Below are 83,341 nucleotides of genomic sequence, written 5' to 3'. Positions count from 1 at the left end.
CGACCCAACAACGTGTCGTCGATCAAGCCGACCTGCTCAGGGTAGCAGCGTGTCATGTGCGCACGGCCCAACAAAATGTTCCAGAAAAAACAGCAGCTTGCCAAAGATATCCTTGTCCTGCCCCGCGCCGTCGACATGGGTGATGGCGTGGTGCGCCCAATTCGTGGCCGGGGTGGAGATGGATTAGGCCCTGTGAAGTTTTTGCTTTAGATCGGCGGTCGAAGACCCCGACGTGGGCCTGTGCCGAAGCGACCAAACGTCGGACTCTTCGAGTGCCGACCTTCGAGATCAATGCTCAAAGATCTTGTAGGTCGGCGGTCGAAGACCCCGACATGGGCCTGTGCCGAAACCCATCATGTCGGACTTTGCGAGTGTCGACCTACGAGAAGATATGTCTCACACATTTCAAACTTCAGCGTGCCGGATCGCGACTGCCCCATCTAGGACGGTGGAATCGGCAGGATGTGCCCCAAGCCTGCCTTTTGTCATCAAACTTTCACACCCAAACATGAAAGTCGCAAGTTGATAAACCTTGCCAAATTGCCATGACTTCCAGCACCCAAATCAACGAAGAACAGTTGCGCCAATTGCGCGAAGACTTGCTCGACAGCCTGGACGAGGAATTGGAGCTTGAACTGGACGACCGGCTCATGGACGGTCAGGCCAACTCGGCTGGAGATGTGAGCGCTCGGGTTCAATACTTCAAAGAGCTGCTGCGCCTTCAGTCGGAACTGGTCATGCTGCAAGACTGGGTGGTCAAAACCGGCCACCGCATGGTCATCTTGTTTGAGGGCCGGGATGCCGCAGGCAAAGGCGGCGTGATCAAGCGCATCACGCAACGCCTCAATCCCCGCGTGTGTCGCGTAGCGGCTTTGCCAGCCCCCAACGACCGCGAAAAAACCCAGTGGTACTTCCAGCGCTACATCTCGCACCTGCCCGCAGCAGGCGAAATCGTGCTCTTTGACCGCAGCTGGTACAACCGCGCGGGCGTTGAAAAAGTCATGGGTTTTTGCAACGAAGAAGAATACGAAGAGTTCTTCCGATCGGTGCCTGAGTTTGAAAAAATGCTGGTGCGCAGCGGCATTCAGCTGGTCAAATACTGGTTTTCCATCACCGATGACGAGCAGCACGCCCGCTTTTTGGGCCGCATTCACGATCCACTCAAGCAGTGGAAGCTCAGCCCCATGGACCTGGAAAGCCGCCGCCGCTGGGAAGACTACACCCAGGCCAAAGAAACCATGATCGAGCGCACCCACATTCCGCAAGCGCCATGGTGGGTCGTGCAAGCTGTGGACAAGAAAAAAGCCCGACTGAACTGCATCGACCACCTGCTCAGCCTGGTGCCTTATCACGAGATAGAGCACCCCGAAATCCACCTGCCAGGTCGTGTGCGTAACCCGGATTACATCCGCCATCCGGTGCCGCAAGACATGATCGTTCCAGAGAAATACTGAAACGATCACGCGCAGTCTCAAAGCCTCTTCAACAAGGCTTGCCCCATGCGCAGCGTGGTGCCGGTGCCCACGCCATCGGCCAGTTCAAAACCGGGCGGCACAAACATCAAGATGGTCGACCCGTGCTCGAACCAGCCCATCTCCTGACCTTTGTCATAGGCGGCGTGACAGGCAATTTCATTGGGCCCCCGGTAACGCAAATTCAGCAGCACATCCACCGCATGCAAGCGCATGCTGGCCACCAGAACGGCCGCCACAGGCACCAACAAAAAGGGCACGCCCTCTTTCGTCTGCATGTGCAAAACCGCACGCTCGTTCTTGCAAAACAACTGCTCCACCCGCTTCAAGGCAATCGGGTTCACATTCCAGGTATCGCCAGAGATGTAGGTCACATGCTCCAGAAAGGCATCCTGCGGGGCATGAAAGCGGTGGTACATGCTGCTGGTCAGCCGCAAGGTCACAAAGGTGCCGCCCTCCAAAAGCGCTGGCCACCCGGCACACCGGGTTGAATCACCCAACAAACTTTGCAAGGTGTACGGAAAACCCTTGGCCTGAAACACCTGCCCCTGCCGGATCTGGCCCACAGCCCCGACGATGCCATCGGACGGAGAGGTCATCACATCCGGCCCCGCCAGCACGGGCCTGGCCCCCGGCTTGAGTTCGCGGGTGAAAAAAGCCTGCAAGCTGGAAAACTCCTGGTGCTTGGCCTCGCTCAAATCCAGTGGACTGAACAGACCCCACACCGCCATGGAGCCCTTGACCACCCAAGGGTGGCGAATTTGACTCCACCAGCCCATGAAGCGCGTCAGCGTGATGCGCGGAATTCTGTTGGTCAGCAGGAAATTCAAATCCTCCTGAGCCATCCATTTTTGAAAATGTTGCCGAATCTTCATCGTACTGTCACCTGAGTTGAATAAAAAGAAATGTCATTGAAACAAGGAAATCAAGCATGAACTCCACATGGATCAGTTTGGGCGTTCTGGCGGCACTGGCACCGTCCATCCGTCAACGCATTCAACTGTCCCGAGCCAAGCACCGTTCGCTGGCCGGGCATTCGCGCATGGCCAAGCGCCTGGCACGTTGGTTGCCGGGCTACAGCTTTGACGAGACCCAATTTTTTGGCTGCGATGGCGCCCCTGAAAACATCCAGACCCAGCGTCGGGCGGCATTTTTTGCACTGGCCAACACGCTGCAAACACGTCACCCCTTGAGCATTGCAGCCACGACTGCAGCCCGTGCAGACATTTCGGACATGCAGTTCATCGCCGCCTACCGCGTGCCCTTTCAGTTCAGCCCCCTGGTGAGGGAACACCTCAAAGTGGGCTCGTTCCTGCAATCGGCGCAAGGTGTGCAAGTCACCGATCTGGACGGCCAGGTTTTTTATGACCTGACCGGCTCCTATGGCGTGAACGTGTTTGGCGCTGACTTTTACAAACACACCATGGCCCAAGGCCTGGCCCTGACACAAGACCTGGGGCCGGTGCTTGGCGCCTACCACCCTTGCGTGGCCAGCAACGCCACACGGCTCAAAGCCCTGTCGGGCATGGACGAAGTGTCCTTTCACATGTCGGGCACCGAGGCCGTCATGCAGGCCGTGCGCCTGGCCCGCTACCACACCGGTCGCAAAAACATCGTGCGTTTTTGCGGTGCCTATCACGGCTGGTGGGAAGATGTGCAGCCCGGCCCCGGCAACCCCATGCCCCCACGCGAAACCTACACGCTCAGCGACATGAGCGAACGCAGCCTGGCCGTGTTGCGCACGCGCAAAGACATCGCCTGCGTGTTGGTCAACCCCTTGCAGGCCCTGCACCCCAACGCCAACGCGCCCGGCGACTCCACCTTGGTGGACAGCAGCCGACGTGCAGCGTACGACCGAGAGGCTTACACCGCATGGCTCAAAGCCCTGCGGCAAGTCTGCACCGAACGCGGCATCGTGCTGATCTTCGATGAAGTCTTCATGGGCTTTCGACTGGCCGCAGGCGGCGCACAGGCCTACTTTGGCGTGCAAGCGGACATGGTCACCTACGGCAAGACACTGGGCGGCGGGTTTCCTGTCGGCGTGGTCTGCGGCAAACAAGCATGGATGCACCGCTTCCACGAAGACCGTCCGGCAGACATCTGTTTTGCGCGCGGCACCTTCAATGCCCATCCGGCCGTGATGGGTGCCATGTCGGCCTTTCTGGACCAACTCGAAACCCCTGAAATACAGGCCTTGTATGAGGGACTCGATGAGCGCTGGAATGCCAGAGCCCAACGCTTCAACGTCACCATGATGAGCCACGGCTTGCCCTTGCGCGCTGCCAATATGTCGAGTGTCTGGACACTGTTTTACACCCAGCCCAGCCGCTACAACTGGATGCTGCAGTATTACCTGAGGTTGCATGGATTGGCCTTGAGTTGGGTCGGCACAGGTCGCCTGATCTTCAGCCTCAATTACGACGATGCATCGTTTGAAGCCGTGCTGGAAAAATTCGTCCTGGCGGCCGAACATATGAAACAAGACGGTTGGTGGTGGCACAGCCCTGAGATCACCAACAAATCCATCCGACGCCAGATTCTGAAAGAAACACTGTTTCGCTAAATGCCAAAGCGTCAGGTGTTGAGCCTGACGCTTTTTTCAAACCCCAGGATGGCTCCTGGGCGCGGTTCAATGGGATGTATTGAAGGAAGATTTGTCAGCAAAGCGCTCACCACGCAACAACTGCAAAGGTGCCTTGTGGTACAGGTAGATATCGTGGAATGGGTCGGTCAAGATCTTGGTCATCCAGACCATACCCGTCTGCACATCACGCAAGATGAAAAGGTGCAGAGTGCGGAACAACAAAGCCGCCACCCCCAGGAAAAGCCAGGCATAGCCCACGGCCTGCAAAAATCCCATCAAATCTTCGTGCTCAGGCAACAGGCCAAACAAACCCGGATTCATGAAGATCGCCAGAGGCAACAAGGCCCACACACTCAGCAAAACCACTTTGCGACGCAAGTTGTAGCCCACCTTGATGTCTTCCTTGAATTCATGGGTTGCCTGATTGACCTCGTCGTAACCCAAGGGCTCAAAGAAAAAGTGGCCTGACTGGCGTGAGGTCATGGACACCATCCAGGCCAACAAGGCAGCCCAGGCCGGCTCAATGAACAGCAGCACGTAAGCCACCACAAAACTGATCGCGCTGAGCAGGTGCAAGGACTGGTTGATGCGGCAGTGGTGGTAGTAGCGGTGATCATCCCAACGCTGAACTCGCAAGTCTTCAAAAAAATTTTTCACGGCGTATCCTCAGTTCTGAAAGTGTGTCGATCATGAATAACTGGTGTGAAAAATTCATGACACGCCAACGACCTCATGAATTTGTCGAGAACACCGTGTCTGTCATCAAATTGTTAAATCCAGCCTTCACCATGCTGTCATGGACACCCCACAATCGGACCGCATACTGGTCGAAAACTTTGAACCCCAACACCCGCCACTGCGCATTGCCGTGGTCACCGAAACATGGCCTCCGGAAGTCAATGGCGTGGCGGTCACCCTGTCCAAACTGATCCACCAACTCAGCCTGAAGAACCACACCATTCAGCTGATCCGGCCGCGCCAGGACAAACACGACGCGGGCACCGACCAATCGGGCTGGACAGAAATACTCTTGCGTGGCTTACCCATTCCGCGTTACCCGCAACTCAAGTTGGGCTTGCCCAGCAAAAGAGCCCTCCTCAAAGCTTGGAGCCAGAAAAGGCCCGACCTGGTGCACATTGCCACCGAAGGCCCACTGGGCTGGTCCGCCTTGCAGGCGGCGCGGGTCTTGCGCCTGCCAGTGACCTCTGACTTTCGCACCAACTTCCACAGTTACAGCAAGCACTACGGCGTGGGCTGGTTGAGCAAGCCCATCGTGGCGTATCTGAGAAAGTTTCACAACCGAACGGCTTGCACCATGGTGCCCACTCAAGCTCTGAAAACTCAGTTGCAAGCGACGGGGTTTGACAATTTGCGCGTGGTGGCGCGTGGTGTGGACACCCAGCTTTTTCACCCCGGTCAGCGCAGCGAGTCGCTGCGGGCCTCATGGAATGTGTCACCTGAAACCATCGTGCTGCTCTCCGTAGGACGCCTGGCCCCTGAAAAAAATCTCGACCTGATCGTCAACACCTACAAAGCCCTGCGTCAAAGCGCCCGTGACGTGAAACTCGTTTTTGCAGGAGACGGCCCCGAGCGTGCACGCCTGGCGGCCGAATGCCCGGACGCCATCTTCATGGGCATGTGCAGCCACGCCCAACTGGCCATGCTGTATGCCAGCGCAGACCTGTTTCTCTTTACCAGTCTCACAGAAACTTTTGGCAACGTCACGCTGGAATCCCTCGCCTGCGGTACGCCTGTGCTCGCTTTTGACTGTGCAGCGGCCAGTGAGTTGCTGCATTCAGGACAAAACGGCTGGCTCGTGCAAGGTGAAGACCCACAGCTGTATGTGCTCAAAGCCTTGGACATCACCCACAAGCGCGCCACACTCACCCAAGCGCGTTCGCACACCCACGCAAGCGTCAAGGCGCTCGATTGGCAAGTGATTGCCGAACAAGTGGAAGATATTTTTCGCACGACCATTGCAAGCAGCGCTAACGCCTGAAGTGGGTGCTGTGCACACCCACTGCGCCCCATCAGGGCGTCCACCGTCAAAGACCAGGCATTGCCCGTCTGCGGTGACGTTGTAAACACAAGGGCAGCATACCCACCATCAGCACACATGCCATGCCCATCATGATGGTCAGCAATGTGACCCCCCACGCCACAAGGAAGCTGTAAACGGCCAGCATGAGCAGCACACTCAGGTTTTCATTGAAGCCCTGAACGGCAATCGAGCGCCCTGGACTGAGGATTTTGAAACCCCTGTGCTGTAGCACTGCATTCATCGGCACCAGCAGCATGCCCCCAGCCCATCCCGCCAACATCAGCATGGGGATGGCCCATGCCAAATTTTCAGTCACGGCCAACAAAGGCAGCATGCCCGCCAATAACAGTCCCCATGGCAATGCCTTGCGGGCATTGAATATGCGAAAACACCTTGCGGCCATCATGGCCCCCAAAATCACACCCACAGCGACCAGCGCCTGCAAATAAGCCGCGCGCTGCATGGACAAACCCAAGGACGTCTGAGCCCAAGCCAACACGGCAAACTGGAGCACCGCCCCAACGCCCCAATACAAGGTCGTGACAAACAAGGAAACACCCCCTAGTGGGTCTTTCCACAACTGAAGATGGTTTTGCCAAAATTCGGACCACTGCAAAGCACGCCATGACAAAGGACGGCGCACATTGAGCGTCAACTGGCGCGGCAAACCCGCATTCAAAAGTACCGACACGGCATAAACAGCCAGCACGACCATGAAAGCGCCCAAAATTTGAGTGCTCACCCCAACCAGACCCCAGTGCGACCACCCGTGCCTGGCTGCCCAAACCAAGTCCACACTGTGCCAAGCGGTCAAGGCACCCCCCAAGGCCACGCCCAATATCACCGACATCACCACGGATCCCTCCAGCCAGCCATTGGCCTTGACCAGACCCGAAGCGGGTACAACTTCAGTGACCAGACCGTACTTGGCTGGCGCATAAACAGCCGCCGCCAAACCCGTGACGGAAAATGCCAATAAGGGGTGCACGCCCAGCAACAAAAAAATGACCCCCAACATTTTCAGCACGTTCAACCAGGCCATCAGATGTCCTTTAGAGAACGCATCGGCAATGGGTCCCACCAGACTGGCCAGCAACACATAGGCCAAGTTGAAGGAAAACTTCAACAAAGGTGACCACCATGCTGGATAGCCCTGCTCTTGCAAAAAGAAAATGCCCAAAATCATCAGCGCGTTGTCTGCGAGGCCCGACGCAAACTGCGCTGCAATCAAGACATAAAAGCCCTTAGGCATGAGCCATCAAACTCTCTTCATCCATCGAGACGCTCAGAACTGGCTCATTCGGACGATCAAATGACAAGCTTTGACACAAGGCATTGCGACGGCCCACCCCCTGATAAGCAATCCCCCATTCAAACAAGGCTTGCGGGTTGTAGAGATTACGTCCATCCAAAATGTACGGGTGACGCATCAAGGCTTTGATGCCCTCGAAGTCGGGGTTGTGAAAATTTTTCCACTCCGTCAAGATCAGCAAGGCATCGGCACCGTCCAAAGCCTGCATCTCATTGACGGCCAATTCAAATGCCTTGAGCAGATGATCCTGTCCCACACAATCGTCCTGCAAAGCCTTCATGGCTTCTTGACCAGCCACCGGGTCATAGGCGCGCACCCGTGCGCCCCTCTCGAGCAGACTGCGGATCACAACACGACTGGGGGCTTCACGCATGTCATCGGTGTTGGGTTTGAACGCGAGGCCCCACACAGCAATCTTTCGGCCCGTCAAATCGGGGCCCATACGTGCGATCAAGCGTTCGACCAGCAACATCTTTTGACGCGCATTGACTTGCTCGGTGGCACTGACAACGCTCATGTCTTGGCCATGCGCTTTGGCTGTTTGCACCAGGGCCTGCGTGTCCTTGGGAAAGCAGCTGCCGCCATAACCACAACCGGCATACAAAAAGCTGTAACCAATGCGGTTGTCAGCGCCAATGCCGCGCCGAATGTGATCGACATCAGCCCCCAGTGCATCGGCCAGGTTGGCGATTTCATTCATGAACGAAATCCGTGCAGCCAGCATGGCATTGGCTGCATATTTGGTCAGCTCGGCACTGCGCACATCCATCCACACGGTGCGTGAATGGTGCCGATTGAAACTGGCATACAGGTCACTCATCATGCGCTGACTTTTGGCTTTGTGGATGCCTTCATCAACACCCACCACAATGCGGTCGGGGCGCATGAAATCATCAATGGCCGCACCTTCCTTGAGAAACTCGGGGTTGGAGATGACATCAAAAACATGCGTGGGCATGCCGCGGTGTGCCAACTCATGCGCAATGGCCATGCGCACCTTGTCAGCTGTGCCCACAGGCACCGTGGATTTGTTGACCACCAGTTTGAAGCTTTTGAGATGACGACCAATCATGGACGCCACTGACAGCACATGACCCAAGTCAGCCGATCCGTCTTCGGCCGGCGGTGTGCCCACGGCAATGAACAACACATCGCCTTGCTCAATGGCCTCACAGGCATCGGTGGTAAAACGAATCCGCCCATCGGCCCGGTTGCGCGCCAACAGCTCTTTCAGACCCGGCTCATAAATCGGTACTTCGCCTTCTTGCAAGGCCCTGATTTTTTGCTCGTCCTTGTCCAGACAAACCACTTTGAAGCCCAAATCAGACAGGCAGGCACCCGTCACCAAACCCACGTAGCCAGAACCAATGATCGTAATCCGCATGAGCTTCTCCAAATATCTTTCGATGATCGGAGGGCTCCGTGAAGGTCTTGTGGCAGCAGGATGAAATTACCGTGAAAGATCGAGCTGCATGCCCCATGCAAGCAGGCGCGCGCTTCAGTGCGTTTGATCAGAAAGCGTTTCCAGACGGCTCGCAGGGAACACCAGCATGAATGTCGAGCCCACGCCCACCTGACTTTCAATGCGCAACTCGCCGCCGTGGCGCTGAACCACATGTTTGGCAATGGCCAATCCCAAGCCGGTACCCCCTGTCTCACGGGAACGGCTGCGATCGACGCGGTAAAAACGCTCTGACAAACGAGGCAAATGCTCAGGCGCAATGCCTGGCCCCGTATCGGTCACCGAGAAAGTGACACAGTCGGTACTGGTGGACCATTTGGTCTGAATCCGCCCGCCGGCCGGGGTGTAGCGCACTGCATTGCTTACCAGATTGGAGATGGCACTCAAGAGTTCAGAGCGAACACCCAACAACACCCAAGGTGGGGATGACTCAAACACCAGCTCATGCACCGGTCCTCGCTCATCCCCCCCCTGACCCGACAAGACGGAAGACAGGGAACGGGCATCGGACAGGACCTGCGCCATCAACTCGGGCAGTGGCGTTCTTTCATGTTTGCCCGGCGGCAAACTGCCTTCCAGTTGAGACAGCGTGAGCAAATCAGCGACCAGACTCTGCATGCGTTCGGCCTGAACCGACATCAGGTGCAGATAGCTTTGACGTTCTTCTTCATCCAGGGGAATGGACTGCAAGGTTTCCACAAAACCACTGAGCACGGTCAGTGGCGTTCGAATTTCATGGGACACATTGGCCACAAAGTCGCGGCGCATGGCATCGGCCAAAGCCACCGCGGTGATGTCACGACTCAGCAGCATTTGATGCCCTTCGCCATAGGCATGCAGATGAACGGAGAGTTTGATGTTTTGCGTCAAAGAGTTGCCTCGCCCTTCGATGATCACTTCTGAGTCGTGGGTGTGTTGGGCAAAATATCTTGAAAAGACCGGGTCGCGCACCAGATGCACCACATGCTGGAGCAAGTCGCGCTTGGCGTCCAGCCCCAGATGACTGGCCGCAGTGTCGTTACACCACTCGATGCGGCCTTCGTTGTCGAGCAAGGTCACCCCATTGGGCGAGGCTTGAATGGCCTCTAACAAGCGCTGCAAGCGCGCTTGGGCATTGGCGGCCTGTTTGTCCCGCTGAATCAGCAAGCGCTGCAGGCGCTGCACGATTTCACCCCAGATGCCTCGCCAATGACCGTCTGCCAACACATCAGGGCCAGACAGCCAGCGTTCAATGCGTTGCGTCATCCACAGACTGCGCAGGTGCGCGAGCACCACCACCCCACAAGCAGACCACACAGCGGCTTGCGACCCGACAAAAATCCACACAGGCACCGCTACCAGCAACGCCCAAAACATCAGCCCCAACATCGCCATCAGCATGACACGGTCCAGTTCAGGCCGATGGTGAGGCTGTCAGGCGATAACCCGCACCGCGCACCGTCTCAATCATGCTGCCCGCATCTCCCAGCGACTCGCGCAAGCGTTTGACATGCACATCCACGGTGCGCTCTTCGATGTAGACATGATCACCCCAGATTTTGTCCAGCAACATGCCCCGGGTGTGCACACGTTCGGGGTGGCGCATCAGGTACTGCAAGAGCTTGAACTCGGTCGGCCCCACTTTGAGGGGTTTGTCTTGCCAACTCACCCGGTAAGTGTCGCAGTCGAGTTGCAAATCGGCCACTTTGACCATGCCACCCGCTGACTCGGGCACACGCCTGCGCAAAACGGCGCGAATACGCGCCAGCAATTCACGCGGCGAAAAGGGTTTGACGATGTAGTCATCGGCCCCAGCATCCAGGCCCGCCACCCGGTCAGCCTCGTCGCCACGGGCGGTCAACATCAAAATGGGCACAGCCTTGGTGCGAGGCGTTGCACGCCACCGCCTTGCCAGCGCCAGCCCGCTTTCGCCGGGCAGCATCCAGTCCAGCAAAATCACATCGGGCAAAATTTCATCCAGCTCGCGCTGCGCCGATTCGGCGTCCATGGCCCAGACTGGCTGAAATCCGTTGTGCCGCAAATTCACCGAAATCAGTTCAGCGATGGGCGGCTCGTCTTCAACAATCAGGATTCGGGGAAGGCTTCTCATTGCACCGCTTTTTCAATCTCTGTCAGGGCTGTGTGACGCACATCGGACCCTTTGACCACATAGATCACAAACTCGGCAATGTTCTTGGCGTGGTCACCAATGCGCTCAATGGCTTTGGCCACAAAGAGCAAGTCCAGACTGGCCGAGATGGTCCGAGGGTCTTCCATCATGTAAGTCACCAGCTTGCGAACAAAGCCATTGAACTCGGCGTCGATCAAATCGTCTTCTTTGAGGATGCTCAAAGCGGTGTTCACATCCAGACGCGCAAACGCATCCAGCGCCTTGCGCATCAATCCGGAGGCCAGATCAGACGCGATGCGCAACTCAGACGAGGGCAAGTTGCGCGGACTGCCTTGCTCCAGGATTTGCTTGACCATGCGCGCGATCCGTTCAGCTTCGTCACCCGCACGCTCGAGGTTGCCCGTGATTTTGGAGATCGCCATGAGCAATCGCAAATCACGCGCTGTAGGCTGGCGCCGCGCAATGATCGAAGCCAGCTCTGCGTCAATTTCCACTTCGAGGGTATTGACTTGCTTTTCTGTGGCAATCACTTGATTGGCCACCTCGGAATTGAACTGGGCCAGCGCATAGACAGCATGGCGTGTCTGGGATTCGACCAGACCACCCAATTCCAGCACGCGTGAAGACACGCTGGTCAGGTCGGCGTCGAATTGGCTTGAAATGTGTTTTTCCATGGTGCTTCTCCTGATCAGCCGAAACGGCCAGTGATGTAGTCTTCTGTCTCTTGGCGTGCGGGTTTCATGAAAATTTGTTCGGTTTGACCAAACTCCACCAACTCACCCAAGTACATGTACGCCGTGAAGTCAGACACACGCGCAGCTTGCTGCATGTTGTGCGTGACGATGGCCACGGTGTAGTCTTTTTTCAATTCGCTGACCAGTTCTTCAACCTTGGCTGTGGAGATCGGATCAAGTGCAGAAGTCGGCTCGTCCAGCAAAATGACCTTAGGTTTGACCGCCACGCTGCGTGCAATGCACAGACGTTGTTGTTGCCCCCCGGACAGCGACAAACCGCTTTGGCCCAGCTTGTCTTTGACTTCGTTCCAAATCGCGGCCTTGCTCAAAGCCCACTCCACCCGCTCGTCCATGTCAGCACGGCCAAGGTTTTCATACAAACGAATACCAAATGCGATGTTGTCGTAGATGGACATGGGAAATGGTGTGGGCTTTTGAAAAACCATGCCAACCTGGGCGCGAAGCAAGTTCAAATCCTGCCGGGAATCCAGAATGTTTTGACCATAAAAATTGATCTCGCCCTCGGCGCGCTGACCGGGGTACAGGCTGTACATGCGGTTGAGCGTGCGCAGCAATGTGGACTTGCCGCAGCCTGAGGGACCGATGAAGGCCGTGACTTTGTTTTCGGCAATGTCAAGGTTGACGTTTTTAAGCCCCTTGAAGGTTCCGTAAAAGAAATTGAGGTTGCGAATTTCAATCGCATTTTTCAAAGGAAGTGAGGAGGTGTTTGGCATATTGAACCTTGTCGATCATTCAGGCTTTGACTTTTTCGCGGAAGAAGACGCGAGCCAAAATATTCAGGACCAGCACCGTCAGGGTGATCAGCAATGCGCCACCCCAGGCAAGTCGGACCCAGTTGTCATAGGGACTCATGGCGAATTGGAAAATCACCACGGGCAAATTGGCCATGGGGGAATTCATGTCCCATGAGAAGAACTGGTTGTTCAGCGCTGTGAAAAGCAGCGGTGCGGTTTCACCACTGATGCGGGCCAGTGCCAAAAGCAGACCTGTCATGACACCTGCTTTTGCGGCCCGCAGGGTGACAAAGGTGGCCACCTTCCAACGGGGCGCACCCAGTGCAAAAGCTGCCTCACGCAATGAACCGGGCACCAGACGCAACATGTTTTCAGTGGTACGCACCACCACAGGAATGGCGATCAGCGCCAAGGCCAAGGAACCCGCCCAGCCCGAAAAATGTTTGACCTGAGCCACCAAAATGGCATACACAAAAAGGCCCAGCACAATGGAGGGTGCTGACAACATGATGTCGGTCACAAAACGGGTCAACTCGGCCGTCTTGCTCTGGTCGCCATATTCAGCCAGGTAGACACCGGCAAAAATGCCAATCGGCGTGCTCACGAGTGCAGTGACCAGGACCATCATGAAACTGCCCACAATGGCGTTGGCCAAGCCACCACCTTCTGAGCCGGGTGCGGGTGTGGATTCGGTGAACATGGCCCAGTTGATGGCTGAAAGGCCATTTTTGAACAGAATGAACAAAATCCATAAGAGGACAAACAAGCCAAGGATCATGGCCAGCATGGACAAAGTCAGTCCAATTTGGTTGAAGCGCTTGCGTCGGGCGTAAAGCTTGAGATTCATTGGGTCATGCCTTTCAGGTCTTGGTGCCTTTGGCTTTTTCTGAACGGTTGATCATGATTTTGGCGGCGGCCAACACCACAAAAGTGATCACGAACAGCAAAAAGCCCAGCGCAAACAGGGTACTTAAATGGAAATCATCGGCCTCACCAAACTCATTGGCCAGCGTGGAGGCGATGGATGTTCCCGGTGAAAACAGTGAAGCGCTGATGCGCTGCGAATTGCCGATCACAAAGGTCACGGCCATGGTCTCCCCCAAGGCGCGCCCCATGCCCAGCATGATGCCGCCGATCACGCCTTTTTGGGTGTAGGGCAACACAATGTGGCGAACCACCTCCCAGGTGGTGCAGCCCAGGCCATAAGCGGATTCACGCAGGATGGGTGGCACGATCTCGAACACATCACGCATCACGGCGGCGATGAAGGGCAAAATCATGAAAGCCAAGATGATGCCCGCAGCCAAAATGCCGATACCGTTCATGGCCCCCCCAAAAAACGGACCGATCAAAGGCATTTGACCGAGGGTGGACTGCAGCGCAGGCTGACCGTATTCGGCAAACAGCGGTGCAAAAATGAACAAGCCAAACATGCCGTAAATGATGGATGGCACTGCCGCCAGCAATTCAATGGCTGTGCCCAGTGGACGGCGCAAAGCCGTCGGGCAGGTTTCCGTCAGGAACAGGGCAATGCCAAATGACAAAGGCACAGCAATCACCAGCGCAATCAGCGCACTGACCACGGTGCCAAAAATCGCAATCGCGGCACCGAATTCACCGTTGATGATGTCCCACTCCACACGCCAGATAAAGCCAACACCAAACTTGGCAAATGCGGGCCAGGCGTTGATGATCAAAGAAACAATGATGCCCATCAAAGCAAGCAAAACCAAAAGGGAAAAGCCCAAAGTGATCTTGTGAAAGAAAAAATCCTGGATTCTTTGGCGCTTGACGACTGCCATCATGTTGGTTGAAGTCGCACTGTTTGCCACGGCCATCGTGTTCATGCTGTGTTCCTAGAGGCTAGAGCCTTGTTGTTGTTTTTCAAGAAGATGCCCCGGCATCTGTGGATGTCGGGGCATTGTGGGTCAGGTGCCGTCAGAGACTGCACCTGCAAGCATCAGTTCTTGATTTGTGTCCAGACACGCTCGCGGATCTGCTTGGTCAATGCATCAGGCAAAGCCACATAGTCCAACTCGGCCGCCATGTTTTTGCCTTTGGCAAAAGCCCAGTCAAAGAACTTGAGCGCATCTTTGGACAAAGCTTTGTCGGTAGGCTCTTTGTACATCACGATGAATGAAGCCGTGCTCACAGGCCAGGCGTTGGCACCCTTGGCATTCACCATCGACACGCCCATGCCAGGCACGCTGAACCAGTCAGCACCCGCAGCCGCTGCAGCAAAAGTCAAATCATCGGGGCTCACATACTTGCCGTCGGCATTTTGCAGCTGCAAGAAATTCATGTTGTTTTTCTTGACGTAGGCGTATTCCACGTAACCAATGGCACCCTTGACGCGGCTCACGTTGGCTGCAACACCTTCGTTGCCCTTGCCACCCACAGACGAAGCCGCAGGCCACTTGACGGCAGCGCCCTTGCCCACGGTGTCAGCCCACTCTTTGCTGATCGCTGTCAGGTAATCGGTCCAGTTGAAAGTTGTGCCCGAGCCGTCAGCGCGGTGCACCACCGTGATGGCTTGGTCTGGCAGTTTTTTACCTGGATTCAAGGCGGCAAACTTGGGATCGTTCCACTTGCTGATCTTGCCCATGAACATTTCGGCCATGACGGGGCCGGTGATGCGCAACTCGCCTGGCTTGAAGCCTTCCAGATTCACCACAGGCACTGTGCCGCCAATGATGGCTGGAAACTGAACCATGCCGTCTTTGTCGAGGTCAGCCCCAGGGACAGGTGCATCAGTGGCACCAAAAGTCACCGTTTTGGCACGGATCTGGCGAATGCCGCCTGACGATCCAATGGATTGGTAATTCAAACCAATGCCGGTTTCTTTTTTGTAGGCCTCGGCCCATTTGGCGTAGATGGGGTAAGGGAAAGTGGCGCCAGCGCCAGTGATGTCGGCGGCCCAAGTGGTCGCTGAGACAACACCCAGGCCAATGGCCGCGATCAGTGATTTCATTTTCAACATGTCAACTCCTGGTTCAAATTTGCTAGGGATTCAGGCTCATCCTGAACACTTGCTTTGGCGGGGAAACTGTTTCGAATGTAAGACCCGATTGTGACAATATCGTGTCAATTATCAGACAGCAGTGTGATGAGGATCACTTTTTTTCGTTATTTGGGTGCTACTTCTCACCTTTTCGGTGCCCCTATCTGCCCGATGCTTGCCTCACATCAAGCCCAGGCAGGCCCCAAGCCCTACAGTGAGTCCTGACAAGCACAACAGGTTGCAAAAAGCACATGCTCACTTCCATAGATTCGGCCGTGCTGTTCAAGCTGTCCGTGGCCTTGGGCATCGGGTTGCTGGTGGGTGCCGACCGTGAGCGGCGCAAAGGCGAAGGCCCCCATCGCCGCGCCGCAGGCATTCGCACCTTTGCCATCGCAGCCTTGTGCGGTTTCGTCGCGCAAAGCATCGACTCTTCCGGTTTGTTGAGCGCTTTGCTGCTGATTTTGGGGGGATTGACCCTGGTGTCGTACCAACAATCGAGCAGTCATGACCCCGGCTTGACATCCGAAACCGCCATTTTGCTGACCTGCCTTTTGGGCGCGCTGTCGGTGCAAGAGCCTGGATTGGCAGCCATTTTGGGCATTGTTTTGACCGCATTGCTGGCTGCACGCGAGCGCATGCACCAATTTGTTCGCCAAGTCATCACCGAACAGGAACTGCAAGACGTGGTGGTCTTTTTGGCTGCCGCCATGATCTTGTTGCCACTGGCACCCAACCGGTTCATCGGTCCCTTTCAAGCGATCAATCTGCACGAACTGGCGCGCTTTGTGGTGCTGGCCATGAGCATCAGCGCTGTCGGCTATATGGCCAAGCGCATCATGGGGCAAGGCAGCGGTATGGCCCTGACGGGCTTTGCTGGCGGATTTGTATCGAGCACCGCCACCATCTTGAGCATGGGACAAACAGCGCGGGAATTCCCCACCTCCACCCACGCCGCGGCCGTGGGCGCGGTGTTGTCAACGGTCTCCACCATGCTCCAGTTGGGTTTGCTCGTTTCTGTCTTGCTGCCACCGCTTTTGCCCTACATGCTGCTGCCGATTGGCTTGGGCATCACGACGGCCGGCCTGTATGCCTGGTGGGTCGCCAAGCGCCCTCTGGGTGCAGCTGCGGTCCAAGAACTGCCCCTCAAAGGTCACGCCTTTGACCACAAGACCACCTTGTTGATGACCGGTGTCGTTTTGTCCGTCACACTCTTAACAGCTGCTTTGCAGACATGGCTGGGTGCCATGGGCATGATGATTGGGGCCTTCGTGTCAGGGTTTGCAGACGCGCATTCCAGCGTGGCCTCCATGAGCAGTCTGGTGCATCAAGGGCATGCATCGCTGGTTCAAGCTCAGTGGGGCATCTTGCTGGCTGTCAGCAGCAACACGCTGAGCAAAGCGGCCGTGGCCATGACCGCAGGTGGCCGCGTTTTTGCGACCTGGGTTTTGCCGGGTCTGTTTTTGGTGACTTCAGCCGTCTGGCTCGGCACCCTGGCCACACCTTGGCTATTGCACGCCATCCTGACTCCTTGAAAGCGCGACATGAACCCCATTGATTTGCACGCCTGCCGGGTCAAGCCCGACAAAACCATGGATTTATCGGCCTATCCGACCACACCGCCTGATGCGCTCACGCAAGAGGACAGCACGCAGTGGCCTGAGCGTCTGCACGATCTGGCAGAACAGCTCAACCGGCTGCAGACCATCTTGCACGCTGGCCAAAGTCGTGGCTTGCTGCTGATCTTGCAGGGCATGGACACGGCCGGCAAGGATGGCTGCATTCGCAGCGTGTTCACCCACGTCAGCCCCTTGGGCGTGCGGGCCGAAGCCTTTGGGGTGCCGCATGCACTGGAGTTGCGCCACGACTTTTTGTGGCGTGTGCATGCCAAAACGCCAGCATGGGGAGAGATGGTCATCTTCAACCGCAGCCACTATGAGGACGTGCTGGTGCCCGTGGTGCACAGGGACATCAGCAAAGCCACTCGCATCCAGCGACTCGAACACATCCGGCACTTTGAAAGTCTGTTGCACGATGCGGGCATTGCCGTCGTGAAATGCTATTTGCACATTTCCAAGCAAGAGCAGAAAAAACGCCTGCAAGCCCGCATGGATGACCCCTTGAAACACTGGAAGGTGCAAGCCTCTGATTTCGACGACAGAAAAAAATGGAATGCCTTCATGCGCGCCTACGAACAAGCCCTGCAAGAGACCAGCACGGAACATGCGCCCTGGTATGTCGTGCCCGCCGACTCCAAGGCCTACAGGGACTTGTTTGTCTCGGAACTTCTGGTGCACACCCTGGAGTCCATGAAGTTGGTCATGCCACAACCCCAACTCAAGCTCTCGGATTACACCTTGCGCTGATCGGCCATGCCCACCCAAGTCGTCACGTCCATCGCACACATTGCACACCCCGTCACCCGTGTGGATGGACAAAGCATCCCAAACATCATGGCGGCCATCTTGCTGGAAAACTTCATGCACCTGGCCCTCAATGTGTGCGCCCTGGGAACCCGTCACGACACAGAAATCACGCATCAGGCACGCATCGGCTGGAGGCGACTTCAAAGCAGTCTGAAGTTTTTCAAACCCCTGTTGAAAGGCTATTGCCCTGCGCCCTTGCGCCCTCTGAAACCCTTGATCCGGGCAACCGATCACTTGAGGAACCTGGATGTGGCGCTGGACAGCACTTTGCCAGCTTGTCTGGCCGCATGGCCCGCCGAACAGGCCATGCCCTTATCTGAATGGACGGACATGACCCGGGACCTACAAGTTGCTCGCACACACGCACTGAATGCTGTCAAGGCAAAGGCTCGGGAACCTGAAACCACGCTCATGCTGCTGAACATGGCGCATTGGATTGCCCAACTTTCAACACAGCCGACCCCCAAAAACTTCACCTTGGATCAAAAGAACTTCTCACAATGGATTTTCAAACGCTTGCAAGGCTGGAACAAGAAGCTGAAAAATGGGGCGAATTCCAGTGATTTAGCGCGCCAGCACCGGCTGCGTATTTTGGCCAAACAACAACGCTATGCGATTGAAAACCTCAAGGCCTGGGTTCCTCGCGCATCGGCGCGAAGGTTTCACGAGCGCGCTCAAAAATGGCAGGTGGAGCTGGGGGTGCAGCGTGATCAATCCATCGCACTGGAACTGATCACTCAGCTGAACCGATACCCGGGTTTGGTGGCTCTGCTTGAAAAACATTGACTGGCTTCACAAGAGCACACGGCTCAGCCAACACCCGGCAAACCCCTGCTGTAACCAAGGGTCGATGTCCTGATCAAGGGTTCTGGGTTGAAGCTCACAGCGGTCCGAAGATCATTTGCGCGGCACCCGTTCGTGGTCCAGATCCGGTTTTTTCCAGGGGTCCAGGTGGGTCAACAGGCTCAACACGCGGTGACGCTGCATGACCCGGCTGCGCGCTTGGACAGTGATGTCATGCCCAGCTTCCACCGTCTGCAGCGCGTCCACTTCAAGATGGGCATCGACCACAATCATGTCGCCCATCTTGCGCGTGCGCACATCGTGTACGCCACGCACACCCGGGGTGTTCAGCAGAGTGTCATGAATGGCCTGGACTTCAGCCTCATCGACCGCACGGTCCATCAAGTCATGCAAAGCATCCCAGGTGAAGCCCCAGCCCATGCGAGTCACCATCAAGCCCACGACCAATGCGGCAATCGGGTCGAGGATCGGATAGCCCAGCAAATTGCCCACGATGCCCACACCCACCACCAATGAAGATGCCGCGTCAGAGCGCGCATGCCAGGCATTGGCCACCAGCATGCTGGATTTGACCTGTTTGGCCACAGCGAGCATGTATCGAAACAGGAGTTCCTTGGACACCAGAGCAGCCCCAGCCACCCACAAGGCCGTCACATGCACTTTTTCAACCGAATGTGGTGACTGCAATTTGACAAAAGCCGACCACAGCATGCCCACGCCTACCGCCAACAACAAAAGACCGAGCACCATGGAGGCCGCCGTTTCAAACCGGTGGTGCCCGTAGGGATGCATGTCGTCTGCATCTTTCTGGCTGTGGCGGCCTGCCATCAACACCACAAAATCCGACACCAGATCCGACAGGGAGTGCAGGCCATCGGCAATCAAGGCCTGTGATTTTGAAAAAATGCCCACCCCCACCTGCAAACTGGACAACAGCACATTGATGGCGACACTCACCCAGGTGCTGCGCCTCGCGGCAGACTGGCGTTGCTGCTGGGTATACAGGCTGTCTTCTGTAGCGTCAGAGAGATCATGGTCATTCATGGCATTGCTCTTGTTTTTGGGGGTGCCAACATCGGTCCCATTGGGCCACAGACCCACTCATGCACCTCGCATAGCATTTCATCATCCGTGACTGTGAAGTTCCACGAGGTACATCAAGAATTGTCAATAAATTTTCAAATAAACGTCACATAATCAGTATTCCTATTTCTCAGTCAAGTCCCATGCACACCCAGTCCCTTTTTGCAGCCATTGACCTCGGCTCCAACAGCTTTCGTCTGGAAATAGGTCAATTGGATGCGGGTCACATGCGGCGCGTGGAATACATCAAGGAGACGGTGCGCCAGGGCAACGGTTTGGATGAAGATCGCAACCTGACACTGGAAGCGATGCAGCGCGGCTGGGATTGTCTGGCCCGATTTGGCGAAAGAATTGCTGGCTTCAAGCCCTCGCAGGTACGTGCCGTGGCCACGCAAACCCTGAGAGAAGCCCGTAACCGCGAGGTTTTTCTGGACAAAGCCAAGAACATCCTGGGCTTTCCGATTGAGGTGATTGCCGGACGCGAAGAGGCCCGCTTGATTTATCTGGGGGTTTCCCACTTGCTGCCTCAGTCCAACGAACGCCGACTGGTGATCGACATTGGAGGCCGATCCACAGAGCTGATCCTCGGTCACAACGCAGACGCCCAAACCCTGGAGTCCTACCGCGTCGGCAGCGTGGCTTGGTCCATGAAGTATTTTGGGGACGGTCTTTGGACCCACGCATCGTTCAAGGCCGCAGAAATTGCCGCCAAGGCTGTGCTGGATGAAGCGCAAATCATCTACAGAAGAGACAGTTGGGACACATGTTATGGCTCATCGGGCACCGTGGGTGCAGTGGCCGATGTGCTGACACAAGCGGGGTGGCCCGCTGGGGTCATTCAACGCGAAGGGCTCGACTGGCTCAAGGACCGATTGCTCAAGGCTCAAAAATCGGACAACTTGCGCTTAGACGGGATCAAAGAAGACCGCAAACCCGTCATTGGCGGCGGACTGGCCATCTTGCGGTCGCTGTTTGATTTGCTGCACATCGACGAAATGTTTGCTGCACAAGGTGCCCTTCGGCATGGGGCCTTGTTTGACCTGCTGGACCGCGAAAGCCCGCAAACCGATGTGCGCGCCAAGATGGTTCAGTGGTTGACCCAAAAATTCGGTGTGGATGTTGCGCAAGCAAATCGCGTCTCGGGGACTGCACAAAGCCTGTTGAGCTTGTTCATGCCAGACACCGAACAGCACATCGCTGCCAGGCGCCAGAGAAAATTGCATTGGGCCTCTCAACTGCATGAAGTCGGCATGCAGATCTCTCACAGCGATTACCACAAGCATGGCGCCTACATTCTTGACAACACCGATCTGCCGGGCTTCACCATGGATGAGTTGCATCGATTGAGCCAGCTGGTGCTGGGACATCGCGGCAAACTGCGCAAACTGGAGGCTGAATTTCACGATCCCATGTTCGTTCAGCAACTCATGGCCTTGCGCTTGGCCGTGATTTTTTGCCACACCCGCAAAGATCCCGACATCACCTGCGTGCAAGTGCACTGTGATGTGCCCCGCCGAACCACCCAATTAACGGTCAACAGCGCCTGGGCAGAGCAATGGCCACAATCGGCGCACCTGCTCAGGGAAGAAACTGTCGCCTGGCAAAAAACAGGCTGGGCATTCCACTTCGAAGTACTCTGAACAATGTATTGCCTCCCTTAAATTAACGGTATAAACTGTTTGCACCGTTAAATTGAAAGGAAACCATGTCCACAAGCAAAGCCGCTTCCACTGCTGAACACCAAACCGACGTTAAACCTGTTGCACCAGCAGACTTGCCGAGCATCACCGCCGGCAAATCAGCTGTCTCCTCCAATGCGAGTCCAGCCGTCAATGCTGGCACAAAAAGGGCCCCAAAAAAGGCTACAAAAACGGCTACAAAAACGGCCACAAAAGCGCCTCAGAAAGTCAAGGCTTCCACCAGCACAGTGAAACCATCAAGCTCGACAAAGGCCGTCAACCAGCCCCAAGCCTCAGCAAAAGCTGCCCCCAAAGCCGCACAAAAAGTTGCCCCAAAAGCAGCACCTAAAGCAAGTCCAAAATCTGCCACTCCGCCCAACACCAAAGTCACCACTCGCCAAACGGTGGCCACTGAAAAAGTCAAAGCCGTCAAAGAGAAAAAAGTGAAAGTCGTGCGCGACAGTTTCACCATTCCAAAGACAGAATTTGATCAACTCTCTGTCATGAAAAAACGCGCTACAGCCTTGGGCGTGGACATCAAAAAAAGTGAACTCATACGCGCAGGTTTGCAATTGCTGAGCGGATTGGCAGACGCTGCTTTCTCAAAAGCATTGACCAACGTGCCCACCATCAAAACCGGCCGCCCCAGCAAAGACTGAACGGCACAGGCCTCACAGCCTGTCAGGCACCGTGACCGACATGATCACCGTCTGATCCTGTCCCTCACGGTGACGGTTGCGCAGCCACCAGACTGCGCCCTTGCGGATGGGACAGGCCCCATCTCCCATCTGCAAAAGGCGTGAAGCCAACAGCCCCAAACTGGGCTGATGGCCCACGAGCACCACAGCATGCTTGGCATCAGGCCAGCCAGCTGCTTCCAGCAGGTCTTCAACACTGGCACCCGGCGACAGGGCATCACGAACTTTGTATTTGCGACTCAGGGCACGCACCGTCTGCTCGGCCCTGACAGCAGGACTGCTGAGGATTCTGGCCCCTTCGGGCAATTGGCGCTCCAGCCAATCAGCCATGCGGCTGGCGTGCTTTTGACCTCGCGGTGTCAAAACCCGCTCCAGGTCGTTTTGACCCGGCTCGGGATCAAATGCTTCTGCATGCCGCCACAAGATCAAATCCATGTGATCACTCCTGTTGTCCTGATGCGCTGTAGCGGGCCATCAGGGCGCTTTGCGCACTGTGTCCCGGCTGGTCGAGATCCACACGTTGGTAGCGTCCGTCAGACCGCAAATCCCAAGCGTCACGGCTGTCATGCAAATAAGCCAGAATGCATTCATCAATGATGCGCTGTCGAAGCACAGGGTCATTGACTGGCCATGCCAGCTCTATACGACGCATCATGTTGCGGCTCATCCAGTCGGCGCTTGACAGGTACAGGGACTCGTCCTGTCCTGCACGGAAATAAAACACCCGTGAGTGCTCCAGAAACCGCCCGATGACTGAGCGCACACGAACGTTTTCACTCACCCCCGCCAGCCCGGCAGGCAGCATGCAGGCACCGCGCACGATCAAGTCAATCTTCGCGCCCTTTTGTCCAGCGGACAGCAATGCTTCAATCAAAGGCACATCGGTGAGCGCATTCGTCTTGATCACAATGCGTCCGCTGCGCCCTTGCGCAGCGGCGTTACCTGCAGTCTCAATGCTGGCCAGCATCTGTGCATGCAAATGAAAGGGGGCGACCAGCAAACGCTTCATTTTGGGCAAGCGACTTTGGCTGGCCAAATGCAAAAACAAATGGTCCATGTCGGCCGTGATGTCGGCGTCACACGTCAAGTAACTGATGTCGGTGTACAACCTGGCCGTGCGCGGGTTGTAGTTGCCGGTCGACAAATGGCCGTAGCGACGCAACAACTTGCCTTCACGCCGGGTCACCAACAGCATCTTGGCGTGCGTCTTGAGACCCACCACGCCATAGACCACCTGAGCACCAATCGACTCCAGTTGCTCGGCCCAGTTGATGTTGGCTTCTTCGTCAAAGCGGGCTTTGAGCTCCACCACCGCCGTGACCTCCTTGCCTTGCCTGACCGCTTCGCGCAACAAATCCATCATCACCGGATCATTGCCCGTGCGGTAAATGGTTTGCTTGATGGCCAGCACTTGTGGGTCATAGGCGGCTTCGCGCAAAAACGCCAGGACACCTTCAAAACTTTCAAAGGGTTGGTGGATCACCACGTCCCCCGCACGGATACGGCCCATCACCGACCCCTGGCTGGGCAACTGAACCGGAAAACTGGCCTCATAGGGAGGAAACAACAACTGCGGTGCCTTGACCAGATCAATCAACTGCATCAGACGCACAAGATTGACAGGCCCATTGACCCGAAACACCGACAGTGCGGGCAATTGAAACTGCTGTCGTAAAAACTCGGCCAGACGAGCTGAGCAGTCTGATGACACCTCCAGGCGCACCGCCTGACCGTAATGCCTGTGGGCCAGCCCTTGGCGCAATGCAGTGCGCAAGTTGTCCACATCGTCCTCATCCACGGCCAGGTCGGAATGACGTGTCACGCGAAATTGCGAAAACTGCCCGACTTCACGCCCTGCAAACAATTCGCCCAGATGAGCCCGAATCACACTTGAGAGCAACACAAACGCCGTGGCACCGCCACTGACACGCGGCGGGATGGGGATCAATCGGGGCAGCACACGCGGCACTTTGACGATGGCAATTTCGTTCGCACGGCCAAACGCATCTTTGCCCGACAACTGCACAATGAAATTGAGCGACTTGTTGGCCACTTGCGGAAAAGGGTGCGCCGGGTCCAGGCCCACCGGCACCAGCAGCGGCTGGACTTCGTTGTGAAAGTAATTGCGCACCCAACGCCGCTGACCGGCATTGCGCTCACCGTGCGAGAGGATCTGAATGCCGTGTCGCTCGAACGCAGGCAACAAGTGTTCGTTGTACAGCTTGTATTGCCGCCCCACCATGGCAGTGGCCTGCTCGGTGATGGCCTCCAGGCTCGCTTGTGTGTAAGGACCGCTGGTCAAGCCCTGCAAAGCGCCCATCACATGGGGCTCAGAACGCACCTCAAAGAATTCGTCAATGTTCGACGACACGATGCACAAATATCGCAAGCGCTCCAGAACAGGCACTTCTGCACGGTGCGCCCAATCGAGTACGCGCTCGTTGAAGGACAGAATGCTGAGATCCCTGTCCAGCAAAATTGATTGTTCAGGTGGTTTGTCACTGATCGCAACCGGGAAACTAGACATGGCACGCTCTCATGGGGATGAGTGCAGATGATAGAAATGAAGCAAGTCATTTAGATGACAATTCGGTGAAAGTTGTCATCATATTTTTGTATATGTGTGCTATGGCACACAAGAGGATGTCATTTTTACTGCCCCTTTATGCAACAGATGCTGCCATCACTTTTTCTCGCACCGTTACTGCTGCGGAAGAACCCCAATGGATGATTTCCAATCGCCCATCCGCATGCTCGACCAAAGCCGTTCGACTCTCAACCCAATCCCCGTCGTTGCAATAGAGCACACCATTGACATCGCGAATCTCCGCGTGGTGGATGTGCCCACACACCACACCGTCATAACCGCGACGCTTGGCTTCATGCGCCACAGCCACTTCAAAGTCACTGATGAAGTTGACCGCCTTTTTCACTTTCAACTTCAGGTAAGCCGACAAAGACCAATAGTCCAAGCCCATGCGTGCACGGGCACTGTTGAGGTGGCGGTTAAATCGCAGCGTAAGCTCATACAACCAGTCGCCCACATAAGCCAGCCATTTGGCGCACTGGATCACACCGTCAAAGTGGTCGCCGTGCACGACCCACAGTTTTTGGCCGGTAAAAGTGGTGTGGCACGTGTCGTGATGCACCTCGATGCCGCCAAATGCATGACCCACGAAATGCCTTGCAAACTCATCATGGTTGCCCGGCACATAAATCACGCGGCATCCCTTGCGCGCACGGCGCAACAGTTTTTGCAGCACATCGTTGTGGCTTTGCGGCCAGAACCAGCGGCGACGCAATTGCCAACCATCCACGATGTCACCCACCAAATACAACATGTCGCTGGGGTGGTGCTTTAAAAAATCGAGCAGCGCTTCAGCCTGAAAACCTGGCGTTCCAATGTGCAGGTCTGAAATGAAAATCGCGCGCAACGGGGTTCTCTCTGCGTTCACATCTTCGTCTTGCGCTGGGCTGCCTGAATGGCCAGTCAATGGCATTTGGACTGCCGCGTGGTCATGGCCGAGCACCGCGTGCGGCATCTCAAACAACATCGTTTTTGGCAAATCGGCGGGCGACATGCTCACACCGCTGACTTGAAATGCTTGCGGTAGCGGGCAGGCAAATCGGCCGTACGCATCAACATGGGCAAATCGGCGGTGTTGAAGTCCGGGTCCCAGGCGGGTGCGCCCAGCACCTTGGCACCCAGTCGCAAATAGCCTTTGATGAGTGCCGGAGGCTCGATGTCGAGATGCGCATTCAACTCTTCAACAGGCAAAGGCAGGCGCGGGCGCACATGGTGCTGGATCGGGGCCAGATGGGTTTCACGCAACTGACGCCAAATGCTGGCTGCCGCGTCGCCACTGACCAACCCGTTGTGCAGCATGGGAATGCTGGCGCAGCCAATCATGACGTCCAGTTGGTTGCGGTCCATGAATTCAAACAGCGCGCCCCACAAAGCCATGATCACGCCGCCCTGGCGGTGCTCGGCATGGACGCAGCTGCGCCCCAGCTCCACCATGCGGTTGCGCATGTCACGCAGTCGGGTCAGATCAAACTCGGTGTCGCTGTAGGTGCTGCCCGCACGCTTGGCTTGCGCAGGCGTCAGCACGCGGTAGGTGCCCACCACCATGCCCGTCGCGGTTTCACGCACCAGCAGGTGTTCACAAAAATCATCGAACAGGTCGATGTCGTGGCCGGGCAGATGGCTGGACAAGCGCGCCCCCATCTCGGTGCCAAAAATATCAAACCTCAGTCGCTGCGCCTCGCGTACTTCGTCTTGATGCTTTGCCCAAGTGACTTCAATAGCGCTTTTGGCGCGACGAGGCAGGAAATCAACAGCACTGTTGGGCTGCGCCGGATGAAGTGACCCCCTGGGCAAGCTGACCGGGGACAGTGCGAACGTGGGATTGGGTAACTCTCTCATGTCGTCTTCTCCTGATGATCCAGCTTTCCATCATCCAAGGAGGCGATGACATCCAAAAGTCATTGGTGTGAAATTTTCATGACGTCCATGCTTGCACGGGCTCAGGCGCACAGGCCATACTTTTACAGCTCGATCACCACATTGCCCAGTGTCTGCCCCGCCTCGACCTGGCGGTGGGCATCAGCCACCTGATCGAGGGTGCAGCGCGCGCCGATGGTGTGAATCAATGACTGCGCCTGAAGCAGGCCAGTCAGCCGAGCCAAGGCTGCGGCGCGGTCTGCGGGACTCAAGTCATAGACCAAAAAGAACTGGACACCCATCGACTGAAACAGCCATGGCCGAAATGGCAAGGACACATCCAGCGCATTGGAGCCATAGCAAACGACTTGACCGTGCGGCGCCAAAGCCCCTTGAGCCGCCCATGTGGCTGTGGTCGAAAAATCCATGTCAATGATCACCGAAGCGCCCCGGCCTCGCGTCAGCGCCTTGACCCGTTCGGGCACCGATTCGCTCTTGTAATCAATGGCCTCCTGCATGCCAGCGGCTTGCGCATGCTGGGCCTTGGCAGGCGAGCCCACCGTGCCCAGCACATGACCACCGGCTTGCGTCACCATTTGAGTGATGTAGTGCCCCACCGCCGAAGATGCACCGGTGACCAGCACCGTCTGGCCGCGCAAATTGCCCGCCAGCCGCTCGGCCAGTGTCACCGCCTGCACCGCCGTCAGCCCGGGAATGCCCATGCAGGCGCCCGCTGCAAAATCTGTGCCCTCAGGCAGGTGCACGGCCTGCTCTTGCGGCAAGGCCATGTACTCGGCACATGTGCCCAGTGGACGTTGCCATTGGCCGTTCCAAACCCAGACACGTTCGCCCACGCGTGAAGCGGGCACGCCAGCGCCCACCGCCTCGATCACGCCCGCACCGTCGCTGTGCGGCACGATCAAGGGATCGGTCAAGGCCCTGGCGCGACGCGATTTGACATCCGAAGGGTTCACGCCGGAGGTGACCAGCCGCACCAGCACTTCTCCTGCTGCGGGCTGGGGTGTGGGCAATTCACCCACGACCATCACGTCTTGGGCTTCTCCGTTGTGTGTGTACCAGGCTGCTTTCATGAGCTGTTTGCTTTCCAGATTCAAATCCAAACGATCCAGGCGAACACAGTCTCAAAGCATCATGCTCAGTTGAAACACCGAGTTGGGTGCCTTGGGCATGATGGGCGGGGGCAATGGCTTGAGCCTGAATTGACCAAGCATGGCCGTGACTTTGGCGCCACTGGGCAGGATGGGCACCGCCACATCGGCCAGCGTTTGGGCCTGAAGCAGGGCACGCAATTGGTCTTGTATGGCCGCCTCAAGCCCCTTCATGGGGTGATCGGCTTTGGGGTAGAGGGTGTCAAAGCTGTGCACTTCTTCAAAATGTTTGACCACATCCCACAGCGAGATGTCTTCGGGGTTGCCACGAATTTGGTAACCGCCACCCGGACCGCGGTGCGCACGGATCAAACCGGCCTCGCGCAAGTCTTTGAGGATGGATTCCGTGTAAGAGGACGACAAGCTCAAGCCCGATGCAATGTCTTCCGTGGTCACAGGGTTCAAAGACGCACGAGCCGTGATGAAAACTGCAATATCGACCGCTTTGGCTGTTTTCTTCAGGATCATGAGGCGCTCCAATGTTGAGTCGGTATTGTATTGTTTAAAGTGAAATAATCTACTCATTATCTATAAAAATATTTCAGAAGCCATGTTTTAACCTAGAATTGCATGTCAAAACCTACTCAAATAATGAACACAAGCTCGCCACCAAGCCCTTCGCTCTACCGCATTGGAGCGGTCTCCAAGCTCAGTGGCATTCCCGTGCCCACCTTGCGAATTTGGCAATCGCGCTACCACGCGTTTTCGCCCCACACCACGCATGGGCAACACAGGCTGTACAACGAAGACGATTTGCGCAAAGCCGTATTGCTCAAAGCCCTCAGCAGCCAAGGGCACGGCATCAGCCTGATTGCAGGCTTGTCCACGGCGCAACTTCAGCAATTGCAGCAAACAGGCCTGGGCATTGCTGCAACACAAGCCCCCCCCACAGCACTGGCAGCCCCCCTCAGCAGCACATGGGCTGTCATCGGGCTGCAACTGGCGCAACGCTTGCAGTCTGCACAGTTCAGCGCCATTTGGCAGGGTCAGGCCCTGCCCATCGAAAAAGTGTGGCCCCACCTTGACGAAGCCCATGCGGACCGCCTCAGCCCGGCACCTGATGTGCTGCTGGTGTCGCTCAATGGTTTGAATGAGCATCAAGCCCAACAAATTCAGGCTTTGGCGCAACTGCATGGGCCGCGGCAAACCTTGGTGTTGTACAACTTTGGACAGCTCAAGGCCGTGGCCAGCTTGCGCGATGCGGGCTACACCGTGTACCAAGACCCCCTGAACGACATGGCCCTGGCAGACATCTTGCTGCGCACCCGACCTGCGCTGCAGCCCCCCACCTGGACGGTGCAAAACCAGCACATTCCCCCACGCCAATTTTCTGACACGGTGTTGCAGCGGGTGGCCAACAACCCCAATCAGGTGCTGTGTGAGTGCCCCCGACATCTGGCTGAACTTCTGGGCCAGATCGCCCGATTCGAAGACTACAGCCGCGCCTGCCTGGACCTGAGCGCCAAAGACGCCGAACTGCACACCCAACTCAACACCATAGCCGCCACTGCCCGCAACATGTTTGAAAAAGCGCTGCAAATGGTGGCCACGCACGAAGGCATTTCTCTGCAAGAAGACGTTTGATCTGACCCAAACCATCCCAGCAACCCATGAAACGCCACGTCGCAGCCACGCTTGCAGGGGTCCTCGGCTTCCTGATCATGGACAGCCACATCGACTGGGTTCACCAAGACCGCTCAAGCTTGCTGCAAGTCAGCGGCCGATTGTTTGACGCCCGGGGCTGGCTGTCAGAGCGCTGGCGACAGATGCGCCAAGATTGCCGCTCCGTGCACACCCAAGCCATCAACAGCGCCACGGCTTGGGCTGTTTTGCAAGCCATTCAAGTGCACAGCCTGCCCGACTCCCTGCAAGCCGAGCTCTTGCAGGTGCAAACGCAAGGCGACTGGGTCATGGCCGAAGTGGCGTTCAAAACGCTGAACCCCAGCATCGTGGTGCTGCGACAGGTTAACGGGGCTTGGCTCATCCAGGACAGCGCCGTCTGGAGTGGCTCTACCGCACCCTGGCATGCTGCCGACTTTGTGCGCCGTTACCTGCGCCAGCAAGCCCCCGAATTGCCTGAACCGCTGCTGGATTGCTTGGAGATTGACCTCACCCGTTACAGCCAAGGACCGGGCAGACTGGGGCCTGTTTCAGCCTTGGGGACACGGCCATGACTTACCGCGTCGTCTGGTTCAAGCGCGACCTGCGCCTGCACGACCATGCGGCGCTTGCGCACGCTGCAACTCGTGGACCGGTGCTGTGCCTCTACATCGTCGAGCCAGATCTGTGGGCGCAGCCCGATGCGGCCCTGCAGCACTTTGAATTCGTGCGCGAATCTTTGACCGAGCTGCACCAGGACCTGCAAGCGCTGGGCGGCAGCTTGCAAGTGCGCGTGGGGCCTGCGGTGCAGGTGCTGGCTGCCCTGCACGCACAAGCGCCGTTTGCCGAACTGGTGGCGCACCAAGAAACCGGCAACGCCTTCACCTACGAGCGCGATCTGCAAGTGGGCGCGTGGTGCCGCAGTGCTGGCGTGGGCTGGACCGAGTTGCCTCAGTTTGGCGTGGTGCGACGCCTCAAAAGCCGCAACACCTGGCAAGCCCGCTGGGAAGCGCACATGGCCGCGCCACACGCGGTCTTGCCCAGGTTGCACTTTTTTCACGCGTCTGAAAATTTTGGTCCCGAAGTGATGACACCACCACCCGGCCTGCAGCACAACCCACCTGATCGCCAGCGCGGCGGACGTCGCTTGGGTCTGGAGACCTTGCACAGTTTTTTGGACGCACGGGCTTTGTCGTACCGAGGCGGCATCTCTTCGCCGCTGACTTCGCCCACAGCCTGTTCGCGCATTTCGGCCTATTTGGCCTGGGGCTGCATCAGCCTGCGCGAAGTGGTGCAAAGCACTCGGGCTGCGCTCGATGCTTTGCCGCCACAAGCGGGCAGGCACCGGGCGGGCCTGGTCGGCTTCATCAGCCGCTTGTATTGGCATTGCCACTTCATCCAAAAGCTCGAAAGCGAGCCCGAAATCGAGTGGCGCAACATGCACCGGGGTTATGACGGCCTGCGCGAAGACGGCTGGAGCGATGCGCACTTTGCGGCCCTGACCTCGGCACGCACCGGCTGGCCCATGGTGGACGCTTGTGTGGTCATGCTCTATGAAACCGGCTGGCTCAACTTTCGCATGCGGGCCATGCTGGTGTCGGTGGCGGCCTACCCCTTGTGGCTCGACTGGCGGCCCGTGGGCCATTGGCTGGCCACGCAGTTTCTCGATTACGAGCCCGGCATTCACTGGAGCCAGTTGCAAATGCAGTCGGGCACCACCGGCATCAACACCACGCGGGTGTACAACCCCATCAAACAAGCGCAAGACCACGACCCCAAAGGCATCTTTGTTAGGCGCTGGCTGCCGCACATGCGGCGTGTGCCCGACACCTGGTTGTTTGAGCCCTGGCTCATGCCCCCCGAGGTGCAGCGCCACTGCGGCCTGACGGTGGGCAGCGGGCCTGACGCCGACATTCCCCTGCCCGTGGTGGACTTGGCCGAGGCCACGCGCAACTCCAAAGCCGCGCTGCACGCCCGGCGGGCAGAGCCCGGTGTGAAAGCGGGCAAAAAAGCCATCGTTGAGAAACACGCTTCGCGCAAACATGGCAGCGGCGCGCAACGCGACGTGTTCACACGCGACTCGGACACGCCCAAGACCAACCGCCGAAAGTCTGCCAAGTCCTCTTCAGCCAACACCCCAGCCAGTGCCCAGCTGGGCTTTGACTTTTTTTGATTCGGCCCGTGAATTTTTCAATGCTCAAAGATCTTGTAGGTCGGCGGTCGAAGAACCCGACAGGGGCCTGTGTGAAGCTGGCAAACGTCGGACTCTGCGAGTACCGACCTACAAGATGACACTTCTTAAACATTGATGTTGTAGGTCGGCGGTCGAAGACCCCGATATGGGCCTGTGCCGGAGCAGCAAACGTCGGATTCTGTCAGTACCGACCTACGAGATCACATTTCTCACACATTTCAAACTTCATCGTGCCGGATCAATAAACCATGCGCAGCACCATTTTCTGGTTTCGAAACGACTTGCGCTTGCACGACCAACGCGCACTCCAGCCAGCCATCGACCACGCCCAAGCGCATGGTCAAGCCCTGTTGCTGGTCTATGTGCACGAACCCGTGCAAGACGCGCCCACCGTCTGGGGCTTTCGCCGCATGGGCGTGCACCGCAGGCGCTTTGTGGCCAACACGCTGCAAGCCCTGCAATCCTCGCTGCAATCACTGAACCAGCAACTGGTCTTGCTGCACGGGCCTGTGGCTGATGTACTGCCCGCCTGCGCTCGCCTGGTGCAAGCCGACACCGTGTTTTGCGAAGACATCGCCGCGCCCGAAGAAGAGGCGCAGGTGCAAGCCCTGATCCACGCGGGCCTCACGGTCAAAACCCTGTGGCAGTCCAGCCTGATCGAACCCGACGCCCTGCCCTTTGCGACCGAAGACATGCCGCAGGTCTTCACCGAGTTTCGCCAGCGCATCGAGTCGGCGGGGCTCCAGCCCTTGGCACCGCTGCCTGCCCTGACCCAACTGCCTGCGCCTCCGAGTGACAACATGACCGCCTTGCCCGGCTGGACTGAAGACGCCTTCACGCTGCTGCAAGCCCACACCGAGGGCGATGCGCACCCACGTTCGAACTTTCCTTACACACAAGCCCCCCCACCGGGGCGGCGAGGCCAGCGCTTTGGCCCATCTGCACAGCTACCTCACACCCCCTTGGCCCGACCGCTACAAACAAACCCGCAACGCCTTGCAAGGCCAGCACACCAGCAGCCTCTGGTCGCCTTGGTTGGCTACGGGCGCGGTGTCGGCCCGCCGCATCTGGGCAGCGCTGCAGGCCTACGAGCAAACGCATGGCAGCAACGACGGCACCTATTGGCTCTGGTTTGAACTGCTGTGGCGCGACAACTTCCGCATGCTGCACCGGCAACACGGCCCGCAACTCTATGCGGCACGCGGCTTGTCGAACCTGCCACAACCCTCGCACTTTCCCAAGGACTTTCAGCGCTGGTGCAGCGGCCAAACCGGCGAGCCCATCGTGGACGCGGGCATGCGCGAGCTGGCGGCCACAGGCTTCACCTCCAACCGCATGCGCCAAATCGTGGCCAGCTTTCTGGTGCACGACCTGTCATGCGACTGGCGTGCGGGCGCCGCCTGGTTCGAATCGCAACTGGTGGACTTTGATGTCTACAGCAACCAGGGGAACTGGCTGTATGTGAGCGGCCGGGGCACCGACCCGCGCCAGGGGCGGCGCTTTAACCCCACCAAGCAAACACAAGACCACGACCCGCAAGGCCGCTACCAAAAGGTCTGGCTTTAATCCCTGTCGGGGCTGAAGCCGCCGACCTGCAAACCCTCGCCAACTCCCCGTAGGTCGGTGGTCGCAGACCCCGAGGTTTGGCCTGATTGACCTCCTTTGCCTGCTTCCAGCGCTTTGTGCCCAACATGCAGCGTCGGACTCTTCGAGTACCGACCTACGAAGTCAAACCCTTGCCAACTCCCCGTAGGTCGGCAGCTTCAGCTCCCACATGCCTGACTTCGGGGCAGACTCATGTCGAGGCTGAAGCCTGCGACCTGCACATGCCCCCTTGCATGCATGCAGACACCGCCCTGGACATCACCCCCGATAATCACCGCCATGTACGCCATTCAATCCTGGGGTGACACCCTTCGCCTGCTGGTCGAGTTGTCAGCCACCGCCGCCTTTGCGCTTTCCGGTCTGATGGAAGCTGCGCGCAAGCGGCTGGACGCCGTGGGCGTGTGCGTGGTGGCTTTTTTGGCTGCTTTCGGTGGCGGCACGCTGCGCGACTTGCTCCTCGACCAGCGCCCCTTCTTTTGGGTGCAACACACCGAAATGCTCTGGGGGGTGCTGGCCCTGTGTGTGATGGCCATGGCCTTCATGCGCCAGCGCCATTTTGAAGTCACCGAAAAAGCGATCCTCTGGCCTGACGCGCTGGGCCTGGGCCTGTTCACCGCCACAGGCGTGCACCACGCACTGCAGGTGAACATGCCCCCGATGGTCGCCGTGCTCATGGGCCTGATCACGGGCGTGTTTGGCGGTGTGCTACGCGACATGGTGTGCAACGAAATCCCCACCACCTTCAAGGACCACCGCCCCTACGCGGTCTGCGCCTTTGCGGGCGGCTGGACATATGTGGGCCTCTGGTCCACCGACGCTCCTGGCTGGGTGGCCCTGCTGGGCTGCCTGCTGGTCACCGTGGGCTTGCGCGCACTGGCACTTTGGCGCAACTGGCAACTGCCCGCTTGGCGCGCCTGACCCCTTCTCTCGTTCAAGACATGCCTAACAACGCCAACGCCCTATGGGGCGGCATCTTCTTTTCTTTGGCCGCCGGCATGATGTGGGGCCTGGTGTTTGTCGCCCCGCTCATGCTGCCCGAGTACCCCGGCATGCTGCACACCTTTGGCCGCTACCTGGCCTTTGGTCTGATCGCGCTGCCCCTGGCCTTTGTGGACCGCTCTGAAATCAAGCGCCTGTCCCGTGCAGACTGGCTAACTGCGCTCAAACTGGCAGCCATTGGCAACGTGCTGTATTACCTGTTGCTGTCCAGCGCCATCCAGCGTGCGGGCGGCGCACTGCCCACGATGATCATCGGAACGTTGCCAGTCGTGATTGCAGTCGCGGCCAATTTGCTCAACCACCAGCGCGACGGGCGCTTTCCGTGGCTCAAACTGGCTCCGCCTTTGGCACTGATTTTGCTGGGCATCGCCTGTGTCAACCATGTGGAGTGGACGGCCCTGCTGCAAAACCCGCAGGCAGACACCGGCCGCTACATCACCGGTGCGGTGCTGGCCGTGGGCGCGATGGTCTGTTGGACCTGGTACCCCCTCAAAAACGCCGACTGGCTGCGCGGCCACCCCGACCGCAACCCGCGCGTATGGGCCACCGCGCAAGGCCTGGCCACGCTGCCCCTGGCCTTGCTGGGCTACGCCGCGTTCTGGCTGTGGAGCAGCGCCACGCACAACCCACTGCCCATGCCCCTGGGACCACGCCCCCTCGAATTCATCGGGCTCATGATGGCCATCGCGCTGTTTGCCTCGTGGCTGGGCACCCTGTGCTGGAACGCCGCCAGCCAACGCCTGCCCACAGCCTTGGCGGGCCAACTGATTGTGTTCGAAACCCTCGCCGCCATGAGCTACACCTTCTGGCTGCGAGGTCAGTGGCCTGAACCCTTGACGCTGACAGGCATTGCGTTGCTGATCCTGGGCGTGTTGGGGGGCGTGCGGGTCAAACCTGTGCGTTGACACACTCAACCTGCTGATCTTCCAAATTCAGACCCTGCTCAAATACGGCATTTGGCGGTCACTGTTTGCCCTGAACCGCCCAACCCCGTCCGCTGTCATGGAAACCGAACTCAAACTCTCCCTCACCCCACAAGAGCTGCCCCGCCTGCTGCTACACCCTTTGTTGGCAAACCGTGGCAGCAAACAACGGCTGCTCAACACCTACTTCGACACACCGGATTTGAAACTGCAAGAGCGCCGCATGGCCGTGCGCGAAAGGCTGACGGGCACGCAGTGGCTGCTGACGGTGAAAACGGCGGGGCAAAGCGAAAATGGCCTGTCACGCAGGCAAGAGTGGGAAGGCCCCACCAGCCCGGGTGCCTTGCAGTTCGACACACTGGTGGATGACGTCACCTTGGCCGCCGAGCTAATGGCGCTGCGCCCTTCATTGAAGGCCCTGTTTTGCACCGACTTTGAACGCCAGCGCTGGGTCATCACGCATGATGACGCGCGCATCGAAGTCGCCCTCGATCAAGGCCGCATCCATGTGCCCGGCACTGCCCTGAGCGAGCCCCTGCTGGAGCTGGAACTGGAACTGCTGAGTGGCCCCGAATCCGCTTTGATGGCGCTGGCCAAAGTGCTGCGCCAGACACCGCAAGGCCCCGTGACACTTGCACCCAGCGACACCAGCAAGGCACAAAGGGGGATGGCGCTTTGGCGGCGGGCCTGAAGATTCAGCCCTGTGAAGTTTCAATGCTCAAAGATCTTGCAGGTCGTCGGTCGAAGACCCCGACATGGGTCTGTGCCAAAGCGGCCAAACGTCGGACTCTTCGAGTACCGACCTGCGGGGATGCATTGGTAGGTCGGCGGCTTTAGCCCCGACATAGGGCCTGTGCCGAAGCGGAAAAATGTCGGACTCTTCGAGTGCCAACCTACGGGGCTGCATTGGCAGGTCGGCGGTCAAAGACCCCGACATGGGTCTGTGCCGAAGCGGCCAAACGTCGGACTCTTCGAGTGCCAACCTACGGGGCTGCATTGGTAGGTCGGCGGCTTTAGCCCCGACATAGGGCCTGTGCCGAAGCGGAAAAATGTCGGATTCTTCGAGTACCGACCTACGGGGCTGCATTGGCAGGCCGGCGGTCAAAGACCCCGACATGGGTCTGTGCCGAAGCGGCCAAACGTCGGACTCTTCGAGTGCCGACCTGCGGGGATGCATTGGTAGGTCGGCGGCTTTAGCCCCGACATAGGGCCTGTGCCGAAGCGGAAAAATGTCGGACTCTTCGAGTGCCGACCTACGGGGCTGCATTGGCAGGTCGGCGGTCAAAGACCCCGACATGGGTCTGTGCCGAAGCGGCCAAACGTCGGACTCTTCGAGTGCCGACCTGCGGGGATGCATTGGTAGGTCGGCGGCTTTAGCCCCGACATAGGGCCTGTGCCGAAGCGGAAAAATGTCGGACTCTTCGAGTGCCGACCTACGGGGCTGCATTGGCAGGTCGGCGGTCAAAGACCCCGACATGGGTCTGTGCCGAAGCGGCCAAACGTCGGACTCTTCGAGTACCGACCTACAAGATGACATGCCTCACACATTTCAAACTTCAGGGTGCCGGATCAATAATCAACCAGCGCCGCAGGCGCTGGCACCTCATACCCCGCCAACTGCGCCCATGCCCGATAGACCCAAAACGCCTCATCGGTGTTGAAGCCATGACGCAATGCTTCGGGGCTGAAGCCGGTGATGCGGCGGGTCTCGCGGATGAAATGGCTTTGGTCTGAAAACCCGTTGTCCAAAGCGATCTGCGCCCAGTCCACACGGTCTTCGAGCATGGCCTCCATCACCGCAAAAAATGCAGCCTCACCCCTGACGGAGCCTTGCAACTTGCGCAAGGACCAGCCCGTCCACTGTTTGATACGGCGCTCGGACTGACGCAAGCTGCGCCCCCAGCCGGTGGCGGCGGCACGCAAGGCCAAAGACTCCATCCACGGGGCGAACGCTTGCGCCCAGTTGCGCTGCGGCCCTGTTGGCGTGAATCGGTCCACGTCCCTTTCATCCCACAGAGGCAGCAAATCTTCAAAAAAAGTCTTCACACGGGTATTGGCATGGCCACCCTTGCGCATGCGCTCGCACGCCGCGAGCAAGGCCGCAGGCAAGACACTGTGCGCATCGACGATTTGGTTGGTCAAATCCTGTGGCGACACCCCCGTGAGCGCCCACCAGGCATCCGGATAGAAAAGGACCATCACGCCATCCGCTTGGGGCCCGTACAAAACGCTGCGGGGCGAACTGTGTGGGCCTGTCACCGTCATCGCAGGCAGACTTTGGCGAGTGGCCTGCGGGTCAAAAGTCGCGCCAGCATCCAACGCTTCGGCCGAGCCCTCGAACAAGCAAGCGATCGAGCAGATCGGGCCGGCAGGGTAGTGCCCCCAGCGCTGTGACGCATGCAAACCCACCGCGCTGCGGGCTATCGCCGCACGCACACAAGCACTCAGGCCCCATGGCGGCAGCCAAGTTTGGACGGGTGCAAAGTTGGGGGCAAGGGTATCGCTGGACATGAGCAAAGTATAGGTAAGCCATCATTCAACACAAACCATTACCCCCAAGGTGTCGATTCGATTCAAGACGGCCAGCCAGTGACCCCGCAAGATCAGGCCATGGACACCACATACTCATCACCCACACACCCCATGCAAACCATCCCCTCAGGCCCGGCTGGCCGCTTGTGGGGTTTGAACCACCTGCGCACCATGCGAGCCGACTATTTGGGGTTTGTCGGGCGCTTGCAAAGCCAGCACCCAGACATCGCGCATGTGCAAGTCTTGAACGAGCACATCGTCCACGTCTTTCATCCTGACTGGGTGCGCGAAGTGTTGGTCGACCAAGCCGATGCGCTGATCCGTTGGGAACGCGCGACCGAAATCTTCAGTGTCGCCATGGGGCAAAGCGTGCTGGTGACCGAAGGCGCCTCATGGCAGCGCCAGCGCCGCATGCTGCAGCCGGGCTTCACCCCCAAGCGGGTGACAGGTTACGCCGCGTTGATGACGTCCGCAGCGCAAGATGCGCTGGCCAACCTGGCCCAACGCCCGGCAGAGCAAAGCGTGGACATGGATGCGCTCATGACCACCATGACGCTCGATGTGATTTTGCGGGCGCTGTTCGGCGCGCACCAGGTCACCGATGCCCGCCCCATCGCCGAGGCCATCCAAACCTTGAGCCATTCGGGCATCGAGGAGATGTTCAAGCCGTTTTCATGGCCGCATTGGATGCCCCTGCCTTCTGTGCGTCAAGTGCGCCATGCCAAACAAACGCTGGACCGCGTGATACAGCAGCACATTCAGGCCCAGTCAGCAGCGCAACAGCAAGAAAGCGAAGACCTGTTGACCATGCTGAGACAAGCCCGCGACCCCGAGCACCCAGACCAAGGTCTGAGTGCGCAAGAGCTGCACGACCAGACCATGGTGATGTTTCAGGCCGGTCATGAAACCACGGCCACCGCCATGACCTGGTGGAGCGGACTGGTGGCAAGCCACCCCGACGTGGCCCAGCGCATCCACGCCGAAATCGACGCGGTGCTCCAAGGCGAAACCCCAACGCCCGCGACTTTGCAGCAACTGCCGTGGCTGCAAGCCAGCCTCAAAGAAGCCATGCGCCTTTACCCACCCGCAGCGGTCTTGATGACCCGACGCGCCATCAAAGATGTGAAGGTCGGGCCATGGACATTGCCCAAAGGTCAGTTGATCGCTTTCACCCCTTACGTGATTCAACGCGATCCACGCTGGTTCGAATCACCCGACGCATTCAAGCCAGAGCGCTTTTTGCCCGGCGCACCCGACATCCCGCGCGGTGCGTGGATGCCCTTTGGCACCGGCCCCCGAGTCTGCATTGCGCAGCACTTTGCCATGCTCGAAATGGGCCTGATCGGGGCCATGCTGATGCAGCGTTTCAGTTTGGCGTGGCCTGAGGGCGCAGCCTGGCCCGAGGGCGATCTCGCCGTGACCTTGCGGCCTGCGCAAGCGATCCGACTGCGACTGCATCAAAGAGCCGCCATTGCACCCACGCAGGGCGGTTGAACCGCTTATTGGTAATGCCCCCGACAGGCGATCACCGTCAATTCCGCATCGTCCACGGCGTAGACTAGGCGATGCACGTCGTCGATGCGCCGTGACCAGTAGCCAGACAAGTTGCCCAGCAGCGGCTCGGGCTTGCCAATGCCGTCAAACGGGTCACGCCGAGCAGCGTCGATCAGCAAGTTGATGCGCTTGAGCGTTTTTTTGTCCTGGCCCTGCCAATGCAAATAATCGGCCCAGGCATGCGAGGTGAACGCAATTCCCCGGCTCATGGGGTGATCAGTTCACGGCGCTTGGCTTTGCCGGCTTTGTGTTCGGCAATCGATGCCGCCAAGTGCGCGGCATTGGCGGGGCTGGAGAGCAGGTACAAGGTTTCGGCCATGCTCTGGTAGTGCGCCATGGACATGACCACAGCATCACCGCCATCTCGGCGGGTGATGATGGTGATGTCGGCGTCGTCTTCCACGCCATCCAGGACTGACTTCAGCCCGTTACGCGCTTCGGAATAACTGATGATTCGCATGGCTTTAACTTGTTCAACATATTGGACAAGTATTGTAACTTTTTAACCACCAACTGAAAAGATCACTGAAGTACATTCGCCACGTTGCGTAGGTCACGCGGCGATCACAGTGAGCAAGGTCTGACCATTGGCCACCAGTTTTTCGCCCTCGGCGTCCACAGCAAACAAATCGCAGCTGGTGAACACCTGAGCTTTTCCCGGCTTGACCACCCGTGCCCGGGCAATGAACTTTTGACCCACGGCGGGGCGCAAGCAGTTGACCGAAAAGTTGGCGGCCAACAAATTCGGCCCCGCCACGGTGCCCGCTGCGAAACCGCACGCGGTGTCGATCAGGGTGCCGATCAAGCCCGCATGCAAGAAGCCTGAATACTGCCCCACCTCTGCACGCCAGGGCATCTGGATTTCCACAAAGCCGGGTTCAGCCACCGTCACTTCGATGCCACACCACCGATTGAATTCGGCCATGGCGTTGATTTTTTTCAGCATCTCAAGTGGGCTCATGGTTTTCTCCTGGCTTGGGTTTTGAACCACCCGATGTGGTCCATCAGTTTTTTGCGAAGTGCTTGTTGCTCGGTCATGAGTTGGTCAATCTCGGCTACGCGCACCAAGATCGCATCGATCATGTCTTGCGCCGACAACTTGCCCGTTTTGAAGCGCGGCAAATACTCGGCGATGAAAGTCAGCGAGAACCCCATCTCCCGCGACATGGCGATGAAGATGACGTGCTTGACGGTTTTGTCGTCGTAATCGCGGTAGCCGTTGGGCAAGCGCTGGCTCGCGATCAGGCCTGCCGCCTCGTAGCGCCGCAAGCGATGCACCGACACCTGGGTTCTGGCTGAGAGTTCTGAAATGCGCATGAATTCAGTCTAGCAACGCTCGCACAGCACGAAGGTTTTCAAAGATGACACATGAGCGACAACACCTGAAATCTGAAACCACGGCAGTTTGGAGTGGCCTGCAACAACAGCCTATTGATTCGGCCCAGTGAAGTTTTCAATGCTCAAAGATGTTGCAGGTCGGCGGTCAAAGACCCCGACATGGGTCTGTGCCGAAGCGGCCAAACGTCGGACTCCTCGAGTACCGACCTGCGGGGATGCATTGGTAGGTCGGCGGCTTTAGCCCCGACATAGGGCCTGTGCCGAAGGGGCAAAATGTCGGACTCTTCGAGTGCCAACCTACGGGGCTGCATTGGTAGGTCGGCGGTCAAAGACCCCGACATGGGTCTGTGCCGAAGCGGAAAAATGTCGGACTCTTCGAGTGCCGACCTACGGGGATGCATTGGTAGGTCGGCGGCTTTAGCCCCGACATAGGGCCTGTGCCGAAGCGGAAAAATGTCGGACTCTTCGAGTGCCGACCTACGGGGCTGCATTGGCAGGTCGGCGGTCAAAGACCCCGACATGGGTCTGTGCCGAAGCGTCCAAACGTCGGACTCTTCGAGTGCCGACCTACAAGATGACATGCCTCACACATTTCAAACTTCAGCGTGCTGGATCAATGGATTCGGCCCAGTGAAGTTTTCAATGCTCAAAGATGTTGCAGGTCGGCGGTCAAAGACCCCGACATGGGTCTGTGCCAAAGCGGCCAAACGTCGGACTCTTCGAGTGCCGACCTACGGGGATGCATTGGTAGGTCGGCGGCTTTAGCCCCGACATAGGGCCTGTGCCGAAGCGGAAAAACGTCGGACTCTTCGAGTACCGACCTACAAGATGACATGTCTCACTCATTTCAAAATTCAGCGTGCCGGATCAATAGGCCACCGCGAGGTCAATAACTTCAAACAGCCAAGCGAATCCCCCCTCCAAACTCAACACATGCCAATAGGGTGCAAAGCCCTAGCGCACGCTGTCGATCACCAGCACCATGAAGTCACGCACATCGCCCGTCACATGGGCTTTGTCCAGCGCCTCGAAATAAGCTTGAGGACCAAGCGATGCAGATTGCGAATTTGCCACTCGCTCAAAGGCTCGGCCCGACGCACCACGTCTTCCACATACGAAATGGCATCTCGGTGGTTGATCGCCTCGAAATGCTCGCGCAGCAACTTGCCACCCACCGTGATGCCTTCGAGCACCACCTTCGTTTCCATCAAGGTCAGGGTGTTGCCTTCAATGGCGTTGGAGTGGTAGGTCCAACGCAACACCAATTTTTCGTGCAAATTGCGAAGCGCCGCAGGCGGCAATGGACGCAGTTCATCGAGCCGGGCTTTCAGCGCGTCCAGGTCGGCAAAGTCACTCAGGTTCATGTGAAATCAATCAAGGCGGGCAAGGTCAAAGTCGGTGGACACACGCTTAAACGTGCATGCGTCAATTGTGGACGCCTCAGTTGCTTTAGGTGATACCTCATCGCCATGGGCTGGTGTACAAAACACCCTTCTTCAGGAGCGCCCCATGTCCCATCACCCCGCTTTGCCCCACGCCCACCCTGCTGACGTGGGCCTGTGTCCCGAGCGCATGCAGCGGCTGATGGACGTGCTGCGCCGCGAAGTGGACAGCGGCAGGCTGCCGGGCGCAGTGGCCATGATCGCCCGACGCGGCCAAATCGCTTTGTTTGAAGCTGTGGGCCAGCAAGACCCGGCCACGGGCACGCCCATGCAAACCGACAGCATTTTCCGCATCTATTCGATGACCAAGCCGGTCGTCTCGGTGGCGGTGATGATGCTGGTCGAGCGCGGCCAATTGCTCTTGAGTGACCCGGTCAGCCGTTGGTTGCCCGAGTTTGCGAACCCGCAAGTGGCCACGGCCAACGGACTGGAGCCAGTGCGCAACCCCGCCACCGTGCAAGACCTGCTGCGCCACACGGCCGGGTTGACCTATGAATTTCTGGGCACATCGCCCGTGCAGCGGCAATACGCGCAAGCCAAGATCGCCTCACGCGAACGGACCAACGAAGAGTTCTCGCAAACGCTGGCGGCCATGCCGCTGCAGTTCCAGCCCGGCACGGTGTGGGCCTACAGCCGTGCCACCGATGTGCTGGGCAGGCTGGTCGAGGTGGTCAGCGGACAAGGCTTGAGTGCATTCCTGCAAGCCGAAATCTTTGGCCCGCTGGGCATGGTGGACACCGGTTTTGCCGTGCCGCCCGAACAACATCACCGCATTGCCGAGCCCTTTGCGCACGACCCCGATGGCGGCGTGCCGATGAAGGTTTTGGAGCCCCGCCAAGTGCCTGGCATGGAGGGCGGCGGCGGTGGACTCATGTCCACGGCGATGGACTACACCCGCTTTTTGCAATGCCTGCGCAACCGGGGTGAGCTGAACGGCGTGCGCCTGCTGGGACCGCACACGGTGGACTTCATGACCGCCGACCACTTAGGAAGCATCCCGGCCGATGGCACGCTGCTGCCCCCGGGCCACGGCTTTGGCCTCGGGTTTGCGGTGCGCACCCACTTAGGCCTGTCGCCTGTGCCCGGCTCGGTGGGTTTGTATTACTGGGGCGGCATTGCGGGCACCACCTTCTTTGTGGACCCGGCGCTCGACATGTATGCGATGCTGATGATCCAGGCCCCCAACCAAAGGGATTACTATCGGCCCTTGTTCCGCGACCTGGTGTACGCAGCGCTGCTGTGAACATGACCGGTATCAACCCGCCTTTCGCTCAGTGTTCTGCGCTGCCCAGACTGGACAGGCCGTTGTGGTCTTGGCTGAGCATCCATGCGATGGCGCCTTTGTCCTGGATGTGCAGCTTGGCATAGACCTGGCGAAGATGGTGCCGGACCGTCGCGGGAGCCAGGCCCAAATCCCGCGCCACTTCTTTGTAGCTGCTCCCACGCGCAAAGGCCATTGCCACCGTGCGTTCGCGGGGCGTCAGTGTGCTGCTGGCAGTGGCAGGTCGTACCCGCAGCACCCAAAACGAGCCATGCGATTCACTGGTGATGCTGACCCTTTGTCCTTGGTGACGTGGTTTTGGCGACTGACCATTCGCCCGACCCAACTTGACAGGGACGACCCCGCCCGGCCACTCGGGCCATTCCAGCAGCATCAACTCAGCAAAAAACGGATCGGCTGAAACGATCACCCCATCAGACCCCACCAGCGCTACACCCACTTGACGCTGGTTATCGCCCGCGCCGACACGCTCGATTTCGGCCATGTGGTTCAGGCTCAGTGCCGCAGCCAGGTTCGGTAAGGCCGCTTGCAGCAGCGTGCGCTGTGTTTCGCTGAAAGCGGGTTTAAGCGCATGGCGATAAAGCGAGACATGCAAATAGGTCTGCAAAACCGGGTCACAGGTGGCGCAGCACAGCACTTGGGCAATGCCATAACAGGCCAGAAAAGCACGAAATTGATCGGACAGACCCGGGTCGGCAATGGACAGCGCCGCCACCGAGCCCAACACTGCTGTGACCGAAGACACCAAGGGATCATGGTCGCGAATGCGATCCCATGCATTCAGATAGGTGTTGTCGAGTGCGTGCAACGTGCTGTGGTGCATCACTGGTCCCGCGGGTGTCAGGGTAGAACGCCCTATCCAGGCCGCGTCAAAGGGAATGCAACTGCTCAGTTGATTCAAAACGGTCTGCTCGAACGCCTCTACCCGAGAATGCTGCGCGCTTCGGTACAGCCCATGCAGCAGTTGACCCAACTCCTGGAGTGGGCCGCTGCCTTGTGGGTGGTCCTGCGCTTGATCGTTCGGGCTGGCGTATGTTGGAAGCATGCGGGACATGGTGTGACTTGGTTCAAATGGACGATGCCACGACGCTTTCAGTTCGGCAAGACAGGACTTTCCCGGCGTAGCACTTGCACACGCCTCGTGGATGCCATAGCACCCCGTTCAACTGAACGATGGGCGTGGCAAGCGGCTCTTCCTAAAGTGCGTCTGTGTTCAATTTCACACAACAGGAGACCCTCAATGTCCGCAACAAGCGCTTTCTTTCATGATGAAAAATGTCTTTGGCACTGCACCCCTGGTGGCTTTGCCCTGATTGCCCATGTGGGTGGCTGGGTGCAGCCGCCAGCCAGCATGGGCCTGGCCGAATCGCCCGAATCCAAACGGCGCGTGGTCTCACTCATTCAGGTCTCTGGCTTGGCCGAGCACCTGGACATCCGCTCGGCCCCCATGGCGACAGAGGCGGACCTCTTGCGGGTTCACCCCTCATCGTATCTGGAGAAATTCAAAGCCATGTCTGACGCAGGCGGTGGCGAGCTGGGGCCCTACGCGCCTTTTGGCCAAGGCAGCTATGAAATCGCCAAGCAATCGGCCGGTTTGGCCATGGCCGCCGTCGACACCGTGATGGCGGGGCGTTATCGCAATGCCTACGCCTTGTCGCGCCCGCCGGGCCACCACTGCCTGGCTGATCAGCCGATGGGGTTTTGCCTGCTGGCCAACATCCCGATTGCGATCGAGGCTGCCCGGGCCAAATATGGTTTGAAGCGGGTGGCTGTGCTCGATTGGGATGTACACCATGGCAATGGCACCCAATCCATTTTTTATGAACGCGACGATGTGCTGACCATTTCTTTGCACCAAGAAGCTTGTTTCCCACCCGGTTACAGCGGCAGCGAGGACCGGGGTGCAGGCAAAGGCTTGGGCTTCAACATCAATGTGCCCCTGGTGCCCGGCGGCGGTCATGACGCGTACATGTACGCCATGGAGCGCATCGTGGAGCCAGCGCTGCGACGCTTTGCCCCGGAGTTGATCGTGGTGGCCAGTGGATTTGATGCCAATATGGTCGACCCCTTGGCCCGCATGTTGCTGCACAGCGAGTCTTTCCGCGAATTGACGCATCGCACTATGGCTTTGGCCGATGAATTGTGTGACGGACGAGTGGTGGTGGTGCATGAGGGCGGTTATGCCGAGTCAGCGGTGCCCTTTTGCGCTCACGCAACGGTCGAGACCCTGTGCGGCGTGCGCACGGCGGTAGAGGACCCTTATCTGGAGCTGGGTCTGGCCATGCAGGTGAATGCCCGTCAGGTTGCGTTCCAGCGCAGCTTGCTCGACGAATTGGCTCTCAGCATGGGTTATTGATGGCAGTCCTGCTGCCGTCCACTAGGCCCGCATAAATGAGCCGTGCCTTTGGCGCCTCAGCGTATTTCGTGTGTTGAGGCTTCATGGGCATCACCCATGTTTCTGAAAATCAATGATGGCTAAAGAATGTCCTGAGATGCCCTTGGACCATGGCGATCATTTCTTCCATCATGATTCGCTCGACCCGTCCGCCAATCTCAACAGACACCCGTGTCATGTGTGCGCCTGTTTCAATGCAGGTCAAAAACACATTCAGCGCCTTATCCGCTTTGACATCCGGCACCAACTCTCTGACTTTTTCCACCCAGACATGGGCAAGGCGCATGTTGTCTTTTCGGTCGATGGCCCTGAGCTCGGCCCAGCCTTGCGAATCCATCCAAATGGCTCTGTATGTTGCATTGGATTTGACGTAGTCGTGGTAGCCATACACAACGTCCTCCAGGTACACAAGAAATGCCTCCACACTGTCTACAGGGGTAAGTAGTTGTGTGTTTTGTTCATGGAAATAATCCAGATACCTTTCCAAAAGGGCCTGGATGATTTCTTCGCGGTTGCTGAAATATTGATAGACGCTGGCGTTGGCCATGCCAGAGGCCGCCGCGATGTCGGAAATTTTCAGGTTTGCCGCGCCTACTTCCAAAATGCAGGCCTCAGTAGCGGCCAGGATTTTCTCCATCCGCTCCTTGGAACGGTCCTGTGACGGCTTGCGCCTTGACGAACTGTCACCTTTTGGCAGCGAAGAGCCGACCTCCTTGGAGGGCAAATCCGAAACCACCTTCTCGGCAACTCTTTTGCTGTTCACCATAAACCACTCACCCTTTTGAATCGAACGTGTCTTTGTGCGCCGTGGATCGTACGGGGACCTGGTGTAGCGGGTATTCAACTGACGCTGAAATCCTCATTTTTTTCATGAAATCCAAGCACTTATTCGCGTTCTGGTGGCGTTCAGCAGGTGTCGTGCGGGCATGAAAAAAAAGTCTGATTCAAACCCAAAGTCTAACTTCCTAGGCTTCTATATCCCCAAACAAAATAAGGGAAAACGATTAGACGTGACAACTTGTCACGTTCAAGCCAAACAACTAAGATAAACATGACAGTTTGTCGCATTTTGTGGTTTAACACGCACACTGCATGCAGAAAACCCAATAGTGCCCCACCGCAGGCGTCTGCAGCGAAGGGTCTGCGATGGAGGACGAACTAGAGGAAAAGCCTGCCACTGAGGGCCCAAAAGCCGGATATCAACAACAAAAGGAGATCAAAGATGACACCCCAGAACTTCAAAAAATGGAGCACGATCGCCCTAACCATCGGACTGAGCATCACCACGGGGGCCTTAGTGGCCGCCGTGGGCGAACAAGAGGCCGCCAAGTTGGGCAAAGAGCTCACCCCCGTAGGTGCAGAAAAGGCGGGCAATAAAGATGGCTCCATTCCCGAATGGAACGGTGGATTGCCCAAGGGTAAACACAAAGCAGGCGATGCCCGCAACGACCCATTCGCCGCCGACAAGCCGCTCTACAGCATTGATGCGAGCAACGTTGACAAATACAAGGACAAGCTTTCTGCGGGGCAGATCGAGTTGCTCAAAACCCGCAAGGGTTACCGCATGGATGTTTATCCCACCCGACGCAGCTGCGGCTATCCAGAATCGGTCAATGGCCAAACCAGAGCCAACGCAACGCAGGCCAAGCTCACGGCCGATGGTCAGGACAACCTGGTCCAGGCGGTTGGCGGAGGCTTCCCCTTCCCCATCCCTAACAACGGGGCTGAAGCGGTTTGGAATCACCGTTTGCGCTGGCAAGGTGAGGGCCGCATTGAACACTACCAAACCAACTTCATCAATCCCGATGGGAGCTTTTACAGCCTCGCTCAGGACCAATGGGTGACGATGCCTTTTGCATCGAGCAAGGTCAAGTCGCCCGATGATGTTCAGGGGGTCATGCAAAAACTGCTCAACGTGGCCACCAGTCCGGCCGCCCGATCGGGCGAGGTCATCTTGGGTCACTTCTTCCTGTCAAAGCCCAATGATGCGTGGATGTATTTCCCCGGCCAAAGACGGGTGCGCCGTTTGCCGAACTTGGCTTACGACAACCCGATTCCCGGTTACGAAAACCTCGAGACCGTTGACCAATACCCCATGTTCTCCGGTCAACTGGACCGATATGACTGGAAATTGGTGGGCAAAAAGGAAATGTTTGTGCCCTACAACAACTTCAAATTTGTGGCCAAGCGCCCCATCAAGGACATCTACGAAGGGCAATACCCCAAGCGCGACTTGATGCGCTATGAGCTACACCGGGTCTGGAAGGTGGAGGCCACCGTCAAAGCCGGCAAGCGGCATGTCTTCGCGAAACGTGAGTTTTACTTGGACGAAGACACCTGGATGCTGCTCAATGCCGACCAGTACGACGCACAAGGCAAATTGTGGCGCGTCATGGAAGCATCGATCTACCCCGCTGTTGAACTGGGTGCCTGTGTCAGCCAGGAATTCGTGTCCTGGGATCTGAACGTCAACCGTTACATCGCTGAAAACGCCACTCAAGCGTCAAAAGACACGGACTGGTTGGCAGGTGCCGAGGGTCGCATTGACGCCAAACGATTTGAATCTGAAGAGCTGCGCCGTTTTGGCGATCGCTGAGAAAAACCACACCAAGATCAGGAGACAAGCAATGCACAGCAAAAACAAATTCACGCCTAAAAAATTAGCATGGGTGTGCGCCGTGATGACAGCCAGCATGAGCCCCATGGCCCATGCTGGCAAATTTGAAATGGACAACGGCATCACGGGCAGCTTTGATTCCACCCTCAGCTTTGGCATGCAAAAAAGACTGAAGTCGCCCAACACCCGGATGATCGGCAACGACAGTGGGGGCAACTCACCCACAGCCGGTGCACTGGGCGGGCTGGTCAATGGCGACGAGGCGACGGCCAATCCCGACATCAATTTCACCAACTCCGATGATGGCAACCTGAACTACAAGAAAGGATCCGTGGTGTCGTCGGTGGTCAAAGGCACACATGAGTTGTCTTTGCGTCAAGAGGGCAACTGGTCCATGCTGGGGCGGTTCACGTGGTCAAGCGACTTGTCAGCCCGGAAAACCATCCGCACCCCTTTGGACGACGAAGCCGCGGACGTCCTCAAAAAGGACATCACCTTGCTGGACCTTTGGGTAGCCAAAGAACTCGACCTGGCAGGCAACTCCGCCAAGCTCAAACTGGGCAATCAGGTCATCAGTTGGGGCGAGGACATTTTTATCATGGGCGGCATCAACTCGATCAACGCCTTGGACTTGCGCAAATACCATATCCCCGGCACACAACTCAAAGAAATTTTCATACCGGCCCCAATGGCCTCTCTGAGCACCAGTCTTGGCAAAGGCTTCTCTACAGAAGCCTACTACCAGTTTGCTTGGAACGGCATGAAGCTCGACCCCGCTGGCACCTTCTGGTCAACCGCTGACTTTGTCGGAGCGGGCGGCAAACGTGGTGGCTACTTCCCGACCAGCTCAGGATTAGGGGGGGGAGATTTTGACCCCACACGGGGACGCGACATGGCCAGTGTTGCAGCAGGACATGTGCCGATTGAAACGCAAAAGCCCAAAAAGGGTGGACAGTACGGCATCAACCTGCGCTACAAACCCGTCGCAAGTGACACTGAGTTTGCCGGCTATTACATGCGGTATCACGACAAGTTACCGTTCATAGGTTACAAATCAAACGGACTGGGGACACCCAATGCCATCGGACTTTCAGGACTTGAACAATACGGTGAAAATCTCGATTTGTTCGGTGTTTCCATGAACACCAAAATGGGTGACTGGGCCTTTGGCGCAGAGTTCTCCTACCGCCCCAAAGACAGTGTGGCGATTGACCCGACAGTGCCTTTCAGTGGCAAACACAGCCTGTACGAAAAATCCAATGGATTCACCACGGCGGCCGTTTCCAATGGATACGTGAGCGAGAAAAAATACCAGCTTCAAGCCACCGCATTTCGCTTCCTTCCCACTGGACTGATCCGTGCATTGGGTGCCGCAGAAGGTTACGTGATGGCCGAGGCGGCTTACACCAAATACCCGCACCTGGACCTTTCTGGGGCTGTACCCTACTACATCACCGATTACTCCATGCCGACCAAAGGTTCCTGGGGCTATGTGGCTGAAATCGGCTTGACTTACCCCAACTTCATGAACACAGGCTGGACCATGAGCCCGGTCGCAGACTTTTTCCATGATGTGCGTGGCACCAGTCCCAATGCCATCCCATTCGTCGAAGGTCGACGCGCCGTTGCACTGATGCTCAATTTTGATTATCAAAACAAGGTCAAAGCCGCCATTGGCTACACAACGTTTTTTGGCGGCGGCACGAAAAACCTGATGAGCGACCGCGATGTCATGAGCCTCACGATGTCCTATTCATTCTGAGCTGGATGTACCCGATTTTTCCGGCCTAAGGGTCGGAAAAATTTATTCCCCCTTCCTTGAAATGTGAACCGGCCTTCGGCTCGGTGGAATGCGAACGTGACAACACAAACAAGCTTGATGCAAAGACTGGAAGATTTCTTCTTCCACTTCAGAAAGGCCATCTTGGCCGCTCTGGCCGTTTTCACGGTGTTGATGGGCGTGCTGGCTTCACAGCTGCACATGACAGCCGGTTTTGACAAGCAGCTGCCCTTGGGTCACGAATACACCGACACCTTCTTTCAATACCGCGATCAGCTGTTTGGTTCCAACCGCATCATGGTCGTGGTGCGGTCAACCCAAAAGGACATCTGGGATGCCGCATCACTGAAAAAACTGCACGAGGCCACCCAGGCCTTGGTGAATTTGCCCGGCATCGATAAACGCTCGGTCCAATCACTCTGGACACCCAACACCCGGGTCTATGAATTGACCGAAGAGGGTTTTGAAGCCGAAGACGTCATTGACGGCAATGTGACACCCGACCGACTGGACGCGGCACAAATTGACCGGATCAAAGAAAGGGTTGTCCGTGGGGGATATGTGGGCAACCTGGTCGCCAACGACGGAACAGCCGCCATGATTGTGGCGGACCTGCTGGAAGAAGATCCACAAACGAAGCAAAAGCTCGACTATCTGAAACTGGCGCATCAGATCGAACAAGAAGTTCGCGTGCCACTGCAAACGCCTGAACATGCCATCCACATCGTTGGCTTTGCCAAACAAATTGGGGACATCGCCGACGGTGCCAAAGGGGTCCTAGTCTTTTTTGCATTGGCCATTGTGCTGACAGCCCTGTCTGTTTATTGGTACTGCCGATCCGTTTCACTGACCCTGCTGGCCCTGGGCTGCTCAATGGTCTCCGTGGTCTGGCAGTTTGGCACCCTGAGTCTGCTGGGCTTCGGGCTCGACCCCCTGGCCATTTTGGTGCCCTTCCTGGTCTTTGCCATCGGTGTGTCCCACGGCATTCAGCAAATCAATGCCATTGCCAAATCCTTGGCGTCCGGTGCCCCTGCGATGGCCGCTGCCAAAGCCAGTTTTACCGGCCTTTTCATCCCCGGCAGCTTGGCGCTCGTGACCGCCTTTGTGGGCTTCATCACCTTGATCATCATCCCCATCCCGATGATCCGGGAGTTGTCGATTGCCGCGTCGATTGGGGTCGGCTACAAGATCGTGACCAACCTCATCATGCTGCCTTTGGTGGCCTCGTACATCCAGTTCCCAAGCACCTACGCGCAGCAACAGGAAGCCTTGCAAAATCAGCGCAGCCGTCTCATTGAAAAACTCGGCTGGATGGCCGAACTGCGCAACGTGCGCTATGTGATGGCTTTGACCGCTGTGCTCTTTGGCGTGGCCGTTTGGCAGAGTCAGGGCAGACACATCGGTGCCTTACAAGCTGGTGCCCCGGAATTGCGCAGCGACTCCCCATACAACCAGGACATCGATGCGATTGTTCAACGCTTTGACCTGGGCATGGAAGTGTTGACGGTGGTTTTTGAAACACCAGCCGATTCCTGCAACCAATACGAGGTCGTGAACTACATCGACCAATTCACGCAGCACATCTCGCAAGTGCCCGGCGTACTGACGGTCTCATCCATCTCGAGCCTGGCGAAGTTCGCCAATGCCGGTCTGAACGAGGGGCACCCCAAAATGACCGCCCTGCCCAGAGACAGCCAGGCCTTGCAAATCGCAGTGGGTTACTTGCCGGAAGCCGGGGGCTTGTTCAACCGGGCATGCACCATGATGGCGGCCAACATCTACCTGAGCGACCACAAAGCCACCACCATCCAACCGGTGATGGAAGCGGTCAAACGTTTTCGCACGGATTTCGATGGCCAAGCTCAAGGCGTCAAGCTTCGACTGGCCTCGGGCAATGTGGGCTTGATTGCGGCCATCAATGAAGAGGTCGAGCAGCGTGAAATCGCCATGATGATGTACGTCTATGCCGCCATCGTGGCGCTGGTGCTCCTGACCTACAGGGACTGGCGTGCCATGCTGGCCTGCTGCCTGCCGCTGACCTTGGCCACATTCCTGGGTTACTGGTTCATGAAGTCACTTGACATTGGCCTGACCGTGGCCACCCTGCCCGTGATGGTGTTGGCAACGGGCATTGGCGTTGACTACGCCTTCTACATCTACAACCGCTTGCTGGCCCATTTGGTGGCTGGTGCCCACATGAAGTCTGCGATTCAGGGGGCGCTGCGCGAAGTGGGCGTTGCCACCATTTTCACCGCCATCACCTTGTCCGTGGGCGTGGCCACATGGTCGTTCTCTGACCTCAAGTTCCAGGCAGACATGGGCATCTTGCTGACCTTCATGTTCATGATCAACATGATCATGGCCATCACCGTACTGCCCGCTTTTGCCGTCGCACTCGATGCCCTTTTCCCACGCACGAAGCCGATCAAAGCAACGGCCCTGGCCCATTGAAAGCCCTCCCATGAAGCTTCCATTCGCAATACTGGGCCTGTGGCTGGCCATCGCCGCATCCGCTCACAGCGCACCTGGCCAGAACACACCCACCAAAGAAGATGCACAACGCCGATGGACCCACGCCCCCTCAAAGGTGGATCCGATGCGCGGGGTGTTTTTCGCCGCCACCCAGGCTGGCCAACGCATCGTGGCCGTCGGCGATCATGGGCTGGTGGTTTTGTCGGAAGATGGCAAAACATTCAGGCAAGCTCAAAAAGTGCCTACCCGATCACCCTTGACGTCGGTGCATTTCTACGATGCCCAACAGGGCTGGATCGCCGGACACGACGGCACCGTCCTGGGCACACGCGACGGCGGCGAGCATTGGGAAGTCTTGCGACAAGAACGCGGCAAAGACGAGGTTTTGCTGTCCATCTGGTTTGCAGACGCACAACACGGCTTTGCTGTGGGGCAATTCGGTCTTGCACTCGAAACCCACGATGGCGGCAAAACTTGGGAAAGACGAACCCTCTCCACACAAACGCATGTGGCCGAAAAACATTTGATCCATCTGTTTTCCGGACGCAAAGGCTTGCTGTTCATCGCTGCAGAGTCGGGCACCATCTTCCGATCCGAAGATTCAGGCAAAACCTGGCAAGCCATTCAAACCGCGAACAAAGGCTCTTTTTGGACCGGCAAGGCCTTGCGCGATGGCAGTTTGCTGGCAGCGGGCATGCGCGGCCATGTCTACCGCAGCCAGGACCAGGGCTTGAGCTGGACTGCCACTGACAGCGGCACACAGCAATCCCTGACCGCCATCAATGAGCGCCAGGACGCAAGCGTGCTGATCACCGGCACAGGTGGCGTGCTGCTGCAGCGCACAGGGGCCGATCCCGCCTTCAAGCGCCATACCCGGGCTGACAACGCCAGCCTGACCGGCTTAGTCAGCCACGCCTCTGGCGACGTCTTTGTCTCGACTGCAGGCATTTTGCGCAACGATTGAACAACCCAGCCCCCTCTTCCAACACACCGAACAACGCCCATGACCGAAGCCACACCCGCATCAGATTCACAAACCCTTTCCATTGAGCGCATCCAAGCTGTTTTTCAGGCACAAAAATCGGCCTTTGACAAAGCCCCGTATCCCAGCGCATCCCAACGACGTCAACAACTCAAGGCGATCAAAAAACAAATCAGCCGCTACCAGGATGTGCTCGCACACGCGATGCATCAGGATTTTGGTTGCCGCTCGCATGCCGAATCCAAGATGCTGGATTTGCTGGGCTCCACGTTGGAGGCCAATCACGCCATCTCGCATGTCAAGCGCTGGATGCAACCCAGTCGCCGCGGCACAGAGTTGCTTTTCCTCACCAACAAACTGGAAGTGCGCTACCAACCCAAAGGGGTGGTTGGCGTCATCGTGCCGTGGAATTTCCCTGTTTACCTCGCTCTGGGGCCCTTGATTGCAGCCATCGCTGCGGGCAACAGGGTGATGGTCAAAATGCCGGAAATCACACCCCACACCAACGCGGCCCTGAAAAAAATGCTCGCCGACATCTTCTCGGAAGACGAGGTCTTTTTGATTGGGGAAGAGTTGAGCACACCCGGCGATTTCACCGCCTTGCCCTTTAACCACCTGATCTTCACAGGCTCACCCGCAGTCGGGAAAATCGTGATGCGCCAGGCGGCCGACAACCTCACGCCCGTGACCCTGGAGCTGGGTGGCAAATCGCCTGCCGTGGTGAGCCGCCACTACCCCATCGCCGATGCCGCCAAACGCATCACCCATGGCAAAGCCACCAATGCCGGGCAGATCTGTGTCTCGCCCGATTACGCCCTGGTGCCGCGAGAGAGCATGGTGGCATTTGTCGAAGCCGTGCAGGCCAGCTATGCCCAACTGTTCAAAGGCTCCGTCCGGGACAACCACGACTACACCTGGATCATCAACGATCGACATGTCGCCCGCATCCAGGAACTGCTGGCCGATGCCGTGAGCAAGGGTGCAACCGTTGTCGCATGCACTGCGTATGACGCGGCCCAGGACGGCCGCAACATGCCCCTGCATGTGGTGACCGATTGCACGCCCGACATGCGCATCATGCAAGAAGAAATCTTCGGCCCTGTTTTGCCTGTGGTGTCCTATGACACGACCCCAGAAGTGATCGCCTATATCAATGCCAGGCCACGCCCCTTGGCCTTGTATTGCTTCAGTCACAACCAGACTGAACGTCGTGAATTGCTGGAGCAAACCCATTCCGGCGGCGTCACCATCAACGACTGGGGATGGCATGTGGTCAACCATGACGCCCCTTTTGGCGGTGTCGGCAATTCCGGCATGGGGACCTACCACGGCGAAGAGGGTTTTTGTGAACTCTCACACGCCAAAACGGTTTTTAAACGGCATCGATTTTTCCCCATCGGTCTGTTTTATCCCCCTTACGGCAATGTTGTTCAGCGCTTGGCGCTTCGTCTGTTTTTGGGCTCGGCCGATCCCAAGCTGTGACCGGTCTTGCAGATTGCTCCACCTTTAAACCACTCTTCACGCCATGAAACATTCACCCCTTTTTACAAAGCGGCGCTTCTTAAAATTTTCGCTGTTGGGCGTTGCTGGCGCCGCCACCCTGGTGGCTGGTGCCGGCGCTTACATCACGCAGACCAACCGCTACCGACAACGCTACGGCCAGTTGCTGGTGGTGGATGGTCATCTGGCAGACATTGCCCACACACTTGCCGAAGCTTGCGTGCCAAACCGACCAGGTTTTCCAGACATCGAGCAAGCCGAAGTGGTCAAACGGCTCGATGAGGAATTGTTTTTTGTGAGCGACAACATCAGCAGCGACCTCAAAGCAGCCTTCTACCTCCTAGAGATGTTTCCTCTGGCCTATGGCCACCTGTCACGCTTTTCAAGGTTGACGGTGGCAGAGCGTAAACAAGTGCTCACGGCAGCATCCGACACCCAGGACGACACGCTGCGCGCAGTCATTGCCAACCTGTCAGCCATGATGCGTTGGTACTACTACGGCCACCCGTCCACCTGGAAAGTCATTGGGTATGACGGCCCGTTCATGAATCTTCCCGAAAAGCACAGCGAACAACGGATTCACTATGCCAAATTGGTGAATTCAGCATCCACCCAATCCAACGAAAAAGCATCATGACCAACAAAATTTTTGAGCACACCGATTACGGTCAACTGTCTGAAATCACGGCCGATGTTTGCATCATTGGCTCTGGATGCGGAGGGGCCACCGTGGCCCATCGCCTGGCGCAAGCGGGTATCGATGTCGTGATTCTTGAAAAAGGTGGGTATTACCCGGCCAGCACATTTGACAACCGCGAGTTGAACCAGGCCGCCAAAGTCGATGCCGAACGCGCTTTGTCGACCGATACCAACGCCTCTACGATGCTGACCTATGGCGAACTCGTGGGCGGCACATCCGTTCACTACTGGGCTGACAGCTACCGCACCCCTGCTGATCGGCTCGCCTTGTGGGAGTCCCAGTACGGCATCACTGGACACAGCGCCGAAAAATTGGCACCCATTTTTGCCGATATCGAAAAAATCCACCACATCCAGGAAGCCGAGCCGTTTCGCTACAACAAAATGAACCAGTTGTTCAAGGAAGCCGTTGAAGCGTTGGGTTGGGGTGGACATCCCATGCTACAAGCCCGAAGTGGTTGCTCGGGCTCTGGGCATTGCATGCAAGGTTGCGCTATTGATGCCAAGCAAAGCCAGCTGGTCACACACATTCCCGCGTCACTGGCTTTGGGGACACGAATCTATGCCGATTTGAAGGCCGACGATTTTGTCTTTGAGGGCCATCGCGTGACACAACTGAAGGCCAGCGTCATCGACCGGGCACGCAACCGACCCAATGGCAAGACAATCACCGTCAAGGCCAAACACTTTGTGGTCGCAGCTGGCGGCTTCAACACGCCCGCATTCTTGCTGAACCAACCCCGTCTGCGCGATGCTTTGCCAGCGCTGGGCAAGCATTTCGGCTTCAACCCCTGCACCTATGCGCACGGCCTTTTCGATGAGCCCATCATCATGTGGCGCAATATTCCTGCCGCTTACGGCGTAGACGGTTTTCGTCTGCCCCGTTTTGACGCGAAGGGGCAATACATCGAAGGCGGGTACTTGCTGGTTCCGGATCAGATCCAACCCGGTTTGATGGCCTATACCATTCCCGGATTCAACGACGGGGCGGCCGAGTGGATGGAGAAAATGACCCATGTCGGCGGTGCCATTGGATGGCTCGATGATCATCCCGATGAATTGGGCGAAATGAAGGTGGACGGCAATGGCGTTCGTCAGATTCATTACCCCTACGGACCCACAACCCAGAAGATGTTGCGCGACTTGATGAAGAAAGCAGCCATTGTGAACTTCAAGGCCGGCGCGCGCAAAGTCATGCTGGGTGATCTGAAGCGAACCACCCTGAACTCTGTGGATGAGATTGACCGCATCGACGCCATCGAGATCAAGCCCGGCAGCTTGACCCTGGTCGCGCCGCATCCGTTTGGGGGCTGTCGAATGGGCACAGACCCGAAAACTTCGGTGACCGATTCCAGCCACAGGGTGCATGGCATCGACAACCTGTTCGTCGCAGACCCTTCCGTTTTCCCGACAGGTCCATCGGTCGACCCCAGCGTGTCGATCATGGCGTTCAGCTACATCGCTGCCGAACACATTGCCAACGCCATGGGTAAAAAGACCGCGCCGCTTCAAAACACTTAAGCCCGTGATGTTCTTGCACCTGAACGCCTAAGCCAGGTGCGAAAGCCATTAACATCAAGCCGCAACAGCCTGCCCCATGCGCCGTGCTGTTGTGAAAACCATCTGAAAAATCTGGAGACAAAAACATGCCCCAACCCGGCCTCATGATGAACTGCCCCATGCTCATTTCGGGCATTCTTGAACACGGCGCTGCCCAGTTTGGCGAGCAGGAAATCGTCTCGCGCGAGACGCACGGCCCCTTGCACCGCAGCACCTATGCCGAGGTGGCCCGGCGCTCGCGCCAGCTGGCCAACGCCTTGACGCAGATGGGCCTGAAAGCGGGCAGCGCGGTTGGCTCGATCGCCTGGAACAACCACCGCCACCTCGAAGCGTATTACGCCGTCTCGGGCAGTGGCATGGTCATGCACACCTGCAACCCGCGCCTGCACCCCCAGCAGCTGATCTATGTGATCAACCACGCCGAAGACGAGGTGGTGCTGTTTGACGCCACCTTTGCGCCGCTGGTCAAAGGCATTGCCGCGCATTGCCCCAAGGTGCGCGCCTGGGTGTGCCTGGCCGACGAGGCCAACACGCCCGCCATCGAAGGCGTCGCCAACGTACTGAACTACGAAGGCCTGATCACCGGCCACAGCGACAGCTTCAACTGGCCCGAGCTGGATGAGCAAACCGGCGCAGCCCTTTGCTACACCTCGGGCACCACAGGCAACCCCAAGGGCGTGCTTTACACACAGCGCGCCATCGTGATGAACGCGACCACTGCCTGCATGCCCGATGTGCTGGGCCTGTCCACGCAAGAGACCATCTTGCCCGTGGTGCCCATGTTCCACATCAATGCCTGGTGCATCCCCTATGCCGCACTGGTGGCGGGCACCAAGCTGGTCTTGCCTGGCCCCAAGCTCGACGGCCCGAGCCTGTTTGAATTGATGGAGACCGAGCAAGTCACCATCAGCGCGGGCGTGCCCACCATCTGGATGGGCTTGATTCAACACGTCGAACAAAACAACTTGCGCTTTGCCCACATGAAGCGCACCTGCGTGGGCGGCTCGGCCATGCCCATGGCGCTGATTGCCAAGTTCATGGACAACTACGGTGTGGAAGTGCGCCACGGTTGGGGCATGACCGAGACCACCGCCGTGGCCACCATGAGCAACTTGACCCGTGCCGACCGCCAGCGCCCCGCCGCCGAGCAACACGCCATCGTGGCCAAGCAAGGCAAAACCGTGTCGGGCATCGAGATCAAAGTGGTCGATGACCACGGCAACACCTTGCCCCGTGATGGCACATCCCAAGGCGAGTTGATGGTGCGCGGCCAGTGGATCGTGGAGCGCTACTACAAGGCTGAACACACCGCTCTGGTGGACGGCTGGTTCCCCACCGGCGACATTGCCACCATCGATGCCCAAGGCACCATGCAAATCCGCGACCGCACCAAGGACGTGATCAAAACCGGTGGCGAGTGGATCAGCTCAATCGACCTGGAAAACGCCGCCATCGGCCACCCCGCTGTAGCCATGGCTGCCGTGATTGGCGTCAAACACCCCAAGTGGGACGAACGCCCGCTGTTGTTCATCGTGCGCAAGCCGGGCCAATCCGTCGACAAGCAGGAAATCCTCGACTTCCTGACCACGCAAGTGGCCAAGTGGTGGGTGCCCGACGATGTGGTGTTCCTCGAATCGCTGCCTGTGGGCGGCACCGGCAAGGTGCAAAAGAACGACCTGCGCAAGGACTACGGCGGCGTGTTCAGCTGATCGCTGGAAGGGGCGATGCAGCTTTGTGCATCAAACCATCACTTTCGCAATGGACGAACAGCCCCTTTTTCCCTGCCTTAAAACCTCATGGCTTCACCGTCACAGTGCCAACCTCAGCCATGCTCGCGGGTCCCGACAAGCGCAATGTCAAGATTTGAATTTGCTGTGCAGGGGTTCCAAAGTCTGTCGTGACTTCGGCCTGCACCGTGGTGGCATTCGAGACGGTTTGTTGTCGGTGTCCGAAAAATTGTGCCTTCACTTTGTAAATCCCCGGCTGCGGCTTGCGCAGCGCGTATTCTTCAGGCCCATAGCCTCCCGTCACATCGGCGGAAACCTTGCCCCCTTGTTGTGTGAGTGGCCGGGAATACATCGCCTCTTCACCCGACGGCTCCACCACATGCAAGTCAATGTCGGTGTTATCGGCATCCCAACGCAACACAATGCGCAGCCCCAGAGGCAAGTGTTTGAGTAGCCTTGAGTCGATCTTGCTCAGATCGAGGAGGGCATCTTTGGGCGCAGTGGCAATCAACGCATTGAGTTCGGCCAAGGTGGTTTGATCCACATCCCTGAACCTTCCGTCCCAAGGCTGCGACACCACCCGCCACAAGGCATCCACAGCCGCTTGCGTCTGCCCCAACTGGGCCAACGCCAGCCCCCAATCGCGCCACGATTGCGGCTCATTGGGTGCCAACTCGCACACCCGCGCCAGCAGTGGCAAAGCCAGATCGGTGCGCTTGGCCTGCTGCAAACGGTAGGCCAGCACACGCAACAAAGCGCGGTGCTCTGCAGAAATTTCTGCCAAATTAGAAAGTACCCGAACACCCAATTCGTCGGCCCCTTTGGCAAAAAACACTTCGGCACTTTCCAAGAAAAAAGCCGCACTGTTGCTGCGCGAGGGCCGCTCTTGCAAATACAAAGCGTAGGCCTGCTCTGCGCTGGCCGCCTGCATCTGACGACTGAAGTCCTCCGAGGCATTCCAAGTGCTGAGGCTGAGCGTGCTCGTGCCTGCGTTCGCACTGGGTGCGGACTTGCCGAGTGCAGACGCTGATGCGACGTCCGCTAATGGGGCCGATGCCGCCAACGGTGCAGGCGCTGATGCAGGCGCTGATGCAGGCGCTGATGCAGGCGCTGATGCAGGCGCTGATGCAGGCGCTGATACAGGCGCTGGTGCTGGTGCTGGCATGTGTCGCAGCGCAGCGGACAATGGCGCAGAAAGCGGCCTGTCCACGGGTACAGCGCCGCTTTGCGGTACAACGGTTTGCGCATCGCGCATGCCGCGTGCTTTTTCCTCAGCTTCACGGCGAGCCTGTGCCAGAGCCCAGTGATCGCGTTCATACCATTGAATGCGGTTTTGAAAGCGTCGAACCACTCCCTCCAAATACTGCTGACCAGACTGCTGTTTTTGCTGCCATTTCTGCGCCAAAAGCCTTTCATAACTCTCTCGCATCGAGCCCGGTGGTGCAATCTCGTGCTGAACATAATCGTTCACGCTGTCGAGCACAATGAGCGATGTTTGGCTGCTGGCCAAGCCAAACCGTTTACCCAAGCGCACGATGTCGCCTTTGCGTTCGCCTCTCTCGGCCTCCAGCGCCGCCATCGACATTGCCGCCCACCGGCTTGCCGCCAATGCCCCACGCTCTTGGGCGCTGAGCGGTACTTGCATGGTGATGGGTTGGCCTGCTGCGGACTCCAGTTCCAAAGTCAAGTGTGTGGAGGCTTCACTGAGCACACCGGCAACTTGCACTCGCCCCTCATCGGGCTGACGAGAGCTGAACACCACATCGCTCAATCCCGCGCCACGCCAAGCCTTGATGCGCCCCCGGCTCTGCATCAACATTTTGACTGCTTGTACCGGTGTGGTTCGGGTCAAGTCCAGCCATTGACCGCCACTGTCCTGCGCCTGCTGACGTAACCAAGCGCCATCCGCCCCTGCGCTGGACTGCACGACATGCATGGGCACTTGTGGACTCAAGGTTTTGACGGCAGGCCCAAAGTTGGTCAAACCATCGCTGAACAACAGATTCAGGTCACAACCAGGTACCGCCACCAAAGCGCTTGTGGCCGTCGCACCATCGTAGGCCACCCGCTCCAGCATCTCGCGCAGTGCACGCCAATCCCCTTGCTTGACCACAAAGCGCTGAGCAGGCTGCGCACGCTCACGGGCCAACACCACATCCACCGTCAACTCAGCGTTGTGGCTCCAAGCGCCCAACAAACCGTCCAACAACGCCATTTCACGCGGCAAATCACGCCGGGTTGCGGAGCCTGAGGCATCCCAAATCAAACCCAAACGCTGCGGACGCGGCAACTGTGCAGGCGAATGCGTGAAGGCACTGGGCAAAGGCACCTCAGCATAAAAAAACGTCTGCCCATCAAAGGTCTGACTGGCCATGTAGGGGGTCTCACCCAACCGAATGCCCAGCTCCATCGCTTGGCGCGCCATCCAATTCTTTTGTGCCCACACCAACTCCGCGTCAGCGCTCACACCCGCGCTGCGAATCACTGCCCCGTTCATGCCACGGCCCGGTTGCACAGCACCCATACGCACCCCGGGCATCCTCACACGGACATCCACTTGCCCCAAGGTTTGAGGCCATTGCAAAGGTAGCCTGTAAAGCGCCTGTCCCTGGCGCAAAGGCAAGGTCTCGATCAATTCGAGGGTCACCCGCCGCTCCCCGTGCGCAGGTAAAGGATAAATACGCAATTTGTAGTTGTTGCCCTGCGTTTTTTCGAGCAAAGCGGGGTCCACACGACGACGAATCACGTCCTCAAAGATTTGTTGCCCTTTGGCCTTCTCAATGGGCACAGCGGGCCGCATCTCGCCTTGAATGTCCAGAGCGAACCCCGTGATGGACTGCCCTTCGGCCAGCGGAAACACCAACTCGCCTTCCAGCACCTGGGCATTGGGGTTTTTGAACACCACCTCGATCTGGCTGCGTGCCGCTTGCCCCACGATCTCGGTTTGAACGCTGACCCGTGCAATTTGAATCGGCTGGCGCGCCTGTGGACTGAGCAAGCGCGGCCCGGTCCAAGCCTGCTCCGACCGCTTATCTGTTTGGGCTGCCACAACAGCCGTTGACGGCCCCACCTGCGCCCACACCAGGCGACCCGGTGCACCCAGCAACACAGCCGCCCCAAGCAGGCACACAACACTCAGAAATTTTTGGCACACATTAGACATATCAAGGCCTCATACACAAGACCTGAATGTAACCTTAAATAAACAATTTAAGCCCTAGCGCTGGGCCGTTCATTCACCCTGTCACGCCAGGCCTGCAAAGCGTGCATGCCCTCCTCACCGGGCACAAACTTCATCAGGCCACGCGCAAACTCCAGCGCGCAAAACGCGGTGATGTCAGCGACGGTGAAACGATCGCCCGCGATGAAGGGCTGGCTTTGCAGGCGTTGGTCAAAACCCAGCGCCACCTCACGCACCTTTTCGGCCTGCGAGCGGCCAAACTCGGGAAACTGTGGTTTTTCTAAAGCCGCCAGCCCCGGGTGACTGTGGCGAATCGCATTGGCGATGCCACCCAGCAAATACAGCTCCACCTGACGGTCGGCCATCTCGATGAAGCCGCGTTCGTCGCCGTCCACACCCATCAGGTTGGGCTCGGGATAGCGGCCTTCCAGCAAGGTGCAGATCGCCCGCGTCTCGGTGATCACGCGCCCATCATCCAACTCCAGCGCAGGCACTTTGGCCAGCGGGCTTTTGGCCAGGTATTCGCTTTTGCGGTGCTCACCCCCGTTCAGGTCCATGTTGACCATCTCGATGCCGGTGATGTTTTTTTCGATCAAAAACATCAGCACCCGCCGTGGGCTGGGGGCGCGGTGGGCGGTGTAGAGCTTCATGGCTTGTCCTGCTTCTTTTGTCCCATCTCGACCATCTTGCGGGCCTGCTCGGAAAACTGTTTGGCAGCTTCATCGCCGTCTTTGGTCAGGTTGATTCTGGAAGGTGGCGCTTCAATGCCGCGCTGCGCCGCCGGGCGCTGGCGAATCGCATCGAGCCAGCGCTTGAGGTGTGGCAAGTCATCGACCTCGACGCCCGACCAGCGGTGCGTGCGCACCCAGGCCCAGTTGGCAATGTCGGCAATCGAATAGTCGCCCGCCAGGTATTCGTGGTCTTTGAGGTGGCCATCAAGCACCGTGAACAGGCGCTTGCTTTCGCCCTGGTAGCGGTCAATCGCGGGTTGGATCTTTTCGGGAAAGTAACGAAAGAACACATTGGCTTGTCCCATCATCGGCCCGATACCGCCCATCTGGAACATCAGCCACTGCAGCACGCGTGAGCGACCCTTGGCATCGGTAGGCATGAGTTGCCCGGTTTTTTCGGCCAGGTAAATCAGGCACGCGCCCGACTCGAAGACTGCAAAATCATCGGCACTGCGGTCCACGATGGCGGGGATGCGGCCATTGGGGCAGATGACCAAAAAATCAGGCAGCTTTTGTTCACCTTTGGACAAGTCCAGCACCTTGAGCGTGTAGGGCAGCGCCAGCTCTTCGAGCGCGATGGAGACTTTGTGCCCGTTGGGCGTGGCAGCGGTGTAGAGGTCGATCATGGGGAAAGGCTAACAGAGACTGGCCATCCAGCTGGCGCACAGTTGACAGCCTCATGAACCTAGAAAACGCAGTTGACCGCTTTGAACCCGCTGAAAAACCTTGTGTATCCTGAACGCTGTGAGCACGAAGACGCTCACCTAGTGGGTGATAACGCTACGCACCCGATGGCACAGCCCTGGGGCGCGTTCAACTGCGTTTGCTAGGTTGAAGTCACCTTGCAGACTTCACAGGGCCGGATCAATCAGCAATGACCTGTTTCCAACGAAAGGCAAATAGATACGGCATGCCACTTTGCCGTCAATCCCCAGAGGTGCGCAACCACTTGCCAATCAGCTCCAGGATCTGGCGACGCATGAAGGGCTTGGTCAGGTAGTCGTCCATGCCTGCGGCCAGGCAGTTGGCCTTGTCGTCGGCCAAGGCATTGGCTGTGAGGGCCAAAATGGGTTTGCGCACAGTGCCTAAGGCCACTTCGCGGGCGCGGATGGTTTTGGCCGCCGTGATGCCATCCATCTCGGGCATCTGCACATCCATCAAGATGATGTCATAGGGCATGGTGGCACTCATCTGCACGGCTTCCAGGCCGTTGTGGGCTTGCAAAACGCTGCAGCCTGCCGTCTTGAGCATGGTGACCAGGATTTCACGGTTCACATCATTGTCTTCAGCAATCAGCACACTGCAGTCCAGCGATTGCGGCAGCGCAGAGGGCCGGTTGCCTGGCTCTTGCGGTATGTCTTTGAGCCGGGGGCCGCAAACTTCGAACCAAAAACGCGACCCTTGCCCGGGCTGGCTTTCAAAGCCCACCTGACCGCCCATCAACTCGGCCAGCTGGCGAGAGATGACCAAACCCAGGCCACTGCCCCCATAGCGCCGGGCCATGGAAATATCGGCCTGAGAAAACGCACTGAACAGCCGCTGCGTCTCTGCTTCGCTGATGCCGATGCCGGTGTCCTGCACGGTGCATCGCACACGGGTGGTGCCATCGGCTTGGGCGCTGCTGCTCAGGCTCACGGTCACTTGGCCCTGCGTTGTGAACTTGACCGCGTTGGACACCAGATTGCTGGCAATCTGGGTGAAGCGGTGCGGGTCGCCCAAAATCATCAAGGGCACGCCATCTGCCTGGGGCTCAAAGACCAGCTTCAGGCCTTTGTCCTGGGCATGGGGCTCGAACAAGGCGCAAACCTGCTTGGCGGCATGCTCGGGGCTGTAAGGCACTTTCTCCAGATGCAGCATGCCTGCTTCGATTTTTGAAAAATCCAGGATGTCGTTGATCAGGTACAGCAGCGTCGACGAGGACGAGCTGATCATGCTGATGAGTTTTTTCTGCTGTTCGGTCGGATCGGTGGAGACCAAGAGTTCCGAGACCCCGATCAAGCCATTGAGCGGTGTGCGGATTTCGTGGCTCATATTGGCCAGGAACTGGCTCTTGGCCCGGTTGGCCGCGTCGGCATGCTCTTTGGCCAACAGCAACTCGGCGGTGCGGGCCTGCACCTCCGACTCCAGTTGCTGACTGTATTGGCCCAGCGCTTTGTCTTTTTGCTCGATCTGGTCGAGCATGGAGTTAAAACCTGCCACCAGCTCGCCAATTTCGTCCTGGCTTTGCCTTTGGGCACGCTGGCTGTAATCGTGCACCGAAGTGATGCGGCGCATGACCTCGGCCAGATCCAGAATCGGGTCGATGACCAGCGCGATCAGATGCACTAAAAAATGACGCACCACCGCATAGGCCAGCAGCATCGCCCCAACGGCCACCAGCAAAGTGATGACGATGTTCCACCAAAAGTCATTGAGTCGGGTCTGCACCACCACCACACCAATGTGCTCCCCGTCCTGCACGATGGGCAAGCGGATCGCATAGCGGCTAAGGGTCAGTCTGGAGCTTGCGACCGGCGGGATCAGCGCCGCCTCGGCCACGGCCACACCGCTGGCTCGCACAGGGTAGTGCGCGAAGGCCTGCTCACCGGTGGCCCCGGTGAAGATGTCTACCGTCTCCACATTTTTGATGTGCCGGAAAATCTCCAGTTGCTTTTGTGCACCAGCCCGGTCCTCAAAGCGCACGGCAGCGGCATTGCTTTCAGCGGCCAGCTCGGCCAGGCTTTTGGCCGCAGCCTGGGTGGCTTGCAGGGTTTGCGAAGCCTGCCACAGCGTGGTGACCACAAAAAACAAGATGAGCACGCACCAGATGCCCAGGGCCAGAATGTACCGGAGCTTCTCCCGCATGGGTGCATGCAGGAGTGTTTCACGACGCCAAAGGGAAAGAGGCAGCAAGGGACATACTTTCTATCGGATCACGACACGGGCCAGTTTCAGCATTTGGCTGCTGGCCTTGATGCTGGATTTTTGCAGGTTCAGCAAATTCACATCGAACTCCACCCGATCATCGTTGAAGATCAGGGACAAATGTGCCCCCTGGTCCATGGCCTGCCGGGCATCGCTGACCAGCAAAACCGGTGCGCTGCCCAGCTGACGCACCACGGCAGGCAGCATGCGCGCATCGCCTTCCCCAACAAAAGCCATGGTGCAGTCCTTGAGCTGGTCCAGCGTCACGTCTTTGCGCACCAGGATTTCACGGCCCTGGGCCATGCGGTGGTTCAAACTGTGCATGGAGCCATTGAGGTCATCCTTGCCCAGCAAACACACCCGGATGGATTTGTCGTCGCTGCCTGGCAACTCGACAAATTTGGCGAAGTTGTAGACATAGGCGGCTTTGATGCGGTCGACCGTCTGGCCTGCTGCGGTCGATTGCGCCTGCGCCGTCCAGACCGAACCCAGGGCCAGCAGCGCGGTCAAGGCGCGCAAGCCATGCACCTGAACACCAAGCAAAGTCTGTGCGGTCATGAAGGAAAGTGATTGAAAGGTCATGTGCATGTCCTTTCAGAAACGAACCACTGCTTGCGCCAGCAAGCTGCGCTGCACATCATAGGCACGGCTCACGGGGAAGATGTTGATGAATTCGGTGTGCCGATCTTTCAGCAAATTGCGCCCCTGCAGCGACAGCTCGGTGTAGCGATTGGGCTTCCAGGCCAGGCGCATGTCCAGACCGGTGTAAGGTGCCAGACGCGTGAGTTCGAAGCTGTTGAGGGTGTAGTGCGCCGTCTCCGAGTTGTAACGCAAGCGCACATTCAGGTTCAGGTTGTTGGCCAAGCTGAAATGGTTGTCCAGGGAGAACTGGTGCCGTGGGGCACTGTTTTCAAACGACTTCACCTGAATGTCACCCAGCTGGTCGCCGGTGTGTACGCCTTTGACGTGCAGGTGGCTGTAGGCGGCATGCAACTTCCACCAGGCCCGTGGATGCCACTCCACAGAGAATTCGCCGCCATAGGAACGGGCTTTGTCGAGGTTGGAGTTGTAGCCTGCCAGCGTGAAGTAACACACGCCAGGGCCATACATGGCCAGGCATCCCATGGCCTGATCCAGCCCTGTCACCGGATTGCCAAGCAACCGAGCACCGCGCAAATGGCTGTAGTCGGTCACAAACAGGGAGGTGTCCACGCTCAGGAAATTCGAGAACTGCTTGCGCCAGCCGCCTTCAAGGCTGACTGCGTTTTCAGCTTGCAACTTGGCGTTGGCCATGGGCGACACTTGCGTGACGGCGGTCAACATGCCTGCAGGAATTCTGGGGTCGACAGCGTGCGCATCCTGCGCACTGATGTCCAGCGTGGCCAGGCTCTCGGTGCGGCGTGACGAGCGCACCGAACGCGACAGCGCCCCCCAATACGCTTCGTTTTGGCCCGGTGTGTACAGCGCCCGCACATTGGGCTGGATGTTGAAGCCGGTCAGGCCGTCTTTTTCAAACTTGGAGCCCACAATCAGCTTGAAGCGTTCGGGCAGCAGGCTGATTTCGTCATGCACAAAGGCGCTGTAGTTCAGACGCTGGCTTTTGCCATCAAGCAACAGATATGGCGTTGCAGGCAAGAGCAAATTGTCGGAGGTGTGGCGCAGGTTCAGTCCCCAAATAAAGTCATGCGCGCCCAGGACGCGCCGCTGCTGAAAGTCCACATCCACGTCTGTTTTGCTGCCCCCCATTTCCTTGTAACTGGGGGTCTGCGCCACAAACTGATTGGGCACAGTGCCAGAGCCCCAAACTCCGGCGTGGATCGATTTGTCATAGTCAATCGAGGTCTGCAGCACATTCTCTGCACCTTGCGCCCCACGCCAGGCATAGCGCGCCTGCACCGCAGCGCCATGGCCATCTTCAGACAAGAGGCTATCGCGTGCATAGGGCGTGGCCGCATCGCTGAAGGCGCGCACCGTCGGCGTTCCCCAAAAATCTTGGGATCGGGCGCGGTAGAAATCGGCCTTCAAACTCAGTTGCCCGCCCTCCACCTGGGGCTCCAGCCGGACACCCAGGCGTTGCTGTTGAACAGCATCCTGCCCCGTCATACCGGTGTTGCGCTCCATCGAGCCGCCCATGCTGCTGGTTTTGCCGTACACCTTGTAATGTCCGCCCTGCGCCAGTGCAGCGCCGTGCGTCATGGACACCGAAGCCAGATCGCCCGTGCCCACGCTGGTGCTGACCATATTGCCCTGGCTGGCTGCAGCAGAGCGGGTCACGATGTTGATCACCCCGTTCATGGCGTTGGTGCCCCACAGCGCAGCGCCCGGCCCCCGGATGACTTCGATGCGCTCGATGTCTTCCATGACGGTGTCCTGGGTTTCCCACAGCACACCTGAAAACAGTGGCGAATACACGCTGCGCCCATCCACCTGGACCAGCAGCTTGCTGGAAAAACGTTCATTGAAACCGCGCGAACTGACGGCCCAGCGGTTGCGCGCAATTTGCGCCACATTCAGACCGGGCACCAAACGCAAAGCCTCGGGTATTGACTGCGCACCTGATCGGCGGATTTGTTCAGCAGAAATCACATAGGCAGCCGCCGCTGTGTCGGCCACCCGCTGCTCTTTGCGGGACATGGACATGAGCCGGTAATCGACCAACTCTTCCAATGACATCTCCAAAAATTCATTGCCGCTCGCTGCCGCAGCGCACGAAGCATGAATGGCACAAGCCAAAAGTGACCAAGGCCACAGGCTGTGTTGTCTTGTCATGTTGCGCATCGAAAAAGCTCCCTTTTGAACCAGTTGTCAATACAAGATCAACTATTAGATTTTACATTTATTACCGATTAATTCCAGAAATAAATTTATTACTTAATTTATTTATTAAAATCAAATAATGCAAAACGATTTATTTGATAATGTTACTTTTAATGATTTGGAGGGCGCAGCTTTCGCCACACCACCGCGCTACACTGAGCCGGATGGAACTTTGGATCAATCAACTTTTGCAATGGCTGGCACTGCCTCAGTATGGCCTGAGCAGCGTATTTGTGGTGGCCTTCATCTCGGCCACCCTGTTGCCTTTGGGCTCTGAGCCCGCTGTCTTTGGCCTGATCAAACTCAACCCGGACATGTTTTGGCCCGCCATTGTGGTGGCCACAGTGGGCAACACCTTGGGCGGCGTGGTCAGCTGGTGGCTGGGATGGGGCTCGCGCCGTGTGGTCAAGCGCTGGAACCACTCCGCCAGCCATGCAAGGGCTTTGATCTGGCTTGAAGAACTCGGCCCCAAAGCCTGCCTGCTGTCCTGGCTGCCCATCGTGGGCGACCCTCTGTGCGCCGTGGCCGGCTGGCTGCGCATGCCGCTGTGGCCCTGCACGGTGTACATGGCCCTTGGCAAATTTCTGCGCTACCTGGTCATGACCAGCTTGCTGCTGTGGGTGTTTTGAACCCACCGAATCCCAGCGATTCAAGGCTGAAACTCCCGCAACACCACCGACAAAGCCTGGCGCACATAGCGCCCCAGCAAGGACTCGGCTTGCGCTGACACGCTCAGGTGCCCGCGCTGCACCGGCAGGTGGGCAGGCAAGCGTGCCGCATCGGCCTCATCCAGCGCCAGCACCACGCGATACACCGCCTGCTCGGGAAACCACTTGCCGCCTTGTTCACGGGCCAGCACATGGCCACCCATGGGCGCGGTCAACTGGCCATCGGGCAGCTGACGGGTGGCGTCAGCGTCAATTGAGGTGATGGTCAGCGAAACCGGCTGGCTCAGACCTGGCGCCCAAAAGTGCGCCTGGTTGCCCAGCTGCAAGCGCTTGACCTGCTCTTCATCCAGCCAAGTTTCGACTTTCCAGGGCTCATCTGCGGTCAACACGCCGATTTGCTCATGACGCGCCAGCCATTGGCCCACCGCCAGGTCCGGTTGCGTCGAGCGGAACACGCCTGCAAAAGGGGCCACCGGGGCATAGGGTGCCATCTGGTCTTGCAGCCTGCGCGCATCGGCTTGTGACATTTGAAACTGCTCACGCGCCAGCTTCAGGGGCTGGCTGGAGGCATAGGCCAAACTGGTCGTGGCCGCCTGCCAGCTCAGGCGGGCACTTTTGGCCTGCGCCACATCGGTTTGTGCCAGCAATTCCGGCTCGCTCATGCGGGCCAGCAGCTGGCCTTTGGCCACCCGAGCGCCGTCGGCCAGGGGCAAGGCCTGCAGCTGCGCAGGGCCGGGCGCATAAACAGGCCACGATTGCCCGGGCCGCAGCATGGCATGCGAGGTGATCAATGTGGGCAGAGGCAGCGCCATGAGCGCGCCCAGGGCCAGCAGCAAAGCGCAGCTCCACAGGCTGCGCCGACTCTGGCGTATGACCGCCGAACGCTGCATCCAGGCCACAATTTCAGATCGGATCGGATTCACGATGAACCAGTAAATTTCAATGACAAACAGCAGCACGCCCAGCAACTTGGTGAACAGGTGGTACACCATCAAGGCGATGCCCAGAAACAGCACCAACCGGTAAATCCACACCGCCAATGCAAAGACCACCATGCCCCACTGCCCCAGTGGCGTCAAGCGCTCGGGCGGCGCTTCGCCCAATTGGAACAACCATTCACGCAACTGCCAGCGTGCCAGCGCAAAACTGCGCGCATGCAAATTGGGCAGGTTCAGCACATCCATGGCGATGAAATAACCATCAAAGCGCATGAAAGGGCTGGCATTGATGGCCAGCGTGGCCACCCAACTGAGCGTGGCCACAAAAAACGCGCTGGAGCGCAAGCCCCCGTCAGGCAACAAGGCCCAGGCCAAGGTGGCCCAGCAGGCGATCACCAGCTCGGTGACGATGCCCGCCGACGCGATCTGCACACGGGCGCGCCGTCCGGGCAAACGCCAGGCCTCGTTGGTATCGGTGTAGGCCATGGGCCACATCACCAAAAACGCCACCCCCATGCGCGGCACACGGCAGCCTTGGCGCTTGGCGGCAAAAGCGTGCCCCAGTTCATGCAGCACCTTGACCACCGACAAGGCCACGCCATAAGACAGCAAGCCTTGCCAGGTGAAGGTGTCCACCAAAGTGGCCGTGAACAAGCTCCACTGCTGCATCACCTGGTACACGCCCACCAAAAGCACCAAGCCGGTCAGGACCATGAAGCGACGCGAGAAAAACACCTCCGCCACGCCCATCCAACGGCTCAGCCAGGCATCGGGCTTGACCAGCGGCATGCGGAAAAACAAATAGTGGTGAACCAGCCAGGTCCAGACGCTTTGGCGGGTGCGAGCCACTTTTTGGGCCATCTCGGCGGCGGCTTTGCCATCAGTGGGCAGCAACAGTTCATGCTGCGACAAAAAGGTCAACACCTCTTCGATGTGCTTGGCCTCAATTTGCAAAGGCGTGTCCCGCGCCACCGCGTGCACGATGGCTTCGGTGTGCCCCAGACCCCAGCGCGACAAGACCTCCCAGGTCAGCCAATCGATCTGAAAGTATTGCTGGCGCACCGGGTCATGCAACACCCAGCTGGGCTGTCCCCGCGAGCCCGTGGGGCCTGCAAACACATCGAGCTCTTCGCGCAACAAGGGCCAGGCCATGTCAGAGCCCCAGGCTGGTGCGGATCAAGGCCAGCGGCTTGCGCAGCAGCCAGTAGCCCAGAGAAGTCCACTCGCCACTGACGCGTGCCGTGCCCTTTTGCCCCACGCTGTGGGGGGTGGGCTCCAGCAGCCGTGCGCGCAAGCGGTAAGCGTAGGTGGCATCGGGCCGCAGCACGGCTTCATGCGACAGGTAGGTCAACTCGGCGTGCACGGGCGACAAGGGGCTCGATTGCAAAAACAAGGTGAGCGTCGAGCCCACGGGCAGCTGCACCACATCGTCGAGCGGCAGCCAGGCCTGGACCTCGATGTCGCTGGGGCGGGCGATGCGCAAAATCTGCTCGCCCACCGCCACCGGCTTGCCCACCCAGGTCAGGGGGTCATCCAGCAAGACCATGCCCGCGCCGCTGGCGCTGACCTGGGTGCGCTGCAATTGGGACTTGAGGAACTCGTACTCGCTGCGCCGCTCCTGAATGGCACCGGCCACAGCCGCCAATTCGGCCTTGTACTTGGCATCATCCAGGGCCAGTTGATGGGTCTGGCGAAATTGCGCCTGCGCCGTCTCCAGCGTCTGCTGGGCCACCGCCACACGGCTTTGCAGCAAGGCTTCGTCAAACTCGAACAGCTGCTGCCCGCTGCGCACAGTCTGGTTGGGCTGCACATGAAAACGGGCAATGACCCCCTCGATCGGGGCGCGCACCACCACAGGTTGGGCAGGCACCAGCTCACCGGGGGCCAGCACCGTCATGCGCACCGGCAAAAACACCAATCCCAGCAGCACGGCCATCAACCAGACCCCTGGCCGCTTGAACCAGGGCTTTTGCCCAGCCAAGCGCCACTGACGCCGCCAGCTGCGCAAACGCTGACCCAGCGCAGGCCTTTGCTGCCGGGCCAGTGCATGCCAAGCGTGCTGCCAGACCTGCAGCCAGGCCATGAGCTTGGCTTGGTCGGCTTCAGAAAACTGCACATCGCGGGCCAGCAACAGACGCGCACCGGGCGCCACATCGAGTGGCAAACCCAGGGCATTTTGTGGCCACCATTCGGCCCAGCTGGGCTGCTGCTGCGCTGGCAAGTCAAGCGCAGTCAAGGCCTGCACACCCGACTGCGATGCCCAGGGCTGGGCCAGCAAGTCCTTGACCCAATCGAGGTAAGGCGTGTTGTGCTCCACCTGGCTGACGCCCGACAAGGCGCGCACGCCCTCGTCGCCCAGCCACAACACCGCTTGCCTGTAGGGCAGCAGCGCGTGGGTGGCGTTGCACAGCAAAAACGCCAGTTCGTCGAGAGACTGCGCCTGCCGGGCCTGTTGGCCCAGATCGAAAAGGATCAACAAGGGCGAATTGTCCAAAGCCGCTGGTGGCCCGCTTGATTGAGTCATAAGGTATTCAATTCATCCATTCGCCATGCAGTTTGCCAGAAGCCGCCAATGGGCGCGATTGCGCCAATTTGTCTGACAAACCCACACGGCCAGTGCTCTGAGCCTCAGCGCCAACCTTGATGCGCAGCACCGTGACCGCCGCCTGGCCGCGCTGATCCAGGGCCATCAGGCGCAAGACTACTTCGCCTTGCGCGACATCGGGCGGGTTGAGTGTGATGACGCCGGTCTTTTGGTCCACCTTCACCCAATGAGGGGCGACCTGGCCGTCGAGCATGTCCACCGAAAGACGCACCACGGCCTGGGGGTCATGGTGCACAAAGGTGTCTGGGGGCAGGGTGAAGACCAGGCTGCGCCCCGCTTCGATCTGCAAATCGGGCAAACCGCGCATCACACCAAACACCCCGTCCAGGGGACTCAGGCGCACAGGCAAGCCCTCAGACTGGGTCGTCGTGGATTCGCTGAGCAACTGCAGGAACTGGCGCAAACGCAGTGCCTCGCGCTCCAGGTTTTGCTGCCGCTGCACCCAATCCTCGGGCGCAGCAGGCGCTGTCGCACGCGCCCAAGTTGTGGGGGTGTCTTCCATCCAGGATGGCATCGCGGCAGTGCGTTGACGCCCTTTGGCCGAGGTCTCCAGCTCATCCAAAGGCATGAAAGCAGCAGGGCCACCCGCGTCCTTGCTCAAGGGGACAGCCTGCTGCGTCAGCGGCTCCAGCCACGCCGTCACGCCCGTGCGGGGTGCGCGTTCAGAGATGGGCGGCTCTGGCGTTGGCTCTGGCTCAGGCACAATGACCGGCACCGACTTGTCCAGCTGCACAGTGTCGGCCAAAGCGGTGGCGTCACCCACCTGGTTGCTGACCGACAGACTCAGGCTCACGGGCCCATCCGACAAGGCGCGCAAATCCACGCCCTGCAGCGCCCAACGGCCCTGAGCGTCGATGGTGGTGGTGGCCGTCACGTTGTTCACACCGTCGCTGAACACCACCGTCAGTATCTGCCCTGCCTCCACGCCTGTGGTGCTGCCCGACAAGTTCACCTGCCCGGCTTCATCCGCCGTGATCACACCATCGGCGGCCACAGGGAAGGACTCCAGACGCACTTGAGGTGCTTCACGCACAGCCGCCACAAAGCCTGGGTCGAACACGACGCCATCGGCCGCGCCATCGTCATCGCCACGCCCACCATCACGGATGAACAGGCGCACCAGGTCGATGAACCCGTCGCTGTTGGTGTCCAGGAATTTGGCACCGGTGCCGCTGGCCTCGTCCCAGGTGAAGGCCCACACGCCTTCGCTGCTCACTTTGAAATAGGTGTTGTAGAGACCCTCCGCAACTTTCACATCGACTTCGTGCACTTGACCCATATAGGCAGTGACCACCTGTGCAGACAGGGCATCGACAGTGGCTTCATCCACATCGCCCAAGCGCACCACCTGCGGGTAGTGGCGGAACGAAATCACGTCGGTGGCCGCAAACACGTCGGCACTGCCCAGCTGGCTGCCTGACAAGGCCTGCGCCCGCTCGGCTGCGGTGACCGCGCGGCTGGTGACGCTGTCGATTTGCACCTCCACCCGCAATTGCCCGCCAGGGTTGTTGGCAGGATTGCTCAACAGCGCCTGCATATTGCCCGCGCCCTGACGGGTGGTGTCCAAGGCCATGACTTGGCCTGCAGAGGTTTGGAAAGTGACCACATCGCGTTGATCAGCATCATCCAGGCCATCGCCGTTGATGTCGCCAAAGTTCTTCTCGTTGGAAAACAGCACCCCATCGCCATCCAGCGACTCCAGGTCCATGCCGTTTTGCGGCGAGACGATGCGCATCTGCAAGGAAGGACTGACTGTGGACACATTGCCCGCCATGTCCTGGAACTGGTACTGCAAATTCCAGTTGCCTTCGGGCAGGGCCGACAGCGGCATCAGCGTCAACGTGGCCACATGGAACAAGCTGGGCACTGCCCGGCCATCGACCAGCAAGACCACATTGGCTGTACCGTCTGGCAAGTTGTCCACTTTCAGGCGCACCAGCCCGCTGGGCGAGGGGTTGCCGCCTTCGGGCACTGGCGCATTCAGCGGTGCCACGCGGGCGGGCAATTCGCTGATCCATCGGTAATCCTGCACCCGAGTCTCGCTGGTACGCAGCGGATCGGCACCGTTGTCGCGCACGACCTGCAAGACCAAACTGCGGGCAGGGCCCGCCAACAGTTGAGCGTCCGGCCACTGAAGCAAGGTGCCGTCCACATGCGCGGTCAAGTCAGTCCAGCCTGCAGCCACCCAGTTGGCATCCGTGGGCATGGCTTGCAGGCCATCGAGTCGGCCATAGACGCGGTCAAAGATGCCCAGTGGCGCATTCAGGGTGCCACTGATGAACTGGTTGCGGTTGGCCGTGATGAAATCGCTGGCCGCAGGACCGGTGTCGCTCGACAACTGAACACCCACCACACGGGCCAGGCGATCGGTGACGGTGAAGACCAGGCCCTGCAGCGCAGACAAACGGGCCACATCGCGGCCATCGTCGGCCAGGGCCGCCAACTCGGACACCACCACCGCCAGCTGTCCAGCCGACATGCCCGTGGTGTCCACACCCAGACGCTGCAGGTCGGCCACGCTCAGCGAAGCCGCTTGGCCCGCCACCACCGCCATGAGGCGCTGCACCGTATCGGCCAGCACTTCAATCTGCGCCACCGTCGACACATCGGCCGCTTGCATGTTGGCGATGCTGTCGTTCAGCAAGGCCAGCGCAGGCGCGGTCAAGGCCGCAGCTGTGGTGGCGCCGATGGTGGCGTAATCGGCCGCTGTGGGTTGGCTGTCGGGCGTGGCATCCACCAGCGTGCCGTTGGCTTCGGCCAGGATGCGCGCATACGCATCGACCACGGCCTGCACTTTGGCGGCCGTGTCCAGCACTGCGCCTTTGGCGGCCGCACTGCTCAAAGCCGAGTGAATGGCCGCCAAATTGCGGGCGTCCACACCGCTGATCTGCGCATATGCAAAGTCGGCCACAGCGGGCGCGGCCGCCGTGACATCTTGCGTGTAACGGGTGAGCACGGCCAGCGCCGCGCTTTGGCTGGCTTGCTGCAGCCAGCTGCGCACATCGGCCATGGACTGCAGATCAGACGGGTTGACCGCTGGCGACTTGAGCAAGTCGGCCAGCGCCACCAGCGCTGTGCCTTGCACACCGGTCATGCCCAGGGCTTGCATCTCGGCCACTGTCAGGGGCGATGCCGGGTCTTGCCCATCGGCCAGGCCCATGAGCTTGTCCACGGTGGAGGCCAGCGATTGAAGCTCGTCCACCGAGTCGACCAGATAGAAAGGCTGATCGGCCAGCACCGCGTCCATGAGGCGCAGGCCCTCGGGCGACAAGGCTGCTGCCGTCACCGCACCGACGCGGGCAAAGTCTGCAGCCTGCGGTTGGGACTGCGGCGTGGCATCGGCCGCAGGACCATTGGCTTCGGCCAGGATGCCGGCATACGCATCGACCAGCGCCTGCACAGCAGGCAAGCTGGCGATCGCATCCCCCGTGATGGCGCTGCTGGCCAGTGCACTGTTGAGCGCAAACACATTGCGACTGTCCACGCCTTGCACATCGGCACGCTGCCAATCGGCCAAGGTGGGGGCGGCACCACTGTTGCTGCTGGCATAGCGCTGCAAGACCTGCAACAAATCACCTCGCACCGTGTTGACCAGGTTCTGCAAGGCCGCCAAATCGGCCACGCCAGCGCCGTTGTCGGCTGTTGCGGCCAGCGCCGCCAAAATCGCGCTCAGGTTGTCCGGCGTGACCCCGCTCAGCCCCAGCGCTTGCAAATCAAGCGCGTTCAAAGCCACACTGGGCGTGCCACCGGCAGCCGTCAGCAGCAAGGCCTGAACCGTTTGGGCCAGGGCTTCAATCTCGGCCACGCTGTCGATGGCCGATGTCGTCTTGTCGGCGATCACCTGGTTGAGCAACTGCTGGCCGAACGAGCCATCGGGCAGCGCAGCCGCTGCTGTGGCCCCGATGGCAGCATAGGTTGCGGCCTGCGGATTGGCCTGCGTGCTGTCGGCGGCCGCGCCGTTGGCTTCGGCCAGAATGAGCGCATACGCATCCACCATGGCCTGGATTTGGGCCGCCGTGCGGACCTGCTCGCCCTGCACCGCGCTGCTGGCCAGCACGCTGTTGATGGCCGCCAGGTTGTTCGTGTTCACGCCGCTGACACCGGCCACGAGGTAATCGGCCAGACGCGGCAATGGCGCAGCCGTGTCGTTTGCCGCCTGCGCAATGACCGCCAAAGCCGCCGCAATGGCCGCCTGGGCCGCCTGGCTGCTGCGGATCACCTGGCTGACGCTTTGCTGCAAGTCGTTCAGACTGAGCACGCCACGGCCATCATCGGGCCCTGCGGCAATGCTGGCCAGCACAGCGGCCAAATTGGCTGCGTCCACCCCCAGGATGCCCAGCGCGGCAAAGTCATCCGCGCTCAAGGCGGGGCTGGCCGCCAGGCCTGCAGCCGTGCGCATCAGGCCCTGCACCGTCTGGGCCAGGGCGTCGATCTTGCTGACCTGATCGACCGCTGTGGGCTGCGCATTGGCGATCACATCGAGCAGCAATTGCTGAGCCACCGAGCCGTCTGCCAGCGAGGCGGCGGCAGTGGCACCGATGGCCGCAAAGGTGGCCGCTGTCGGGTTCACGGCACTGGCATCGGGTGCCCCGCCATTGGCTTCGACCAGCACCAACTGGTAGGCATCGAGCACGGCCTGCAAAGCTGCAGGCGTGACAGTCGAGATGGCACCTGTTTTCAGGGCATCGAGCAGCGCCGGGCGATTGGCCTCGGTCACACCGATCAGGCCCGCTTGCACCCATACATTCAGGTTGGGGTTGCCCGACTGGGTGTCGACCACGGCTTGCAACACACCGATGGCCTGTGCTTGCTCAGATGCCGAAGTCACCACGCTTTGCAAACGGGCCAGCGTGTGGATCGCATCCCCGGTATCGGGCGTGCTGACCAGGGCAGCCAGCACTGCGTTCAGATTTTGAGCCGTGACGCCCGTGACCCCCAGCAAGGCGAAATCGGCCGGTGTCAGCGTCTGTGCAGGCGTCAAGCCAGCGGCCGTCTCCAGCAGCGCCGAGGTGATGCTGGCCAGCGCATCGATCTGCGCCACGGTGTGCACCGCTTGCGTCGTTTGTGCGCCGATGACATCGTTGAGCAGCGCCAGGGCGTTTTGCCCCAAGGCCGTGTTTTGCGCCGCCACACCCAGGTCCACGCCAATGCGCTCGAAGCTGGCTGCCGTGGGGTCGCTCACGGTCAGGTCGTTGGCGCTGCCATTGGCTTCTGACTGGATGCGGTTGTACGCATCCACCATGGCCTGCAAGGCCTGCACCGTGATGCCGCCGCTGAACGGCTGTGTGGCCAGCGCCTGATTGAGGAACGCCCGTGTGTCGGCATTCACAGCGCTCACGCCGACCAAGGTGTAGTCGGCCAGGCTTGGCACGGCAGCGTTGGCGGGGTCGTTGGCATAGGCCTGCAAGCGGGCTTGCGCATCCACTGCGGCTTGCTGATCACGCACGGTGGTCAACACCAGTGTTTGCAGCTGCGCCAGCGTCTGAATCTGGCTGCCGTCATTGGCCGTGTTGGCGATGGCGCTCAAGACCTGCGCCAGATTGGCGCTGTCCACGCCAGAAATTCCCAAGGCCAGGAAGTCTGCCGGGCTCAGAGCCTGGTTGGCAGTCAATGCACTGGCCTGGCTGGCGGCCACCACCATGAAGCGCTCGGCCAGGCTGCCCAGCGCATCGATCTTGGCCACGCTGTCCAGCATGGCCGGGCTGGCGGAAGCGATCAGATCGTTGAACAAAGCCAGCGCTGCCGAGCCAGGGCGCAAAGCAGCCGCCTGAGCCGCACCGATCAAGGCGAAATCTGTCGCCACAGGCACCACGGCAGGGGTGGCATCCAGCGCCTGGGACAACACGGCCTGGACCGCACGGGCCAGTGCGTTCACTTCACCTGAGGTGTCCACGGCCGAGGTGGTCTGGCTGGCCACCACGTCTTGCAACAAAGCCATGCCGCTGGCGTTGCCACGCAAAAGGCCCAGATCAACCCCCATCGCTTGGTAGTCGGCAGCGCCCGGATTGACAGCGCTGTCGGCGTCTCCTGCTGCGCCATTGGCTTCCGCCAGGATGCGCGTGCAGGCATCGACCATGGTTTGCAAAGCCCCCAAGGTGCTCACACCCGAGCCATCATCGGCAGACGCGGCCAGGGCCGACTGCACGGCAGACAAATTGCCTGCCGTCACACCCGTGAGGCCCAGAGCCTGCAACTGCGCCAGCGTTGGTGCGCCTTGGCCTATGGCACTCGCCACCACCGCCTGCACAGCATCGGCCAGCGCCTGGAGCTTGGCCACGCTGTCCACATCGGCTGCGGTTTTGCCGTCAATCACTTCGCCCAGCAGCCCCACCTTCAAGGCGCTGTCCATGCCATTGACCCCCAGCGCCGCATAGTGCGCTGAAGTTGGAGGCGTGCTGTTGCTGGCCTGTCCATCTGCGCTTTGCAAGACAGCGGCATAAGCATCCACGATCACCTGAACGTCTGCAGCGCTGTCGGCTTGCACGCCGGTGATGTCCCGATCGGCCAGCACACTGTTGACCATGGCCACGCTGGGCTGAGCTGAGCCCCCCACACCGGCCACACCGGCCAGCGTGTACACATTCAAATCAGCCCATGCTGTCAGGTCAGCCTGCGCCGAGCTGCCCAGCACGGCCGCTGCGGCCTGCTGCGCTGCTGCAGCCGCTGCACCCGAAGCGGCGTTGGCGGCTGCCACGCTGGCAGGTTCGGTTTCGTTGGCGGCAGTGGCGGCGGCCTGGGCTGCTGTGGCAGCTGTTGCGGCTGCAGCTTGGGCTGCGGCATCAGTGGCTGCGGCTTGCGCTGCGGCTTGTTTGGCTTCAACGTCTGCCAACTCTGCTGGCGTTGCGGGATCGCTCAGTGCGGCAACGGCGCTTTCCAAAGCCATCTTGGCCCTTATTGCCGTTGCAGCTGCCGTTGTGGCGGCAGTGGCCGCATGGGCGGCAGCTGTTGCAAGGTCTGCCACCTTGGCGTCGGTTGCTGTTTCGCTGGCGGTGGCCGATGCGGTGGCTTCGGTGCCTGCTGCGCTTGCAGCGGTGGCCGCAGCGTTGGCAGTGGCCACGCTGGCAGGCACGGCTTCGTTGGCGGCGGTGGCTGCTGCCTGGGCTGCAGTCGCAGCGGCTGTTGCAGCTTGTGCTTTCGCTGCGGCATCTGCTGCAGCTGTAAGCGCTGCGACTTGCTTGGCTTCAACGTCTGCCAATTGAGCTGGTGTTGCTGGATCGCTCAATGCGGCAACGGCGTTGTCCAACGCTGTCTTGGCCGCTGTCGCTGCTGCTGCAGCTGCACTGGCGGCAGTTGCGGCATGGGTGGCAGCTGTGGCCAGGCTGGCCACTTTGGCGTCAGTTGCCGTTTCGCTGACGGTGGCCGATGTAGTGGCATCGGTGCTGGCTGCAATTGCCGCAGTGGCTGCAGCGTTGGCAGTTGCCACGCTGGCAGGCACTGTTTCGTTGGCTGCTGCAGCTGCGGCTTGGGCTGCATTTGCAGCGGCTGTGGCTGCTGCAGCTTTGGCTGCGGCATCAGATGCTGCAACTTGCGCTGCAGCTTGCGCAGCTTCAACGGCAGCCAGTTCGGCAGATGTTGCGGGGTTGCTCAGCGCGGCAACAGCACCGTCCAGTGCGGCCTTGGCTGCTGTTGCGGTGGCGGCAGCTGTTGTCGCGGCTGTTGCTGCATTGGCTGCGGCTGCAGCCAGATCAGCCACTTTGGCGTCTGTTGCAGTTTCGCTGGCAGTGGCCGATGTGCTTGCCGACGTACCTGCTGCGCTTGCAGCTGTGGCTCCGGCGTTGGCCGTGGCCACGCTGGCAGGCACGGTTTCGTTGGCGGCTACGGCGGCATCTTGTGCCGCAATCGCAGCGGCTGTGGCTTCTGAGGCTTTGGCAGAGGAATCAGCGGCGGCAGCTTGCGCTGCTGCTTGCTTGGCCTCGATGTCAGTGAGTTCAGCTGGCGTTGCAGGATCACTCAGGGCTGCAACGGCGCTGTCCAACGCTGTCTTGGCCGCTGTCGCTGCTGCGGCAGCTGCACTGGCGGCATTTGCTGCATTGGCGGCAACTGTGGCCAGGTCCGCGACTTTGGCGTCGGTTGCTGTTTCGCTGGCGGTGGCTGATGCTGTGGCGTCAGTGCCTGCTGCGTTTGCAGCTGTGGCGGCGGCGTTGGCGGTGACTACGCTGGCAGGTTCGGCTTCATTCGCGGCTGTGGCAGCTGCCTGAGCCGCGATCGCTGCGGCTGTCGCCGCTGCAGCTTTGGCAGCGGCATCAGCAGCGGCGGTCAATGCTGCGGCCTGCTTCGCTTCAACGTCTGCCAGTTCTGCAGTCATTGCCGGATCGCTCATCGATCCAACGGCGCTGTCCAGCGCAGTCTTGGCTGCTGTCGCTGCTGCTGCAGCCGCGTCGGCAGCAGTCGCGGCACTGGCGGCTGCTGCGGCCAAGCTCGCCACTTTGGCATCGGTCGCGGTTTCGCTGGCGGTGGCTGATGCTGTGGCGTCGCTGCCCGCTGTGCTTGCAGCGGCGGCTGCGGCGTTGGCGGTGGCTACGCTGGCAGGTTCTGATTCACCGGCAGCCGTGGCTGCTGCTTGCGCTGCTGTCGCTGCGGCTGTTGCTGCGGCGGCTTTGGCTGCGGCATCCGCGGCGGCAGTCAATTCGGCGGCTTGCTTGGCTTCCACGTCTGCCAGTTCTGAAGGCGTTGCCGGATCGCTCAGAACGGCAACGGCGCTGTCCAACGCAGTCTTGGCCGCTGTTGCGTTTGCGGCAGCCGCACTGGCGGCAGTTGCTGCATTGGCGGCGACGGTGGCCAAGCTGGCTACTTTGGCGTCTGTCGCAATTTCGCTGGCGGTGGCCGCAGCAGTGGCGTCGGTGCCTGCTGCGCTTGCAGCTGTGGCAGCAGCGATGGCAGTAGCCACGCTGACAGGTTCGGCTTCATTCGCGGCTGTGGCAGCTGCCTGAGCCGCGATCGCTGCGGCTGTCGCCGCTGCAGCTTTGGCAGCGGCATCAGCAGCGGCGGTCAATGCTGCGGCCTGTTTGGCTTCAACGTCTGCCAATTGAGCTGGCGTTGCCGGATCACTCATCGCTGCGACTGCGCTGTCCAGCGCAGTCTTGGCTGCAGTCGCTACTGCGGCAGCTGTGGTGGCGGCAGTCGCGGCATTGGCGGCGACTGTGGCCAGGTCAGAAACTTTGGCGTCTGTCGCTGTTTCGCTGGCCGTGGCCGATGTTGTGGCGTCGGTGCCCGCTGCGCTTGCAGCTGTGGCTGCGGCGTTGGCAATTGCCACGCTGGAAGGTTCGGCTTCATTCGCGGCTGTGGCAGCTGCCTGAGCCGCGATCGCTGCGGCAGTCGCTGCGGCAGCTTTGGCAGCCGCATCAACTGCAGCAGTCTGTGCGGCGACCTGCTTCGCTTCAACGTCTGCCAGTTCTGCAGTCGTTGCCGGATCGCTCATCGCTGCAACGGCGCTGTCCAGCGCAGTCTTGGCTGCTGTCGCTGCTGCTGCAGCCGTTGTGGCGGCTGTTGCTGCATTGGCTGCGGCTGCAGCCAGATCAGCCACTTTGGCGTCTGTTGCAGTTTCGCTGGCAGTGGCCGATGTGCTTGCCGACGTACCTGCTGCGCTTGCAGCTGTGGCTCCGGCGTTGGCAGTGGCCACGCTGGCAGGCACGGTTTCGTTGGCGGCTATGGCGGCATCTTGTGCCGCAATCGCAGCGGCTGTGGCTTCTGAGGCTTTGGCAGAGGAATCAGCGGCGGCAGCTTGCGCTGCTGCTTGCTTGGCCTCGATGTCAGTGAGTTCAGCTGGCGTTGCAGGATCACTCAGGGCTGCAACGGCGCTGTCCAGAGCGGCCTTCGCAGCTGTCGCTGCTGCGGCAGCCGCACTGGCGGCAGTTGCTGCATTGGCGGCAACTGTGGCCAGGTCCGCGACTTTGGCGTCGGTTGCCGTTTCGCTGGCCGTGGCCGATGCTGTGGCTGCAGTACCTGCTGCGCTTGCAGCTGTGGCGGCGGCGTTGGCGGTGACCACGCTGGCAGGTTCAGATTCACCGGCGGCGGTGGCTGCTGTTTGAGCTGCTGTCGCTGCGGCAGTCGCTGCGGCAGCTTTGGCAGCCGCATCAACTGCAGCAGTCAGTGCGACGACCTGCTTCGCTTCAACGTCTGCCAGTTCTGCAGTCATTGCCGGATCGCTCATCGATCCAACGGCGCTGTCCAGCGCAGTCTTGGCTGCTGTCGCTGCTGCTGCAGCCGCGTCGGCAGCAGTCGCGGCACTGGCGGCTGCTGCGGCCAAGCTCGCCACTTTGGCATCGGTCGCGGTTTCGCTGGCGGTGGCTGATGCTGTGGCGTCGCTGCCCGCTGTGCTTGCAGCGGCGGCTGCGGCGTTGGCGGTGGCTACGCTGGCAGGTTCTGATTCACCGGCAGCCGTGGCTGCTGCTTGCGCTGCTGTCGCTGCGGCTGTTGCTGCGGCGGCTTTGGCTGCGGCATCCGCGGCGGCAGTCAATTCGGCGGCTTGCTTGGCTTCCACGTCTGCCAGTTCTGAAGGCGTTGCCGGATCGCTCAGAACGGCAACG

General features: G+C 59.0%; 63 protein-coding genes. 28 read left to right on the top strand and 35 right to left on the bottom strand.

Annotated features, from left to right (window positions below):
• Positions 1 to 545: 545 nt before the first annotated feature.
• Complete coding sequence (ppk2, locus tag H663_RS34320; protein ID WP_053170934.1) at positions 546 to 1,454, top strand: polyphosphate kinase 2; 909 nt, start codon at positions 546 to 548, stop codon at positions 1,452 to 1,454.
• Between the two features lie 17 nt (positions 1,455 to 1,471).
• Here ppk2 and asd read toward each other — a convergent pair whose 3' ends face one another.
• Positions 1,472 to 2,347: an archaetidylserine decarboxylase gene (gene asd, locus H663_RS34315; RefSeq protein WP_053170937.1), complete on the bottom strand. Its 876-nt coding sequence runs from the start codon at positions 2,345 to 2,347 to the stop codon at positions 1,472 to 1,474.
• Positions 2,348 to 2,403: 56 nt separating this feature from the next.
• On the opposite strand from asd, the gene H663_RS34310 reads away from it, so the two are divergent.
• Positions 2,404 to 4,035: an aminotransferase class III-fold pyridoxal phosphate-dependent enzyme gene (locus tag H663_RS34310; protein WP_053170939.1), complete on the top strand. Its 1,632-nt coding sequence runs from the start codon at positions 2,404 to 2,406 to the stop codon at positions 4,033 to 4,035.
• A 66-nt stretch (positions 4,036 to 4,101) separates the two neighbouring features.
• Here H663_RS34310 and H663_RS34305 read toward each other — a convergent pair whose 3' ends face one another.
• Entirely contained in the window at positions 4,102 to 4,713 is a 612-nt protein-coding gene (locus H663_RS34305; protein ID WP_053170942.1) for a hypothetical protein, read from the bottom strand.
• Positions 4,714 to 4,852: 139 nt separating this feature from the next.
• Between H663_RS34305 and H663_RS34300 the strand changes: the two genes are divergently transcribed.
• Complete coding sequence (locus H663_RS34300) at positions 4,853 to 6,055, top strand: glycosyltransferase family 4 protein (RefSeq protein ID WP_053170944.1); 1,203 nt, start codon at positions 4,853 to 4,855, stop codon at positions 6,053 to 6,055.
• A gap of 46 nt (positions 6,056 to 6,101) precedes the next feature.
• Here the strand turns inward: H663_RS34300 and lplT are convergent, their stop codons facing one another.
• From lplT to pstS, 9 genes are all read right to left on the bottom strand, one after another.
• Positions 6,102 to 7,349 carry a lysophospholipid transporter LplT gene (gene lplT / locus H663_RS34295; protein WP_053170949.1) on the bottom strand — a complete coding sequence of 416 codons (1,248 nt, stop codon included), beginning with the start codon at positions 7,347 to 7,349 and terminating at the stop codon, positions 6,102 to 6,104.
• Positions 7,342 to 8,793 carry a UDP-glucose dehydrogenase family protein gene (locus H663_RS34290; protein ID WP_053170951.1) on the bottom strand — a complete coding sequence of 484 codons (1,452 nt, stop codon included), beginning with the start codon at positions 8,791 to 8,793 and terminating at the stop codon, positions 7,342 to 7,344. The genes lplT and H663_RS34290 overlap by 8 nt, the downstream gene beginning before the upstream one ends.
• 114 nt (positions 8,794 to 8,907) lie before the next feature.
• On the bottom strand, positions 8,908 to 10,251 hold the full coding sequence (gene phoR / locus H663_RS34285) for a phosphate regulon sensor histidine kinase PhoR (RefSeq protein ID WP_053170954.1): 1,344 nt from the start codon (positions 10,249 to 10,251) through the stop codon (positions 8,908 to 8,910).
• A 13-nt stretch (positions 10,252 to 10,264) separates the two neighbouring features.
• Positions 10,265 to 10,960 carry a phosphate regulon transcriptional regulator PhoB gene (gene phoB, locus H663_RS34280; RefSeq protein ID WP_053170957.1) on the bottom strand — a complete coding sequence of 232 codons (696 nt, stop codon included), beginning with the start codon at positions 10,958 to 10,960 and terminating at the stop codon, positions 10,265 to 10,267.
• Positions 10,957 to 11,655 carry a phosphate signaling complex protein PhoU gene (phoU, locus tag H663_RS34275; protein ID WP_053170959.1) on the bottom strand — a complete coding sequence of 233 codons (699 nt, stop codon included), beginning with the start codon at positions 11,653 to 11,655 and terminating at the stop codon, positions 10,957 to 10,959. The genes phoB and phoU overlap by 4 nt, the downstream gene beginning before the upstream one ends.
• A gap of 14 nt (positions 11,656 to 11,669) precedes the next feature.
• A complete protein-coding gene (gene pstB / locus H663_RS34270) occupies positions 11,670 to 12,449 on the bottom strand; it encodes a phosphate ABC transporter ATP-binding protein PstB (protein ID WP_053170961.1) in 780 nt (259 codons plus the stop codon).
• A gap of 19 nt (positions 12,450 to 12,468) precedes the next feature.
• Positions 12,469 to 13,317: a phosphate ABC transporter permease PstA gene (gene pstA, locus H663_RS34265; protein ID WP_053170962.1), complete on the bottom strand. Its 849-nt coding sequence runs from the start codon at positions 13,315 to 13,317 to the stop codon at positions 12,469 to 12,471.
• Positions 13,318 to 13,330: 13 nt separating this feature from the next.
• Positions 13,331 to 14,317: a phosphate ABC transporter permease subunit PstC gene (gene pstC / locus H663_RS34260; protein ID WP_053170965.1), complete on the bottom strand. Its 987-nt coding sequence runs from the start codon at positions 14,315 to 14,317 to the stop codon at positions 13,331 to 13,333.
• 113 nt (positions 14,318 to 14,430) lie between these two features.
• On the bottom strand, positions 14,431 to 15,450 hold the full coding sequence (pstS, locus tag H663_RS34255) for a phosphate ABC transporter substrate-binding protein PstS (RefSeq protein ID WP_053170968.1): 1,020 nt from the start codon (positions 15,448 to 15,450) through the stop codon (positions 14,431 to 14,433).
• 272 nt (positions 15,451 to 15,722) lie between these two features.
• Between pstS and H663_RS34250 the strand changes: the two genes are divergently transcribed.
• The 3 genes from H663_RS34250 to H663_RS34240 are packed head-to-tail and all read left to right on the top strand — an operon-like array spanning position 15,723 to position 18,680.
• On the top strand, positions 15,723 to 17,003 hold the full coding sequence (locus tag H663_RS34250; protein ID WP_053170970.1) for an MgtC/SapB family protein: 1,281 nt from the start codon (positions 15,723 to 15,725) through the stop codon (positions 17,001 to 17,003).
• Between the two features lie 9 nt (positions 17,004 to 17,012).
• Entirely contained in the window at positions 17,013 to 17,834 is an 822-nt protein-coding gene (locus H663_RS34245; protein ID WP_053170973.1) for a PPK2 family polyphosphate kinase, read from the top strand.
• Positions 17,835 to 17,840: 6 nt separating this feature from the next.
• Positions 17,841 to 18,680: a CHAD domain-containing protein gene (locus H663_RS34240; RefSeq protein ID WP_053170975.1), complete on the top strand. Its 840-nt coding sequence runs from the start codon at positions 17,841 to 17,843 to the stop codon at positions 18,678 to 18,680.
• A gap of 111 nt (positions 18,681 to 18,791) precedes the next feature.
• Here H663_RS34240 and H663_RS34235 read toward each other — a convergent pair whose 3' ends face one another.
• Positions 18,792 to 19,742, bottom strand: a complete 951-nt coding sequence (locus H663_RS34235) for a cation diffusion facilitator family transporter (RefSeq protein WP_053171647.1) — start codon at positions 19,740 to 19,742, stop codon at positions 18,792 to 18,794.
• 182 nt (positions 19,743 to 19,924) lie between these two features.
• Here H663_RS34235 and H663_RS34230 point away from each other — a divergent pair, with 182 nt between their 5' ends.
• A complete protein-coding gene (locus H663_RS34230) occupies positions 19,925 to 21,421 on the top strand; it encodes a Ppx/GppA phosphatase family protein (protein WP_053170978.1) in 1,497 nt (498 codons plus the stop codon).
• A 65-nt stretch (positions 21,422 to 21,486) separates the two neighbouring features.
• A complete protein-coding gene (locus H663_RS34225) occupies positions 21,487 to 22,119 on the top strand; it encodes a superantigen-like protein SSL4 (RefSeq protein WP_083451083.1) in 633 nt (210 codons plus the stop codon).
• Positions 22,120 to 22,131: 12 nt separating this feature from the next.
• Here H663_RS34225 and H663_RS34220 read toward each other — a convergent pair whose 3' ends face one another.
• From H663_RS34220 to H663_RS34195, 6 genes are all read right to left on the bottom strand, one after another.
• Positions 22,132 to 22,593 carry a SixA phosphatase family protein gene (locus tag H663_RS34220; RefSeq protein WP_053170984.1) on the bottom strand — a complete coding sequence of 154 codons (462 nt, stop codon included), beginning with the start codon at positions 22,591 to 22,593 and terminating at the stop codon, positions 22,132 to 22,134.
• Between the two features lie 4 nt (positions 22,594 to 22,597).
• Positions 22,598 to 24,685, bottom strand: coding sequence for a polyphosphate kinase 1 (gene ppk1, locus H663_RS34215; RefSeq protein ID WP_053170987.1), 2,088 nt, complete (start codon positions 24,683 to 24,685; stop codon positions 22,598 to 22,600).
• Positions 24,686 to 24,821: 136 nt separating this feature from the next.
• On the bottom strand, positions 24,822 to 25,700 hold the full coding sequence (locus H663_RS34210; RefSeq protein WP_338067176.1) for a UDP-2,3-diacylglucosamine diphosphatase: 879 nt from the start codon (positions 25,698 to 25,700) through the stop codon (positions 24,822 to 24,824).
• A 41-nt stretch (positions 25,701 to 25,741) separates the two neighbouring features.
• Positions 25,742 to 26,584, bottom strand: a complete 843-nt coding sequence (locus H663_RS34205) for a GNAT family N-acetyltransferase (protein ID WP_053170990.1) — start codon at positions 26,582 to 26,584, stop codon at positions 25,742 to 25,744.
• Between the two features lie 122 nt (positions 26,585 to 26,706).
• The gene (locus H663_RS34200) at positions 26,707 to 27,693 is read right to left on the bottom strand and encodes an NADPH:quinone reductase (protein WP_053171651.1); all 987 of its coding nucleotides are present in this window, start codon (positions 27,691 to 27,693) and stop codon (positions 26,707 to 26,709) included.
• Between the two features lie 51 nt (positions 27,694 to 27,744).
• Positions 27,745 to 28,239, bottom strand: coding sequence for an RrF2 family transcriptional regulator (locus H663_RS34195; protein ID WP_053171653.1), 495 nt, complete (start codon positions 28,237 to 28,239; stop codon positions 27,745 to 27,747).
• A gap of 123 nt (positions 28,240 to 28,362) precedes the next feature.
• Between H663_RS34195 and H663_RS34190 the strand changes: the two genes are divergently transcribed.
• The 8 genes from H663_RS34190 (at position 28,363) to H663_RS34160 (ending at position 35,782) form a co-directional block, all read left to right on the top strand.
• The gene (locus H663_RS34190; RefSeq protein WP_053170993.1) at positions 28,363 to 29,355 is read left to right on the top strand and encodes a MerR family transcriptional regulator; all 993 of its coding nucleotides are present in this window, start codon (positions 28,363 to 28,365) and stop codon (positions 29,353 to 29,355) included.
• Positions 29,356 to 29,381: 26 nt separating this feature from the next.
• A complete protein-coding gene (locus H663_RS34185) occupies positions 29,382 to 29,945 on the top strand; it encodes a hypothetical protein (protein ID WP_053170995.1) in 564 nt (187 codons plus the stop codon).
• The gene (locus H663_RS34180) at positions 29,942 to 31,543 is read left to right on the top strand and encodes a cryptochrome/deoxyribodipyrimidine photo-lyase family protein (protein WP_053170998.1); all 1,602 of its coding nucleotides are present in this window, start codon (positions 29,942 to 29,944) and stop codon (positions 31,541 to 31,543) included. Before H663_RS34185 ends, H663_RS34180 begins: the two co-directional genes overlap by 4 nt.
• A 269-nt stretch (positions 31,544 to 31,812) precedes the next feature.
• A complete protein-coding gene (locus tag H663_RS34175) occupies positions 31,813 to 32,700 on the top strand; it encodes a deoxyribodipyrimidine photo-lyase (protein WP_338067175.1) in 888 nt (295 codons plus the stop codon).
• Positions 32,615 to 33,130, top strand: coding sequence for an FAD-binding domain-containing protein (locus tag H663_RS42470; RefSeq protein WP_338067174.1), 516 nt, complete (start codon positions 32,615 to 32,617; stop codon positions 33,128 to 33,130). The genes H663_RS34175 and H663_RS42470 overlap by 86 nt, the downstream gene beginning before the upstream one ends.
• A gap of 318 nt (positions 33,131 to 33,448) precedes the next feature.
• The gene (locus H663_RS34170) at positions 33,449 to 34,087 is read left to right on the top strand and encodes a trimeric intracellular cation channel family protein (RefSeq protein WP_053171001.1); all 639 of its coding nucleotides are present in this window, start codon (positions 33,449 to 33,451) and stop codon (positions 34,085 to 34,087) included.
• A gap of 20 nt (positions 34,088 to 34,107) precedes the next feature.
• Positions 34,108 to 35,073: a DMT family transporter gene (locus tag H663_RS34165; RefSeq protein WP_053171004.1), complete on the top strand. Its 966-nt coding sequence runs from the start codon at positions 34,108 to 34,110 to the stop codon at positions 35,071 to 35,073.
• A 97-nt stretch (positions 35,074 to 35,170) separates the two neighbouring features.
• Positions 35,171 to 35,782, top strand: coding sequence for a CYTH domain-containing protein (locus H663_RS34160; protein ID WP_053171007.1), 612 nt, complete (start codon positions 35,171 to 35,173; stop codon positions 35,780 to 35,782).
• An 878-nt stretch (positions 35,783 to 36,660) separates the two neighbouring features.
• On the opposite strand, the gene H663_RS34150 is transcribed toward H663_RS34160, so the two are convergent.
• Complete coding sequence (locus H663_RS34150; protein WP_053171013.1) at positions 36,661 to 37,602, bottom strand: helix-turn-helix domain-containing protein; 942 nt, start codon at positions 37,600 to 37,602, stop codon at positions 36,661 to 36,663.
• A gap of 99 nt (positions 37,603 to 37,701) precedes the next feature.
• Here H663_RS34150 and H663_RS34145 point away from each other — a divergent pair, with 99 nt between their 5' ends.
• Entirely contained in the window at positions 37,702 to 39,117 is a 1,416-nt protein-coding gene (locus H663_RS34145; protein WP_165803923.1) for a cytochrome P450, read from the top strand.
• A gap of 5 nt (positions 39,118 to 39,122) precedes the next feature.
• Here H663_RS34145 and H663_RS34140 read toward each other — a convergent pair whose 3' ends face one another.
• The 5 genes from H663_RS34140 to H663_RS34115 all read right to left on the bottom strand — a co-directional run bounded on the left by H663_RS34140 (position 39,123) and on the right by H663_RS34115 (position 41,879).
• Complete coding sequence (locus H663_RS34140; RefSeq protein ID WP_053171016.1) at positions 39,123 to 39,386, bottom strand: Txe/YoeB family addiction module toxin; 264 nt, start codon at positions 39,384 to 39,386, stop codon at positions 39,123 to 39,125.
• Positions 39,383 to 39,637 carry a type II toxin-antitoxin system Phd/YefM family antitoxin gene (locus tag H663_RS34135; protein ID WP_053171018.1) on the bottom strand — a complete coding sequence of 85 codons (255 nt, stop codon included), beginning with the start codon at positions 39,635 to 39,637 and terminating at the stop codon, positions 39,383 to 39,385. Before H663_RS34135 ends, H663_RS34140 begins: the two co-directional genes overlap by 4 nt.
• A gap of 93 nt (positions 39,638 to 39,730) precedes the next feature.
• The gene (locus tag H663_RS34130; RefSeq protein WP_053171022.1) at positions 39,731 to 40,138 is read right to left on the bottom strand and encodes a PaaI family thioesterase; all 408 of its coding nucleotides are present in this window, start codon (positions 40,136 to 40,138) and stop codon (positions 39,731 to 39,733) included.
• The gene (locus tag H663_RS34125) at positions 40,135 to 40,494 is read right to left on the bottom strand and encodes a MerR family transcriptional regulator (protein WP_053171025.1); all 360 of its coding nucleotides are present in this window, start codon (positions 40,492 to 40,494) and stop codon (positions 40,135 to 40,137) included. The genes H663_RS34130 and H663_RS34125 overlap by 4 nt, the downstream gene beginning before the upstream one ends.
• A gap of 1,025 nt (positions 40,495 to 41,519) precedes the next feature.
• The gene (locus H663_RS34115; RefSeq protein WP_276309836.1) at positions 41,520 to 41,879 is read right to left on the bottom strand and encodes a Fic family protein; all 360 of its coding nucleotides are present in this window, start codon (positions 41,877 to 41,879) and stop codon (positions 41,520 to 41,522) included.
• 145 nt (positions 41,880 to 42,024) lie between these two features.
• Here H663_RS34115 and H663_RS34110 point away from each other — a divergent pair, with 145 nt between their 5' ends.
• On the top strand, positions 42,025 to 43,200 hold the full coding sequence (locus H663_RS34110; RefSeq protein WP_053171030.1) for a serine hydrolase domain-containing protein: 1,176 nt from the start codon (positions 42,025 to 42,027) through the stop codon (positions 43,198 to 43,200).
• A gap of 28 nt (positions 43,201 to 43,228) precedes the next feature.
• Here the strand turns inward: H663_RS34110 and H663_RS34105 are convergent, their stop codons facing one another.
• Entirely contained in the window at positions 43,229 to 44,293 is a 1,065-nt protein-coding gene (locus H663_RS34105) for a response regulator transcription factor (protein WP_053171033.1), read from the bottom strand.
• A gap of 186 nt (positions 44,294 to 44,479) precedes the next feature.
• On the opposite strand from H663_RS34105, the gene H663_RS34100 reads away from it, so the two are divergent.
• The gene (locus tag H663_RS34100; RefSeq protein ID WP_053171036.1) at positions 44,480 to 45,595 is read left to right on the top strand and encodes a class II histone deacetylase; all 1,116 of its coding nucleotides are present in this window, start codon (positions 44,480 to 44,482) and stop codon (positions 45,593 to 45,595) included.
• 109 nt (positions 45,596 to 45,704) lie between these two features.
• Here the strand turns inward: H663_RS34100 and H663_RS34095 are convergent, their stop codons facing one another.
• Positions 45,705 to 46,400 carry a TetR/AcrR family transcriptional regulator gene (locus tag H663_RS34095; protein ID WP_053171039.1) on the bottom strand — a complete coding sequence of 232 codons (696 nt, stop codon included), beginning with the start codon at positions 46,398 to 46,400 and terminating at the stop codon, positions 45,705 to 45,707.
• Positions 46,401 to 46,856: 456 nt separating this feature from the next.
• Between H663_RS34095 and H663_RS34090 the strand changes: the two genes are divergently transcribed.
• From H663_RS34090 to H663_RS34055, 8 genes are all read left to right on the top strand, one after another.
• Positions 46,857 to 48,230, top strand: coding sequence for a DUF1329 domain-containing protein (locus H663_RS34090; protein ID WP_053171042.1), 1,374 nt, complete (start codon positions 46,857 to 46,859; stop codon positions 48,228 to 48,230).
• A 31-nt stretch (positions 48,231 to 48,261) separates the two neighbouring features.
• A complete protein-coding gene (locus H663_RS34085) occupies positions 48,262 to 50,013 on the top strand; it encodes a DUF1302 domain-containing protein (protein ID WP_053171657.1) in 1,752 nt (583 codons plus the stop codon).
• A 96-nt stretch (positions 50,014 to 50,109) separates the two neighbouring features.
• Complete coding sequence (locus H663_RS34080) at positions 50,110 to 52,482, top strand: efflux RND transporter permease subunit (RefSeq protein ID WP_338067173.1); 2,373 nt, start codon at positions 50,110 to 50,112, stop codon at positions 52,480 to 52,482.
• Between the two features lie 10 nt (positions 52,483 to 52,492).
• A complete protein-coding gene (locus H663_RS34075) occupies positions 52,493 to 53,467 on the top strand; it encodes a WD40/YVTN/BNR-like repeat-containing protein (protein ID WP_053171048.1) in 975 nt (324 codons plus the stop codon).
• Positions 53,468 to 53,506: 39 nt separating this feature from the next.
• Entirely contained in the window at positions 53,507 to 54,967 is a 1,461-nt protein-coding gene (locus H663_RS34070; protein ID WP_053171051.1) for a coniferyl aldehyde dehydrogenase, read from the top strand.
• Positions 54,968 to 55,010: 43 nt separating this feature from the next.
• The gene (locus tag H663_RS34065) at positions 55,011 to 55,622 is read left to right on the top strand and encodes a hypothetical protein (protein ID WP_053171054.1); all 612 of its coding nucleotides are present in this window, start codon (positions 55,011 to 55,013) and stop codon (positions 55,620 to 55,622) included.
• Positions 55,619 to 57,205 (top strand): FAD-dependent oxidoreductase, encoded by a 1,587-nt coding sequence (locus tag H663_RS34060; RefSeq protein ID WP_053171057.1) that lies wholly within the window; start codon positions 55,619 to 55,621, stop codon positions 57,203 to 57,205. The genes H663_RS34065 and H663_RS34060 overlap by 4 nt, the downstream gene beginning before the upstream one ends.
• A 125-nt stretch (positions 57,206 to 57,330) precedes the next feature.
• Positions 57,331 to 58,953 carry a long-chain-fatty-acid--CoA ligase gene (locus H663_RS34055; RefSeq protein WP_053171060.1) on the top strand — a complete coding sequence of 541 codons (1,623 nt, stop codon included), beginning with the start codon at positions 57,331 to 57,333 and terminating at the stop codon, positions 58,951 to 58,953.
• Positions 58,954 to 59,038: 85 nt separating this feature from the next.
• Here H663_RS34055 and H663_RS34050 read toward each other — a convergent pair whose 3' ends face one another.
• The 6 genes from H663_RS34050 to H663_RS34025 all read right to left on the bottom strand — a co-directional run bounded on the left by H663_RS34050 (position 59,039) and on the right by H663_RS34025 (position 68,556).
• On the bottom strand, positions 59,039 to 62,134 hold the full coding sequence (locus H663_RS34050) for a VIT domain-containing protein (RefSeq protein ID WP_053171063.1): 3,096 nt from the start codon (positions 62,132 to 62,134) through the stop codon (positions 59,039 to 59,041).
• Between the two features lie 47 nt (positions 62,135 to 62,181).
• Positions 62,182 to 62,802, bottom strand: coding sequence for a glutathione S-transferase family protein (locus H663_RS34045; RefSeq protein WP_053171066.1), 621 nt, complete (start codon positions 62,800 to 62,802; stop codon positions 62,182 to 62,184).
• The gene (locus H663_RS34040) at positions 62,799 to 63,509 is read right to left on the bottom strand and encodes a glutathione S-transferase family protein (protein ID WP_053171068.1); all 711 of its coding nucleotides are present in this window, start codon (positions 63,507 to 63,509) and stop codon (positions 62,799 to 62,801) included. Before H663_RS34040 ends, H663_RS34045 begins: the two co-directional genes overlap by 4 nt.
• Positions 63,510 to 63,807: 298 nt before the next feature.
• Entirely contained in the window at positions 63,808 to 65,727 is a 1,920-nt protein-coding gene (locus H663_RS34035; protein ID WP_053171071.1) for an ATP-binding protein, read from the bottom strand.
• 60 nt (positions 65,728 to 65,787) lie between these two features.
• Positions 65,788 to 66,369 (bottom strand): YfiR family protein, encoded by a 582-nt coding sequence (locus tag H663_RS34030; RefSeq protein ID WP_165803922.1) that lies wholly within the window; start codon positions 66,367 to 66,369, stop codon positions 65,788 to 65,790.
• A 12-nt stretch (positions 66,370 to 66,381) separates the two neighbouring features.
• Positions 66,382 to 68,556: a TonB-dependent receptor plug domain-containing protein gene (locus H663_RS34025; RefSeq protein ID WP_165803921.1), complete on the bottom strand. Its 2,175-nt coding sequence runs from the start codon at positions 68,554 to 68,556 to the stop codon at positions 66,382 to 66,384.
• Between the two features lie 212 nt (positions 68,557 to 68,768).
• On the opposite strand from H663_RS34025, the gene H663_RS34020 reads away from it, so the two are divergent.
• Positions 68,769 to 69,233: a YqaA family protein gene (locus H663_RS34020; RefSeq protein ID WP_053171080.1), complete on the top strand. Its 465-nt coding sequence runs from the start codon at positions 68,769 to 68,771 to the stop codon at positions 69,231 to 69,233.
• A 20-nt stretch (positions 69,234 to 69,253) separates the two neighbouring features.
• Here the strand turns inward: H663_RS34020 and H663_RS34015 are convergent, their stop codons facing one another.
• Genes H663_RS34015 through H663_RS41655 form a run of 3 tightly spaced genes read right to left on the bottom strand, consistent with a single transcriptional unit; the run spans position 69,254 to position 83,295 of the window.
• A complete protein-coding gene (locus H663_RS34015; RefSeq protein ID WP_053171083.1) occupies positions 69,254 to 71,362 on the bottom strand; it encodes a site-2 protease family protein in 2,109 nt (702 codons plus the stop codon).
• A 1-nt stretch (position 71,363) separates the two neighbouring features.
• The gene (locus H663_RS34010) at positions 71,364 to 72,689 is read right to left on the bottom strand and encodes an efflux RND transporter periplasmic adaptor subunit (protein WP_205872731.1); all 1,326 of its coding nucleotides are present in this window, start codon (positions 72,687 to 72,689) and stop codon (positions 71,364 to 71,366) included.
• Between the two features lie 52 nt (positions 72,690 to 72,741).
• The gene (locus H663_RS41655) at positions 72,742 to 83,295 is read right to left on the bottom strand and encodes a hypothetical protein (RefSeq protein WP_205872730.1); all 10,554 of its coding nucleotides are present in this window, start codon (positions 83,293 to 83,295) and stop codon (positions 72,742 to 72,744) included.
• Positions 83,296 to 83,341 lie beyond the last annotated feature (46 nt).

Origin of the sequence: Limnohabitans planktonicus II-D5, assembly GCF_001270065.2 — a bacterium.
In the GTDB taxonomy this organism is placed as follows: domain Bacteria; phylum Pseudomonadota; class Gammaproteobacteria; order Burkholderiales; family Burkholderiaceae_C; genus Limnohabitans_A; species Limnohabitans_A planktonicus.
This window is presented reverse-complemented; position numbering and strand designations above follow the sequence as displayed.

What these genes read in the sequence shown, in the direction of transcription:
- H663_RS34085 (WP_053171657.1), top strand. Translation starts at nt 48,262, where the DNA reads ATGCACAGCAAAAACAAATTCACGCCTAAAAAATTAGCATGGGTGTGC.
- phoR (WP_053170954.1), bottom strand. Translation starts at nt 10,251, where the DNA reads ATGCTGATGGCGATGTTGGGGCTGATGTTTTGGGCGTTGCTGGTAGCG.
- lplT (WP_053170949.1), bottom strand. Translation starts at nt 7,349, where the DNA reads ATGCCTAAGGGCTTTTATGTCTTGATTGCAGCGCAGTTTGCGTCGGGC.
- phoB (WP_053170957.1), bottom strand. Translation starts at nt 10,960, where the DNA reads ATGAGAAGCCTTCCCCGAATCCTGATTGTTGAAGACGAGCCGCCCATC.
- H663_RS34190 (WP_053170993.1), top strand. Translation starts at nt 28,363, where the DNA reads ATGAACACAAGCTCGCCACCAAGCCCTTCGCTCTACCGCATTGGAGCG.
- H663_RS34145 (WP_165803923.1), top strand. Translation starts at nt 37,702, where the DNA reads ATGGACACCACATACTCATCACCCACACACCCCATGCAAACCATCCCC.
- H663_RS34035 (WP_053171071.1), bottom strand. Translation starts at nt 65,727, where the DNA reads ATGCGGGAGAAGCTCCGGTACATTCTGGCCCTGGGCATCTGGTGCGTG.
- H663_RS34020 (WP_053171080.1), top strand. Translation starts at nt 68,769, where the DNA reads ATGGAACTTTGGATCAATCAACTTTTGCAATGGCTGGCACTGCCTCAG.
- H663_RS34300 (WP_053170944.1), top strand. Translation starts at nt 4,853, where the DNA reads ATGGACACCCCACAATCGGACCGCATACTGGTCGAAAACTTTGAACCC.
- asd (WP_053170937.1), bottom strand. Translation starts at nt 2,347, where the DNA reads ATGAAGATTCGGCAACATTTTCAAAAATGGATGGCTCAGGAGGATTTG.
- H663_RS34210 (WP_338067176.1), bottom strand. Translation starts at nt 25,700, where the DNA reads ATGCCGCACGCGGTGCTCGGCCATGACCACGCGGCAGTCCAAATGCCA.
- H663_RS34025 (WP_165803921.1), bottom strand. Translation starts at nt 68,556, where the DNA reads ATGACAAGACAACACAGCCTGTGGCCTTGGTCACTTTTGGCTTGTGCC.
- H663_RS34130 (WP_053171022.1), bottom strand. Translation starts at nt 40,138, where the DNA reads ATGAGCCCACTTGAGATGCTGAAAAAAATCAACGCCATGGCCGAATTC.
- H663_RS34185 (WP_053170995.1), top strand. Translation starts at nt 29,382, where the DNA reads ATGAAACGCCACGTCGCAGCCACGCTTGCAGGGGTCCTCGGCTTCCTG.
- H663_RS34040 (WP_053171068.1), bottom strand. Translation starts at nt 63,509, where the DNA reads ATGATCGACCTCTACACCGCTGCCACGCCCAACGGGCACAAAGTCTCC.
- H663_RS34115 (WP_276309836.1), bottom strand. Translation starts at nt 41,879, where the DNA reads ATGAACCTGAGTGACTTTGCCGACCTGGACGCGCTGAAAGCCCGGCTC.
- H663_RS34135 (WP_053171018.1), bottom strand. Translation starts at nt 39,637, where the DNA reads ATGCGAATCATCAGTTATTCCGAAGCGCGTAACGGGCTGAAGTCAGTC.
- H663_RS34065 (WP_053171054.1), top strand. Translation starts at nt 55,011, where the DNA reads ATGAAACATTCACCCCTTTTTACAAAGCGGCGCTTCTTAAAATTTTCG.
- H663_RS34030 (WP_165803922.1), bottom strand. Translation starts at nt 66,369, where the DNA reads ATGACCTTTCAATCACTTTCCTTCATGACCGCACAGACTTTGCTTGGT.
- H663_RS34055 (WP_053171060.1), top strand. Translation starts at nt 57,331, where the DNA reads ATGCCCCAACCCGGCCTCATGATGAACTGCCCCATGCTCATTTCGGGC.
- H663_RS34235 (WP_053171647.1), bottom strand. Translation starts at nt 19,742, where the DNA reads ATGAATGACCATGATCTCTCTGACGCTACAGAAGACAGCCTGTATACC.
- H663_RS34150 (WP_053171013.1), bottom strand. Translation starts at nt 37,602, where the DNA reads ATGTCCAGCGATACCCTTGCCCCCAACTTTGCACCCGTCCAAACTTGG.
- phoU (WP_053170959.1), bottom strand. Translation starts at nt 11,655, where the DNA reads ATGGAAAAACACATTTCAAGCCAATTCGACGCCGACCTGACCAGCGTG.
- H663_RS34290 (WP_053170951.1), bottom strand. Translation starts at nt 8,793, where the DNA reads ATGCGGATTACGATCATTGGTTCTGGCTACGTGGGTTTGGTGACGGGT.
- H663_RS34110 (WP_053171030.1), top strand. Translation starts at nt 42,025, where the DNA reads ATGTCCCATCACCCCGCTTTGCCCCACGCCCACCCTGCTGACGTGGGC.
- H663_RS34240 (WP_053170975.1), top strand. Translation starts at nt 17,841, where the DNA reads ATGCCCACCCAAGTCGTCACGTCCATCGCACACATTGCACACCCCGTC.
- pstC (WP_053170965.1), bottom strand. Translation starts at nt 14,317, where the DNA reads ATGAACACGATGGCCGTGGCAAACAGTGCGACTTCAACCAACATGATG.
- H663_RS34060 (WP_053171057.1), top strand. Translation starts at nt 55,619, where the DNA reads ATGACCAACAAAATTTTTGAGCACACCGATTACGGTCAACTGTCTGAA.
- H663_RS34105 (WP_053171033.1), bottom strand. Translation starts at nt 44,293, where the DNA reads ATGTCCCGCATGCTTCCAACATACGCCAGCCCGAACGATCAAGCGCAG.
- H663_RS34200 (WP_053171651.1), bottom strand. Translation starts at nt 27,693, where the DNA reads ATGAAAGCAGCCTGGTACACACACAACGGAGAAGCCCAAGACGTGATG.
- H663_RS34050 (WP_053171063.1), bottom strand. Translation starts at nt 62,134, where the DNA reads ATGTCTAATGTGTGCCAAAAATTTCTGAGTGTTGTGTGCCTGCTTGGG.
- H663_RS34245 (WP_053170973.1), top strand. Translation starts at nt 17,013, where the DNA reads ATGAACCCCATTGATTTGCACGCCTGCCGGGTCAAGCCCGACAAAACC.
- H663_RS34015 (WP_053171083.1), bottom strand. Translation starts at nt 71,362, where the DNA reads ATGGCCTGGCCCTTGTTGCGCGAAGAGCTCGATGTGTTTGCAGGCCCC.
- H663_RS34195 (WP_053171653.1), bottom strand. Translation starts at nt 28,239, where the DNA reads ATGATCCTGAAGAAAACAGCCAAAGCGGTCGATATTGCAGTTTTCATC.
- H663_RS34220 (WP_053170984.1), bottom strand. Translation starts at nt 22,593, where the DNA reads ATGGATTTGATCTTGTGGCGGCATGCAGAAGCATTTGATCCCGAGCCG.
- H663_RS34095 (WP_053171039.1), bottom strand. Translation starts at nt 46,400, where the DNA reads ATGGTGAACAGCAAAAGAGTTGCCGAGAAGGTGGTTTCGGATTTGCCC.
- H663_RS34100 (WP_053171036.1), top strand. Translation starts at nt 44,480, where the DNA reads ATGTCCGCAACAAGCGCTTTCTTTCATGATGAAAAATGTCTTTGGCAC.
- H663_RS34230 (WP_053170978.1), top strand. Translation starts at nt 19,925, where the DNA reads ATGCACACCCAGTCCCTTTTTGCAGCCATTGACCTCGGCTCCAACAGC.
- pstB (WP_053170961.1), bottom strand. Translation starts at nt 12,449, where the DNA reads ATGCCAAACACCTCCTCACTTCCTTTGAAAAATGCGATTGAAATTCGC.
- H663_RS34090 (WP_053171042.1), top strand. Translation starts at nt 46,857, where the DNA reads ATGACACCCCAGAACTTCAAAAAATGGAGCACGATCGCCCTAACCATC.
- H663_RS34160 (WP_053171007.1), top strand. Translation starts at nt 35,171, where the DNA reads ATGGAAACCGAACTCAAACTCTCCCTCACCCCACAAGAGCTGCCCCGC.
- H663_RS34070 (WP_053171051.1), top strand. Translation starts at nt 53,507, where the DNA reads ATGACCGAAGCCACACCCGCATCAGATTCACAAACCCTTTCCATTGAG.
- H663_RS34170 (WP_053171001.1), top strand. Translation starts at nt 33,449, where the DNA reads ATGTACGCCATTCAATCCTGGGGTGACACCCTTCGCCTGCTGGTCGAG.
- H663_RS34125 (WP_053171025.1), bottom strand. Translation starts at nt 40,494, where the DNA reads ATGCGCATTTCAGAACTCTCAGCCAGAACCCAGGTGTCGGTGCATCGC.
- H663_RS34225 (WP_083451083.1), top strand. Translation starts at nt 21,487, where the DNA reads ATGTCCACAAGCAAAGCCGCTTCCACTGCTGAACACCAAACCGACGTT.
- H663_RS34075 (WP_053171048.1), top strand. Translation starts at nt 52,493, where the DNA reads ATGAAGCTTCCATTCGCAATACTGGGCCTGTGGCTGGCCATCGCCGCA.
- H663_RS34250 (WP_053170970.1), top strand. Translation starts at nt 15,723, where the DNA reads ATGCTCACTTCCATAGATTCGGCCGTGCTGTTCAAGCTGTCCGTGGCC.
- pstA (WP_053170962.1), bottom strand. Translation starts at nt 13,317, where the DNA reads ATGAATCTCAAGCTTTACGCCCGACGCAAGCGCTTCAACCAAATTGGA.
- H663_RS34165 (WP_053171004.1), top strand. Translation starts at nt 34,108, where the DNA reads ATGCCTAACAACGCCAACGCCCTATGGGGCGGCATCTTCTTTTCTTTG.
- ppk2 (WP_053170934.1), top strand. Translation starts at nt 546, where the DNA reads ATGACTTCCAGCACCCAAATCAACGAAGAACAGTTGCGCCAATTGCGC.
- pstS (WP_053170968.1), bottom strand. Translation starts at nt 15,450, where the DNA reads ATGTTGAAAATGAAATCACTGATCGCGGCCATTGGCCTGGGTGTTGTC.
- H663_RS34045 (WP_053171066.1), bottom strand. Translation starts at nt 62,802, where the DNA reads ATGAAGCTCTACACCGCCCACCGCGCCCCCAGCCCACGGCGGGTGCTG.
- ppk1 (WP_053170987.1), bottom strand. Translation starts at nt 24,685, where the DNA reads ATGTCTAGTTTCCCGGTTGCGATCAGTGACAAACCACCTGAACAATCA.
- H663_RS34175 (WP_338067175.1), top strand. Translation starts at nt 31,813, where the DNA reads ATGCGCAGCACCATTTTCTGGTTTCGAAACGACTTGCGCTTGCACGAC.
- H663_RS34205 (WP_053170990.1), bottom strand. Translation starts at nt 26,584, where the DNA reads ATGAGAGAGTTACCCAATCCCACGTTCGCACTGTCCCCGGTCAGCTTG.
- H663_RS34140 (WP_053171016.1), bottom strand. Translation starts at nt 39,386, where the DNA reads ATGAGCCGGGGAATTGCGTTCACCTCGCATGCCTGGGCCGATTATTTG.
- H663_RS34310 (WP_053170939.1), top strand. Translation starts at nt 2,404, where the DNA reads ATGAACTCCACATGGATCAGTTTGGGCGTTCTGGCGGCACTGGCACCG.
- H663_RS34180 (WP_053170998.1), top strand. Translation starts at nt 29,942, where the DNA reads ATGACTTACCGCGTCGTCTGGTTCAAGCGCGACCTGCGCCTGCACGAC.